Origin of the sequence: Herbaspirillum sp. CAH-3 (assembly GCF_009668275.1) — a bacterium.
GTDB lineage: Bacteria > Pseudomonadota > Gammaproteobacteria > Burkholderiales > Burkholderiaceae_D > Herbaspirillum > Herbaspirillum aquaticum.
Genome location: NZ_VSWE01000001.1, coordinates 112,741 through 223,019 on the forward strand (window position 1 = coordinate 112,741; position 110,279 = coordinate 223,019).

The window sequence follows — 110,279 nt, forward strand, 5'->3', positions numbered from 1 at the left end:
GCCAGGCTGACCTGCATGTCCTGCCGGCGCAGGTAAGCCGCCAGCGGCTCGCTGATGTCCGCATGATCGTCCACCACCAGGACGTGACGTTGCGCGTGCATGTTCTTGTTCCTTCCCCTTGATGACGGCGGTGCGCGCAATGCGCCCGGATGAGGCGCACGCACCGTGCGACTTGCCACAATTTGACAAACTTTTGTCAATTTTAAATGAATATAATTCTCATTCGCAAATCACTCGCCATGGTCCGGGCCGTGCTGGGCCCGTTCGCCTTCCCATGCATCCGCGTCGATGCGGGCTGCCGTTGCCGCCTGCAGGGGCGGCCTTGCGCCCGGACCCTGGCACGTCATCACCACAGGGGAATTCATCATGCATCATCCGCATCATCACCTTCCTGCGCCTGGCGCGCTGTCCGTTACGCGCGTGGCGCAGGCGGTCGCGGCGGCGCTGGCCTTGTATGTCGCCGGTTCCGGCCTGGCCGTGGCCCAGGATGCAGGGGCTGGCCTGAAGGAAGTGGTGGTCACCGCCACCGGCTTCGAACAGGAGGTGGTGGACGCGCCGGCCAGCATTACCGTCATCAGCCAGGAGGAGCTCAAGAAGCGTCCTTTCCGCGATCTCACCGATGCCCTGCGTGATGTCGAGGGCGTCACCATTACCGGTACCGCCAGCGAGAAGGACATCTTCATTCGCGGCCTGCCCGGTGCCTACACGCTCATCCTGGTGGATGGCAAGCGCCAGAGCACGCGCGATGCACGGACCAATGGCAATTCCGGCTTCGAGCAGTCCTACATTCCGCCGCTGGAGGCCATCGAGCGCATCGAGGTGGTACGCGGACCGATGTCTTCACTCTATGGATCCGATGCCATGGGCGGCGTCATCAACATCATCACCAAGAAAGTGGCGCGGCAGTGGGGCGGCTCGGTGAGCGTCGACACCACGCTGCAGCAGCATGGCGACTCGGGTGACGCCTATCAGGGCCAGTTCTACGTCAACGGCCCGATCGCCAGCGAAGTATTGGGCCTGCAACTGTGGGGCAAGGTCTACAAGCGCCAGGAAGACCGCATCCTCAATGGCAATACCAAGGCGCTCGATACCGATTTCACCGCGCGCCTGGCGCTCACGCCCAACAAGAATCACGACATCCTGGCCGAGATCGGCACATCCCAGGTGCGTCGCGACGCCTCCAGCTATCACACGTTGGCCGCGACCCGTAGTACCGCCGACAGCTATACGGAAAACCCGCGCGACCACATGGCACTGTCGCATACGGGCCGCTACGGCTGGGCCACGTCGGATGTCTCGATCGCCTACGAGAAGGCGCAACGCAAAACTTATACCGAGAGTCCCGTCGGCAGCGATCGCTACACCCAGGCCACGCGCGCGCCAAAGATCGAGAATCTGGTGCTGGACGGCAAGCTGTCCATGCCCCTGGGCGCGCACTGGATGGTGCTGGGCGGGCAGTGGAACGAGGCTACGCTCACCGACGTCAACCCGGGCGTGAGCAGCACGCGCGTGCAGGAATTCCGCATTGCCCAGAAGGCGCTGTTCGTGGAGGATGAGTGGAAGCTCACCGACCGCCTGGCCCTGACCGGCGGCCTGCGCCTGGACAACCACGAGGTCTACGGCAACCACTGGAGCCCGCGCCTCTACGCGGTGTGGCATGGCAGCGAGCAGCTGACCATCAAGGGCGGGGTCTCGCGCGGCTTCAAGGCACCGGACATTCGTACCATCGCGCCGGGCTACGCCTACACGACCGGTGGTGCGGGCTGCACCGTCGGTCCCACCGGCACCTGCGGCGTCATCATCGGCGACCCCAACCTCAAGCCGGAAACCAGCACCAGTTGGGAGCTGGGCGCCCTGTGGGACAACCACACCGGCCTCTCCGGCGGTGCCACGCTGTTCTACACCGACTTCAAGGACAAGGTCAGCAATGCCCTGGTCTACAACGCCGATGGCTCCATCGCCCGCTGGTCGGCCAACAACAATTACCGTCTCTGGTATAGCTACAACGTGGATCGCGCCACCATCAAGGGCGTGGAGCTGAGCGGCCGCTGGCAGGCCACGCGCAGCCTGGCTTTCAAGACGAATTACACCTTCACCGATTCGCGCCAGAAGGGCGGCAGCTACGATGGCTATGCGCTGGCCCGCACGCCGCGCCACATGTTCAACCTGCGCGCGGACTGGAGCCCGGCTGATGCCTGGACGGTGTGGACCGCGCTGAACTACCACGGCAAGGAAGTCAACGCCGCCGCGCGCGTGGGTACGGCCGGGACCACCATCTCGTCCTCGGGCGTGAAGGAGTACAAGGCCTATACGCTGGCCGATCTCGGCGTGACGCATGCGGTCAACCAGCGCACATCGGTGAGCGCGGCCATCTACAACCTGACCGACAAGCGACTGGACGAGCAGAGCTTCAACACTGTCGGCGACGGCCGCCGCCTGTGGGTCAGCCTGACCCAGCGCTTCTGATGGAGCCGCTGCTGCCGGGCCGCCGGCGTATCCTTGGCGCGGCGATGCTTGCCTGCCTGCCCGCCTGGGCCGAGGCCCAGCCGGATCTGTCGCATCCGCTGGGTCCCACCATCGCTGACACTGGCTCGGCCTGGTACCGCTTCAGTCGCTTCACGCTGGGTTCCGTGGATGGTCAGCGCAGCTACCGCATCACGGTGGGGGTGCCGCTGCGTCCGCCACCGCCGCAGGGCTATCCGGCCATCGTGCTGCTCGATGGCAATGCGGCGCTGGCGGCCATCGACGAGCCGCAATTGCAGGCGTTGCAGGATGGCTCGCCGCCGGTCATCGTGGCCGTCGGCTACGACACGGCGCTGCGCTTCGACGTGGCTGCCCGCGCGTATGACTACACGCCGCCCATCCTTGCCGGTCAGGTCGATGAGGAAACCTCGCGCGGACGACGTGGCGGCGGCGCGACGGTGTTCCTGGATCTGCTGCAGGATCGCATCCTGCCTCAAGTGCGCCAGCAGGTGGCACTGGATGCCACGCAGCTGAGCCTGTGGGGCCACTCCTATGGCGGCCTGTTCGTGCTGCACGCCTTGTTCACCCGGCCGGGCCTGTTCAGCCGTTATATCGCGGCCAGTCCCTCGCTGTGGTGGCAGGGTGGTGTGATCCTGCAGGAAGAGCAGGCTTTTCCGGGAGCGCCCGGTGCCCGGCTGTGGTTGATGGCGGGGGAGGCGGAACGGCGCGAGCGCATGCCCACGGAGGCTGACGATCCACGAGCCCGCGCCATGCTGGCCGCGCGCGCAGCCATGCCGCCGCAGGCTTTGCCGGAACTGGCCGGCCGGCTGCGCGACCGGCACGGTCTAGAGGTGCAGTGGCAAAGTTTTCCGGGATTGGCCCACGGTCCCATGCTGCCGGCCTCCCTGGCACCGGCACTGCGTATCGCGGCGGGGCTGGCCTCTTGGCGGGGTTTGTATCCGCATGTATCGCAAAGTAAAAGTACGCCGGGCGGCTAGCGAGGTATGGATGAGTCCAGATATAATTGAGAATTATTATTATTTGGTGCGAAATCCGAGGGGCCTCGCCTTGTTCCTCCTTCCCGATTCCGCTGCCGTCTCATGAAGCCCGCTGCCGCCCATCCCCTGCCTGCCGTTGCTGACCAGAAACGCCGTGCCTTCTGGCTCAAGCACCTGCATCAATGGCATTGGATCAGCTCCGGCATCTGCCTGGTGGCCATGCTGGTGTTCGCCGCCACGGGGCTCACGCTGAACCACGCCGCCCAGATTGAAGCCAAGCCGCAGGTTACCCATCGAAAGGCCCTGCTACCCGAATCGCTGCTGGCCCCGCTGCGCCAACAGGCGGAAGCGGCCGATGCCAAGGGCGGCAGCAAGGCCGCGCTGCCGCCCGCCGTGCGCGACTGGGTTAGCCGTGAACTGGCGGTAACGGTGGATCAGCAGAGCGCAGAATGGTCGGCCGATGAAGTCTACGTGGCCCTGCCGCGCCCGGGCGGTGACGCCTGGCTGCGCGTGGCGCTGGAGGATGGCCAGGTCGAATACGAGAAGACCGACCGCGGCTGGATTTCCTATTTCAATGACCTGCACAAGGGCCGCAATACGGGGACGGCCTGGAGCTGGTTCATCGATGTGTTTGCGGTGGCTTGCCTGGTGTTCTGCATCACCGGCCTGTTCCTGCTGCAGATGCATGCCGGCAAGCGCCCGGCCACCTGGCCGCTGGTGGCGCTGGGGCTGGTAGCGCCCTTGCTGCTGGCGCTGGTCTTCATCCACTGAATTCGTCGTTTCCCTTAGCCAGACAGGCCCTTGCGGCTTGCAGCCAGTCATCCTGTTTTCTTTAGCGAGGTCCCATGAAGCGTAGCAAGTCCGCCCTGTTGAAACCGACTGCCCTGGCCCTGGCCATGGCGGCGCTGTTTGCCACTGCCGCCCCGGCGGGTGCAGCGGAGATGAACGTCAACATCGAAATCCCGACCCTGAACGTGGCCGAATATCACCGTCCGTATCTGGCCGCCTGGATCGAACGCGCCGACCAGAGCGTGGCCGCCAACCTGGCGGTGTGGTACGACGTGAAGAAAAAAGACAAGGAAGGCGAGAAGTGGTTGAAGGACATGCGCCAGTGGTGGCGCCGCAGCGGACGTGAGCAGCAGATGCCCATCGATGGCGTCAGCGGTGCAACCCGTGCACCGGGTGTACAGAAACTCAATTTCGGCTCCGGCAAGGGCCCCATCGCCAACCTGGCGCCCGGCGACTATGTGCTGATGGTGGAAGCCGCACGTGAAGTCGGCGGCCGCGAGCTGGTGAAGGTGCCGTTCCAGTGGCCGCCGAAGTCGGCCCAGAGCGCCAAGGCCCAAGGCACCAGCGAGCTGGGTGCCGTGGCGCTGGAACTGAAGCCCTGATGGCCTGCCATCTCTGACTCCCCAACAAGATCAACCAGAACAAGGAACCTGCCATGTCGTTTTCCCTCAAGCACTTCGCCGGCCGCTCCATGAAGATCGCCGCTTTGGCCCTGGCCATCAGCCTGCCGCTGTCGGCCCACGCGCATCGCCAGTGGCTGCTGCCCTCGGCCACCGTCCTCTCGGGCAATGAAGCCTGGGTCACGGTGGATGCCGCCGTCTCCAATGACCTGTTCTACTTCGAGCACTTCCCGCTGCGCCTGGATGGCCTGGTCGTGACCGGTCCCGATGGCAAGCCGGTGCAAGCCGTCAATGCCGCCACCGGCAAGTACCGCAGCACCTTTGACGTGCAGCTGAGCCAGCCCGGCACCTACAAGATCGCCGTGGTCAACAACGGCGTCTTCGCCAGCTACAAGGTGGATGGCCAGCAGAAGCGCTGGCGCGGCACCGCCGAGACCCTGGCCAAGGAAATCCCGGCCAATGCCACCGAACTGAAAGTGACCCAGATGAACAGCCGGGTGGAAACCTTCGTCACTGCCGGCAAGCCGAGCAAGGCTGCGCTGGCCCCGACCGGCGTGGGCCTGGAGCTGCAAGCGGTGACCCATCCCACCGACCTGGTGGCGGGCGACACCGCGACCTTCCAGCTGCTGCTCGATGGCAAGCCGGCCTCGGAGGTGGAAGTGGAACTGGTGCCCGGCGGCATCCGCTATCGCGACAAGCTGCAAGACAGCAAGGTCAAGACCGATGCCGAGGGCAAATTCAGCGTGAAGTGGACCGGCCCGGGCATGTACTGGATGGAAGCCAGCGTCTCCGACCAGAAGACCTCGCTGCCGCAGGCCACCCAGCGTCGCGCAACCTACATTGCCACCATCGAAGTGCTGCCCTGATCGCTTGATAGCCTTTGATTGCAGTTGATTGCAGTTGATCGCATTTGATTGACCCCGATGGCGCCTGTATTGCAGGCGCCGTTTTCATTGCCGAAGATGACGATGTCCCACCGCGTCCTGATCCCCGTCGACCTGCAAGCCCCGTCCATCCTGCCACCCGGTGTGGCGCTGCGGCGCCTGTCCGGCCAGACCATGGGCACCACCTGGAGCGTGCAGGCACTGGCCCCGCGCAGCCTCACGCAGGAGATGGTTGAAGCGGCCATCGCGTCCCGGTTGCAGCGGGTCATCGACGAGATGAGTACCTGGGAAGCCGATTCCCTCATCAGCCGTTTCAACCGCGCCCCTGCCGGCAGCTGGCATGCCTTGCCGGAGGACTTCTTCACCGTGCTGGACGCCGCGCTGACCATGGCCACAGATAGCGCCGGTGCCTTCGATCCCACGGTCGGTCCGCTGGTGGACTTGTGGGGTTTCGGCGCGGGCAGCGTGCCGCGGGATGCATTGCGCCTGCCTGACCCGGCCCTGCTGGCGTCGACCCGCCAGCGCTGTGGCTGGCAGCGCATTGTGCTTGACCGGGCAGGGCGCAAGGTGCAGCAGGCAGGGGGCGTGCATCTGGATTTTTCCGGGATCGCCAAGGGATACGCGGTGGACCTGGTCGCGCAGGCGCTGCGCGAGTGCGGCTGCGTGAGCTGGCTGGCCGAGGTTGGCGGCGAGCTGGTGGGCGAGGGCGTCAAGGCCGATGGACAGCCCTGGTGGGTGGCGCTGGAACGCCCGCCCCAGGATGACAGCCCCGCCATGGTCGTGGCCTTGCACGGCCTGGCCATCGCCACCTCGGGTGACTATCGCCGCTACGTCGATCACGATGGCCAGCGCTATGCGCACACCATCGATCCCCGTACCGGTACACCTGTGCGCAGTGCACTGGCCTCTGTCACGGTACTGCACCGGCAATGCATGGTGGCCGATGCCCTGGCGACCGTGTTGACTGTACTGGGGGAGGAGGCCGGACTGTCCTTTGCCCGTGAACGCGGGATTGCCGCTCTTTTCATCACCCGCGCAGACGATGTCTTCCGCGAGACCCTCACCCCGGCCCTGGCCGCCATGCTGGAGTGAGCCAGACCATGCAGACCCGTTACCTGATGGCCGCGCTGGTGGCGCTGACTTACCTGGTGTTCTGCGTGATGACCTTGCTCCGGCATCGTCGCGCGCAGCAGTTGCAGCAAGCCGAGTGGGGCACTGTACAGGCCACTGGCCCGCAAACCGTACTGGTGGTTTTTGCCAGCCAGACCGGTACAGCTGAGCAACTGGCCTGGCAGACCGCGCAAAGTTTGCGCTCAGGTGGCCTGGTGGTGCGCGTGCTGCCGGCCGGACAGTTGACCGATGCCGACCTGCAGGCGACGCGCCTGGCCCTGTTCGTGGCCAGCACCACGGGCGAGGGCGATGCCCCCGACGATGCCTCCGCACTGGCCCGCCAGCTGGGCAGCAGCGACAGCGCCGCTTTGCCGGACCTGCGTTTCGGCGTGCTGGCCCTGGGCGACCGCAGTTATCAGCAATACTGCGCGTTCGGCCATGCGCTGCACGCCTGGCTGTGCCGCCGCCACGCGCAGCCGCTGTTCGATGCCATCGAGGTGGACAACGGCGATGAAGGCGCGCTGCGGCATTGGCAGCACCAACTGGGTGTCTTGAGCGGCCACAGCGATGAAGCCGACTGGAGCGCACCCGCTTATGGCCGCTGGCGCCTGGCCGACCGGCGCGTGCTCAATCCGGGCAGCCAGGGGGATCCGGTGTTTCACCTGAGCCTGACGCCGCTCGACCTGCCCTCGCCCGAGTGGCAGGCCGGTGATATCGCCGAGATCGGGCCGCAGAACAGCGTGGCTGCCGTGGATGCCTTCCTCGATGCGATCGGCCGCCAGGGTCAATCCCTGCGTGCTGCACTGGCCACGCGGCTGCTGCCGCACGAGGCCAGCCAGCTCGCCGCAGTGCGCAGCCTGCCAGATCCGGAATTGCTGGCCGCCTTGCCGGCGCTGCCGCATCGCGCCTATTCGATTGCCTCGCTGCCCGCCGATGGTGCGCTGGAACTGATGGTGCGCCTGATGCACCTGCCCGACGGCCGCGCCGGCCTGGGTTCCGGCTGGCTGGGGCTGCATGCACAGCCAGGGCAGGAGATCGCCCTGCGCGTGCGCAGCAACCGCAGTTTCCATGGTCCTGGCGATGATCGCCCGCTGATCCTGATCGGCAACGGCACCGGCCTGGCCGGCCTGCGTGCGCATCTGCGCGAGCGTGTGGCGGCGGGGCAGCGGCGCAACTGGCTGTTGTTCGGTGAGCGCTCGCGTCAATACGATTTCTTCCATCAGCAGGAACTGCAGGACTGGCAGGCCCAAGGCTGGCTGCAACGGCTGGACCTGGCCTTCTCGCGCGACCAGCCCGAGCGCATCTATGTGCAGCACAAGCTGCGCGAAGCCGCTGATGTCCTGCGGCAATGGGTGCAAGAAGGCGCCAGCCTCTACGTCTGCGGCAGCCTGCAGGGCATGGCCGGCGGCGTGGCCCTGGCGCTGCAGGAGATCCTGGGCGAACACGTCCTGCAGGCACTGGCCGAAGAAGGACGTTACCGGCGCGACGTCTATTGAGGCGATGACCGATGGTTGTGGTGGAGGACCCTGCCGCGTGGCCGGCAGAATGCTTCATTGCGCCCTTGATTGGCGTGAATTTGCTTTTTCTCCCCGTTGCGCGAGAGAATGTCACGTCAAATCAATGAGATAAGAACAACATGAACAACATGAGCATATTCACCAGTCTGCTGCTGATCCTGCTCCTGGTCGTGGTCAGCGCCTTTCTTTCCTGCGCCGAGATCTCCATTGCCGCCTCGCGCAAGATCCGTCTTGAGATGATGTCCAAGGAAGGCGTACACAACGCCGACCGTGTCCTCTCGCTGCAAGCCCAGCCGGGCAATTTCTTCACGGTGGTGCAGATCGGCCTGAACGCCGTGGCCATCCTGGGCGGTGTGGTGGGCGAGCCGGCGCTAACGCCGCACATGCGCGAGATCGTCAGCACCTTCTACGTCGGCCCGATGCTGGAAAACATCAGTTTCGCCATGTCCTTCCTGGTGGTGACGGCCTTCTTCATCCTCTTTGCCGACCTCATGCCCAAGCGCCTGGCCATGGCCGCCCCGGAGCGCGCCGCGGTCGCCCTGGTGCAGCCCATGCTGCTGCTGGAAACGCTGTTCAGGCCGCTGGTGTGGTTCTTCAACAGTCTGTCGAAGTGGATCTTCACGCTGTTTGGTCTGCCGCAGGTGCGCCAGGACGTGATCACCCCCAGCGAGATCCACGCCATGGTCGATGCGGGCGCGCAGGCCGGGGTGCTGCTGACGCAAGAGCATCACCTGATCGAGAACGTGTTCGAGCTGGAAAGCCGCTACGTGCCCTCGGCCATGACGCCGCGCGACAGCATCGTCTACTTCCTGCTGACCGACAGCGAAGACATGATCCGCCAGAAGATCATCGACCATCCGCATTCACGCTTCCTGGTCTGCGATGGCCACATCGACGCGGTGCTGGGTTACATCGACAGCAAGGATGTGTTGAAGCGCCTGCTCAAGGGTGAACAATTCTCCCTGGCCGACAAGGGCCTGGTGCATACGCCGCTGTCCATCCCCGACTCCCTGAACCTGTGGGAAGTGCTGGAACGCATGAAGGCCATGGATGAAGACCTGGCCATCGTGGTCAACGAATATGCCCTGGTCGTGGGCATCATCAGCATCACCGATGTGACCGGCGTCTTGATGGGCAACCTGCTGGCCATCACCGAGGAAGAGCAGCAGATCGTGCGGCGCGATGAGAACTCTTGGCTCATGGATGGCTTGACGCCCTTGAACGATGTCATGAACGAACTGGACATCGACGAATATCCCAATCCGGTGGGCTATGAGACCTTGTCGGGCTTCATCATGTACATGCTGCGCAAGATTCCGAAGAAGACCGATTTCGTGCTCTTCTCGGATTTCAAGTTCGAGGTGGTGGACATCGAGGGCAATCGCATCAACCAGTTGCTGGTGACCCGTTTCAAGCAAGACAAATCGGAAAAATCGGACAAATCTGATAAGAAAGAGCAGTCCAGCAAAACTGAATAGCACTCCAGCACAAATCAAAGCCGATTTTTCAGAGTTTTCCTATGCCCATGGGCGCCATAAACCCGGATACTCCCGTCCAGTCGCTTGCTTGAAAGACTGGTACTCGGGGAAAGCAGGCGGCTGCAACACCTGTAGCAAAGTAGTAACCGTAGCAGAGGTAGTCGTGGGCTGGCCCGCATCCGCAAGGATGCGGGCCTTTTTCATGGGGCGCGGCGCCAGCAGGCTTTCCGGCATTGCAGTACAGTCAGCACTGGTTGAACATGAATGAAGTGGAATCCGGAAGTGGCAAAAGACGTCAAGAGCCCCTGTGTCTCGCTGTGCAAGCTCAAGCACGAAGTCTGTACCGGCTGCGGCCGCACCCGGGATGAAATCAAGGATTGGAAATCGATGAAGCGCAAGGAGCAGCTCCACACCGTGGAGCTGGCCGCCAAGCGCATGAAGGCATTGAAGAAGAAGTAGGGCAGCCGGGCAGGCTGCCGGCGGGATCAGGCGCGTGCGCCGTGATTGCGTTCGGAAACCTGGGCGTTGAGCGTCCAGAAGTCGTAGAGCACGCCCAGCAGGAAGAAGCCACCGGTGAAGAAGTAGACGATGCCGGTGATCCACTTGCCGATGTACATCCGATGGACGCCGAAGATGCCCAGGAAGGTCAGCAGCAGCCAGGCCACCGAATAATTGATCTCGCCAGCCACGAAACGGCGGTCGGCCTCGCGGTCCATGGACGGGATCAGGAACAGGTCGACGATCCAGCCGATGCCCAGCAGGCCCAGCGTAAAGAACCAGATCGTGCCGGTGACGGGTTTGCCGTAGTAGAAGCGGTGCGCGCCGAGAAATCCGAAGATCCAGAGCAGATAGCCCAGGGTTTTGCTGTGGGTGTTGTTGTTGATGTTGTTGTTCATCCAGGCTCCAAATGAGGGTGAGGCAGGAAATACGGTGATATGAAGATTGTTGCGCACGATCAGCCGTGCTGCATTGTGACATGGGCACATCCGTAAAGTGCCCTTTGCGCAGGGTGAAGCAACTTGTCAGACGGCGGCTGCTTGTCGGCCAAAGTCTTCACATCGTTGTGGCAATCCGACGGCTTGCCCGCAAGAAAAGGCCAACTGGTATAAACTGTTCCCCTTCAGGAGGCCGTGAAACGAAGAGCCTCCCTGGAATTTCGCCACTGTCATCCGCCTTGTTGCCCCGTTGCCTACCGTGCGACCCTCGCTGCTCATTCCGCTCATTGTCGGCTGTGCGCTGTTCATGGAAAACATGGACGCCACCGTGCTGGCCACCTCGCTCCCCGCGCTTGCACGGGATCTCAACCAGGACCCGATCACCCTGAAACTGGCCATGACCGCCTATGTCGCGGCGCTGGGCGTGTTCATCCCGATCTCGGGCTGGATGGCCGACAAGCTGGGTGCGCGCAAGGTGTTCAGCTGGGCCATGATCGTCTTCATGACCGGCTCCATCCTGTGTGCCGTCTCGGGTTCCCTCGTGACCTTCGTGGCGGCGCGCTTCCTGCAGGGCATCGGCGGGGCCATGATGGTGCCGGTGGGGCGGGTCATCATCGCCCGTTCGGTGGACAAATCCGAGCTGGTCAAGGCGGTCAGCTACCTCACCCTGCCGGCGCTCTTGGGGCCGGTGGTGGGGCCGCTCCTGGGCGGCTTCCTCACGACCTATTTCCATTGGCGCTGGGTGTTCCTGATCAACATCCCGTTCTGCTTCCTGGGCCTGTACCTGTCGCATCGCTTCATCCAGAATTTCAAGGAAGACGATCCGGCACCACTCGATGTGAAGGGTTTTGTGCTCACCTCGGTGGGGGCGGCCATGATCATGCTGGGTCTGTCGCTCTTCGGCAGCCACCTGGTCGATGGCGCCACGCCGGTGGCCATGTGTTCCATCGGTGCCGTCGCGCTGGTGATGTACTACCGCCATTCCACCCAGATCCCGTATCCGCTGCTGGACTTTCGCCTGCTGCGCATCCCCACGCTGCATGCCAGCGTGGTGGGTGGCTCGCTGTTTCGCATCGGCTTGGGTGCGGTGCCGTTCCTGCTGCCGCTGGCCTTGCAGGAAGGGCTGGGCATGACCGCCTTCCAGGCGGGCAGCATCACCTGTGCTTCGGCTTTCGGTTCGCTCTTCATTCGCTTGCTGGCCAGCCGGGTGCTGCGTCGTTATGGCTTCCGTACCGTGCTGATGGTCAATGCGGTGTTTGCCGGCATCGCGCTGGCGGCTTACGGCATCTTCAGCATGCATACGCCTTACCTGCTCATCGTCACCATCGTGTTGATGGGCGGCGTGTTCCCGGCGCTGCAATTCACCTGCCTCAACTCGATCGCCTATGCTGACATCGACAGCCGCGACGCTGGCCGCGTCACCAGCCTGGCCAGCGTCATCCAGCAAGTCTCGCTGGGCCTGGGCGTGACGGTGGCCGGGATCGTGCTGCAACTGTCGAACCACCTGCAGGGCCATGCCACCATCGTCGAGGCTGATTTCTGGCCAGCCTTCCTGGTCATCGGCCTGTTCTCGGTGGCCTCCGTGCCGATCAGTGGCAGGCTGCCGCACAATGCCGGGCTGGAGCTGTCGCGCGGGAAGTGAACGCGCGGCGGTGTCCTCGGCCTATTTCACTCCACAAGCTAGCCAAGAGCCACTCCCGCTCTTGGAAAAAGAAAAATTCCCAATTCCATTAAGATGTGAAGTTAACTGCATATAGCAGCACAACTAAAAGCGCTTCTTGGGTAGGGGTGAATAAGGGTGGAAAGCGAAGTAACTCAGGTCTGGGGACCGTCTGTTATTGGGCGATTGCTGTGTTTTTCTCCAACATGGGAGATCAATACACAGGAAAAGGCATGTCAGTTGTCCGTAAATGGCCGCCGACAGCGGATGGCCTTATCGCAATTTGAAGATGCCAAATTTACCCCCGGACTCTTTTGGACCCAGATCGAGATTGCCAACAGCGACGGTGAGTCCTTCACTCTGGATGGAATTCCGAATCTGCGGGCCAACAAGCTCAAGATTGCGCTTGGCAAGTCCGTCGCGGCAATTCAGCATGCCGCGAAGATAAAGTGGCTGATTGAAAATTTTGAAGAGCAGATTGAACCCATCAAGACTTGGGTGATCGCCCTTCGCAGTGCCATCAGTGATCAGTTAAAACGACATGGTTGGCTTACGACGGAATTTGCAAAGGCCAACGAGGCGCTTAAGCCCGATACCCTTGGAAATCTTCTTGATGCGCCTGAAATCAAGGACTATCTAAACGCACATCCGGAGATCACCAGGACACATGGGCTGGACACGTGGGGAAAGCCCGTTAGCCAAGTGGTGGCGGAGTCCAATGATGCCCACCTCAGCAACCAGCTTGAAGCGTTCAAGGATTTTTTCGATGGCGTCGAAAAGGCTCCTCTCACGCAAGAACAAAGACAAGCGGTTATCTGCTTTGATAACAGGGTCTTGCTGGTAGCGTGCGCCGGATCAGGTAAAACATCCACGATGGTTGCTAAGGTTGGATACGCTTTATTGAACCGGTATCTTTCTCCTGATCGCATACTTCTCCTTGCATTCAATGCCGATGCGGCCGCCGAACTTCGAGATCGGTTGGATAGGCGTTTGAGTCCATTCGCGGTTGATGTGGAGGGGGTCAAGGCGAGAACCTTCCATTCTTTCGGGCTTGAAGTCATCGGTCAGGCAACAGGAAAGAAACCAAGACTCGCCCCGTGGCTGGAAAGCGCCAGATCGGATCTTGAAAAATTAATGAGCATCGTTGATACGCTCAAAGATCAAGACCAAGTATTCAGAACCCAGTGGGATATGTTCCGAATCGTCCTGGCTCAAGATATGCCGGCATTTGGTAAGGATGAGGAAGTTGCTGAAAGCTGGGACCATGTGAATGGCAGGCCGTCTTTCTGGACAAAAAACAATGAACAAGTAAAAAGCTATGGCGAACTCCTTATCGCTGACTGGCTGTTCTATAACGGCGTGAAATATCAATATGAAGCGCCTTACGAGCACGATGTCGCAGATGCGCATCACGGACAATATCGCCCAGACTTCTATTTTCCCGATATCGATGCATATCTTGAGCATTGGGGAGTCGACCAGGATGGCAATCCTCCAGAATCGTTCAAGGGATACAAGGAAAGCATGGAGTGGAAGAGAAGAACGCACAAAGAGCATGAAACTGTTCTTCTTGAAACCACGACTGCAGGGATTGCCGATGGTCAGATATTTACCTATTTGACGAGTGAGCTGACGCGGCTCGGTATTCACCTTGACCCCAATCCAGATCGCCCCGTTAAGGGCCGCAAGCCCATTGAAAATGCACGTCTGGCGCGAACCATTCGCTCTTTCATTACGCATGCTAAAAGCAACAGGTTAAATGTCCTGGGCATACGACAGCGCCTTGATAACGAACACGGTCAATTCAAGTTTCGTCACCGGCTGTTCCTTAACCTCATTGATGAAATCTGGAAGGCATGGGAGACGGAGCTTCGTTCGTATCAATCCATCGACTTTGAAGACATGCTCAATAAGGCCACTGATCTTATTGAGTCAGGTAAGTGGAAGAGTCCGTATGGACTCGTCATGGTTGATGAGTTCCAAGATGCCAGCCATGCGCGAGCAAAGCTGCTTGCAGGCTTGGTCAAGGAGCCCGGAAAACATCTCTTCGCCGTAGGCGACGACTGGCAAAGCATCAACAGGTTTGCCGGTGCCGATATCTCAGTCATGACCAATTTCCAAGATGGGTTTGGCGAGCACGTGACCCTCAAGCTTGAAAAAACTTTTCGATGTGTCAGATCCATCTGTGATGTAAGCAGTGCTTTTGTGATGAAGAATCCCAAGCAGCTTAGAAAACTTGTTACCTCAATTCAGGACAGCCCGGATGCTTCCCGGCGTGAAGCCAACGAGGCAATGGACAATCTTTTCTCTGTTGTTTCGTCCAGTTCGGAGGGTATCGATCATCTTCAGCAGAAGCTTGCAGCTGCGACGGATAGCAGCGATTCAGCTATCCGCATCATCTGTGCCGATAAAGAGGATCAGATTAGGGATGTCGTAGCGATCCAGCTCAAACGAATCGCTGATGAATATCGAGCGGAGCGGACAAGACCTAGCGTATATGTTCTGGGGCGATATCAAAAGGACAGACAGTTCGTTCCACTTGATCACTTCGGTCTCGATGTGGAATTTGTCACAGTGCATTCCGCGAAAGGCTTGGAAGCCGATCACGTCTTCATTCCCAAGATGACCTCTGATATTTTGGGGTTTCCAAGTCGTGTTGCGGACGATCCCGTATTGCGACTGGCAATGCCAGGTGGCGACGATTATCCCTTCGCAGAAGAAAGGCGGCTGTTTTATGTAGCGCTCACGCGTGCCAGGAAAACAGTCACCTTGGTTACCGTTTCAGGGAAAGAGTCATTGTTCATTACCGAAATGATGAAGGAATACAAAGTTCCTCTTCTGAAACGGGAAGGACAAGTGCCCAACGCTAGTGAAATATGCCCCAAGTGCAAGATCGGACTGCTATCCAAGTTAAATGGGAAATATGGTCCGTTCATTGGGTGCACCAGGTTCCCCAGGTGTGATTTCAGACGCAGCTATTCGGAGAAAAGGCCAGCCCTCTGACCTGATCAGCCTGCTCAGGCAGTTTCCGTCAGCTGCGGCACGATGGTGCATCGGTAGTTTGTTTATTGCGCAAGTGAGCCTGGGCAGGATACCGGGCTGCTATCATCCCGGCATCCTGAACCCTGGAGTCGCGCATGTCCGTTTCCTCTTTCCCCATGTCCTTCGTTTCCGCACTGCGCCGCACGCTGGCGGCCAGTCTCTTGCTGGCCTCTTGCGGCGCCTTCGCCTTTTCACTCTCCGACCTCAGCAACCAGGACGCTACCGCCGGCCTGAAGGCCGCGCTGGAGAAGGGCGCCAATACCGCCGTGGCCAACCTGGGGCGGCCCAATGGCTTCCTCGGCAATGACAAGGTCAAGATCCAGTTGCCCGGCGCCCTGGAGCAGGCCATGCCGCTCTTGCGCATGACCGGCATGGGCGGCCAGGTCGATGGCCTGGTGGCCGACATGAACCACGCCGCCGAGGCTGCCGTGCCGATGGCCAAGCCGCTGCTGGTCAATGCGGTCAAGTCGATGTCGGTCGCCGATGCCAAGAACATCCTGGCCGGCGGCGATACCTCCGTCACCGACTTCTTCCGCCAGAAAACCTCGGGCGAACTGGCCGTGAAGTTCCTGCCCATCGTCAAGCAGATCACCGACAAGAATGGCCTCTCCGGACGCTACAACGCCGTCATGGGACAGGTCGCCAAGTCCGGGCTGGTGAGCGCAGAGCAGGGCACCGTGGAAGGCTATGTCACCCAGCGTGCGCTCGATGGCCTGTTCCTGATGATCGGCGAGGAAGAAAAAGCCATCCGCAAGGATCCGGTCGGCACCGGCAGCGCCATTCTCGGCAAGGTGTTTGGCGCCATGCGCTGACAGCGAAGCCCCCACGCGGCGACATCCTGCCGCGCTGTGGAAAAAAATTTCGCCGGTCTCGACAAGAGGTCCGGCGATTTTTTTTGCTTCATGTTGCTCAATAGTCAAGCTCGGCGGGAGCCGCTTGTGGCAAGGGATAGCGCCGAGCTGGCGGTTTTCAGGATGACCGCTTTTAGCTACATATTGACCGCCGTTCGGAACTTTTAAAAGTGCTTCAGATCTGTAAGTTATCGATTCACATTGCTACATTGCTGGACAGCATTAAGCGATTGCTTTAAACTATCGTTTCTTCGCGCCATCTTGGTCGCGAGATCACTTGTTCAACAACGACTCTTAGCAGTGTCCGATCCGCAGTGTGCGGGTTGTCCGAATTTCCGGCTGGCAGCGCGAACGCCCTCCCGTTCTCCACGGTGAACCGTTCCCATCCCTGTCCGGTGTGCACTATGCCGAGGCTGGCTTCATCGCTTCGGTTTCATCGCTGCCCTTGCAGCTTTCGGTTCGCATCCAAACGATACGCCCAACGGGGCAAGCGAACCTCTTAAAACTTGATCCCAGAAACCCGTCGTCGCGGCGTCATGTCGCCTCGGCTATACCAACAGGGGGTAACATGACACGTGTTCGTCACGTCTTCGCCGGCGCGCTCGGTTTTGCGCTGGTTATTGCAGGCCTGGTCTGGTGGATCGGTCCGGACGTCATCCAGAAGTATCGCGGTGACCTGGTCTACTACACCGGCAAGCACCTGGAACTGGTCTTCAGTTCGATGGCGCTGGCCCTGCTCACCGGCATTCCGGCCGGTATCGCGTTGTCCCGCCCGGGTGCGCAACGCAGTGCAGAGAAGTTCATCCAGATCTTCAACATCGGCAACACCATTCCCTCCATCGCCGTGCTGGCGCTGGCATTGGCCGCCTTCGGCATCGGCAATGGCCCGACCATCCTGGCCCTGTGGCTGGCGTCGCTGCTGCCCATCGTGCGCAACACCTACGAGGGCTTGAAGAACGTGCCGGCCGCCATGAAGGAAGCTGCGCGCGGCATCGGCATGAAGCCGCACCAGATCCTGTTGCGCGTGGAGTTGCCCAATGCGCTGCCCATCATCGTGGGTGGCGTGCGTACTTCGCTGGCGATCAACGTTGGTACCGCGCCGCTGTCGATGCTGATCGGCGGCGAGAGCCTGGGTGGCCTGATCTTCCCCGGCATCTACCTGAACAATCACGTCCAGCTGCTGCTGGGCGCTGCCGCTACCGCCTTGCTGGCGCTGGTGCTGGATGCCCTGGTGACCTCGCTGTCGGGTTTCTACCTGGCGCGTCGCGGGCTGCGCACCTGATCCGGCAGCTCATTCCCATCACAAGAACGACCGCACGCCAGCCCTTTCCGGCACAGCGGTAGAGAGGAAAGCATGACAAAGAAGACCATCGCGAAATATGCCTTGTGCGCCTTGGCGCTGGGCCTGGCCATGTTCGGCACGGCGCGTGCCCAGGCCCAGAACCTGGTCATCGGCGGCAAGAACTTCACCGAGCAGTTGCTGCTCTCGGACATGACCGCCCAATACCTGCGCGCCAAGGGCTACGACACCGACCTCAAGAACGGCCTGGGCACTACGCTGATGCGCTCGGCGCTGGAGAGCGGCCAGATCGACATCGTCTGGGATTACACAGGCACCGCCCTGATCGTCTACAACCACATCGAGGAGAAGCTCGATCCCGACCAGATCTACCAGAAGGTCAAGGAGCTGGACGCCCCGCGCGGGCTGACCTGGCTGAACCAGTCGGAACTGAACAACACCTATGCCTTCGCCATGCCGCGTGATATGGCCGAGAAATACCACATCCGTTCACTGCAGGATCTCGCCAACCGCATCAACGAGGATGAAAAGGAAGGCGGCAAACAGCACCTGCTGGGCGTGGACTATGAATTCGCCTCCCGTCCCGACGGCCTGGGCCCGATGCAGGAGCTGTATGGCTTCAAGCTGGATCGCAGCGAGGTCAAGCAGATGGATCCCGGTCTGGTCTACACGGCCTTGAAGAACGAACAATTGTTCGTCGGCCTGACCTATGCCTCGGATGGCCGCATCAAGGGTTTCGACCTGCAGCTGCTGGATGACGACAAGGGATACTTTGCCGCCTACAAGGCCACCCCGGTGGTACGCCAGGACATCCTGGAAAAGAACCCCAAGCTGGCCGAGCAATTGAACGCCCTGGCCGCCAAGATCGACACGGCGACCATGACCGAACTGAACAAGCGCGTCGACATCGACCAGGAACCGGTGGCCAAGGTGGCAGCCGATTTCCTCAAGCAAGCCGGCCTGATCTGAGGAGGGGACCATGAACATCTTCCAATACCTGCATTCGGACTGGCGCAACATCCTTGACCTGACCCTGCAACACCTTGAACTGGTGGGCATCGCGGTGAGCCTGGCCATTGCCATCGGCGTGCCGCTGGGCATCCTGATCGTGCGGGTGCGCTGGCTGGCCGGTCCCCTGATGGGGCTGGCGACGATAGTGCTGACGCTGCCTTCCATTGCGCTGTTCGGCCTGATGATCCCGGTGTTCTCGCAATTCGGCGCCGGCATCGGCCCCTTGCCGGCCATTACCGCGGTGTTCCTGTATTCGCTGCTGCCGATCATGCGCAACACCTACCTGGCGCTGGAAAACATCGAAGCCGGCATCAAGGAAGCCGGCATCGGCATCGGCATGACCTTCTGGCAGCGCCTGCGCATGGTGGACCTGCCGCTGGCCGTGCCGGTGATCCTGGGCGGCGTGCGCACGGCGGTGGTGATGAACATCGGCGTCATGGCCATTGCGGCCGTCATTGGCGCCGGCGGGCTGGGCGTGCTGATCCTGCATGCGATCAGCCAGAGCAACATGCAAAAACTCGTGGTGGGCGCGGTGATGATCAGCGTGCTGGCCATTATCGCGGACACCCTGCTGCAACGTCTGCAGAAAATCCTGACACCGAAAGGAGTACAAAAATGATCGAACTGGACCAACTGAGCAAGACCTACACGCAAAAGGATGGCACGCAGGTCAAGGCGGTGGATGCCGTCAGCCTGAAGGTGGCTGAAGGGGAGATCTGCGTCTTCCTCGGCCCGTCGGGGTGCGGCAAGACCACCACCCTCAAGATGATCAATCGCCTGATCAACCCGACCTCCGGCCGCGTGCTGCTGGACGGCCAGGACACCTCCGGCATCGATGAAGTGGAACTGCGCCGCCATATCGGCTACGTGATCCAGCAGATCGGCCTGTTCCCCAACATGACCATCGAAGAAAACATCACCATCGTCCCGCGCCTGCTGGGCTGGGACAAGAAGCGCTGCCAGGAGCGTGCCACCGAACTGATGGCCATGGTGGCGCTGGACCCGAAGAAATTCTTGAAGCGCTATCCGCGTGAGTTGTCCGGCGGCCAGCAGCAGCGTATCGGTGTCATCCGCGCACTGGCGGCCGATGCCCCTGTGCTGCTGATGGATGAACCGTTTGGCGCGGTCGACCCGATCAACCGCGAATCGATCCAGAACGAGTTCTTCCAGATGCAGCGCCAGCTGAACAAGACCGTCATCATGGTCAGCCACGACATCGACGAAGCCATCAAGCTGGGCGACAAGGTGGCCGTGTTCCGCGCCGGCAAGCTGGTGCAGTTCGATAACCCGGACACCTTGCTGGCCCGTCCCAAGGATGATTTCGTGAGCGCCTTCGTGGGCCAGGATCACACCTTGAAGCGCCTGCTGCTGGTGCGTGCCGGCGAGGCCGCGACCACCCCGGCCACGGCCCAGCCGGATGTGTCCTGCGACCAGGCGCTGGCGCTGATGGATGACCAGGATTCGCGCTATCTCACCATCATCGATGCCGACAACCGTGCGCTGGGCTACCTGACCCGGCGCGACGTGCGCGGCAACACGGGTGTAGCCGAGGACATGGTGCGTCCCTTCACCATGAATGCCGATCCGGACGAGAACCTGCGCGTGGTGCTCTCCAAGATGTACAAGCACAGCACCAGCTGGATGCCGGTCATCGCCAACGATGGTAGCTATGTGGGTGAGGTGACGCAGGATTCCATTGCCAGCTATCTCAGCTCCGGCAAGTCGCGCGGCATGGCGATGGCGGCTTGATGGTCCATGGCCGGGCCCCGTACTGGGCGCGGCCAAGCGGCTGGATGAAAGATTCTTCATCCCGAGCCCGTCTAGGGCCGGGCCTGAAGCACAGGAGCTGATGGGCAGTGAAGTATCAGCCCCAAAAACGAAAATGCCCGCATCGGTGATGCGGGCATTTTTTTGTGCGCGGTCAGTCAGCGTTCAAGCCAGCGGCTTGTGCATGAACATCGCCTTGCCGGTTTCCGCCTTGAGTTCGTATCCCTCGAAGCCGCAGGAGCGGTACAGCGAACGCGCCACCGCATTGCCTTCCAGGACTTCCAGCGTGAGCTTGCAGCAGCCCAGCTTGCGGGCTTCTTCCTCGACTGCTGCCAGCAGCAGCCGGGCCACGCCCTGGCCGCGATACGCGGGCATCACCGCCAGGTCATGCAGGTTCAGCAGCGGCTTGCAGGCGAAGGTCGAGAAACCTTCGATGCAGGTCGCCAGGCCTGCCGGGGTATCGCCATCGAAGGCCAGGAAGACATGGGCAGTGGGACGTTTCTTCAGCTCGGCGGCCAGGTTCTCGCGCACGTAGTCGGAGAGCTGCTTGCCGCCGCCCATGGCGTCGCAAGCGTAGGCATTGAGGGTCTCGAACAGCGCTGCCGCGTGGGCGGCGTTGCCGAGGTCGGCCTTGATGACGGTCACACTCATGTCGTTCCTTTTCTTGTGATGGACGATGAACGCTGTTGATCAGCTGGGGCTGGCTGCGGACTTACTTGCCCGCGGCGCGTTGGCCACCATGGGTCAGGGCCGACGGACGCGGACCACCCTGGCGTTGCTGCTGGCCGGCATTGCGCGGCTGGCCGTTGGCATTGGCAGGCTTGGGGGCGCGGTTGGCATTGTTGCCGCCGTTGCCCGCATTGCCACCGTTGCCGCCGCCATTGCCACGTCCACCCTGGCCACGGGCGGCATTGCCGTTACCGTTGCCATTGCCGTTGGCCGCTGCGCGGGGCTTGGCTGCTTGGCCGTGACCGGCGTTGCCGCCGGCCGGCTTGGGCGCTGCCGCATTGCCGTTGCCGGCCGGCTTGCGCGGGGCGCTGCGTTGGCCGCCGCGTCCGCCACCGTTCTGGTGACGGCCCTGGCCGCTGCGCAGCTGGATCGGTTGCGGCTTGGCGGTCGGGTCGGGTTCGAAACCGGCGATCACTTCCACCGGGATCTCGCGCTTGATGAAACGCTCGATGTCGTGCAGCAGGTCGCGCTCATCCACGCAGACCAGCGACACGGCTTCACCGGTGGCGCCGGCGCGGCCGGTACGGCCGATGCGGTGGACGTAATCTTCCGGCACGTTGGGCAGGTCATAGTTGACCACGTGCGGCAACTGGTCGATGTCAATGCCACGGGCGGCGATGTCGGTGGCGATCAGGGCGGTCAGCTTGCCGTCCTTGAATTCGGCCAGGGCCTTGGTACGGGCCGACTGGCTCTTGTTGCCGTGGATCGCCATGGCGGTGATGCCATCGCGGGCCAGCTGTTCGACCAGCTTGTTGGCGCCGTGCTTGGTGCGGGTGAAGACCAGCACCTGCTTCCACTGGTGGGTCTTGATCAGGTGCGCCAGCATCGGGTGCTTCTTGTCGCGGTCGACCGGGTGGATCTTTTGGGCGATCACTTCCACGGTGGAATTGCGGCGCGCCACTTCGATCAGGGCCGGGTTGTTCAGCAGGCTGTCGGCCAGCTTCTTGATCTCGTCGGCGAAGGTGGCCGAGAACAGCAGGTTCTGGCGCTTGGGCGGCAGCGCGGCCAGCACCTTGCGGATGTCGCGGATGAAGCCCATGTCCAGCATGCGGTCGGCTTCGTCCAGCACCAGGATCTGGATGTGCTGCAGGTTCACGGTGCCTTGCTGCATGTGGTCCAGCAGGCGGCCGGGCGTGGCCACCAGGATGTCCACGCCGCGCTTGAGCAAGGTGATCTGCGGATTGATGCCGACGCCGCCGAAGATGCAGGCGGAGGTCAGCGGCAAATACTTGCCGTACTGGCGCACGCTTTCTTCGACCTGGGCGGCCAGTTCACGGGTGGGCGCCAGGATCAGCGCACGGATGGGCAGGTGGCCGTTGATCTTCTGGCGCGGCATGGCGGACAAGCGTTGCAGCAGCGGCAGGGTGAAGCCGGCAGTCTTGCCGGTGCCGGTCTGGGCGCCGGCCAGCAGGTCACCGCCGGAGAGCACTGCGGGAACGGCTTGGGCCTGAATCGGGGTGGGGGAGGTATAGCCTTGTTCGGAAACGGCACGAACGATTTCGTCGGACAAGCCGAGCGCGGAAAATGACATGAGACTCTGAAATTGGGTTTGGCCTGTGGTCCCGTACGGGCGCCAGTCGCAGGCAAACGGGTTGGAACTTGAGGAGGGCGCGGACTTGACTGGCTATACGCCGCGCAGGCCGCAGTATAACAGCGCATCTGGCGGCCTACGTGATTTATTTTGTGCAGTCGGGGATGCTCAGCTCATCCTTTGTGACGCATCAAAAAATCGAGCACCGGCGGCAAAACCAGGGCGCTTTGCATCAGCCCGCCGAAGTGCGTCACGCCAGGCAGGCTGACGAATTCCCCTTGTGGCAAGAGCACAGCCGTGCGCTGTACGGCCGCATGGCGCGCATCGGCGTCGCCACAGAAAAGCAGGCAGGGCAGGTCCATGCCGGCCAGCAGGTCTTCCTGCGAGGGACGCGGCTGCTGGGCCGCAGCGGCCAGGGCCACCAGGTCATTGGCGCGGATGAGCATCTTCACCTGTGCCGAGATCTGCTCGTCGAGCAGGCCCTCGAAGGTGGCGATGAAGGCCTCGGGATCGCGTCCGTCGATGCCCCGGAAGCCATCCCAGCTGCGATCTTCATACGGATGGGCTGCGCCCAGGATGAGGCTGCGCAGGCGCTGCGGCGCATGGCGCACCAGGCCGTAGCCGACCCAGCCCCCCAGGGAATAGCCGAAGAAATGGGCGCGCTCCACACCCGTTGCATCGAGCACCGCCAGCGCATCGCGGCAGCGCTGCCGTTGCGTATAGGCGGCGGGATCATGCGGCTTGTCGCTCTGGCCGTGGCCCAAGGCATCGAACAGGATGACCTGGTAGTGCTCGCGCAGCACTGCCGTGAAGCCGAAGAAGCGCCAGGCTTCCAGGCTGCTGGTGAAACCGTGGTGCAGCAGCAGGGGAGGGCCGTTGCCCTCGACCTGGTAATGGATCTTGCGGTTGTCGCTGAGGGCAAAGGGCATGGGTTGGCGTGCGGGGTGGGTCAGGTTGGGTCAGTTTGTTTCGTCGGCCAGCTTCTTGCAGCGGCGCGCCAGCATCTCGCGCGAACGCGCGCAGATTTCTTCATTGCTGAGGTCTTCGATATGCGTGGCAATAGACCAGACATGGCCGAAAGGATCACGCAGGGTGCCGGAGCGATCGCCATAAAACTGGGTCTGCACCGGGCGCAGTTGGACTGCTCCTGCGGCCAGCGCCTGGGTGAAGACGGCATCGACGTCGGCCACGTAGACCAGCAGGCTCACGCCCGCGCCGCCCAGGGTCTGGGGACTGAGGAATCCCAGTTCGGGATGTTCGTCGGCCAGCATCACGCGGGCATTGCCGATCTGGATCTCGGCATGCCAGACCTTGCCGTGCGGACCGTCGAGCCGCATGATCTCGGCCGCACCGAAAGCGCGCCGGTAGAAGGCGATGGCGTCGGCGGAGGCCTTGACGATCAGGTAGGGGGTCACGCTGTGGTAGCCGGGTGGCAACGCGCAAGTGGCCTGGTCGTTGCTGGCTTGCTGGGAAGGAATGTTCATGTCGTCTCCTCGGTCTGCGCCGGTAGCCGCACTATAGCAGCAATGCCGGACGCAATGAGGAGACGGGGTCGTGCAGGAGGGACGATCAGGCCAATCAGGCGAATTCGGACAGCAGGTTCACTTGCTGCGCGAAGATCTTCGGGCTGCCGGCAATGACGTCGCCCTTGTAGAGGTAGTCGGAGTCACCCTTGAAGGTGCCCACGATACCGCCCGCTTCGGTCACCAGCAGGGAGCCGGCGGCGATGTCCCAGGGCTTCAGGCCCTTTTCGAAGAAGCCGTCCAGGCGGCCGGCGGCCACATAGGCCAGGTCCAGGGCAGCTGCGCCCGGGCGGCGCAGGCCGGCGCTGTGCTCGGTCATGACCTTGAACATGGTCACGTATTCGTTCAAGCCATCGAGGTCGCGGAAGGGGAAGCCGGTACCGATCAAGGCATCGGCGATCTTGTCGCGCTTGCCCACGCGGATGCGCTTTTCGTTCAGGTAGGCGCCAGCGCCCTTGGAGGCGGTGAAGAGGTCGTTGCGGGTCGGGTCGTAGACCACGGCCTGGGTGATGATGCCACGCTGTTGCAGGGCGATCGAGACGCAGTACTGGGGGAAGCCGTGGATGAAGTTGGTGGTGCCGTCCAGGGGATCGATGATCCAGACGTTTTCGTTTTCATCGTGCAGGTTGTCGGATGCACCCGATTCCTCGGCCAGGATGGCGTGGTCGGGGTAGGCATTCTTGAGCACGTCGATGATCGCATCCTCGGCTGCCTTGTCCACCTCGGTGACGAAGTCGTTGTGCGACTTCTTCGACACTTTCAGCAGCGACACGTCGAAGGACGCGCGGTTGATGATGGTAGCTGCGCGGCGGGCTGCCTTGATCGCCGTATTGAGCATGGGTGGGATGATCATTCCGATGGTTCCGTTAAAATTGCGGCCACCGAAGACGATGGCTGCGTTGCTCATCGTCGCCATGGCCGACCAGCCGGCCTTCCGCGACAAGCATGCGGAACAGCTGGCCAGGCGAAACCCGGCAGTCAAACCAGTGCGACGATGAAATTAATGAGCGTTGCGCCGCCCGCGGCTGTTATGCTTGCGGGTTTGCCAGGCAGTCCAGGGGCAGTGGCGTCGGTCAAGTCGGCTAACGAAGTCGACCTGGGTTGACAGCCTTGCTGCAACATTGGCGTTTTGCCAATATCTGATCCTGGGGCGCGAATCCCGCTATTTTAAATGAACAAGCAAGTGTCAGGACAATCTCTTTTCAGCCGTTTGCGTTTCGTGCTGGTCAATACCAGCAGTCCCGGCAACATCGGCTCGGCCGCACGGGCCATCAAGACCATGGGCTTTTCGGAGCTGGTGCTGGTCAATCCGCGCTTTCCGGACGCGGTGAAGGAAGATGAAGCCATTGCCTTCGCCAGCGGTGCCCTCGATGTGTTGCAAAATGCACGCATCGTCGGCAGTGTCGAAGAAGCGTTGCAAGGATGCAACTTCGCTGCCGCCGTCAGCGCCCGTTTGCGCGAATTCTCGCCGCCAGTGGTGTCGCCGCGCGAACTGGCGGGGCAGCTTTCCCGTGACACCGGCCTGAATGCGGCTCTCTTGTTCGGCAATGAACGCTTTGGCCTGCCCAATGAGGTGGTGCAGAAGTGCAATGCCTTGCTCAATATTCCCGCCAACCCGGACTATTCCTCGCTGAACCTGTCGCAGGCGGTGCAGGTGCTGGCTTATGAATGCCGCATGACCGAGCTGGAAGTGCAGGGTGGTCCCATGCAGACCAGCGGCGATGCGCGCGCGCCGGGCGAGGTGGGCTTCCATGGGCAGAGCGCCAGCGTGGCTGACATCGAGGGCATGTTCGCGCACTTGGAACAGGCGCTGGTGGCCATCGATTTCCTCAATCCCGACAACCCCAAGAAGCTGATGCCGCGCTTGAAACGCATGTTCGCGCGCGCCCAGCTGGAGACCGAAGAGGTCAACATCCTGCGCGGCATCGCCCGCCAGATCCTGGAGCCGAAGCAGGCCAAGGCCGGCCGGCCAGAACAAAACGAACAAGGAGAGGGCTGACATGGCCAAGCTGACCCTGGACCGCATCCTGCAATCGCAGGGTTTCGGTTCGCGCAAATATTGCCGTGAGTTGATCGAGGACGGTGAAGTGTCGATTCATGGCGAGGTGGTGGACGACTACCGCGCCACGCCGGAGACGAATGGCCTGGTGCTGACCATCTTCGAGGAAGAGTGGGAATACCGCGAGCACGTCTACATCGCCATCAACAAGCCGCAGAACATCGAATGCTCGCGCAAGCCCAGCCACCATCCGGGCGTGTTGACGCTGCTGCCGGAACAGTTCACCTGGCGCGACGTGCAGCCCGTGGGCCGGCTGGATCACGATACGACCGGCTTGCTGCTGATGTCGGACGATGGCGCTTTCATTCACGCGCAGTCCTCGCCCAAGCGCCACGTGCCCAAGGTGTATGCGGCCACGACGGCCGAGCCGGTAACGGAGGCACTGATTGCGCAACTGAAAGCGGGCGTGCAACTGCATGACGAACCGGCGCCGCTGGCCGCGACCCGCTGCCGCCAGCTGGGTGAGAACCTGCTGGAAATCGTGCTGGAGCAGGGCAAGTATCACCAGGTCAAGCGCATGTTGGCAGCCGCCGGCAATCATTGCAGTGCCTTGCGGCGTACCGCCATCGGTGGCTTGCAGCTGGAGGCGCTGGAACTGGAAGAAGGGGAGTGGACTTATCTGGATGCGGAGCAGATGGCCTTGCTGGTGCCGGATGCTGAGTAAGTCGGGGCTCGGTAGCTCAGGGAATCCGCTGACAGGGCGCGGCGTTCGTGCAGCACGCGCAGCAGACTGAAGGTTTCATCGCGCGCACGATAGAAGAGAAGGCAAGGGAAATGATCCAGCTGCCACATCCGCAGCGAGCGATCCGGCAGAAGATGGGCGTAGCGCTGTGATCCCATGCCGGGTTGCCTTGTCAGGCTGCGTAAGGTGCTGGTAAGTTCTTCCGTGAAGCGTTCGCCCAGGCGGCCCGAAAGTTCAGTGTAATAGTCGGTGATGTCGAGGATGTCGCGTTGTGCGACCGGAGATAAACGGATGCGCATCCGCACCGCTCATGCTGTCTTGTTACGGATGCGCTCGCGCAGTTGACTGGCGAGCTCGTCAATGGTGATGTCGATCGCGGGGCCGGATCGCAGGCCCTCGTCGATCAGCGCCAGAAGCTTTTGCTCTTCCTCTGTCCGCGGGCCGATGGCGGACGGGCCGGCGTCGCGGGCCACAGGGTATTTGTCGGCGAGGAGGTGGGTGGCGGAAGTCATCCGGCGATTATAGACCTGGCCATTTGAAATACCGCTGCCGGTTTTTGCCGGAACCTTGTTTTCTCCGATTTTCCCGAAATTCTTCTGCTCCACCCACTCGCGCCCGCTCAATGCCGCGCGTCACTCGCCTCGCTCGCACCACCCACATCGGCCACGAACAGTTGTGCGCAATCGACCGCATCGAACTCGTAATGCTGTCCGCAGAAATCGCAGTCGATGGCCAGTTTTTCCATCTGTGACAGCGCTTCAGCAACTTCTTCCTGGCCCAGCATCTTGAGCATGTTGCCGACCTTCTCGCGCGAGCAGGAGCAGTGGAATTGCGGATGCACCGGATCGAAGACTCGGATGGTCTGTTCCCAGAACAGGCGATGCATCAGCGTGGTGATGTCGGTGGAGAGCAGTTCTTCGCGCTTCAAGGTATCGCCCAGCATGACCATGTGGTTCCAGTCTTCCAGCTCACCTTCCGGCTTGGCCGTCGGGGCAGCATTGCCGCCGATGGAAGGCAGCTTCTGCAGCAGCAGGCCGCGCGAGACCTTCTCATCGGCGGCCAGCCACAGCTTGGTATCGAGCTGTTCTGAACGCAGCATGTAATTCTCGATGACGGTGGCCACGCTCTCGCCGTCCAGCGGGACCACGCCCTGGTAGGCCTGCTGGCCGGGCAGCTTGTCCTTGGGGTCGAGGGTGATGACGAAGCGGCCTTGGCCATTGGCATTGACCAGGTCGGTCAGCGTCGCGTCGTCAGCGATCTCGGCATCATCGGCCAGCTTGGCGGTGGCGCGCAGCTGCAGCTCGGAGTCGCATTCGACCACCAGCAGCTTGACCGGGCCGTCGCCATGGATCTGCATGACGATCATCCCGTTGAATTTCAGGTTGGCCGACAGCAGGGCGGAAGCCGCCAGCATCTCGCCCAGCAAGGTACGCACGGCGACGGGATAGTCACGGCGGGCTTGTACCTGACGCCAGGTGTCGGAGATCTCGACCAGCTCGCCGCGAACGGGCGCGTTGTCGACCAGGAATTTTTGCAGCGTGTCTTTCATCGTTTCCTTTGCTTGACCGCTCAGGCTATGCGCTTGAGCTGGGTCTTGAACTGTTGCGCGCGCTGCACGTAGCTGTCGGTGCCAGCCCGCATGCGCGCGATATCTTCTTCACTCAACTGGCGAACTGCCTTGGCAGGCGCACCGATGATCAGGGAGTTGTCGGGAAACTCCTTGCCCTCGGTCACCAGGGCACCGGCCCCGACCAGGCAGTTCTTGCCGATCCTGGCGCCATTGAGCACCACCGCCTGGATGCCGATCAAGGCACCCTCGCCGATGGTGCAGCCATGCAGCATGGCCTGGTGGCCCACGGTGACGTTCTTGCCGATCACCATCGGGTAGCCGTGATCGGTATGCAATACCGCACCTTCCTGCACGTTGCTGTTCTCACCAATGGTGATGAGTTCATTGTCGCCACGAATGGCGACGTTGAACCAGACGCTGGAATGGGCTTCCATCTTGACCTTGCCCACCACCGTGGACGACTCGGCCACGAAGGCGGTCTCGTGGATCTCGGGAATGTCCTGCGCCAATTGGTAGATCGCCATAATAAAATTGTCTCCTCGTTACCTGCTGGTCGGTGGGCGATGCCGAAGCCCTTTGTCTTGTCCTTGCCTTGCCTTGCATTGGTGGACGTTTGTCTTCATATGGAGACAAAGGCGGCATCCTCAACCGCGTATTTTACCTTCCCTGAAAGTCAGTTCCTTGGATCACGTCTCGTCCCCAGATGAAGTCTTTTCATTCACCCGCCTGCGTAGCGCCGCGCTGTCTTGCCTGAAAGAAACCCGGCCCGCCGTCAAGTGCAGTTCCGTACGGGCCCTGCGCGCCGCCTGGCAGGCTGGCCAGTTATCGCTGGAAACGGAGGACCTGGCGGCCACCGAATCCGGCGCCGGGATCCCCGGCCGGCCGGCGCGGCCCGAGCTGGTCTCGCCGCTGCAGGTGAAGCATCGTTCCATGGGCACGCCCGAGGGCAGGGCGGCACTGATCCATGCCCTGGCCCATATCGAGTTCAATGCCATCAACCTGGCGCTGGATGCGGTCTGGCGCTTTGCCGGAATGCCCCGGGATTTCTATGAAGACTGGCTGCTGGTGGCCGATGAAGAAGCCTATCACTTCAGCTTGCTGGCCGATCACCTGAAGACCTTGGGTCACGATTACGGCGACTTCACCGCCCACAACGCCCTGTGGGACATGGCCGAATCCACCAAGGACGACGTCCTGGCGCGCATCGCCCTGGTGCCGCGCACGCTGGAAGCCCGCGGGCTGGATGCTGCCCCGCCGGTGCGCGCCAAGCTGGCGCAGGCTGGTGACCTGGCGGCCGCCGAGATCCTGGACATCATCATGCGCGACGAAGTCGGCCATGTGCTGATTGGCAACCGCTGGTTCAACTGGCTGTGCGAGCAGCGCCAGCTCGATCCCGTGACGACCTTCGCCGCACTGTGCCAGCGCCACCGCGCACCGCCCCTGCGCGGCCCCTTCAATCTGGAAGCGCGGCGCGCCGCCGGCTTTTCGGAAGAGGAAATGCTGATGTTCAGCGATGTTTCGCGATGATCGACGGATTTGCAAGAAATGTAAGCAAATTTGGCAGCCACAGGACGAGGCCGGCTGCTGTGCTATCTTCCCCTCAAATCCCGACACATCGGGATCGTCAAACATGAACGGAAAGGATGAAAACATGAACAAGATGTCCAAACTGCTGGCCGGTGTTGCCGTCAGCCTTGCCGCCATTACCCTGCTGGCCGCCTGCCAGAAGAAGGAAGAGCCGGGTCCGGCCGAGGCCCTGGGCAAGAAGATCGACGGTGCCGTGCAGGAAGCCGGCAAGAAGCTCGATGAAGTGACCGGCCAGACCAAGGATCAGGCAGCCGAATCCGGCTCCAAGCTCGATGGCGCCATGGACAAGGCCAAGGCCGATGCCAAGGAAGCTTACGAGAAGACCAAGGAAGGCGCCAAGGACCTGGCCCAGAAGACCGGTGAAAAGATGCAGCAGGCCGGTGAGCAGCTGCAGGACGCTTCCAAGAAGTAATCCGTTCCAGGTCGCAGCCACTGGCTGCGCCTGCGCCGTCCCGCGCCCGCCGGACGGCATCTTGCTTTGTGGGCTTCAGTCGCGGGCGTTGTGGATCAGGTCGATCACCATCTTGTGGATGGAGGGTTCCAGCGCCAGCGCCACGTGGCCGATCCCGATGACCGGGATGTTCCAGGCGCCCTCCAGGTGGGCCGAGCTTTGCGGCGAGACGATGTTGTCGTGCTGGGAATAGATCGACACGATGTGGCCCAGGGCATCGGCCTCCTCGGTGGCTGCCAGCTTTTGCAGCCATTCGCTGCTGCGGCCTTCTTCGTAGCGGCCCAGCCAGTTCATTTCCCCGCAGTTGATGCCGATGCCGAAGTTGGCGATGGCCGTGCCGTGGTGTGGCGAGCCCAGGGTAATGACGCGCGCCACGCTGTCGCAGCCATGGTCGCGCAGGTAGGCGCGGGCCGCCAGTCCGCCCATGCTGTGGGCGACGATGACGATCTTCTTCTGGCCGGTTTCGGCCTGTACCCGCTGCACGGCCGCATGGACCAGCGGCGCGTATTCATCGATGCTGCCGAAGACCGGCTCCATGTCCAGCGCGTAGTGGGTGATGTGGGCTTGGCGCAGTTCCAGGCTCATCCAGCGCCAGTATCCGCTGTTGCAGCCATAGCCGTGGATGAGCAGGACCGGCAGGGAGGTGGTGTCGGGATAGCTGAACTGGTCGAAGCGCAGGAAGGGCATGGCCCAGGAGGAGCACAGCATGGTGGCGCGGAATTCGCGCAGGAAAAGGGTGGCCACCTGCAGCCAGGTGATCTCGACCGGATTGGAGGTGCGGCCGCGATACGGCCAGGTCAGGAAGAAGCTGTTGGCAGTGATCTGGGCGCGCAGCAGCAGCACGATGAGCACGCTCCCGGCAGCGGCGGCCACGATGGGCCAATCGAAATGCCGTAGCAGGAAATAGAACAGGACTGCGATGCCGAACTGGATGAGGAGCAGGGTTCTGGAGATGCGTGAAATCATGCGGGCGTCAGTCCGGGCGATCAGGTACAGGTGCATGCGGGTGCATGCGTTCGCCCGAGAGCATAACAGAGCGCGGGGAAGCGCTCATGTCGGCTTCATGACTTGGATTGGGTGCTTGCTGCGGCTTTGGTTACTGGCACGGCATCGACCAGGCGGGTACCGGCCAGGCGGTCGTGCAGGAATTGGCCGCCCGGATCCAGGCGCGATGTCATGGCCCAGAGCAGCAGGTTGGCGGCCGGGATCAGTACCAGCAGCCAGGCTTGGCCACGCGCCAGCGATGCCAGCGCCAGTCCCGGCAGGATCCACAGCCAGGCCAGCACGAAACGCAAGGCGGCGCGCCACAGGCGCACGGGCTGGCCGTCGCGGTCGACCACGCGGAAACGCCAGGTCTTCATGGCCAGCGTCTGGCCACCGTGCGTCCAGAACCAGATGAAGTACACCGCCAGCACCAGGAACAGCCAGCCTTCCAGCGCATGGCGCAGGTAGAGCGCGTGGCGCTGCTGCAGCAAGGTCGAAAACAGCCAGCCGGACATGAACAGCACGCCGAACAGCAGCATCGATTCATACAGCATGCTGCTCATGCGGCGGCGCAGGGAGGGCGTGGTGAGTTCCGGCATGTTCCTGTTCGTTCCGTTCTGGCTAGGGTGGCGTGAAGAATCCGTGCGTGCAGCGTGCGCTGCGGCCGCCAGATGGTAATGCAATCAGGCGCGCTTGCCTATGTAAGGGCTTGAGCCAGAGCAAGAAGGCGCCGCACGAAGCCGGGGAGGTCCGGGCTCGGCGGCATCTCGGCCGCGCTTGGCGAGGGCCCAAATGCGAACCGCCCCAAAGGGGCGGTTTCAAATCATCGCCGGTGGCGGGCTATCGAATCAGGAAGTGGATGGACTGGCTTACTTGCCGTCGCTCGTCGTACCGACCACAGGCGCGACCGCAGCACTGACCGCCACGGTCACAGGCGTCGAGGCGGTAGGAGCGATCGCCGGCACCGGAGTGGCCTGCGAGCCCGGTGCCTGGGCAGGCGCAGGAGCGGCGGCCGGAGCGGGCAGCTGGGCAGGGGTGACCGGCAGGGAACGATCCAGGGCCTCGGCGGGCAGCTGGATGGTCGGTGCGGCCGCTGAGGGCGAGGTCGGCAGCTTGGCTACCCGCTTGGGCAGCTTGGATTCGGCCAGCTTCTTTTTCTGCTCTTCAGACAGTTGCTGGTACTTGGCCCATTGCTCGTGCTTCTCTTCCGCATCCAGCTTCTTGGCACGGGCGTAATTGGTGCGGGCAGCGCTGCGTTCAGCCGGGGTCAGCTTGACCCAGTCACGCATGCGTTCATGCAGGCGCTGCTGTTCTTCCGGCTTCATCTTGGCGTAGCGCTTGCCGATCTCCAGCCATTTTTCCTTCTGCAACTCGCTCATGCGCGGCCATTCCCCGCTCAGCGGTTCCAGTGCCTGATGCTGGGTCGGCGAGAGATTGGCCCAGGCCAGCTTGTTCTCGGGCTTGCGTGCGGCGCCCTTGCCGGCGGATTTGTTGGCGTGGGCGGCGGCCGGTGCGGCAGGCGCTGTCGCGGTACCGGACGCACCGGTCACCGGTGCTGTTGCAGCAGGGCTGGCAGCAGGTGCGGGCGCGGCCGCGGGTGTGGCCGACGGTGCTGGTGCGGTGGCGGGCGCGTTCTGCGCCACGGTCCAGGCGCAGCTCAAACCACCGGCCAGCACCGCCAGCGCCAGCGCAATGCGCGAGAAGCGGGCGGTAGCCTTCACAGGAGTGCCGGTGGTCTTTTGCATCGTCTTATTGTCCCTTTTCTGCCAGGAAGGCGTTGAAACCATGATCCAGGTAAGCCGACAGCGGCAGCTCGTCGGACAGTACGGCCGCGTCGATGTCGGCCAGGTAGCTCACGCGCTTGGCGTTTTCGTGCTGGTAGATGCCGGCGAAGAGGATGATGCCCACCAGCAGCGGGGCGGCCACGCCCAGGCGGCTCCACCACGACGGTTTTTCGGGCGACATCATGGCGCCACCGAAGGCGCCGGCCAGCACCGGCTGCTCCACGCGTTTGTGGATCGGTGCCTGCTTCTTGCGGGCCAGGGCCACGCGGCGGGCGGCCGACAGGCTTTGCAACGTGTCGTCGGACAGGTTGTCAAGATTGGCGTCAAGCGCCAGCTTCACCTTGTAGGCGAATTGCATTTCCTTGTTGTTCATAATGAGATTCCTTTGGCTCTGAGAGCTTGAGCCAGCGCGTGTGTTGCGCGGGAGCAATGGGTTTTGACGCTACCTTCGGAGCAACCCATGGCGGCGGCTGTTTCCGCCACGTCCATGTCCTGCCAGTAACGCATCAGGAATGCTTCCCGTTGACGCGTTGGCAGCTTTTGTATTTCGGCATCGATCAGGTTCAGCGTCTGCTCGCGCTCGACCTTGTCCGCGCTGGATTCGGCGGCCTGGGAGCCGTCTTCCGATTCCAGGCTCTCGAGCAGGTCGAAATCATCGCCTCCCTCGCCGTCGCCGCCATTGCCCCCGAAGCTGGAGAACAGGCTCACCCAGGTATTGCGTACCTTTTCGCGGCGGAAGAAATCATGAATGGTGTTCTGCAGGATGCGCTGGAACAGCATCGGCAGCTCATCGACCGGCTTGTCGCCATATTTCTCGGCCAGCTTGATCATTGCATCCTGAACGATGTCCAACGCGGCTTCATCCTTGCGCACGGCATACACCGCCTGTTTGAAGGCGCGGCGTTCGACACTTTCAAGAAAATCGGAGAGTTCTTTGTCAGTTGCCATGCAATACGGTGTGCCGGATGGGTCACCGATCAATTCAGGAAAAATCCTGCATATTGACCAGCCAGGATGCGAAAAATGCAAGAAATCGTCAAAAAGCAGACCGAATGCTAGCAAATGTGGCCCCTTTTGTCCTGAAGTTTATCCTCGACCCGGCGCGGGAACGCGAGTATTGACAACGATTTCACCGGAATTCGCTTGACCAAAATGATGCAAGCCATTACTGTCCTGTTTCCCGCCTCCCACATCTGGGGCGTTTTTATTCCTTGCCGGTGCTTCACATAAGGTTGTGCCGGTTCGAGGAAACGCTTTATAGGTTTAAAGCTTGTTTGTTCTAACCCGTGCCACAAGCGCGAGGAATCTGTAAAAGTCGATCTTGATCCAAGGCTGAACGAGTCGCGTTGAGCGACGTTTCAAACTCCACTACGGTTGGAGCGCAGAAACGGCGTGACCGCACAATGAAGGGATGCCGCCAGCAAGACGATGAATGCGATTCCGCCAGGAGAGAACATCCGATCAATTTCCAATGGACCTTGAAAGGAAGCAGCATGAGTGCTGAGCAACTCACCGGCGCGGATATACTCGTCCGTTGCCTGGCTGAAGAGGGTGTTGAACACGTCTTCGGCTATCCTGGTGGCGCCGTCCTCTATATCTACGACGCAATCTTCAAGCAAGACAAATTCCAGCACATCCTGGTTCGTCACGAACAGGCCGCCGTGCATGCCGCTGATGCGTATTCGCGCAGCTCGCAAAAAGTCGGCGTGGCCATCGTGACCTCCGGCCCCGGCGTGACCAATGCGGTCACCGGCCTGGCCACGGCCTACATGGATTCGATTCCCATGGTGGTGATCTCCGGCCAGGTGCCGTCGACCGCCATCGGCCAGGACGCGTTCCAGGAGTGCGATACCGTCGGCATCACCCGCCCCTGCGTGAAGCACAACTTCCTCGTGAAGGATGTGAAGGACCTGGCGGAGACCGTCAAGAAAGCCTTCTATATCGCCACCACCGGCCGTCCCGGCCCGGTCCTGGTCGATATCCCGAAGGACATCACCATGCATACCTGCGCCTACGAGTACCCGAAGGCGGTGGAAATGCGTTCCTACAAGCCGGTCGACAAGGGCCACTCGGGCCAGATCCGCAAGGCGCTGCAGCTGCTGCTGTCGGCCGAGCGCCCGATGATCTATACCGGCGGCGGCATCATCCTGGCCAATGCCTCGCCTGAGCTCAACAAGCTGGTTGATCGCCTGGGTTATCCCTGTACCAACACCCTGATGGGCCTGGGTGCCTATCGTTCGTCCAGCGACAAGTTCGTGGGCATGCCCGGCATGCACGGCACCTACGAAGCCAACATGGCCATGCAGCACTGCGATGTGTTGATCGCCATCGGCGCGCGCTTCGATGACCGCGTGATCGGCAACCCGAAGCACTTCGCCTCGAATGCCCGCAAGATCATTCATATCGATATCGACCCGTCGTCGATTTCCAAGCGCGTCAAGGTCGACATCCCCATCGTGGGCAACGTCAAGGACGTGCTGCAGGAACTGCTCTCGCAGCTGGATTCGGCCGAGACCCGCCAGAACGGCGCGGCGCTGGATGCCTGGTGGAAGCAGATCAACGAATGGCGCAAGCGTGATTGCCTGAAGTTCGCCACTTCCGACGAATTCATCAAGCCGCAATCGGTGGTGCAGAAGGTGTGGGAAGTGACCAAGGGCGATGCCTTCATCACCTCCGACGTCGGCCAGCACCAGATGTGGGCCGCGCAGTACTACGGTTTCGACAAGCCGCGCCGCTGGATCAATTCCGGTGGCCTGGGCACCATGGGCGTGGGTCTGCCGTACGCCATGGGCGTGCAGATGGCCAACCCTGATGCAACGGTGGCCTGTATCACTGGCGAAGCCTCGATCCAGATGTGCATCCAGGAACTGGCGACTTGCAAGCAGTATCACCTGACGCCCAAGATCATTCTCCTGAACAACCGCTTCCTGGGCATGGTGCGCCAGTGGCAGCAGATCGACTATGGTTCGCGCTATTCCGAGTCCTACATGGATTCGCTGCCGGACTTCAACAAGCTGGCGGAGTCCTACGGCCACGTCGGCATGAAAATCGAGAAACCGGGCGATGTCGACGGCGCGCTGCGCGAAGCCTTCGCCATGAAGGACAGGCTGGTCTTCATGAACTTCATCACGGATCAAACCGAAAACGTCTGGCCGATGGTCAAGGCGGGCAAGGGTTTGACTGAAATGCTGCTGGGTTCGGAGGATCTCTAACATGCGCCATATCATTTCTGTGCTGCTGGAAAACGAAGCCGGCGCATTGTCCCGTGTCGTGGGCCTGTTCTCCGCACGCGGCTACAACATCGAAACGCTCACCGTTGCACCCACCGAAGATTCGACCCTGTCGCGCATGACCATCGTGACCTCGGGTTCGGATGATGTGATCGAACAGATCACCAAACACCTGAACCGCCTGATCGAGGTGGTGAAGGTCGTCGATCTGACCGAAGGCGCGCACATCGAGCGCGAACTGATGCTGATCAAGGTGCGCGCAGTGGGCAAGGAACGGGAAGAGATGAAGCGCACTGCGGATATCTTCCGCGGCCGCATCATCGACGTCACCGAGAAGACCTACACGATCGAGCTGACCGGCGCCAAGAGCAAGCTGGACGCCTTCATCGACGCCCTGGATCGCACCGCGATCCTGGAAACGGTCCGTACCGGCGGCTCCGGCATCGGCCGCGGCGAACGGATCCTGAAGATCTGATCGACCGCGCCAGCAGTACGCATCACACACCTACATACATTCAAATTCGAGTTACTCGGAACATAGGAAAAAATCATGAAAGTTTTCTACGACAAAGACGCAGACCTGTCCCTGATCAAGAACAAGAACGTGACCATCATCGGTTACGGTTCGCAAGGCCACGCCCACGCCCTGAACCTGAAGGATTCCGGCGTCAAGGTGACCGTCGGCCTGCGCAAGGGCGGCGCATCGTGGAACAAGGCTGAACAGGCCGGCCTGAAGGTCGCCGAAGTCAACGACGCGGTCAAGGACGCCGACGTCATCATGATCCTGCTGCCGGACGAAAACATCGGCCAGGTCTATGCAGAAAACGTCGCTCCTTTCGCCAAGCAAGGCGCGACCGTGGCCTTCGCGCACGGCTTCAACATCCACTATGGCCAAGTCGTGCCGCGCGCTGACCTGGACATCATCATGATCGCCCCCAAGGCCCCCGGCCACACCGTGCGTTCGACCTACAGCCAGGGTGGCGGCGTGCCGCACCTGATCGCCGTGCACCAGGACAAGTCCGGCTCGGCCCGTGACCTGGCCCTGTCGTACGCTACCGCCAACGGCGGCGGCCGTGCCGGCATCATCGAAACCAACTTCCGCGAAGAAACCGAAACCGACCTGTTCGGCGAACAAGCCGTGCTGTGCGGCGGTACCGTGGAACTGATCAAGGCCGGTTTCGAAACCCTGGTCGAAGCTGGCTACGCGCCGGAAATGGCCTACTTCGAGTGCCTGCACGAACTCAAGCTGATCGTCGACCTGATCTATGAAGGCGGCATCGCCAACATGAACTACTCGATCTCCAACAACGCCGAATACGGCGAGTACGTGACCGGCCCGCGCGTGATCAACGCCGAGAGCAAGGCTGCCATGAAGAAGGTCCTGGAAGACATCCAGACCGGCGAATACGCCAAGAGCTTCATCCTGGAAAACAAGGCCGGTGCACCGACCCTGATGTCGCGTCGTCGTATCAACGCCGAACACCAGATCGAAATCGTGGGCGAGAAGCTGCGCGCCATGATGCCCTGGATCAAGGCCAACAAGCTGGTCGACCAGACCAAGAACTGATCTGCCGCCTCAAGCAGCAGTCAAGGAAAACGCCACGGTTCGCCGTGGCGTTTTTTTTCGTTCCCAGGGAAGGCGAGGGCGCTTGAATTGTCATTGTGTTACGCATTGTTGCACTTGGCCAAGAACCAATCTCTGGCGGCGGTCGTCGAAGTGCAGGGTAGATGCTTTCGATATGAAGCTATCATCACCCCCGTCACTGACCAAGAATAAAGAGGATCCCTTATGACACCTTCCCGCAAACTGATGCTGGGGGCCGTCCTGGCCACCGCCTGTATCGCCGCCCAGGCGCAGACCGCCATGAGCGCGCCGGCTCCGGTCCCGACCACCGGCACCATGGTCGTGGTGCCAGCCAATGGCGAGATCAGCGTGCCCAATGACCAGGCGCGCGTTACCCTGCAGGTCGAAGAGCAGGACAAGGACAAGGCCGCCGCCGCCTCCCGCGTGAACCAGAAGATGAAGCAGGGCATCGAGCTGCTCAAGCGCCAGGACCCCCAGGCCGCCCTGAAGAGCTATGGTTATTACACCTACGCGGTCTATGCCGAACCGCCGCAAGTCACGCCGCAACAACCTCGCCAGCCGGCCAAGGCACGCCAGGTGGTGGGATGGCGCGTCGGCCAATATCTGGAGATGACGACCGAGAACCTGGCCGCGTTGCCCAAGACCGTCTCCTCTGCCCAGGCATTGATGAGCCTGAACGGCCTGCAGTTCGGCCTGAGCCCGGCGGCCGCCAAGAAGCTGGACGCCACCCTGGTCAATGCCACCTATCGCAACCTGGAGGAGCGCATCGGCTTCATCGCCAATGCCATGCATCGTGCTCCGTCGGATGCGGTGATCGAGACCGTGGATTTCGAGGGCTCCGGCAACTATGCCGCGGCGGCCCCCGCCCCGATGATGGCCAAGGCCATGCGTGCCGACATGGCCCAGGAAAGCACGACGGTGGCCGAACCCAGCTTCGAGCCGGGTGAATCGACCGTGAACATGCGCCTGGTGGGCAAGGTGCGCTTCAAGTAATGCGGCTGGTCCCGCCAGGGGCCGTGTCAAGAATCGTCAACCCGCTCGGGTTGGCAGGAGAGGGAGGCTATAATCGGCCTCCCTTTCCGTTTCAAGAAGAGCATCTCATCATGCGGACCATCACCAAGCTGCTCCTGCCGCTGCTCACCGCACTGGTGGCCAGCACCGCGCACGCCGACATCTGCGCCGACCTGCGCGCCATCCACCAGCAATCGCAATCGCACTTTGACGGCTGGAAGAAAGACGGCCCCGATTCCGTCATGAAGGGCGACAAGCGCGGCCCCGTCTATCTGTCCAACTTCATGCTCGATGGTGCCCATAGCTGCGCCGTTGCCGACAATTCCACGGTCTATACCTGCATCTGGCGCTATGCCACGCCGGCCGACATGGGCCGCGCCTACCAGCGCCTGGTCAACGATGTGAAGGCTTGCGCACCGCTGGCCAAGGAGCCGCCGGGCATCATCGCCGACGAGCCGCAGGAACGCCGCCAGGGCGACCTGCGCCAGGTCACCGAAGTCACCGGGCTGGACTATGCCGATGCGGAAGTGACGATCCTGATCGGGCAGATGCAACTGACCGGTCCACGCGGTGTGGCCCGCAACGAACTCAAGCTGAGCTTCTCCCGCCCGCAGCCGCGCTGAGCCGGTGCCGGGCATTGCCCCCGGCCTGGTTCACGAAAAATTGTCCCGGATGACCCGAGATGCACCGCCACCGGTCCGATGGCGGTGCATTTCATTGCTTTTAACGGGCGCTGGACTAGAATAGGCACGCTTTTACTTTTGAACTTTCCGCGAGCACTGCGCGATCATTGGAGCAACATTGAACAATAACCACTATCCCCATCCCATCATCGCCCGTGAAGGCTGGCCCTTCCTGACCATCGCCGTGGTCGTGGCAGCGCTGGCAACCTATTTCTGCGGCGCCTGGTCCTTCCCGCTGTGGATCATCGCGCTGTTCGTGCTGCAGTTCTTCCGCGATCCGCCGCGCGTGATCCCGCAAGCCGCCAATGCCGTGCTGTCCCCGGCCGATGGCCGCATCGTCGTGGTGGCCCGCGCCCACGATCCCTACACCGACCGTGAAGCCCTGAAGATCAGCGTCTTCATGAACGTTTTCAACGTCCACTCCAACCGCGCCCCGGTGGATGGCAAGATCGAGAAGGTGCAGTATTTCCCCGGCAAGTTCGTCAATGCCGACCTCGACAAGGCCTCGCTGGAAAACGAGCGCAATGCCCTGGCCATCACCACCACCAGCGGTCACAGCGTGACCTGCGTGCAGGTGGCCGGCCTGATCGCACGCCGCATCCTGTGCTACGTCAAGGCGGGCGACACCCTGGCCCGTGGCCAGCGCTACGGTTTCATCCGTTTCGGTTCGCGTGTGGACGTCTACCTGCCGCTGACGGCCACGCCCAAGGTCACCGTCGGTGAAAAGGTCTCGGCCACCGAAACCATTCTGGCCGAACTCTGATCACACCATGAAGGCCTCACCGTGTCGTGCGCCAGCTTGTGCTTGCAGCGGCGTCACGGATGAGGCCCGAGCGCAGACTGCGTGCTGCGATTTCCGTCCTCCTTACTGATAGACATCGATGCCCACATTACGACGACGCAAGGCCAAAGCCGGCATTCCCTTCCCGAAATCGCTGCGCCGCCCCAAGGCCGCGCAACTGGACGAGGCCGGGCAGGTAGTGGCACGGCGGCGCTCGCGCGGCATCTACCTGTTGCCCAACGCCTTCACGACGGCGGCGCTGTTCTGCGGTTTCTACGCCATCGTGATGGCCATGAACCTCAAGTTCGACTACGCCTCCATCGCCATCTTCGTGGCCATGGTGCTCGACAGCCTGGATGGCCGCGTGGCCCGCATGACCAACACGCAAAGCGAATTCGGCGCCCAGTACGACAGCCTCTCCGACATGGTTTCCTTCGGTGCCGCGCCGGCGCTGGTGGTCTATGAATGGTCGCTGCGCGGCATGGGCAAGCTGGGCTGGCTGGCAGCCTTCGTGTATTGCGCCGGCGGCGCGTTGCGTCTGGCCCGCTTCAATACCAACATCGCCGTGGTCGACAAGCGCTACTTCCAGGGCTTGCCCAGCCCGGCGGCAGCGGCCCTGGTGGCAGGTTTCGTCTGGCTCATGGATGACCTGCGCTTTGCCGGCACTGACCTGAGCTGGTACGGCTGGATCATCACCCTGTACGCCGGCATCACCATGGTCACCAACGTGCCGTTCTACAGCTTCAAGGATGTCAACTTCCGCAAGCCGGTGCCCTTCATTGCGGCATTGCTGGTGGTGGTGGCGCTGGTGCTCATTTCCAGCGACCCGTCCAAGGTGCTGTTCGGGCTGTTCGTGCTGTATGGCCTGTCCGGCTACGGCGTCTACATCTGGCGCCGCCTCAAGGGCAAGCCGGTCAGTATCGTCCAGACCAAGGATGAGCATGGCGATGCGCCGCATTGATGCCCGTCATGCCTGCTGAGGTTCGCTGATCCTCTTCCTGCAGGACAAGAAACACCCGGCTCCGGCCGGGTGTTTTTCATTGCGCGGGGCATCGGCCTGTCCCCGCCGCCACGTCTGCCTTGCCGAGCGGCCCACAGTTTCCTAAAATCCGATGGTAGGCGCGTTAATGCATATCGCGCGTTGATGGTATGAACATGGCGATCACATCCTCCACCTTGGTCACGCTGGGCAGCTTGGATCCTTACGGCCTGGGCAGCAGCGCGTCCAGCGGCACCCCCAACCCCGTCACTGCGGCCAGCAACCCTGCGGCCGTGGCGCAGGCGGTCGAGCTGTCGTCGGAGGCTTCCGTGATCGTGACCCTGGGCGGCGGTTCTTCCGGCAATTCCGGCCTGACCTACAACGCTGCGGGGCTGTTCGATGCCATCGTCAATGCCGGCTCCTCGGCCGGCACCTCCACCGACCTGACCCAGAACCAGGCCAGCCAGAGCTATTACCAGGGGGTGTTGGGCAGCATTGTCATGCCGGACGCCACCTCGGGCATCTATGATGGTTCGGGCATGTTTGCAGGGCAGGGGCTCAGTTCGGAGTTGTCATTGCTGCTCAAGTCCCAGCCTGACCTGACGGGTTCCATCGTCGAAGACATCGTCAACCAGAACGTCGTCGGCGGCCTGATCTCCACCATGGCCTGAACCAGGCCGATTTTCTTCCAGCAGCTTCAGTCGGTGATGAGCGCGGCCAGCCGTGCGCACAATGCGGCATCCTGCGCGCTGCGTTCGCTCACGCGATGGTCCACGCCCGGCAAATCAATGATGCGGCATGCGCTGGCAGCGGTGGCGTGCTGGCGGATCAGTTCGGCGATCTCGGCCGGGATGACGGCATCCTCGCTGGCGCGGACCAGGGTGAGCCGCCCTCGATAATGGCGGATCATCTGCAGCACTTCGGCATCCCGCCAACTGTGCGGGCGCCTTAAAGCCGCACTGAAGGCCGGCCCGAAAGGCAGCGTAAAGGCAGCAGCATCGTAGAGCGCGCCGACCAGCGTGACCACATGGGTAATCTCGTTCTCCGCGCGGCAGGCCAGGCGCAGGGCGATTTCGCCGCTCATGCTCACACCGACGACGGTGCGGGGGGCGAGGGTAAAGCGGTCCAGCGCAGCTTGCGCTTCATCCAGGCGTTTGGAGAGGGAATTGGGCAGCAGGGCGCTGCTGTGGCCGTGGCCGGAAAAGTCGATGGCGGCACTGGCACAGCCGCGTGCAGCCAGGGCCTGCCGCAGCGGCCATTGGCGTTGGCGATCGCCTTGCCCGGCCCCATGCAGCACCAGCGTATGGACCGGCTGGGCGGGTGCGCTGCGCAGGATATCGGCCGCCAGCGTTTCCGCGCCTGCTGCCAGGGCCAGTTCTTCATGCGGGCAGGAAGAGGGCGCGGACACGGTCTCGGTGTCCCTGTCAGTCGTCAGGATGACGGCGTTCCAGGCCCGGCGTGCTGGCGTAGTAATGGCGTTTTGCTTCATACATCAAGCTGTCGGCACGCTGCACGACCTGTTCCAGGCGCTCGCCGGGAACACCGGTAGCCGCGCCCATGGACAGGCTCAAGGCGACGCCCGAGTAGTACTGGTTGTTCACTTCGACCAGTTTCTGGATCTGGTCCATGAGCAACTGGCAGCCACGTTCGTCGGTGGCCGGCAGCAGGATGGCGAATTCGTCCCCGCCGGTACGCGCCACGCTGCCGGGACGTTCCACCGCCTTGCCCAGCACTTCGCCCACGCGGCGCAACAGGGCGTCGCCGGTGGCGTGCCCCAGCTCGTCGTTGACTTCCTTCAAGCCGTTGAGATCGGCCACGATCACGCTGACCGGGAAGGGGCCCTTGCGCTCCAGCCGGTTCAGTTCATCGACCATGTAGGCACGGTTGTGCAGCTTGGTCAGTTCGTCGTGCTTGCCGAGGAATTCCAGGTAGGCTTCGGCCTTCTTGCGGGCGGTAATGTCGGTGAGCGCCACCAGCACCAGGTCCCAGTTGTTTTCGTGTCCCGGGAAGACAGAAAACTGCAGGTGGACGTGAAGGGTTTCACCGGTCAGCGAGTAGTTCACCACTTCCCGGTGGTGTAACAGGTTGCCGTTCCACAGCTCGATCAACTGTTCATTGAAATGCGGACGCATGTCGTCGCGGAACACGTCGGACAAACGCGAGAGCAGGGTGGCCTTGTCCGGGGCGCCGAACATGGACAGTGTCTGCAGGTTCACATCGATGACGCGGATTTCCTGCATGCAGCGTTCCACGAACTCCGGATGCACATCCGTGAAGGTACGGAAATCGGTGATGCCGATGCGGTGCAGGTCGTCGAAGAGGCGCTTGACCGCGCTGAAGTCTTCCACCCACAGCGAAATGGGTGAATATTCGAACAGGCCGCGCGCATAGTTTTCGCTGCGGGAGAGCTTCTTGCGGGCGGTCTCGCGCTCGGTGACGTTCTCGATGGCCAGCAGCACGTAGTCCCAGTTCTCTTCGCTGCCGGGCATGATGCGCCCGGAGAGCTGGATGTCCAGCCGCTTGCCGCCCAAGGTGTAGTTGACGGTATAGCTGGAGAAGGTGGTGCCGCCATTCCACAGCTGCACCATTTCATCGATGAAGGTATCGATCATGTCATCCCGGAACACCTTGTCCAGGTTGGCCACCAGGTGAGCCAGGTCGCGCGCTTCATACCATTCCAGGGTACGCCGGTTGACGTCGACCACGCGGATCTGCATGGCACAGGCCTGGGCGCGGCTGGGATCCTTGGTGAGGTAACTGCGCAGGTCGGTCACGCCGTCGGCGCGCCACTGGTCGAACAGGCGCTTCAAGCCACTGTAGTCCTCTTTCCACAAGGAAACGGGCGTCAGGTCGAAAGTCTCTTGTTCAGAAAGGGCCGGGATGGAAGCCGGGGCGGAGCGGGCGAGGGAGGATTCGTTCTGCATGACACTTCATCTTTTGCTGATGATGAAGTGTAATAGTTTTACGGAAACTGCTGCAGCTCTTCCACCGCCAGTTCACCCTCTTTTGCGCAACTTTATTGCTCGAAAAGCGCGGATGATGCGGATTTGTTGATTGAAAGTTAATTTTCATCAACCTGTCCGCGTGTTCGTGACCGCGTCTTTCACCGGCCCGCTTCCCATCCCGGCGCATTCCGTCCGCCGCGCGGAAGTCGGAACAGGGCGGCCAAGGGGGCATACCATGCCCGCGCCAGCGGACGCAGGCACAGCAGCTCGCCTCCTTGCGGCGCCAGCACGCCGATCCAGCCTTCCTGCGCCAGCACCATCCTTTCCCCGTCGTTGAGCCGGGTCTGGCGGCTGACCAGGCGGTCCGCCTGCCATTGCGCCGATTCGGTCACGCGCATGTGCGGCGCCTGGCACAGCAGCTGGCTACCGGCAGGCAGCCACAGTTGCAGGTGCTGGCCGGCAGCCAGTGGCAGGGTCTGGGTGGTGGTGCGAGCGGGCATGGTGTTCTCCTTGTCGAATGGGCCTGCCTGCAGTCTAGGGATGGCAGCGCAGGCGCAACAGGCACAGGAAATTTCACTCTGCTGCGTAACAGGCCGTAGCTTTTTGCTCTGTTACCCCTGCTTTTCGCCTACTCTGTATCTGTTCTGGTCTGGCCCTCGATAAGATGATGACTGTTATGGATACCCGCCTCCACCTCCCCGACATGAAGCCTGCGGCGCTGCCGCCGGGCACGCCGCCGGCGGCCCTTGCCGCCACCCCCGACACCGGGCGTCAACCGCTGTATCGGCGCCTGGCCGAGCACTACCAGGGGGCCATCCAGTCCGGCACCCTGGTGGCGGGCGACCGCATGCCCTCTGTGCGCGACCTGATGCGCCAGCACCAGGTCAGTTTGTCGACGGCCTTGCAGACGCTGCGGCATATGGAAGAGGGCGGCTGGCTGGAAGCGCGTCCGCGTTCCGGCTACTTCGTGCGCCAGCCGCGCCGCTCGGCGATCCGGCCAGTGCAGGAGCCCAAGAGCCTGATGGCCATCGATCCCGAGCAGTACGTGGGCATCCACGAAAAGGTCTCCAAGTACATCGCCCTGCGCCAGAGCGGCGCGCCGCGCATCGATCTCTCCGGCATGACCTGTGCGCCCGAACTGTATGCGGTGGAAACCCTGAAGCAGGCCGCCATGCGCGCCCTGCGCGAGCGGCCTGAGCTGCTCACCAGCGCCATGCCGCATAACGGCAATGCGACCTTCCGCCAGGCGGTGGCACGGCGCGCATTGCATCACGGCATGCGCATCGACCATGAAGAAGTGGTCGTCACCCACGGCTGCATCGAAGCGCTCAACCTGGCCTTGCGCGCGGTGGCCGGGCCGGGCGACACGATTGCGGTGGAGTCGCCGACCTACTTTGGCCTGCTGCAGGCGTTGGAGAACCTGGGCATGAAGGCGCTCGAAATCCCGACCAGCCCGCACACCGGGATCTCGGTCGAAGCGCTGGAACTGGCCGTGCGCACCTACGGCAACATCAAGGGCGTGGTGGTGGTGCCCAACCTGCAGAATCCGCTGGGCTGCATCATGCCCGACGAACACAAGGACAAACTGGTGCGCCTGTGTGAAGAATTGCGCCTGCCCCTGATCGAAGACGACGCCTATACCGAGCTGGCTGATGGCAACGTGCCGCCCTCCAGCCTCAAGAGCCGCGACCGCAACGGCAACGTGATCTACTGCGCATCGCTGAACAAGGTGCTGGCCCCCGGCATGCGCCTGGGCTGGATGAATGGCGGGCGCTGGCATGAGCGGGTCAAGATGCTCAAGTTCACCCACACCCGCGCCAACGAAGAGTGGACCCAGGTCACCGCTGCCGACTTCATCGCCAGCCCTGCCTATGACCGCCATCTGCGCCGCCTGCGCCAGTTGCTCAAGGAGCAGCGCGAGCGCATGGCGGAATCGATCGCAGCCTATTTCCCGGAAGGCACGCGCCTGAACGTCCCCAATGGCGGCGTGGGGCTGTGGGTGGAGTTGCCGGTGCAGGTCTGTTCCCAGCAGTTGTTCGAGCGCGCCCTGCTGGAAGGGGTGGGCGTTTCCCCCGGGGCGATCTTCTCCAACTCCAACCGCTACGGTCACTTCCTGCGCATTTGCTGTGGCCATCCCTTCACGCGCGAACTGGACCAGGCGCTGCGCCGCCTGGGGAGCATCGGCCACAGCCTTGCTTCCCTGTAGTATCTGGCAGCCAACACGGAGAATCAGGTATTGCCCGAAAGGGCAGTCTGCTGCAGACTTGTAAAGAAAATGTAAAGGCCACGGACATGTCGTCCCGTGCCTGATGCGCTTTACGAGGGAGAGCAGTCCATGCCTGAGCCGCAGCCCAGTACGTCCACCCTGTCGCCGTACGCGGCGCGCCTGAATGCGGCTATCGACGCCCACATGGCCGGCCGCCTGGACGAAGCTCGGGCCGTCTATGAGGCCGTGCTGGAGGAAGACCCCATTGAACCGGTGGCGCTGCACTTCTATGGCATCTGGCTGCACCAGGCCGGACGTCATGCCGAAGCGGTAGAGAAGCTGGAACTGGCCAGCGCCCTTGAACCCGACAATGCCGCCTGGCACAACGACCTGGGCAATGTGTTCTTTGCCGTCGGCGAGTTCGAGGCCGCTGCCGGGGCCTACGGTGCGGCACTGGACATCACGCCCGATGACCACACGGTCTGGAACAACCTGGGTGCTGCCCAGATGCAGCAGGGCCGCAACGAGGAGGCCATTGCCGCTTTCCAGCGCGCCGTGGAGATCGCGCCGGAATTCCTGCCGTCGCTGCTGCACCTGGGCAATCTCTTCGAGGCCGCAGGCGACAAGATGCAGGCCTCGCATTACCAGTGCCGCGCCTATGTGTTGCCGCCGATGGAGGGCAAGTCCTGGGAGATGGTCGGGATTTCCTTCTACTTCCTCGGTCGGCTTGAAGAAGCCGCACAAGCCTACCGCGCCTGGCTGGCCAGCGAACCCGACAATCCGATTGCGGCCCACATGCTGGCCGCCTGCTCACAGCTGGATGTGCCCACGCGCGCCTCGGATCGCTATATCGAATCGCACTTCGACCGCTACGCCGAGACCTTCGAAACCAACCTGCTGCATAGCCTGGGCTATCGCGGCCCCAGCCTGATCGGGCAGGGCGTGGGTCGGGTGGCGCAAGCGGCGCGCCAGTTTGCCACCATCGACATCGGCTGCGGGACCGGCTTGTGCGGTGAATATCTGCGGCCCTATTCGCATCACCTCAGCGGCGTCGACCTGGCTGGCAAGATGCTGGAGAAGGCGGCGGCGACCGGCCTTTACGACCAGCTGGAAAAGGCCGAGATCACCGACTACCTGCTGCGCCATCCGCAAAGTTGCGACCTGGTCACGGCGGCCGATACGATGATCTATTTCGGTGACCTGGAGAAGGTGTTCAAGGCGGTCGCCACGGTCTTGAGGCCGGGCGGCCATTTCGTCTTCACGGTAGAGGTGCTCACCCCCCAGGATGCGGTGGCCGATGGCTATTGCCTGCATGCCAGCGGACGCTACCGCCATGGCCGTGATTACGTGCGCACGCTGCTGCAGGCGCACGGGCTGGCAGCGGTGTACCAGGAAGATGAAGTATTGCGCGAGGAAGTGCGCCAGCCGGTGGCGGGCATGCTGTTCGTGGCGCGCCGGCAGTGAAGCGGCGCGCCACGGCGCAAGGCCTGATCACGCGGCGTCCCTGAGCACCGCTTCCACCTGGTCGCGGCCGGGAATGGGTTCCACCGCGCCGTAGCCGGTGGTGGAGAGGGCGGCCGCGACGTTGGCATAGCGTGCGGCCTGGAAGGGATCTCGCCCGGCCATCAGCTCGGCCATGAAGGCCCCGCCAAAACAGTCGCCTGCACCCGTCGCATCCAGCGCCTGCACCGGATACGGCGCGACCATGCGGCGCTGCTCGGGCGTGGCCACATAGCAGCCTTCATGGCCCAGTTTGAAGGCCACCAGCTTCATACCGTAATCCAGCAAGTGATCGACGATCGCATCACGGTCGGTGAGGCCGGTCAGCATCGACACATCTTCCCAGCTCGGCAAGCAGACATCGCACAGGCGGAAGGCCTCGGCCATCTTCGCCTGGGCGCGTTCCAGCGGCCACAAGCGCAGCCGCAGGTTGGTATCGAGCGAGGTGGTCACGCCGGCCGCACGCGCATGCGCCATGGCGGCCAGGCCGGCGTCACAGGCACTCTCGCTGATGGCCAGGCTGATCCCTGAGAGGTGCAGGGCACCGGCGGCGGCGATGGCTTGCAATGGCAAGTCGTCCACGCCGTAGCGGCTGGCGGCCGAGCCGGCGCGGCGGTAGTGGAAGTGATGACCCTGCTCATCGTGGGTGACGAAGTACAGGCCGGTACTGCCATTGGCTTGCACCGCCACGTGCTGCACGTCGACCTGCTCGCGCCGCCACAGCGCCAGCAGGTCCTGGCCGAAGTGGTCATTCCCGACGGCGCTGATATAGCCCGACACGGCGCCCTGCCGGGCTGCCGCGATGGCGAAGTTGGAGGTATCGCCGCCAAAGCCTTGCAGGTACTGGCGCGGGGTGTCGATGCGCTGGTTGAATTCCACCATGGCTTCGCCGTAGGCGAGGATGGGTTTGTTCATGGGCTGTTCTTTCCTCGACACCGATCAGAAGAAGGTCTGCACGATGTCGGTTACATCGAAACGCTGGTCTACCACCACCAGGTGACGCCACTTGTCGAAGGTCAGGCAGGGGTGCGAGATGTCGAAGGCGATCATGTCGCCCACCTGGATGTCGTCGCCTTCGGCAATCTTCAGGTAGGCGTGCTGGTCCATCATGCCGGTCACTTCCCAGTGCGCCGGGGTGGCTTGCGGCTGGGTATCCTGGCCCGGGCGGAAGCGCGTGACCGGGGCGGGCAGGCCGGCATCGAACGCCGCATCGCGCTTGCCCAGGGCGATGATGGCCTTGTCCGCCTCGGGGATGGATTGCACGTAAGCCCACAGCTGCAGTGCCGGCTGCAGCTGGCTGCGCATGCTGTGCGCCACCGGATTGCGCACCTGGATCTGCGATTGCGCAGCACGATAGATGCCCACGTCATGGGTGAGGTAGCAGCCCGGGCGCAGCACCACGTCCAGCGCAGCGCCGATGTCGGCCTGGCCGAATTCCTCGGCGACCACGTCATACCAGGCTGAACCGGCTCCGGTCAGGACTGCCGGGCCCTGAGCCAGGCGGCGCGCCAGTTGCCCGCGTGCGGAAAGATCCTTCAGGCAGGCTACAGCGCGCTGCAGGAAACGGCGGATGTCGGCCTCTTCCTTGAGTACACCTTCATATACCTCCACACCGGCCAGAGCCAGGCTGTCCCAGCGGCCGATGGCGGCCAGCACCGCCTGCTGCTGCGCGTCGTCACGCACGCCGGTGCGCCCGCCTGCCGGGCCCAGTTCCAGCAGGACGTTGAGGGTCTGCTTGCGCTCGGCGAAGAAGCGGCCCAGCTGGTCAGCCAGCGCGGCGGAGTCGACCAGGCAGAAGAATTCAAACGAGGGATCGGCCAGCAACTCCGAAATGATGGCCATATTGCGCTTGCCCACCAGCTGATTGGCCATGATGACGCGGCGCACGCCGTGATGATAGGCGGCCAGGGTCTGGTGGGCCGTGGCCAGGGTGATGCCCCAGGCGCCGGTATCGAGCTGGCGCGCGAAGAGCTTGGGGGCCATGGTGGTCTTGCCGTGCGGGGCCAGCTTGACCTGGTACTGGCCGACGAAGTCCTGCATCCACTTCAGGTTGTGGGCGATCTTTTCTTCATACAACACCGCGGCCGGCAAGCTGATGTCTTCATTGAGCAGGTTCCAGCGCACCTGGCCCGCCTGCTGCGGGGCGAGTGGCTGCGCCAGCGCACCCAGGCCCTTGTTGAGCGGGTCGATCATGCCGGCCTGGAACTGGCCTTGGTAGTTTGTATCACTCATCGCTTTAATTCCTGTGAAATTAGGATTGACGTAATAATAGCCTTGAATTTACTATGTTTACGCCGTGTTAGTAAATAACATAAACTGTTTCCGCGGCGCCTTCCGGGGTCGCCGGCTTGATCGCCCGCCCATTCCCGCAGACTGAATTTTCCTTCCCATGGCGCAGACATTGGACATCATTTCCCGCATCACCGAGCGCAGCAGTACCTTGCGCCTGGCCGAACAGAAAGTGGCTGAAGCGATCCTGGGTGATCTGGCCGCCGCTGCCAGCGCCAGCATCGGCGAGCTGGCCGAGAAGGCGGGCGTGTCGGTGGCCAGCGTGACGCGCTTTGCCAAGGCCATGGGCTGCCGCGACGTGCGCGAATTCAAGTTCCTGCTGGCCCAGGCGGTGGCCGTGGGGCAGCGCTTCTTCGATGGGGCCAAGACGCTGCCCTCCGAACAGCCGCCGGAACTGGCCGACGTGGTCTACCGCGACATCCATGCGGTGCTGGAACTGAACCGCGCCATGCTCAACCCTGACATGCTGATGCAAGCCGCGCACCTGCTGCTGGGCGCGCGCATGATCTACTGCTTCGGCATGGGGGGCGGCTCCACCATGATGTCCGACGAGGCGCGCTATCGCCTGGTGCGCCTGGGCCGTCCGGTGGCGACCTATCACGATGCGGTACTGCAGAAGATGGTGGCGGCCACCCTCGACAAGGAGGACGTGCTGCTGGTCTTCTCGACCACCGGCAGCGTGCCCGAGCTGCTGGCCAGTTGCGAGGTGGCGCGCGAATACGGCGTCAAGCTGATCGCCATCACGGCACTCGGCTCGCCCCTGGCCAAGATGGCCGATGTGCTGCTGCCCATCAAGACGCTGGAAACCGACCTGATTTTCAAACCGTCCTCGTCGCGCTACGCCATGATGGCGACGCTGGACATGCTGGTGCTGGAGCTGGCCTTGCTGCACAAGGAAAGCAGCCAGGAACGCCTGCGCCGCCTCAAGTACGTGCTCGATGCCCATCGCGGCGGCGGCGACTTGCACCAGCCACTGGGAGACTGACATGACATCCACCCCGCAATCGCCGCGCGGCCCGCAGCACTGCGACACCCTGATCCGCCATGCCCTGGTCATCGATGGCAGCGGCGCCGAACCGGTAGCGGCCGATGTGGCCGTACGCGATGGCCGCATCGTCGCCGTCGGCCAGCTTTCTGGCTGGCAGGCCGACCAGGAAATCGACGGCAGCGCACGCGTGCTCTCGCCCGGCTTCATCGATGCGCACACGCATGACGACACCAACGTCATCCGCACGCCGGAGATGTTCCCCAAGCTGTCGCAGGGCGTGACCACGGTGGTGGTCGGCAATTGCGGCATCAGCGCCGCGCCGGTCACGCTCAAGGGCGATCCGCCGGACCCGATGAACCTGCTGGGCAAGTCCGAGGCCTTCCACTATCCGAGCTTTGCCAGCTATGTCGAGGCCGTCAATGCCGCGCAGCCGGCCATCAACGTGGCTGCGCTGGTCGGTCACACGGCCCTGCGCAACAACCACATGGACCGTCTCGACCGTGCGGCCAGCGATGCGGAAATCGCCGGCATGCGCGCGCAATTGCGCGAGGCGCTGGAGCACGGTGCGCTGGGCCTTTCCACGGGCCTCGCCTACGGCAATGCCATCAATGCGCCCACGGAAGAAGTGCTGGCCCTGGCCGAGCCGCTGGCCGAATTTGGCGGGCTCTACGCCACTCACTTGCGCAGCGAATTCGCCGACATCCTCAATGCGATGGAGGAAGCCTTCCGCATCGGCAAGCATGCGCGCGTGCCGGTGGTGATCTCGCACCTGAAGTGCGCAGGCGTGGAGAACTGGGGCCGCAGCAGCGAAGTGCTGCAGGCACTGGAAGCGGCCTCGCGCCACCAGCATGTGGGCTGCGACTGCTATCCCTACACCGCCAGCTCTTCCACACTCGACTTGAAACAGGTCACCGCCGATTACGACATCCAGGTCACCTGGTCCGAGCCGCATCCGGAGCAGGGCGGCAAGATGTTGAAGCAGATCGCCGCCGACTGGGGCGTGGACCTGCACGCCGCTGCCGCGCGGCTGATGCCGGCCGGGGCCGTCTACCACTGCATGTCGGATGACGACGTCAACCGCATCCTCTCGCATCCGGCCACGGTGGTCGGTTCCGATGGCCTGCCCAACGATCCCTTGCCGCATCCGCGCCTGTGGGGCGCTTTCCCGCGCGTGCTGGGCTATTACAGCCGCGAGCAGAAACTGTTTTCACTGGCCACCGCCGTGCACAAGATGACCGGCCTGTCGGCGCAGCGTTTCGGCCTGGCGCAGCGCGGTTTCGTGCGCGAGGGTTATCACGCCGACCTGGTGCTGTTCGATCCCGAGACCATCCGCGATGCTGCCAGCTTCACTGATCCCATGCAGCCGGCGCATGGCATCGATGCGGTGTGGGTCAACGGGCAGCTGGCCTATCGCGGCCAGGACAAGCAATCCACCAGCGCGCGTGCCGGACGCTTCCTGGCGCGCACGGTGCAGAAAACGTCAGCCTGAGTTGCAGAAAACGTCAGGGGGCGATTATCAACTTCAAGTTTCAAATCGCTTTTTAGATTCTTTTTTTCAGATTCATTTTTTCAGATTCGCGTCTGAGTTCAATCCGAGTTCAATAAAGGAGCAGCAATGAGCATTCAACGATTTGGTGTGGAAGGTGGCAGCGGCACAGGTGGCCAGCATCTGCCGTTCGCACGCGCAGTGGCCGCCGATGGCTGGCTGTACGTCTCGGGCCAGGTGGCCATGGAGAACGGCGAAGTGATCGACGGCGGCATCGTGGCGCAGTCGCACAAGGCCATCCAGAACGTGCTGGCCATCCTGAAGGAAGCCGGCTACGGCCCCGAGCACGTGGTGCGCTGTGGCGTGTGGCTCGATGATCCGCGCGACTTCCAGTCCTTCAACAAGGTCTTCAAGGAATACTTCGGCGCCAATCCGCCGGCACGTGCCTGCGTGGTCTCCAGCATGGTGGTGGACTGCAAGGTCGAGGTGGATTGCGTGGCCTTCAAGCGCTGATGCCGCCAGGGCAGGGCGGCGCCTGGCCGCCTTGTCCCCCGAAACCAGGACAAGCAGGGCAAGCAGGGCAAGAAGAACAAGAACAACAAACGCCATAAAAGATTTAAAAGATATAAAAGATTTAAAGCTTTTGAAGATTTGAAAGCTTTGCAGGTTTCGCAGTTCATGTTTGCCGGCAGGGGTGCCGTATCGCCGGCGGTGTCTTTTACCTTCTGAAGAGGAGCAACAGATGGAGGCTGTACAAGGAAGTGCGCTACTGGTCTATGCACTGGTAGCGGTGATCGCGTTGATCGTGCTGATCGCCAAATTCAAGATGAACCCGTTCATCGTGCTGATCGTGGTATCGCTGGTGCTGGGCCTGGCCGTGGGCATGCCCATGGGCAATATCGTCAAGGCCTTCGAGACCGGTGTAGGCAATGCGCTGGGCCACATCGCGCTGGTGGTGGGCCTGGGAACCATGCTGGGCAAGATGATGGCCGAGTCGGGCGGTGCCGAGCGTATCGCCAACACCATGATCAAGGCCTTCGGTGAAAAGAACGTGCACTGGGCCATGATGACGGTGGCCTTCATCGTCGGCTTGCCGGTGTTCTTCGAAGTCGGTTTCGTGCTGCTGGTGCCGATCGCCTTCAACGTCGCCAAGCGTACCGGGACCAACATGGTGCTGGTGGGCATTCCCATGGTGGCCGGCCTGTCGGTGGTGCACGGCCTCATCCCGCCGCACCCGGCAGCCCTGCTGGCAGTGACCGCGTATAGTGCCGATATCGGCCGCACCATCCTGTATGCGCTGATCGTCGGTATTCCCACGGCCATCATCGCCGGTCCGATCTTCGGCAAGTTGATCTCCAAGGTGGTGATCCCCAATCCGGACAATCCGCTGATTTCGCAATTCGTCGATGACAGCAAGAAGGACCGCGAACTGCCGGGCTTCGGCATCACGCTCTTCACCATCCTCTTGCCGGTGGCGCTGATGTTGATTGGCAGCTGGGCGGACCTGTTCTTCGCGCCCAAGACCTTCGCCAATGATTTCCTGCGCCTGATCGGCAACTCCGTGATCGCGCTGCTGATCGCCACTCTGGTGAGCTTCTGGACCTTCGGCCGCGCCCGTGGCTTCGGCGCCGACCAGATCCTGAAATTCACCAACGAGTGCCTGGCACCCATCGCGGGTATCACGCTGGTGGTTGGTGCGGGTGCGGGCTTTGGCCGCATCCTGATGGATGGTGGCGTCTCCAAGGCCATCGTCGGCATCGCTACCGATGCGCACCTGTCGCCGCTGATCCTGGGCTGGTTCGTGGCGGCGCTCATCCGCGTGGCGACCGGTTCGGCCACCGTGGCCATGACCACCGCCTGCGGTATCGTGGCCCCCATCGTCTCCACCGTCGGTGGCGTGCGTCCCGAGCTGATGGTGCTGGCCACCGGTGCCGGTTCGCTGATCCTGTCGCACGTCAATGACGGCGGCTTCTGGCTGGTCAAGGAATACTTCAACATGACCGTGCCGCAAACCTTCAAGACCTGGACCGTCATGGAAACCCTGGTCTCGGTGCTGGCCCTGCTGTTCACGCTGGCGCTGGCGACGGTGGTGTAAGCGCGCTGCAGTTCTTGCGTTCAAAAGAAAAGGCTGCCCGGAGTGATCCGGGCAGCTTTTCTTCTTTGTTCATCGTGCAGGTGCAGGGCGGGGGATGTGCGTGCTCAGTTGCGGAAGCGCGAATCATCGAAACGCGGATCAGGACCGTTCTCGATCTTCTCCACGATGCCCTGGTCGTTGAAATACACGGTCATCTGCGAATTCCATACGCCGCTTTCCTTGAAGCCATAGTTCCACGCCTCGAAGGGGATGCGGGCATAGCGCGTCACTTCAGTCGGGCGGCCGACCCGGCGCAGCACGTCGAGCTTGGTGTCCTGCTTGGCGCGGATGGCGTGGAAATTCTGCAAGGTCCAGGCTTGCTCGTAGGAAATCAGGCGATGATCGGGGCCGATGCGGGCCATGTACTGGTATTGGCCGAAAGCACCGGCAGCGTATTCAAAGACGCGGCCGTTGCCATCCGGATACACATTGGTGGGCGCACCGAGGCGGGCCACGACCTGTTCTTCGGGCTCGCCCGGCTGCACCGGCGGTTGCAGCAGCGAGGCGCATCCGGACAGGGCAGCGGCGGCCAGCAGGGCGGCCACCAGCTTGGGGCGGGCGCGTTGCATAAGGGAAACGGGGGAAGGCATGTCGACTCCTGGGTAAGTTGTCATTCCGGCTGGCTGTGGCAGGGACGCAGCGTCATCGGCAGCAATCGTGCGGCTATGCTTGCCAAAGTTGGTCGGAATGGTTTTTTGCTATATAATTTCGCGTCCGGTCGGTTTGACCGGATTCTCATTTTTTGTTCACGGTATGCAGGGCAGGGATTTCCGACGCTCCGCACACCGCTTGTGAAAGGTAAAAGCAATGTCCATCGAAAAAGCAGCCAAGGCTGCCATTATCTCCGAAAACGCCCGCGGCACGAACGACACCGGTTCTCCGGAAGTGCAAGTCGCGCTGCTGACCGCGCGCATCAACGACCTGAACGGCCACTTCAAGGCCCACGTCAAGGATCACCACTCCCGCCGTGGCCTGATCAAGATGGTCAACCGTCGCAAGAGCCTGCTGTCCTACCTGAAGAACAAGGACGCTGACCGTTACCGCGCCCTGATCGAGAAACTCGGTCTGCGCAAGTAATTTGACTCCGCGTCTGGGTCCCGGGGTTTGCGCCCCGGACCACCACGAAATGCCTGCGTCACTCGTTGACGCGGGCATTTTGTTTTTTGCGATTCCGCAAGCTCAGGCATAAGCCGGGGCAAGCACCCTCGCAAAACGCCCTCCCTCGGGGCAGGAATGCATCATCGTTTCATCGCGGCAGGCTGTTTGTGTGATCAATGCCGCGTTCGTCGTGAGTGACCGGTTTCGCCGGCCACTGTGGTGAGGTGAACGACAGCGCCTGAAAATCTGTCGGCAAAAGGAAGCCGTGCACCGCGGACACAGTCGGGGCCGGCTCCATAAAAGAAAGGAAATACCGTGTTCAATAAAGTAACCAAGACCTTCCAGTACGGTCAGCATCAAGTGACCCTGGAAACCGGCGAAATCGCTCGCCAGGCTTCTGGCGCCGTGGTGGTGTCGGTGGAAGACACCGTCATCCTGGCCACCGTGGTGGCCCGCAAGGAAGCCAAGCCCGGCCAGGACTTCTTCCCCCTGACGGTCGACTACATCGAGAAGACCTATGCAGCCGGCCGCATCCCCGGCGGTTTCTTCAAGCGTGAAGGCAAGCCTTCCGAAAAGGAAACCCTGACCTCGCGCCTGATCGATCGTCCGATCCGCCCGCTGTTCCCGGAAGGCTACCTCAACGAAGTGCAGGTGATCATCCACGTGCTGTCGGTGAACCCTGAAATCGATCCGGACATCCCCGCCATGATCGGTGCCTCGGCAGCCCTGTCGCTGGCCGGCATCCCCTTCAATGGCCCGGTGGGCGCAGCCCGCGTGGGTTACATCGACGGCCAGTACGTCCTGAACCCGACCACCTCGCAGCTGAAGTCCTCGCAGCTGGACCTGGTGGTGGCCGGTACCGAAACCGCCGTGCTGATGGTGGAATCCGAAGCCGACCAGCTGTCCGAAGAAGTCATGCTGGGTGCCGTCGTGTTCGGTCACGACCAGTCCAAGGCCGTCATTGAAGCCATCCACGCCCTGGTGCGTGAAGGCGGCAAGCCGGAAGTCCAGTGGACCGCCCCGGCCAAGAACGAAGCCCTGATCGCACGCGTCTCGCAACTGGCCGAAGGCCCGCTGCGCGAAGCCTACCAGACCAAGGACAAGCAAGCCCGTACCGAAAAGCTCAAGGCCGTGACCGCCCAGGTCAACGAAGCCCTGGTCGCTGAAGCCGCTGCCAACAACGGCGTGGCTGCCGATGCTGCCGAAGTCGGTTCCATCCTCTTCGACCTGGAAGCCAAGATCGTGCGTTCGCAGATCCTGGAAGGCGAACCCCGCATCGACGGCCGCGACACCCGCACCGTGCGTCCGATCTCGATCCGTACCGGCGTGCTGCCGCGTACCCACGGTTCGGCCCTGTTCACCCGTGGCGAAACGCAAGCCCTGGTCATCGCGACCCTGGGTACCGCACGCGACGAACAGAAGATCGACGGCCTGCTGGGTGAATACTCCGACCGCTTCATGCTCCACTACAACATGCCTCCGTTCGCCACCGGCGAAACCGGTCGCGTGGGCACCCCGAAGCGCCGCGAAATCGGCCACGGCCGCCTGGCCAAGCGCGCGCTGATCGCCGCGCTGCCGGCTGCTGACGAGTTCAGCTACTCGGTGCGCCTGGTCTCGGAAATCACTGAGTCCAACGGTTCCTCCTCGATGGCGTCGGTGTGCGGCGGCTGCCTGGCACTGATGGACGCCGGTGTGCCGATGAAGGCCCACGTGGCCGGCATCGCCATGGGCCTGATCAAGGAAGGCAACAAGTTTGCCGTCCTGACCGACATCCTCGGCGATGAAGATCACCTGGGCGACATGGACTTCAAGGTGGCCGGTACTGCCAACGGCATTACCGCCCTGCAGATGGACATCAAGATCCAGGGCATCACCAAGGAAATCATGCAGGTCGCGCTGGAGCAGGCCAAGGAAGGCCGCCACCACATCCTGGGCAAGATGCAGGAAGCCGTGCCGGCCGGCCGTGCCGAGCTGTCCGACTTCGCACCGCGCCTGATCACCATCAAGATCAACCCGGAAAAGATCCGTGACGTGATCGGCAAGGGCGGCGCCGTCATTCGCGCGCTGACCGAAGAAACCGGCACCCAGATCGACATCAGCGACGAAGGCGTGGTCACCATCGCCTCCGTGGATGCGTCGGCTGGACAGGAAGCCAAGCGCCGCATCGAAGAGCTGACCGCTTCCGTGGAAGTGGGCAAGATCTACGAAGGCACCGTCCTGAAGCTGCTGGACTTCGGCGCCATCGTCCAGGTCCTGCCGGGCAAGGATGGTCTGCTGCACATCAGCCAGATCGCCAACGAGCGTGTCAACGCCGTGGCCGACTACCTCAAGGAAGGCCAGCAAGTGCGCGTCAAGGTTCTGGAAACCGATGACCGCGGCCGCCTGAAGCTGTCGATGAAGGCTGCCCAGGCTGAAGAAGGCGACGCTGCCGCTCCGCAAGAAGCGCAGTAATCCCTTCTGCCTGCACAGGCAACAAGGAAATCCCCCGTGCCGCAAGGCCGGGGGATTTTTTTTGGCGTGCGCAACAGGATACGGACAATCTGCCCAAGTGATTTCGAACCAAAAGTGTGCGATTCTGTCCGTCTGCTTTGAGGGACATCAAGGTTCCGGTATGCCGCGCTCATCAGGGGGAAGGCGTGGCACTGCCAGCAGGCAGACCTGCAGAGATGCAGTTCCGAATAGAGAGTAGGGGACAGCTGTGCAGCCAGGTCAGATTCTCATGACCGGCTTGCGCGGACAGAACAACACGTTACTTTTGAAAGGAAGGCAATGCCCCACGTCATCATCATCGGTTGCGGCTTCGGCGGTCTGGCCGCAGCGCGTGAACTGGCCCACGCCGATGTGCGCATCACCATGATCGATCGCAGCAACCATCACCTGTTCCAGCCCTTGCTGTACCAGGTGGCCACGGCCGGGCTGTCGGCCCCGGCCATCAGTGCGCCGATCCGCGCCATCCTGGCGCAGCAGCGCAACCTCACCACGCTGATGGCGGCGGTGACCGGGATCGATACCGCCGGCAAATCGGTCACGCTGGAAGACGGCAGCGTGCTGGCCTATGACTACCTCATCGTGGCGGCAGGCTCCACGCACAGCTACTTCGGTCACGATGAATGGAGCACGCTGGCACCGGGCTTGAAGACGCTGGAAGATGCCTTCGAAATCCGCAAGCGCATCCTGATGGCCTTTGAGCATGCCGAGCGCGAGACCGACGCGCGCCGCCGCCAGGAATGGCTGACCTTCACCGTCATCGGCGGCGGCGCCACGGGCGTGGAGATGGCGGGTACGCTGGTGGAAATCGCGCGCCATACGCTCTCGGGCGAATTCCGCAACATCGATCCGCATTCGGCCCGCGTGGTGCTGGTGGAAGGTTCGGAGCGCGTGCTCGGCGCTTATCCTGCGGACCTCTCGGAGAAAGCCCGCGAGCAGCTGCACAAGCTCGGGGTGGATGTGCGCACCGGTTGCCGTGTGGTGCATATCGACGAGACCTGCGTGCGCTACGCCAATTTCGATGGCGAGCAGAGCCTGGCCACGCGTACCGTGATCTGGTCGGCAGGTGTAGCGGCCTCGCCGCTGGGCAAGAAACTGGGTGTACCGGTGGACCGTGCTGGTCGTGTACCGGTCACGCCGCAGCTCTGTATCGGTGGCCACGACGAAGTGTTTGTGATCGGTGACCTGGCCGCCGCACAGTCGGAGGGCAAGCCGGTGCCGGGCGTGTCACCGGCGGCCAAGCAGATGGGCCGCGTGGCCGCGCGCAACATCAAGCATCACATTGCCGGGCAGCCGGCCGAGAGCTTCGTCTACAAGGACTACGGATCGCTGGCCACCATCGGTCGCCGGGCTGCCATTGCGATGGTCGGCAAGCTCAAGTTCTCGGGGTATCCGGCCTGGCTGTTCTGGCTGTTCGTGCACGTGTATTTCCTGATCGGCTTCCGCAACCGCATCATGGTGATGGCCGATTGGGCCTGGGCGTATTTCACCTTCAAGCGCAGTGCGCGCGTGATCTCGGCGACCATGCCGACCCAGCCTGGGCAGCAGGCCTTGCGCAAGGAAGTGGCTGAGTAGATTCAGCCTGCGTTCCAGCAAAAAGCCCTCGCTTCCGTCATCGGGAGCGAGGGCTTTTTCGCAGGAGCACGGGGTGTGGATCAGTCTTCCAGCGCCAGCATGGCAAAGCTGGCCAACCAGTGGCCACCGCTGTAGTGGCTGCCCACCACCTGGTCGATGGAGGCCGCGATGTGACGCTGGATCGACGCTTCGATGGCACTGCGCGCAGCGTGGTGGGCGGGCAGGTGGCGCAGCACGTTTTTCATGCACCAGGCGCGCGAGAGGTTCAGGCCGTCCAGGTGCGCGATCTTGGGATCGGTCGGGTCGGAGACGTGGGCCGGCTGCATGATCTGTTCGACTTCCGACACGCGCGGCAGATACCGATCGAACCAGGTCGCGAACTCCTGCGCCGGGAGAACTTTGCTCATCAGCAGGGCTTCGGTCAGTGCGCCGGAGATGTATTCGTCACCGCCGGGTTCGTAGTGGGCTGGGTAGTCGGTGTCCTTGCCGTAGTAGCGTTGTGCACTGGCCAGGATCACCTGCTCCAGTTCGCCATCCTTGATGTGGCGGGCCTGGTCCAGTGACAGCGCCAGGGCAAAGGCGGTGTTGTAATGCGTGCCGACACGGATCGGATAGCTCAGCTTGGACAGGTAGTCCAGCAGGCGGCGGCGGATCTCCAGCGTCAGCGGCTGCATCGCGGCACGCCATGCGGCGGCGCGCGGCAGTGTGGATTGCGCCAGTTCCTGGTCCAGCGCAAGGATCCAGCCGAAACCGTAGGGACGTTCGAATGAGGCGCGGCCACCGACACGGAAATAGTCGGTCTCGCGTTCCATCAATTCCGGCGTGAAGTGCTCATCGAAGATGGCCTCGATATCGCTGCGTGCGGGCAGTTGAGGATAGCGCTGCACGCAGCGCAGCAGCAGCCAGAAGCCATGCACGGCCGAATGCCAGTCGTAGCAGCCGTAGAAGACCGGATGCAGCGCGCGCGGCGAGAGCACGTCTTCGGGGCCGTTGAGCACGTGCATGATGTGGTTGGGATATTCCTGGCGCAGGTAGGCCAGCGGCATGCGGGCAAATTGTTCGGCCCGGTCGAGAGTGAGTTGCATGGGGACTCCTTGAAGCAAGTGGGGCGACCCGGCCGCAACAGCGCATGCGGCCAGGTCCGGCCATCCGTTCAGGTCAGCGGAAGGCGAGGAAGTACATCAGGAACACGTTCACGGTCAGCAGCGTCAGTGCGGTGGGGATCTGCACCTTGATGACCTGGTACTTGTTCTTCAGTTCCAGCAGCGCGGCCGGCACGATGTTGTAGTTCGCGGCCATGGGCGTCATCAGCGTGCCGCAATAGCCCGAGTACATGCCGATGGCCACCAGCGGTGCCGGATCGGCGTGATGCCCCAGGATCAGGAAGGGCAGCGCGATGCCCGCGCTCATCACCGGGAAGGCGGCGAACGCATTGCCCATCACCATCGTGAACAGCGCCATGCCCACGCAGTAGATCACCACCACCAGGAAGCGATTGTCCGGATTGACGAACAGGCTCACCACCTGCTGCACCGAGGTGCCGGTCTTGGCAGCCACGAAGACGCCGCCGAGCATGGCCAGCATCAGCGGCAGGATCGCGGCCCAGCCGATGGAGTCCACCAGGCGGCGCGACTGGCGCACTGCCTGCAGCGGCGAGCCACGGGTAAGCACGCAACCGGCGATGAGCGCGCACACGCAGGCTACGCACAGGGCGGCCAGGGTCAGCTGCTTCTGGTCCAGCAGCATCAGGCCGCCGACCGAGACACCCTTGAGCAGTACGGTACAGGCCACCGTGATGACCGGGATCAGCACCGCCGGGAAGAACAGCCAGTTGCCCAGTCGCTTGGAGGAGGTCACGCGCTCTTCATGCGTGGAGGTTGCGTAGCTGCCCATGGAGAGCAGGCCGGTGCCGGCGATGAGCGAGATGATGATGACGGTGCCGCCAATGATGCGGTGAGCCATGGACTTGCCCAGGTTTTCCACCAGCAGGTCGCCGAACAGGAACACGGCGCCGAACAGGAACCAGAACAGGGCCGTCGTGAAACGCTTGGGGTTGCCCTTGTCGCGCAGGGTCATCACGGTCAGCATCATGACGATGATGCCGATGAGGTAGTAGATGCGGTTGATCGAGATGAGCGTATTCATGCGGACACCTTGGCAGCGGATTGGGTAGCTTTCCACGCATCGACGTCGCGGCGGATGGAGGCGTCGAGGCGGGTCAGGCGGAACATGTGGATCACCAGCGCCGACAGGGCCGTGGGGATGGCCCACAGGCCGATGTGCAGCGGCTCGATGTTGGTGATGCCGTTCTCCTTCAGGAAGGCATCCATCAGCAGCACCGCGCCGAAGGCGATGAAGATGTCCTCGCCGAAGAACACGGCGATGTTGTCGCAGGCGGCGGCATGGGCCTTGATCTTGTCGCGGATGTGTTGCGGCAGGTCTTCGCCATAGGCGTTGACCGCTGCGCCTTCAGCCATCGGTGCCAGCAGCGGGCGCACCGTCTGCGCCTGGCCGCCGAGATAGATCAGGCCGAGTGCGGCCGTGCCTTCGCGCAGGATGAAGTAGAGCATCAGGATGCGCGCCGAGGTGGCGCTGGCGATGCTGGAGATCCACGCCTGGGCGCGTTCCTTGAGGCCATAATGTTCCAACAGGCCGATGATCGGCAGGATCAGCAGGAAGGTCGCCAGCGAACGGCTGTTGACGAACTTCTCGCCGAAGGTCTCCAGCAGCATGCCGAAGTCCATGCCGACCGACAGGCCGGTGGTGAGGCCCGCGACCGTGACTACCAGCAGCGGGTTGAAACGCAAGGCAAAACCGGCCACGACGATCGGTATCCCGATCAGCGGCAACAGTGTCGTACTCTCCATGAAAAACTCCCTATGTGAATGAGGAAAAATCCTGCCACCATGGTGCAAGGTCCGTGCCAGCGATGTCGCGCAAAGCCGCGCCCAGACTGGATTTGCGTGAATTTGCAAAGAGCAGGGGCGTGACTTTTCCTGCGACCTCGCGGGCCTCAGGCTGGCGGCTTTTCTTGTTGTTTTCGGAAACGAACTACAGCTTGCGGCACCCCGTGTTCAAGTGCAGGTGCCTACTTTCCTGCGTCTTGCGAGGACGCTGGAAAAATCCTTCATACCGTCGCGCGCACGGCAATCTGCTCGGCGTGCAGGCGTGCCCGAATCTGGCGCGCGAAATCCAGTGCGTGCGCGCCATCTCCGTGCAGGCACACGGTCTGTGCATTGACTTCGACCAGGCTGCCGTCGATGGCCTTGACCTTCTTTTGCTTGACCAGCATCAGGGTCTGGGCGATGGCCTCGGCATCGTTCTCGATCATGGCACCGGGCTTGCTGCGTGCGACCAGGCTGCCATCGGCTTCATAGGCGCGATCGGCAAACACTTCTTCGACCGCATTGAGGTCGGCATGGCGGGCGGCGGCGATCAGTTCGCTGCCGGCCAGGCCATACAGGCTCAGTTCGGGATTGAAGGTGCGGATGGCGGCGCAGATCGCATTGGCCAGCACGGCATCCTTGGCGGCCTGGTTGTAGAGCGCACCGTGCGGCTTGACGTGGGTCATGCGGCCGCCTTCGGCGCGCACGATGGCGTCGAGCGCGCCGAGTTGATAAAGCATGCCGCTGACGATGTCCTCGGGCGGCAATTGCATGGCGCTGCGGCCGAAGTTTTCACGGTCGGGGAAGCTGGGGTGGGCGCCGATGGCCACGTGATTCTGGATCGCCCAGCGCACGCTGCGCCGCATGGTGCTGGCGTCGCCTGCATGCCAGCCGCAGGCGATGTTGGCGGAGCTGACCAGGGTCAGCAGTTGTTCGTCGGTGTCGCAGCCTTCGCCGAGGTCGGCATTGAGATCGATATGCATGGCGTTCCCTTATTTCTTGTAGAGCGTGGCGCGCGACCAGTCCAGGGCGGCGACCGTGGCGCGGATGGAATCGAGATAGCGCTGCTGTTCTTCGGCGGCGGCCAGGGCATCGGCCAGCTCGCAGGGTTCCAGCCGCAGGGTGGCATTCAGCGGGGCTTGTGCCAGCTTCCACAGGTCGGCACCGATGATCACGCCGATCTTCGGATAGCCGCCGGTGGTCTGGGCATCGCCCATCAGGATGATGGGCTGGCCCGAGGGCGGCACCTGGATCACGCCCGGCACCACGCCATGCGAGAGCATGTCGCGGCCTTGCTTGCGCTTGAGTTCCGGACCTTCGAGGCGATAGCCCATGCGGTTGCTGTTGGGTGTGACGCGCCAGGTGTCGGACCACAGCGCTTCACGCGAGGTCTTGCTGAACTGATCGAATTCGGGGCCGGGCAGCACGCGCAGGGTGACGTGCTGGCTGTGTTCATCGGCACGCAGGGCCAGGCCGCTCCAGCGCGGGGAACGCACGCCGAAGGCCGGACCATGGACCGCGGCAGAGGCGGCGCTGGCGTCGCCGATGGGGAGCTTGTCGCCACGCTTGAGGGCACGCCCCTGGTGGCCGCCGAAGCCGGCTTTCAGGTCCGTGCTGCGTGAACCCAGCACTACCGGCACATCGATACCACCGGCCACAGCGAGGTAGGTCCGCATGCTATGGCGAGGCGCCTGCTCGGGGGAGTCGGCGGTCGCCAGGCTCAGCTTGAGCACGCTGCCGGCGCGCACCGGAATGCTCCAGCAGGCGGCGATGGGTTTGCCATCGAGGGTGGCCCCGATATCGTCGCCACCGAGGGCGATGCGGGTGTCGCGGGTGAAGCGCAGTTCGGCCACGCCCATGGTGATTTCAAGTCCGGCCGCATCGACCGGATTGCCGACCAGCAGGTTGGCGCTGGCCAGCGCCAGCGTATTGAGGGCGCCGCCGGGATGGATGCCCAGGCTGCGATGGCCGCTGCGGCCCATGTCCTGCACCGAGGCCAGCATGCCGGGTTGGATGATGTCGATCATGAGGCCACGCGCTCCACGGTAAAGCGTACACGGTCGCCGGGACGCAGCAGCGTCGGCGGTTGCTGGGAAGGATCGAACAGTTGCAGGGCGGTGCGGCCGATGAGTTGCCAGCCGCCGGGGGAGGCCATCGGATAGATGCCGGTCTGCTCGCCGCCGATGCCTACCGACCCGGCCGGGATGCTCACCCGCGGCGTGGTGTGGCGCGGCGTGGCCAGGCTGGCGTCAAGCCCGCCCATGTAGGCGAAGCCGGGCAGGAAGCCGAGGAAATACACCACGTATTCGGCGCTGCTGTGGCGTTCGATCACTTCCCTGGTCGACAGGCCGGTGTGACGGGCCACGTTGTCCAGGTCCGGACCGGCGCTGCCGCCATAGACCACCGGGATCTCGACCATGCGGCCTTCGCTGGCCGTGCTGCCGAGCTTGGGCCAGCTCTTCAGGACGCGCTGCGACAGGGTGTCCAGATCGATGATGGGGCGCTTGGTGATCAGGGTCAGGTTGTTCATGCCGGGCACGACTTCGCTGACTTCTTCCCATTCACTGGCCAGCGTGGCCAGCGCCCAGATGCGTTGCTGCTGGGGCAGGGTGGCGGGGGGCTGCAAACTGCAGAGCAGTGCGCGGTCGCCCAAAGGGTGGAGCTGGGGTGGCTGCATGTGTCTCTCGCCTCGGCTGAGATTTTTGTTGAGAACCCGGCCGTGCCGCTGCCGGGGTCAAGGTGCGTCTGGTGATGCCCTGCTTTTTTGCGGATATTACATTTCAAAGAAAATATAAACAATATGTCGATAAATTATTTATTTAATCTTTGCGCTATAGTGTTGCCATTCTGTCGTCCTGAGCCCCACGCTTCCCATGAGCCAAGAGAACAACGAGACGTCCAAGCCCGTCCAGACTGAATTGCCCGGTGCCGACCCGGCACCGCGCCCGACCAAGATCGTGTCGTCGCAGCACCTGGTTTCCGAGCGCAGTGCCGAGCTCTCCGAGCTGGAATATGCCCTCATCATGGCCAGCAATGCCTTCAACCGCTGGATGGTGCGCTGCATGGCCGCCGCCGGTGCGAAGGACATGACGGCCATCGAGGTCTCCCTGCTGCATCACGTCAATCATCGGGACCGCAAGAAAAAACTGGCCGATATCTGTTTCGTATTGAACGTCGAGGACACCCACGTGGTCACCTATGCCTTGAAGAAGCTGGTCAAGGCCGGCTACGTCAAGAGCGAGAAGGCCGGCAAGGAATTGCTGTTCTCGACCACCCCGGCCGGGCAGGCGCTGTGCATGAAGTACCGCGAAGTGCGCGAGCGCTGCCTCATCGAGGTACAGGCCGAGAGCGGCATTCCCAACCAGGCCATCGGCGAGGCGGCCCAGCTGCTGCGCAATGCTTCCGGGCTGTATGACACGGCGGCGCGGGCGGCGGCTTCGCTCTGAGACCCATCACACCCCATTGAATTGAAGGATAGGACACATGCGCGCAATCGAGATCAAGCAATTTGGCGGCCCCGAGGTATTGCAGGCCTGTGAGCGGCCCGTGCCGGAGTTGAAGGCAGGTGAAGTGCTCATCAAGGTGCATGCGGCGGGCGTGAACCGTCCGGACGTATTCCAGCGCACCGGCAACTATCCGGTGCCGCCTGGGGCTTCCGACCTGCCGGGCCTGGAAGTGGCCGGTGAGATCGTGGCCGGCGACCTGGGCGACAGCGGGTTCAAGCTGGGCGACCTGGTCTGTGCGCTGGTGCAGGGCGGCGGCTATGCCGAGTTCTGTGCGGCGCCGCTGGCCCAGTGTCTGCCGGTGCCCAAGGGCTTGAGCGCGCTGGAGGCGGCGGCCCTGCCGGAAAATTACTTCACTGTGTGGAGCAACGTCTTCGACCGTGGCCAATTGTCAGGTGAAGAAACCTTGCTGGTGCAGGGCGGCTCTTCCGGCATCGGCGTGACGGCCATCCAGATCGCCCGTGCGCTGGGGCATCGCGTGTTTGCCACGGCCGGCAGTGCCGACAAGTGCCGCGCATGTGAAGAATTGGGTGCGGAACGTGCCATCAATTACAAAACCGAGGATTTCGAGGCGGTGGTCAAGGAATTGACTGGCGGCAAGGGTGTGGACGTGATCCTGGACATGGTCGGCGGCGACTACCTGCCGCGCGAGATCAAGTCCCTGGCCGATGATGGCCGCCTGGTCTTCATCGCCCAGCTGGGTGGATCCAAGGGCGAACTGGACATGGGGCAAGTCATGCGCCGCCGCCTGACCATCTCCGGCTCGACCCTGCGTCCGCGCCCCGTGGCCTTCAAGGCGGCGATTGCGGCCAAGCTGCGCCAGCACGTGTGGCCGCTGATCGAGGCCGGCAAGATCAAGCCGGTGATCCATCATCGTTTCCCGCTGGAGCAGGCAGCCCAGGCCCATGCCATGATGGAATCGAGCGCCCACATCGGCAAGATCATGCTGGAACTGTGAGCGGGGGAGGGTGGGACGCACGGCCGCGACAGTCCGGCTTTGCGCCAAGCGCCCGTACCGGCTACAATACGAGGTTATCCAAATTGACACCCATCTCGTAGAAATCAGCCTATGCGTCGCAAACTCGTAGCCGGTAACTGGAAAATGAATGGCAGCCTGGCTGCCAATGCAGCCCTGGTGGCTGGAATCAAGGAAAGCCTGCCGGCTGATGTGTGCGATGTGGCCGTCTGTGTGCCGGCGCCTTACCTGGCGCAGGTGCAGGGTGCGGTGGCCGGTTCGGCCGTGGCACTGGGTGCGCAGGACATGTCCGCGCACGCTGCCGGTGCCTACACCGGCGAGGTGTCTGCAGCGATGCTGCAGGAATTCGGTGTGCAATATGTCATCCTGGGTCACTCCGAGCGTCGCGCCTATCACGGCGAGACCGACGCAGCGGTGGCGGCCAAGACGGTGGCGGCATTGAAGGCTGGCCTGGCGCCGGTGGTCTGCGTGGGTGAAACGCTGGAGCAGCGCGAAGCCGATCAGACCAATGAAATCGTGGGCGGCCAGCTCGACGTCGTTCTGGCAGTGCTGAGCGTGGAAGAGGCGGCCCGCATCGTGGTGGCCTACGAACCGGTCTGGGCAATTGGTACTGGCAAGACCGCCACGCCGGAAATGGCCCAGGAAGTGCATGCGATGCTGCGTGCGCGTCTCGGTGCCAAGAGTGCGGCAGCGGCGGCCAAGGTACGTATCCTGTACGGCGGCAGCATGAAGCCGGACAATGCCGAGCAGCTGCTGGCCATGGCTGACATCGATGGCGGTCTCATCGGCGGTGCGGCATTGAAGGCGGCGGATTTCCTGGCCATCATCAAGGCAGCGGCCTGAAGTAGAGTAAGGGGTTTGTCAGTTGCGGAAGCGATACTTTGACGCAGATGCAGCAGGCGATTGAAACATCAAGAGTGGACTTGTTTAAATGAATACTTTGTTTTTGGTTGTGGTTGTAGTTCAGGTGCTGGCAGCGCTGGCGATCATCGGTCTGGTGTTGCTGCAGCACGGCAAGGGTGCTGACATGGGCGCTGCCTTCGGCTCCGGCGCGTCGGGCAGCCTCTTCGGTGCGACCGGCTCGTCGAACTTCCTGTCGAAGTCGACGGCCGTGGCCGCCGGCATTTTCTTCGTGGCCACCCTGGGCCTGACCTTCATCGGCAATCACCACACTGCGCAAAGCGGCAGCGTGATGGATAATCTGCAGGTGCCGGCCGCCCCTGCCCAGCAGGCCGCGCCCGCCGCACCGGCTGCGCCGACCGACGCTGCAAAGCCGGGCGACCAGTCGAATCAGATTCCGAAATAAGCCTTTGCGGATTCTGGAATAATCGAAGAATAAAGTAGGAAGAATCTTTCTTTTTTGCTGATTGTGCATTGAACAAGAGTAACAAATGAAGGTACAATAGCTGCTTCAAGCCGACGTGGTGAAATTGGTAGACACGCTATCTTGAGGGGGTAGTGGCGAAAGCTGTACGAGTTCGAGTCTCGTCGTCGGCACCATAGAAATGAAATGAAAAGCCAGCGAAGGTCCTAGTGCCTGAGCTGGCTTTTTGTCGAGGAAGTTTCTGATTGATATTGAGAATCATTCCCATCGATAAACCAACGCATAGCGGCCAATCGTGAACCTCGAAAATTACTTCCCAGTCCTCCTGTTTATTCTTGTCGGCATCGGTGTCGGTGTCGCTCCCCAGCTCCTCGGTCGTCTTCTTGGTCCGCACAAGCCGGACGCTCAAAAAACTTCTCCTTACGAATGCGGTTTCGAAGCATTCGAAGATGCGCGCATGAAGTTCGATGTGCGCTACTACCTGATCGCCATCCTGTTCATCCTGTTTGACCTGGAAACCGCCTTCTTCTTCCCTTGGGGCGTGTCCATGCGTGAGCTGGGCTGGCAAGGTTTCGTCACGATGATGGTCTTCATCGCTGAATTTGTTGTCGGATTTTGGTACATCTGGAAAAAGGGTGCCCTGGATTGGGAGTAAGCCATGTCTATTGAAGGCGTATTGAATGAGGGGTTTGTTACCACCTCGCTGGATAAGGTAATCAACTGGACCCGTACCGGATCCCTGTGGCCCATGACCTTCGGTCTGGCGTGCTGCGCGGTTGAAATGATGCACGTCGGTGCGTCGCGTTACGACCTGGACCGCTTCGGTGCGGTGTTCCGTCCGTCGCCGCGCCAGTCCGACCTGATGATCGTGGCCGGCACCCTGTGCAACAAGATGGCGCCGGCGCTGCGCAAGGTTTACGACCAGATGCCGGAGCCGCGCTGGGTCATCTCCATGGGCTCCTGTGCCAACGGCGGTGGCTATTACCACTATTCGTACTCGGTGGTGCGTGGCTGCGACCGCATCGTGCCGGTCGACGTGTATGTCCCGGGTTGCCCGCCGACGGCTGAGGCGCTGCTGTATGGCGTGATCCAGCTGCAGAACAAGATCAAGCGCACCAACACCATCGCGCGCTAAGAGGGCAGTATGACGACAAAATTGGAAACTCTCGAAGCCGCCCTGCGTAATGCGCTTGGAGGGTATCTTCAGAACCTGACCGTGGCCCTCGGTGAAGTCACCGTGGTGGTCAAGGCCGCTGACTACCTGTCGGCCATGCGCGTGCTGCGCGACCATGCCGACACCCGTTTCGAACAACTGATCGACCTGTGCGGCGTGGATTACTCGACCTATGGCGATGGTGCCTGGGACGGTCCGCGCTTTGCCGTGGTGTCGCACCTGATGTCGATCTCGCACAACTGGCGTGTGCGTGTGCGCGTGTTTGCGCCGGATGATGATCTGCCCATCGTGGCCTCGGTCGATCCGATCTGGAATTCGGCTGGCTGGTATGAACGTGAAGCGTTTGACTTCTACGGCATCCTCTTCGACGGTCACCCCGACCTGCGCCGCATCCTGACCGACTATGGCTTCATTGGCCACCCGTTCCGCAAGGACTTCCCGGTGTCCGGCTATGTCGAAATGCGTTACGACGCCGAACAGAAACGCGTCATCTATCAACCCGTAACGATCGAGCCGCGCGAAATCACCCCGCGCATCATTCGTGAAGAAAACTACGGGATCAAATAATGGCAGAGATCAAAAACTATACGCTGAACTTCGGTCCCCAGCACCCGGCCGCGCACGGCGTGCTGCGCCTGGTGCTGGAGCTGGACGGTGAAGTCATCCAGCGTGCCGACCCGCACATCGGCCTGCTGCACCGTGGCACCGAAAAACTGGCCGAGCAAAAGACCTTCCTGCAATCCGTGCCTTACATGGATCGCCTGGACTACGTCTCGATGATGAGCAACGAGCACGGTTACGTGCTGGCCATCGAGCGCCTGCTGGGCATCGAAGTGCCGCTGCGCGCGCAGTACATCCGCGTGATGTTCGACGAAATCACCCGCCTGCTGAACCACCTGATGTGGATCGGCGCACACGCGCTGGACGTGGGTGCGATGGGCGTGCTGCTGTATGCCTTCCGTGAGCGCGAAGACCTGTTCGACTGCTACGAAGCCGTCTCCGGCGCCCGCATGCACGCGGCCTACTATCGGCCGGGTGGCGTCTACCGCGACCTGCCGGACAGCATGCCGCAGTACAAGGCTTCCATCGTGCGCAACGAGAAGGCCATCCGCGAACTGAACGAAAACCGTCAGGGCTCGCTGCTGGACTTCATCGAAGACTTCACCAATCGTTTCCCGACCTATGTCGACGAATACGAAACCCTGCTGACCGACAACCGTATCTGGAAGCAGCGCCTGGTCGGCGTGGGCGTGGTCTCGCCGGAACGTGCATTGCAGATGGGCTTCACCGGTCCGATGCTGCGTGGCTCGGGCATCGCCTGGGACTTGCGCAAGAAGCAGCCTTACGAAGTGTATGACCTGCTGGACTTCGACATCCCCATCGGCAAGAACGGTGACTGCTACGACCGTTACCTGGTGCGCGTGGCCGAAATGCGCCAGTCCAACCGCATCATCAAGCAATGTGTGGAGTGGCTGCGCAACAATCCGGGTCCGGTCATTACCGACAACCACAAGATCGCGCCTCCCAAACGTGCGGACATGAAGTCCAACATGGAAGACCTGATCCACCACTTCAAGCTGTTCACCGAAGGCTTCCGCGTGCCTGCCGGCGAGGCGTATGCTGCCGTCGAGCATCCGAAGGGCGAATTCGGTATCTACCTGGTCTCCGACGGTGCCAACAAGCCGTACCGCCTGAAGATCCGTGCCCCGGGCTTTGCCCACCTGCAAGCCCTGAACGAAATGGCCAAGGGTCACATGATTGCCGATGCGGTCACCATCATTGGTACGCAAGACATCGTGTTCGGGGAAATCGACCGATAAGTCGAAAAGCAAGAGTCAAGGCGGGCTTCTTCAGGAAGCCCGTCAGGTTTGGGGAATATCCAATAACCGCGCAGTAATGATGCGCATGGATGGCCAACGATATGCTGTTAAGTCAAGAAGCCCTTAAGAAAATCGATCGCGAACTCGCGAAATACCCGGCGGACCAGCGCCAGTCTGCGGTCATGTCCGCGCTGCGCATCGCCCAGGTGGAGCATGGCTGGCTGCCGGCCGAGCTGCAGCAGGAAATTGCCGACTACATCGGCATGCCCGCCGTGGCCGTGCAGGAAGTCGCGACCTTCTACAACATGTTCAACACCAGCCCTGTGGGCAAGCACAAGATCACCGTGTGCACCAACCTGCCGTGTCTGCTGTCGGGTGGCGAGCGCGCTGCCCATCACCTGAAGCACAAGCTGGGCATCGATTATCGCGAAACCACGGCCGACGGCCAGTTCACGCTGATGGAAGGCGAATGCATGGGCGCTTGCGGCGACGCTCCGGTCATGCTGGTCAACAACCATCAAATGTGCAGCTGGATGTCCAACGAAAAGATCGACGCGCTGCTGGAGGAACTGAAGAAATGACCTGCCTGCACGACCGCCACATCAAACCGCTGATCCTCGCCGACCTGAATGGCGAGAACTGGCATCTCGAGGATTACGTCAAGCGCGGCGGCTACGATTCGCTCAAGCGCATCCTCAACGAGAAGATCACTCCGGAACAAGTCATCGCCGACCTCAAGGCCTCGGGCCTGCGTGGCCGCGGTGGTGCGGGTTTCCCGACCGGCCTGAAGTGGAGCTTCATGCCGCGCCAGTTCCCTGGCCAGAAATACCTCGTCTGCAATACAGATGAAGGTGAGCCGGGCACTTTCAAGGACCGTGACATCATTCGTTACAATCCGCACGCGCTGATCGAAGGCATGATCATCGGCGGCTATGCCATGGGCATCACGGTCGGCTACAACTACATCCACGGTGAAATCTTCGCCGAGTACGAGCGTTTCGAAGAAGCCCTGGAAGAAGCCCGTGCGGCCGGCTTCCTGGGTGACAACATCCTCGGCACCGGTTTCAGCTTCCAGCTGCATGCGCACCACGGTTACGGCGCCTACATCTGCGGCGAAGAAACCGCGCTGCTGGAGTCGCTGGAAGGCAAGAAGGGCCAGCCGCGCTTCAAGCCGCCGTTCCCGGCCAGCTTCGGCCTGTACGGCAAGCCGACCACCATCAACAACACCGAGACCTTCGCGGCCGTGCCCTTCATCTTCAAGGTGGGCCCGCAGGCCTACGCCGAGATGGGCAAGCCCAACAACGGCGGCACCAAGATCTTCTCGATCTCGGGTGACGTCGAGCGTCCGGGCAACTACGAGATCCCGCTGGGCACCCCGTTCTCCACCTTGCTGGAACTGGCCGGTGGCATGCGCGGTGGCAAGAAGATCAAGGCCGTCATCCCGGGTGGTTCGTCCGCACCGGTGATCCGTGGCGACGTCATGATGGACACCACCATGGACTACGACGCCATCGCCAAGGCCGGTTCGATGCTGGGTTCGGGCGCGGTGATCGTGATGGACGAGACGCGCTGCATGGTCAAGTCGCTGCTGCGCCTGTCCTACTTCTACTATGAAGAATCCTGCGGCCAGTGCACGCCGTGCCGCGAAGGCACCGGCTGGATGTACCGCATGGTGGAGCGTATCGAAAACGGTCACGGCAAGATGGAAGATCTGGACGTGTTGAACTCGGTGGCCGACAACATCCAGGGCCGCACCATTTGCGCGCTCGGTGATGCTGCGGCGATGCCGGTGCGCGCGTTCGTGAAGAATTTCCGCGAAGAGTTCGAATACCACATCGAGCACAAACACTGCCTGGTTCCGGCTTACATCTGAACAGGGCAGGGGATGCCGGGCGGGATGCGATAAGCCTTCCGCCGGTATCGTTGGCAAAGAATATTTAGCTTGGGCAAACAGCCATGGTTGAAATCGAAATAGACGGCAAGAAGGTTGAAGTGCAAGAAGGCAGCATGGTCATGGACGCTGCCAACAAGATCGGCACGTACATCCCTCACTTCTGCTATCACAAGAAACTGTCCATCGCGGCCAACTGCCGCATGTGCCTGGTCGAGGTCGAAAAGGCCCCGAAGCCGCTGCCTGCCTGCGCCACGCCGGTCAACAACGGCATGATCGTGCGCACCGCCAGCGACAAGGCCGTCAAGGCCCAGAAGGGCGTGATGGAATTCCTCCTGATCAACCACCCGCTGGATTGCCCCATTTGCGACCAGGGCGGTGAGTGCCAGCTGCAGGATCTGGCCGTCGGTTACGGCGGTTCCTCCTCGCGCTACCAGGAAGAAAAGCGTGTCGTGGAGCCCAAGGACGTCGGTCCGCTGATCTCCATGAAGGAAATGAACCGCTGCATCCACTGCACCCGCTGCGTGCGCTTCGGCCAGGAAGTGGCCGGCGTGATGGAACTGGGCATGCTGGGTCGCGGTGAACATTCCGAGATCACCACCTTCGTCGGCAAGACCGTGGACTCCGAACTGTCGGGCAACATGATCGACCTGTGCCCGGTCGGTGCGTTGACCTCCAAGCCGTTCCGCTACAGCGCCCGTACCTGGGAACTGTCGCGCCGCAAGTCGGTGAGCCCGCACGACAGCGTTGGTGCCAACCTGATCGTCCAGGTCAAGAATGGCAAGGTCATGCGCGTGCTGCCCTTCGAAAACGAAGAAGTCAACGAGTGCTGGATCTCCGACAAGGACCGTTTCGCCTACGAAGCGCTGGACAGCGAACAACGCCTGACCAAGCCGATGTTGAAGCAAGACGGCAAGTGGCAGGAAGTGGACTGGCAGACCGCGCTGGAATACGTCGCCCATGGCCTGCGCAACATCCGTCACGAGCACGGTGCTGATTCCATCGCCGCGCTGGCTACCCCGTACTCCACGCTGGAAGAACTGAGCCTGCTGCAGAAGCTGGTGCGCGGTGTCGGTTCGGATAACGTGGACTTCCGCCTGCGCCAATCCGACTTCGGCCTGGATGGCCAGATCAAGCCGTGGCTGGGCATGTCCATCGTCGAATTCTCGCAGCTGAACCGCGTCTTCGTGATCGGTTCCTTCCTGCGCAAGGATCATCCGCTGCTGTCGGCCCGCCTGCGCCAGTCCGCCAAGAGCGGTGCCAAGGTCAGCGTGCTGCATGCTACCGACGACGATCTGCTCATGCCGATCGCCAACAAGATCATCGCCGCTCCCTCGGCATGGCTGTCCGCCCTGGCCGAAGTGGCCGTGGCCGTGGCTGAAGCCAAGGGTGTGGCTGCTCCTGCCGCCTACGCTGGCGTGGTGGCATCGGATGCAGCCAAGGCAACCGCTGCCAGCCTGCTGTCGGGTGAAGGCCGTGGCGTCTTCCTCGGCAACGCCGCCGTCCAGCATCCGCAAGCTGCGCAACTGCATGCCGCCGCACAGTGGATCGCCGAACAGACCGGTGCCAAGCTGGGTGTGCTGACCGATGGTGGCAACGCCGTCGGTGGCTACCTGGCCAACGCCGTGCCGACCCCGGGCAAGGGCGCCAACGCCGCTGCCGCATTCGCACAGCCTCGTAAAGCTTACCTGCTGCTCAACGCCGAGCCGGAACTGGACAGCTACGATCCGCAAGCTGCGCGTGCCGCCCTGAACCAGGCCGAGATGGTCGTGGTGATGTCGGCCTACCAGCACGGTGCCGACTACGCCGACGTACTGTTGCCGATCGCACCCTTCACCGAAACCGCCGGCACCTTCGTCAATGCCGAAGGCCGTGCCCAGAGCTTCAACGGTACCGTCAAGCCGGCCGGCGATGCACGTCCGGGCTGGAAGGTCCTGCGCGTGCTGGGCAACCTGCTGGAACTGGAAAACTTCGATTACGAAACCGCCGAATCCATCCGCGACGAGCTGCTGGGCAAGGAAACCGACCTGTCGGCCCGCCTGAACAACATCGCCAGCGTGCAAGCGCAGGCTGTGCAAGCTGCGGCGGGTGGTGTCGAGCGTGTGGCCGATGTGCCCATCTACTTCGCCGACGCAATCGCACGCCGTTCGCCGCCGCTGCTGGAAACCCGCGACGGCCAGGCACCCAAGGCATGGCTGTCGGCTTCCCTGGCCGCCAAGCTGGGCGTGGTCGAAGGCGACAAGGTCAATGTCAAGCAAGGCTCGGGCAGCGCTGCGCTGACCGCCGCCATCGATAAGAAACTGCCGGAAAACGTGGTGCGCGTGGCTGCTGCGCACGCCTCCACCGCTGCACTGGGCGGCATGTTTGGCGCAATCGTCGTGGAGAAAGCGTAAAAATGGATCACCTGATCGCCCAAATCAACAACGTGGGACCGGCGCTGCTGGGTCCGACCCTGTTCGCGCTGGTGTGGACCCTGGTCAAGATCCTGGTGGTGATGGTGCCGCTGCTGGTGTGCGTGGCCTACATGACGTACTGGGAGCGCAAGCTGATCGGCTGGATGCACGTGCGCCTGGGCCCGAACCGCGTGGGTCCTGCTGGTCTGCTGCAGCCTATTGCTGACGCCGTCAAGCTGATCTTCAAGGAAATCTCGACCCCGTCCAAGGCCAACAAGGCACTGTTCTACCTGGCACCGGTGATGACCATCATGCCGGCCCTCGCCGCCTGGGCAGTGGTGCCGTTCTCGCCGGAACACGTGCTGGCCAACGTCAACGCGGGCCTCTTGTACCTGATGGCCATTACCTCGATGGAAGTCTACGGCATCATCATCGCCGGCTGGGCTTCGAACTCGAAGTACGCCTTCCTGGGTGCAATGCGTGCTTCGGCACAGATGGTGTCCTACGAAATCTCCATGGGCTTCTGCCTGGTGGTGGTGCTGATGGTTTCTGGCAGCCTGAACATGACCGATATCGTCATGGGTCAGACCCAGGGCCACTTCGCTTCCATGGGCCTGAACTTCCTGTCGTGGAACTGGCTGCCGCTGCTGCCGATTTTCGTCATCTACTTCGTCTCCGGCGTGGCTGAAACCAACCGTCACCCGTTCGACGTCGTGGAAGGTGAATCCGAAATCGTCGCCGGTCACATGATCGAATACTCGGGCATGTCCTTCGCCATGTTCTTCCTGGCTGAATACGCCGCGATGATCCTGATCTCGATCCTGACCGCACTGCTGTTCTTCGGCGGCTGGTCGGCTCCGGTGTCCGCGCTGGACTTCATCCCGGGCTGGATCTGGCTGGGCTTGAAGACCTTCTTCTTCCTGTCGCTGTACGTGTGGATCCGCGCATCGTTCCCGCGCTACCGCTATGACCAGATCATGCGTCTGGGCTGGAAAGTGTTCATCCCGCTGACCCTGGTCTGGCTGGTGGTCGTGGCGATCTGGATCCAGTCGCCCTGGAATATCTGGAAATAAGTTGGAAGGCTGAGGCTAAAAATGGAAGCTATTAAGGATTTTTTCGGCAGCCTGATGCTCCGCGAACTGTTCAAGGGCCTGGCCCTGACCGGTCGCTACCTATTCAAGCGCAAGATCACCGTGCAGTTCCCCGAGGAAAAGACGCCGATGTCCCCGCGTTTCCGCGGCCTGCACGCGCTGCGCCGTTATCCCAACGGTGAAGAACGCTGCATCGCTTGCAAGCTGTGTGAAGCGGTCTGCCCGGCGATGGCCATCACCATCGAATCCGAGCAGCGTGAAGACGGTACCCGTCGCACCAGCCGCTACGACATCGACCTGACCAAGTGCATCTTCTGCGGTTTCTGCGAAGAGTCCTGCCCGGTCGACTCGATCGTCGAAACGCACATCCTGGAATACCACGGTGAAAAGCGGGGCGACCTGTACTACACCAAGGAAATGCTGCTGGCAGTGGGCGACCGTTACGAAAACGAAATCGCCGCTGCACGTGCAGCCGACGCCGCCTACCGTTGATCGGTGCTGCCAGGCGGCCCAGCGTAATACGGGGCGGCCGGGCAGGGTGGTGCAGGGCTTGCGGCAACGTGTTGGATGTATTGCGATGGGATGGCCTGCTGTGTGGTCCCCGTGCTGATTGAATGAACCAACTTCTGGTTGATTATGGAATTTAAAACTGTCTTGTTCTACGTGTTCGCGGTGCTGGTGGTAATCGCCGCCGTTCGCGTCATCACGGCCCGCAACCCGGTGCATGCGGCGCTGTTCCTGGTGCTGTCGTTCTTCTCGGCGGCCGGCCTCTGGATGCTGCTCAAGGCCGAGTTCCTGGCCATCGTGCTGGTGCTGGTCTATGTCGGCGCGGTGATGGTGCTGTTCCTGTTCGTGGTGATGATGCTCGATATCAACATGGACAAGCTGCGCGAGGGCTTCTGGGGTTACTTCCCGCTGGCGGCTACCATCGGCGTGATCATCGTGCTGGAAATGGCGGCGGTTCTGCTCAACAGCTTCTGGGTCTATGAATCGCAGGTGCCGGCCGTCTCCGACACGCTGGGCCAGACCAAGCCGCTGGGCAAGCTGATCTTCACCGAATACGTCTACGCCTTTGAAATCGCGGCCGTGATCCTGCTGGTGGCTATCGTCGCCGCCGTGGCCCTGACATTGCGCAAGCGCAAGGACAGCAAGTACTTCGATCCGGCCCAGGCAGTCAAGGTCAAGGCATCGGACCGCGTGCGCCTGGTCAGCATGAAGGCCGAATCCACCCGCAATGCACCCGCAGCCGACGCTGCCGCTGCAGCGGCAGACAAGCCGGCCGCCGGTCAACAATCTTAAGAAGGGCGAACAAGAATCATGGCAATCACGCTCTCCCACTACCTGATCATCGGCGCGATCCTGTTCGCGATCTCGATCGTCGGCATTTTCCTGAACCGCAAGAACGTCATCGTCCTGCTGATGGCCATCGAACTGATGCTGCTTGCGGTCAACATGAACTTCATTGCTTTCTCGCATTACCTCGGTGACGCGGGCGGACAGATCTTCGTGTTCTTCATCCTGACCGTGGCTGCGGCCGAGTCCGCCATCGGTCTGGCGATTCTGGTGGTGCTGTTCCGTAACCTGGATACCATCAACGTGGAAGACCTCGACAGCCTCAAGGGCTGAGTCGGCATCCGCAGCGTCCTGTTTTTGCGTTCTGGTTTGAATTTCATTTAAAGATGGGAGGCCCCCTTGCAGCAGCGCTGCGGGCGGGGCAGCCAATAAGCGATAAGGTTCATCATGGCTGGGCAACTTAACCCACATCTTCTTCTTGCTGTACCCCTGGCGCCGCTGGCAGGCTCGGCCATCGCCGGCCTCTTGGGTACCAAATTCTTCGGCAACGTGGTTGGCCGCAAGGTGTCGCATACCGCGACCATCCTGGGCGTGCTGATTGCCGCCATCATCTCCCTCCAGACCCTGCTCGCAGTGCTGGACGGCGCCACCTACAACGGTACGCTGTACAACTGGATGACGGTGGCCGGCCTCAAGCTGGAGATCGGCTTCATGGTCGACAGCCTGACCGCGATGATGATGTGCGTGGTGACCTTCGTGTCCCTGATGGTGCACATCTACACCATCGGCTACATGGCTGAAGATGAGGGCTACAACCGCTTCTTCTCCTACATCTCGCTGTTCACCTTCTCCATGCTCATGCTGGTCATGAGCAACAACTTCCTGCAGCTGTTCTTCGGCTGGGAAGCGGTGGGCCTGGTGTCCTATCTGCTGATCGGTTTCTGGTACACCCGCCCGACCGCCATCAAGGCCAACATGAAGGCCTTCCTGGTCAACCGCGTCGGTGACTTCGGCTTCATTCTGGGGATTGGCCTGCTGCTGGCTTACGCCGGTTCGATGAACTACACCGAAGTCTTTGACAAGCGCGCCGAGCTGGCCCAGCTGACCCTGCCGGGTACCGACTGGATGCTGCTGACCGTGGCTTGCATCTGCCTGTTCGTGGGCGCCATGGGCAAGTCGGCCCAGTTCCCGCTGCACGTCTGGCTGCCGGACTCGATGGAAGGCCCGACCCCGATTTCCGCGCTGATCCACGCCGCCACCATGGTGACGGCCGGTATCTTCATGGTCACCCGCATGTCGCCGCTGTTCGAACTGTCCGACACCGCGTTGTCCTTCATCCTGGTGATCGGTGCCATCACGGCGCTGTTCATGGGCTTCCTGGGCACCATGCAGAATGACATCAAGCGCGTGGTGGCTTACTCCACGCTGTCGCAGCTGGGTTACATGACCGTGGCACTGGGTGCTTCGGCCTACTCGGTGGCCGTGTTCCACCTGATGACCCACGCTTTCTTTAAGGCACTGCTGTTCCTGGGCGCCGGTTCGGTCATCATCGGCATGCACCACGACCAGGACATGCGCAACATGGGCGGCCTGCGCAAGTACATGCCCATCACCTGGATCACTTCGCTCTTGGGTTCGCTGGCGCTGATCGGTACCCCGTTCTTCTCGGGCTTCTACTCCAAGGATTCGATCATCGAAGCCGCGGCCGAGTCGCACCTGGCGGGTTCGGGCTTTGCCTACTTCGCCGTGCTGGCCAGCGTGTTCGTGACGGCCTTCTACTCCTTCCGCATGTATTTCATGGTCTTCCATGGCAAGGAGCGCTTCGGCCAGGCGCACGGCCATGACGATCACCACGCTCCGGCTGCCGCCCATGGCGTGCATGACGACCATGCCCACGATGCGCACGACGATCACGGCCACGATGAGCATCATCACGGCCTGGCCCCGGGCCAGAAGCCGCACGAGTCGCCGCTGGTGGTGACCCTACCGCTGATCCTGCTGGCCATTCCCTCGGTCATCGTCGGTTTCTTCGCGATCTCGCCGATGCTGTATGGCGACTTCTTCAAGGGCGTGATCTTCTTCGGTGAAAACCACAAGGTCATGGAAGAACTGGCCCACGAATACCACGGCCCGGTGGCCATGGTGCTGCACGCCTTCACCAGCGCGCCGCTGTGGCTGGCCATCGCCGGTGTGGTCGTGGCGTACTACTGCTACATGGTCAACCCGCGCGTGCCGGCCTGGTTCAAGGAAAAGTTCAGCATCATTTATACCATCCTGGACAACAAGTACTACATGGACAAGTTCAACGAAGTCGTCTTCGCCGGCGGTGCCCGCCTGCTGGGCAGCGGACTGTCCACCGTGGGCGACCGTGGCATCATCGACGGCCTGTTCGTCAACGGCAGCGCCAAGGTCGTCGGCTGGTTCTCGAAATTCACGCGTCTCTGGCAGTCCGGTTACATCTATCACTATGCGTTCGTGATGATCATCGGGGTGCTGGGTTTCCTGGTGTGGTTCATGCCGTTCCCGTTCGCCAAATAAGCTGTCCGAGTAAATAACAACCATGATGCAGTCAACATTTCCCATCTTGAGCCTCGCGATCTGGGTACCGATCGTCTTCGGCATCCTCGTCCTGGCACTGGGCCGCGACAGCAATCCGGGCCTGACCCGCTGGCTGGCGCTGTTCGGTTCGCTGGTCGGCCTGGTCGTTACTTTCCCGCTGATCCAGCACTTCGATCCGCTGGCGCACGGTTACCAGTTCGTCGAAAAGACGCCCTGGATCGACCGCTTCAGCATCAGCTACTTCCTGGGCCTGGACGGTATCTCGCTGTGGTTCGTGCCGCTGACCGCCTTCATCACGGTCATCGTGGTGCTGGCCGGCTGGGTGGTGATCCAGAAGCGCGTGGCCCAGTACATGGGTGCCTTCCTGATCCTCTCCGGCATCATGATCGGCGTGTTCTCCTCGCTGGATGCGATGCTGTTCTACGCCTTCTTCGAAGCGACCCTGATCCCGATGTTCATCATCGTGGGCGTCTGGGGCGGCGACAACCGCGTGTATGCAGCCTTCAAGCTGTTCCTGTACACGCTGCTCGGTTCGCTGCTGATGTTGATCGCCCTGATCTACCTGTACTACGTGTCGGGCGGCAGCTTCGAGATCCCGACCTGGCATCAGGTGCCGCTGTCGATGATGGAACAGAAGATCCTGTTCTTCGCCTTCCTGGCTGCCTTTGCCGTGAAGGTGCCGATGTGGCCGGTGCACACCTGGCTGCCGGACGCCCACGTGCAGGCACCGACCGGTGGCTCCATCGTGCTGGCCGCGATCATGCTGAAGCTGGGTGCCTACGGTTTCCTGCGCTTCTCGCTACCGATCCTGCCGGACGCCAGCCATGCGCTGTCGGGCTTCATGATCTTCCTGTCGCTGGTGGCCGTGATCTACATCGGTCTGGTGGCCCTGGTCCAGCAGGATATGAAGAAACTGGTCGCCTACTCGTCGATCGCCCACATGGGCTTCGTCACCCTGGGCTTCTTCATGTTCAACGACATGGCAGTGCAGGGCGGTATCGTGCAGATGATCTCGCACGGTTTCGTCTCCGGCGCGATGTTCATGTGTATCGGCGTGCTGTATGACCAGATGCACACCCGTGAGATTGCCCAGTACGGCGGTGTGGTCAACAAGATGCCGCGTTTCGCCTTCTTCTTCATCCTGTTCTCGCTGGCCAATTGCGGCCTGCCGGCCACCTCCGGTTTCGTCGGCGAATTCATGGTGATCCTGGGTGCAGTGAAGTTCAATTTCTGGATTGGCCTGCTGGCCGCCACCGCCCTGATCCTGGGCGCGGCGTACTCGCTGTGGCTGGCCAAGCGCGTCATCTTCGGCGCCGTGACCAACCATCACGTGGCCGAGCTGGTGGATGTGAATGGCCGTGAGTTCTTCATCCTTGGCCTGCTGGCGATCGCTACCCTGGTCATGGGTATCTATCCGGGCATCATCACCGACAGCATCCAGACCTCGGTGACCGACCTGCTGAAGCACGTGGCGGTCTCCAAGATCAACTGATCTGCGCTGCAGAAGTGAAGGGCGGGGCGCTCGCGTCCCGCCAACAACCAAGCTGGGCAACAACGAGTAACGAGACGAGCCGGTGTGGCATTGCCGGTCGGGCGGCGCGATCAAGGTCGCGACACAAGCGGGCGTACACAAGCGGTAGTAACTAAATGAATAACATGAATCTGATCCCTGTCTATCCGGAAATATTTCTGCTGATCGCGACTTCCGCGATCCTGCTGATCGATATGTTCCTGCCGGAAAGCAAGCGCGTCATCACCTATCTGCTGTCCCTGGCAGCGCTGGTGGTGTGTGCGGTACTGACCTTTGCCGACCTCAACACGGGCGCTACGGTCTACACGTTCAACAACATGTTCGTGTCCGATCCGCTGGCCAACCTGTTGAAGCTGTTCACCTACCTGGGTGTGGGCGTCACGCTCATCTACTCGCGCCAGTACAACACCGCACGCGGCATCACCGGTGGTCCGCTGGGCGGCGAATACTACGCCCTGGCGCTGTTCGCGCTGCTGGGCCAGATGGTCATGATCTCCGGCAACAGCTTCCTGTCCATCTACCTGGGCCTGGAACTGATGTCGCTGTCGCTGTACGCCCTGGTGGCCCTGCGCCGTGATCACGCGGCTTCCACTGAAGCCGGCATGAAGTACTTCATCCTGGGCGCACTGGCCTCCGGTTTCCTGCTGTACGGCATGTCGATGCTGTATGGCGCGACCGGCGGTGCCCTGGAACTGAACGAAGTCTTCCGTGCCATCGTTTCGGGTACCGTTGACCGCACCCCGCTGGTGTTCGGCATCGTGTTCGTGGTGGCTGGCCTGGCCTTCAAGCTGGGTGCCGTACCCTTCCACATGTGGGTGCCTGACGTCTACCAAGGTTCGCCCACCCCGGTGACCCTGCTGCTGGGTGCCGCACCGAAGCTGGCGACCTTCGCCATCACCTTCCGTCTGCTGGTCGAAGGCATGCTGCCGCTGGCCGTGGACTGGCAGCAGATGCTGATGGTGCTGGCCGTGCTGTCCATCATCCTCGGTAACGTCACCGCCATCGCGCAGACCAACATCAAGCGCATGCTGGCCTACTCGACCATCTCGCACATGGGCTTCATGCTGCTGGGCATGCTCTCGGGTGTGGTCGACGGCAACCTGTTCTCGGCCGTCAACGCCTACAGCTCGTCGCTGTTCTACGCGGTGACCTACGTGATCACCACCCTGGGTTCCTTCGGCGTCATCATCCTGCTGTCGCGCTCGGGCTTTGAAGCCGATACGCTGGAAGACTTCAAGGGCCTCAACCAGCGCAGCCCGTGGTTCGCTGCCGTGATGATGATCATGATGTTCTCGCTGGCCGGTATCCCCCCGCTGGTGGGCTTCTACGCCAAGCTGTCGGTGCTGCAGGCCGCCATGGCCACTGGCCAGATCTGGCTGCCGGTGTTGGCCGTGGTCTTCTCGTTGATCGGTGCCTTCTACTACATCCGTGTGGTCAAGGTGATGTACTTCGATGAGCCCACCGACACCAGCAAGATCGTCGCCACGCCGGAAATGCGTGTCGTGCTGAGCTTGAACGGTATTGCCGCCCTGGCCATCGGCCTGTGGCCGGGTCACCTGATGGACGCTTGCACCAACGCCATCGTCAGCACGCTGGCGACCTTCCTCAGCAAGGTCGTGGCGTAAGGAAACAGGGAAATGAACGTTTCCCTGTTCAGCTGGATCGTGATCCTGTTGGCCGCCCTGGCGGCCAATTTGCCTTTCTTCAACCAGCAATTGTTCGGCATGATTCCCCTCCGCAAGGACGCATCCTGGGTCAAGCCGATCTGGCTGCGCCTGGTGGAGTTGGTGGTGCTGTATTTCGCCGTCGGCGTGGTGGCCCACCTGCTGGAAGCGGGCATCGGCAACGTCTTCACCCAGGGCTGGGAATTCTATGCCATCACCGGCTGCCTGTTCCTGGTGCTGGCTTACCCCGGCTACGTGATGCGATACCTGCGCAAGCAGCACGCCTGAAGCAGCCTGAATGAGGCGTCGGTCACGGACCGGCGCCTTTTTTATTGGGCGCAGCCTGCCGGCGCGGCCATTGGTTTTTTCTCTTCCCCTCACTCCCTTATTCCCTCGCTCATATCATGGACGCCCATCTCAAAGAGACGCAGAAAGACAGTCGCCAGGTCTACGACGGCCATTTCCTCAAGGTCCAGAAGGACACCATCGTGCTGCCGGACGGGAAGGAAAGCACCCGCGAATACATCAAGCATCCTGGCGCGGTCGCCGTGCTGCCGCTGTTCGATGACGGCAGCGTGCTGATGGAGCGCCAGTTCCGCTATCCGCTGGACCGCGTCTTCATCGAATTCCCGGCCGGGAAGATCGATCCGGGCGAAGATACGCTGGATTGCGCCAAGCGCGAACTGAAGGAAGAAACCGGTTATACCGCCACCGAATGGCAGTACGTCTGCACCATTCACAATGCCATCGCCTACTCCGATGAACATCTGGTACTGTATCTGGCGCGGGGCTTGAAGGAGGGCGAGCGTGAATTGGACGAAGGTGAATTCCTCGACATCTACAAGGCCCCGCTGCCCGAGCTGCTGGAGCAGGTGCGCAATGGCCAGATCACCGATGTGAAGACCGTGATCGGCATGTTCTGGCTGGAGAAGATCGTCAATGGCAGCTGGACGCCGCCGCAACGTCCAGCCGGTATCTGAGGCCAGCACTGACCCGATGAAAAAAGCCGCATCCCGACAAGGATGCGGCTTTCGTTTTTGCCGGACGGGGCAGGGCGCTTACATGCCCGAGTAGTTTGGCCCGCCGCCGCCTTCCGGCGTGACCCACACGATGTTCTGCGTCGGGTCCTTGATGTCGCAGGTCTTGCAGTGCACGCAGTTCTGCGCGTTGATCTGCAGGCGATCGGAATTGTCTTCGTTCTTGACGAATTCATAAACGCCTGCCGGGCAGTAGCGTGATTCCGGTCCGGCGTACTTGGCCAGGTTCACTTGTACCGGAACGTTCTTGTCCTTCAGCGTCAGGTGCGCGGGCTGGTCTTCGCCGTGGTTGGTATTGGAGATGAACACCGAAGACAGGCGGTCGAAGGTCAGCTTGCCGTCCGGTTTCGGATAGGCGATCGGTGCGAAGTCCGAAGCAGGGCGCAGGCATTCGTGGTCGGCGTGGGTATGGCGCAGGGTCCATGGCGCCTTGCCACCGAAGAGCACCTGGTCGATGCCGACCAGCAGGGTGCCGGTGATCAGGCCCTTGCTCATCGAGGGCTTGAAGTTGCGCGCCTTGTGCAGCTCCTCCTTCAACCAGGAGGCCTCGAAGGCGGCCGGGTAGGCTGCCAGCTCATCGGACTGTCGGTTCTCACCCAGCGCCGCGAAGGCGGCGTCTGCGGCCAGCATGCCGCTCTTGATCGCGGCATGGCTGCCCTTGATGCGCGAGGCATTGAGGAAGCCCGCATCGCAACCCAGCAGCGCACCACCGGGGAAGACCAGCTTGGGCAGCGATTGCACGCCACCGGCGGTGATCGCACGGGCGCCATAGGAGATGCGCTTGCCGCCCTCGAAGAACTTGCGGATCTCGGGATGGGTCTTGTAGCGCTGGAATTCCTCGAAGGGCGAGAGATACGGATTCTGGTAGGCCAGTCCCACCACGTAACCGACGGCGACCTGGTTGTTCTCCAGGTGATACAGGAAGGAACCGCCGTAGGTGTCATTGGCCAGCGGCCAGCCGGCGGTGTGGACCACCAGGCCGGGCTGGTGCACTTCGGGCTTCACCTCCCACAGTTCCTTGATGCCGATGGCATAGGTCTGCGGATCGCGGCCGGCGTCGAGCTTGTACTTGGCGATGAGCTGCTTGCCCAGGTGGCCGCGCGCACCTTCGGCGAAGAAGGTGTATTTCGCGTGCAGCTCCATGCCCAGCTGGAAGTCACCGGTCGGTTCGCCTTCCTTGTTGATGCCCAGGTTGCCGGTCGCCACACCCTTGACCGAGCCGTCCTCGTGGTACAGCACTTCGGCTGCCGGGAAACCGGGGAAGATCTCCACGCCCAGCGCCTCGGCCTGCTGGCCCAGCCAGCGGGTGACGTTGGACAGCGAGATCACGAAGTTGCCATGATTCTGGAAGCAGGTCGGCAGCAACCAGTTCGGAGTCTTGTAGGCCTTGCTCTCGGAGAGGAACAGGAAGCGGTCTTCAGTCACCGGCGTGTTCAGGGGTGCACCTTGTTCCTTCCAGTCGGGGATCAGTTCGGTCAGTGCACGCGGGTCCATCACCGCGCCGGAAAAAATGTGGGCGCCGACTTCGCTGCCTTTTTCCAGCACGCAGACCGAGACTTCCCGGTTCTGTTGCGCAGCCAGCTGCTTGAGGCGAATCGCCGCCGACAGGCCTGCTGGGCCGCCGCCGACGATGACGACATCGTATTCCATCGATTCGCGTGGGCCGTATTGTGCGAGCAAGTCTTGAGAAGAAGTCATGGGTGTCCCGTGTTATGTGAACTGCCTGTTTTTCGAACGATCGTGCTATTGTTAAGTATTTTTCGAAGGAATGCTAGAGGGAAGGACCATTTCGCTGTCCTTTTTATTCAACTTCTAACGTTCATATCTGAAACAATGCACTGCAAGCGGACTGTCCTGCCGGAAAATCGCGCCGCACCGGAAGGTTTCCGGAGGTGCCGTATTTTATGGGATTTTCTGCACGGGGCTCATAACGTATTGGCGTGGCCTGATAACCCTTTGTTATGCGCGGTCGCTGCGGTGAGGGCGTATTGGTGAGCAGGGTGACTCGATAATGAAGCAGGAAGTCCCGGCAGATGCGGGTCGTTACTTCGTCGTAAATGCGACAGGTCGCCCGTGCCGCGCATGAAAAAAATTACATTCATTGATGAATCAAACCGGGAAAGGACCCACGATGAGCAGTCACGAAGCCGCCGCAAGCAAGCCCCTGTACGTCTCGCAGCAACGCATCCGGTGGGGTGACATGGACGCCTTCGGCCACGTCAACAACACGCTCTATTTTCGCTTCATGGAGCAGTGCCGCATCGAGTGGCTGGAAGAGGTGTTCGGGCCCACCATCGCAGGCGAGGAAGGGCCGGTGATCGTCAATGCACACTGCAATTTCCGCCGCCAGATGAAGTATCCCGCCAGCATCCTGGTGCAGATGGGCGCCGGGCACCTGGGGCGCACGAGTGTGGAAACTACGTATGTCATCCGCGACGCTGCCGATGAACAGATCATTTATGCTGATGGTGCCGCAAAAATCGTCTGGGTCGATTTCAAGAAAGAGAAATCCACCGCGTTGCCTGAGAAGCTGCGACAGCTCCTGACAAGCTTGTAAGTTTGGCGCAAGGAAACTGGGACAGAATCGGCCCCGACACTCCCGCAAGGATTCGCCACAGAGCGAAGGGGAGCGGAGAATTCGTTCACACGGAGCGGGTTCCAAAAGCGCTATGCCCGCTCGCGTGCTAGCCAACAATTACATTCTGGAGGATGACATGAGCTACAAGACCCAAGCCTTTGTTGCCGCTGCCCTGATGAGCCTGGCGCTCACTTCGCAGGCTGCGGATCCGATCAAGATCGGCGTTTCCGGCCCTTACACCGGTGGCTCTGCCCCGATGGGCGTGTCCATGCGTGATGGCGTCAAGCTGGCCGTAGCCGAGATCAATGCGGCCGGCGGCGTGCTGGGCCGCCAGATCCAGCTGGTCGAGCGCGATGATGAGGCCAAGAACGAACGCGGCGTGCAGATCGCCCAGGAACTGATCAACAAGGAAAAGGTGGTCGCCACCGTCGGCTTCATCAACACCGGCGTGGCACTGGCCTCTCAGCGCTTCTACCAGGAAGCCAAGATCCCGGTGATCAACAACGTGGCCACCGGCACCGTGATTACCAAGCAGTTCGAGAAGGAAAAGGACAACTACATCTTCCGCACCTCGGCCGCTGACAAGATCCAGGCCAAGATGATCGCCGACGAAGCCGTCGACAAGCAGAAGTTCACCAAGGTCGCCATCCTGGCCGACTCCACCAACTACGGCCAGCTCGGCCGTGAAGACCTGGAAAAAGTGCTGGCCGACAAGAAGGTCACCCCGGTGGCCGTCGAAAAGTACAACATCAAGGACGTGGACATGACGGCCCAGCTGCTCAAGTCCAAGCAGGGCGGCGCGCAAGCCGTGCTGACCTACGGCATCGGCCCGGAACTGGCGCAGATCGCCAACGGCATGGAAAAGCTGAACTGGCAGGTGCCCATCATCGGCAGCTGGCCGCTGTCGATGGGCAACTTCATCGACAACTCCGGCAAGAACGGCAACGGTGCCCGCATGCCGCAAACCTTCATCCAGGACGGCAACACGCCCAAGCGCAAGGCCTTCATCGAGGCTTACCAGAAGGCCTACAAGGTTGACCGCATGCCTTCGGCCGTCTCGGCTGCCCAGGGCTACGACTCGATCCTGCTGCTGGCCGCTGCCATCAAGCAGGCCGGCACCACCGATGGCGACAAGGTCCGTGCCGCGCTGGAAAACCTCAATACCAAGGTCGAAGGCGTGGTCACCACCTATGACAAGCCGTTCACCCGTGACGATCACGAAGCCATCAAGCCTGGCATGGTCGTGATGGGCGAGGTCAAGAACGGCCGCGTCATCCTCGGCAAATAAGAACCGACTCGCTTCACTTCACGTAACGCAGTCGAAGAGGCCAGTCCTTGCGATCCGGGGGCTGGCCTTTTTCACACGATCTGTTGACGAATTTCTAACGGCACCGGGGGCGGTTGCCGCGGGATCGTTGCAGCTCTACGCCGCCACCCGGCGGTAGCCGCTTCTTGGGAAATACAATGGACATCCTCTTACAACTGGTCTTCTCCGGGATCGCGCTCGGCATGATCTATGCCGTGATCGCCTTCGGTTACCAACTGACCTTTGCCACGTCCGGCACGCTCAACTTCGGCCAGGGTGAAGCCCTGATGCTGGGCGCGCTGGTCGGGCTCTCCGTGGTGGGCAACATCCACGGCGGGCCTTATCTCAATTACTGGCTGATGATCCCCATCGTGCTGGTCTTCGGTGCCCTGCAGGGCATGTTCGTGGAATGGATCGGCGTGCGTCCGGCCATCAAGATCAAGTCCGAATTCGGCTGGATCATGTCCACCATCGCGCTGGCCATCATCTTCAAGAACGTCGCCGAGAACATCTGGGGCAAGGACGACCTGCCGTTCCCGTCGCCCATCTCCGGCACGCCCTTCCAGGTCTTCGGTGCCAACGTGCAGCCGATGCAGGTGCTGGTGGTGATCGGTGCCTTGCTCATCATGGCGGCGGTCGAATTGTTCAATCGCAAGTCGATCTATGGCAAGGCCGTGGTGGCCACCTCCAACGACCGCGATGCGGCGGGCTTGATGGGCATCAATACCAGCATGGTGATCACTTTTTCATATGCCCTGTCTTCGGCCACGGCCGCCTTCGCTGGCGTGCTGGTGGCGCCGCTGACGCTGACCGGCGCCACCATGGGCGCGGCACTGGGGCTGAAAGCCTTCGCGGTGGCCATCATTGGCGGCCTGACCTCGGGCATGGGCGCCATCGTCGGCGGCCTGATCCTGGGCGTGGCTGAAACCGTGACCGGTTTCTATATCTCGACCGGCTACAAGGAAGTACCGGGACTGGTGCTGCTGCTGCTGGTGCTGGCGGTGAAACCTGCGGGCCTCTTCGGCAAAACTGCGATCAAGAAGGTCTGACACCATGAACAAGAAAATCCTGCTGCTGTCCTTGCTGGGCATCGCCGCGCTGGGCGGCATTCCCATGGTGGTGCACAACCCGTATTACCTGCACCTGATCGAAACCATCCTCATCTACGCCATCCTGCTGTTCGGGCTCGATATCGTGGTCGGCTACACCGGCCAGGTCTCGCTGGGCCATGCGGGCCTGTTCGGCATCGGCTCCTACGCCGCCGGCGTGCTGTTCTTCAAGCTGGGCCTGCCGATCTTCGTGACCATCCCGGCGGCCATTGCAGTGACGGCCGTCTTCGGTGCCATCCTGGCGCTGCCTGCACTGCGGGTGACCGGCCCTTACCTGGCGATGGTGACGCTGGCCTTCGGGACCATCATCCAGATCCTGATCAACGAGATGACCTTCCTCACCGAAGGTCCGCTCGGGATCAAGGTCGCCAAGCCGATGCTGGGTGGCGAGAAGATGAACGAAGTGCAGTTCTTCTACCTGGTGGCGATCCTGATGGTCATCTCCATGCTGGTGGTGCATCGCATCCTCAAGTCCAACCTCGGCCGTGCCTTCCAGGCGCTGCGCGACAGTCCGATCGCCTCGGACTGCATGGGCGTGTCGGTGTATCGCTACAAGGTCTATGCCTTCATCATCAGTGCGGCGCTGGCCGGTCTGTCGGGTGCTTTGTATGCGTATTCGGAAGAGTACATCTCGCCCAATACCTACAACTTCGAACTGACCATCCTGTTCCTGCTGGCGGTGATCATGGGTGGCCGCAAGTCGCGTATCGGCTCGCTGATCGGCGCATTGATCGTGGTGATGCTGCCCAGCCTGCTGTCGGACATCGCGCTGTTCCGCCAGATCGCCACCGTCTTGGCCGTGATCGTGGTCATCGGCGCCGGCGTGCAGCTGGCCAAGGGGACCAAGACCGCGCGCGGCATCGCCGTGCCGGTGGTGGCGACCATCGCCATGGCCGCCTTCTCCTACAAGCTGGAAAACATCACCGACTGGCGCCTGACCATCTTCGGTCTGATGACGCTGTTTGTCGTGTATTACCTGCAGGATGGCATCGTCGGCTTCTGCCGCAACCTGTTCGGTCGCGTGTTGACCAAGCACGTGCCGGTGGCACAGCAGATCGCCGGTGACAAGGAGCGTGCCGTCATCACCACCGATTCCGTCAAGGATGAGGGCGCAACCCTGCTGAAGGTGAACCAGATCCTGATGCAGTTCGGCGGCCTCAAGGCGCTGAACCGGGTTGACCTGGACGTGCGCAAGGGAACCGTGCACGGCCTGATCGGCCCCAACGGTTCGGGCAAGAGCACCATGATGAACGTGCTGACCGGCATCTATCGGCCGACCGATGGCGTGGTGGAATACGACGGTCGCCCGATCTCCGGCAATACGCCTTCGACCATCGCCCTGGGCGGCGTGGCGCGCACTTTCCAGAACGTGCAGCTGTTCGGTGAAATGACGGCCACTGAAAACGTGCTGGTGGGCCTGCACCACACCTTCAACAGCAACGTGGTCGACGTGATGGTCAATACGCCGCGCTACGTGCGCGAAGAACAAGCCGCACGGGAACGCGCCGCCGCCATCCTGGAGTTTGTGGGCCTGGCCAACTTGGCCAACGAGGAGGCGCGCAACCTGCCTTACGGCAAGCAGCGCCTGCTGGAAATCGGCCGCGCGCTGGGCCTCAACCCCAGCCTGCTGCTGCTCGATGAGCCGGCCGCTGGCTTGACCGCACCGGACATCAAGGAGCTCGTCGCCATCATCCGCAAGATCCGCGAAGCCGGCATCACCATCATCCTGATCGAACACCACATGGACGTGGTGATGTCGATCTGCGATACCGTCACCGTGCTCGACTTCGGCCAGAAGATCGCCGAAGGCAAGCCGGCCCAGGTCCAGGCTGACCCCAAGGTCATCGAAGCCTACCTCGGCAGTGGCGCAGGCGATGCCCACGACAACACATCCAGCCCCGCGGGAGCCTGAACATGCTGACCATTTCCAATCTGCACGCCGCTTACGGCAAGGTCGAGGTGCTGCATGGCATTTCGATGGACGTCCCCAAGGGCAAGGTGGTGACCCTGATCGGTTCCAACGGCGCCGGCAAGACCACCACCATGCGCGCCATCTCCGGCATGATCAAACCGAAGGGCGGGGAAGTCACGCTCGGCGGCAAGAACATCACCGGCCTGGATTCGCATCGCATCGCCCGCTACGGCCTGGCGCATTCGCCGGAAGGCCGTCGCGTCTTCGCCACCATGAGCGTGACCGACAACCTGCTGCTGGGCGCTTTCCCGCGCTTTACGCGGGCCCGCCCCAAGGGCGATATCGCGCACGACCTGGAACGCGCGCTGGAGCTGTTCCCGCGCCTGAAAGAACGGCAGACGCAGCTGGCCGGTACCCTGTCGGGCGGCGAGCAGCAGATGCTGGCCATGGCGCGCGCGGTGATGTTGAATCCCGAAGTGATCCTGCTGGACGAGCCCTCGATGGGACTGGCCCCGATCCTGGTGGACGAGGTCTTCCGCATCATCCTGCGGCTCAAGGAGCAGGGCGTGACCATGCTGCTGGTGGAGCAGTTTGCCGCTGCTGCGCTCAATGTTGCGGACTATGGCTATGTGTTGGAGAATGGCAAGATCTCCGTACACGGACCCGCCGACAAGCTGCAGAACGACCCGGCGGTCAAGGCTGCCTATCTGGGCGGCGGCGCGCATCACTGAGGGCTGCGAGCGACGCGGCATCAGCCATGCGCCAAGCGTGATACTGGGGCTCGCACGTCGCGCAAGCTGATAGCGTGTCCGGTATATTGAGGGGGAGCCATACCCCCTTGAAGGCTGATTCAGGCGCACCCCCCCGGTGCGCCTTTTTATTTCCTGTTCGCGCGGCTACGCCAGGTCTGTCCGCCGTGGCCGGCGCGAGACGAGGAGCATCCATGTCAGAACGGCAGGAAGAGTTCATCGAGCAGGAGGGCGCACTCCTTTACGCCGTCTTGTGGGGCGGGGCGCCGGCTGGGCGCACACCGGTCGTGCTGCTGCACGATTCCTTGGGGGCGGTGGCCTTGTGGCGTGATTTCCCTGCCCGGTTGGCGCAAGCGACGGGATTGCCCGTGATCGCCTACGATCGTGCAGGATTCGGGCGGTCCACTGCGCGCAACGAGGCGCTGTCTCCCGACTTCATCGCGGCCGAAGCCCATGGATCCCTGCAGGCCGTTCTGCAGCATTTCGGCGTGGCGCAAGCCGTTCTGTTCGGCCATAGCGTGGGAGGTGGCATGGCCGTGTCCGCTGCGGCGCAGATGCCGCAACGCGTGCTGGCCGTGATCACCGAATCTGCGCAGGCTTTCGTCGAGGAGCGCACCTTGGAAGGCATCCGCGATGCTCGCGCCAGCTTTGCCGACCAGGACCAGTTGGCGCGCCTGGCGAAATACCACGGCAACGACCCGCAGCAGGCGCGCTGGGTGCTCTCGGCCTGGATCGATACCTGGCTCTCGCCGTCCTTTGCGCAGTGGTCGCTGGCGCCCATGCTGGCCAGGCTCACCTGCCCGGTGCTGGCACTGCATGGTGACCTGGATGAATTCGGCACCCTCGCGCATCCGCGCATGATCGCCGGCCTGCCGTGCGCGTTCCCCGGGCAGGGCCAATTCCAGGTGCTGGCGCAATGCGGCCACGTCCCCCATCGGGAGCAGCCGGATCAGGTTCTGGTGGCGGTGAAAGATTTCCTGCTGCGGCTGGGCATCCTCTGATGCCGGCGGCAGCCCCCATCTCCTTTCGAGTTATGCGCGCGCCCCACGCACGGAATCAGTCCGCCGGATGCTGGCGGCGATATGCCTGCAGTCCCAACAAATACATCGTGCGCAAGAACAGCGCGCGCGAGCGGTAAGTTTGTTGCGCCAGGAGGGTGGCTTCCTCGAATTCCGCCTCATTTAATCGAAAATTCACCAGACGCGTCGCTCCTTTTGCGGGCTTGCGTTCGTTTTGTTGCCTGTGTGCCATAAGATGTCTCCTCGTTGTTGGACTGAAAGCAACATTCTAGGAGAGGTCCTTTTCATATGTCATCGAATAAAACTGAATTTTTGACAATACTTGGTGATCGCCTGGCTGAAGAGCGGGGCCGCTGTGGCCATACCCAGAAATCGGTAGCGGACCAGCTCGACATCACGGCACGCACGCAAATCAAGTACGAGATCGGCGAGACCGCCCCGGACGCCTATTATCTGCACGGCCTGGGCGAGATCGGAGTGGATGTCACCTATGTGCTCACCGGCGTGCGTGGGTCGACGCCCACCCAGCAGGAGAGTGAGCTCATTGCCTGTTATCGCGCCGTGGATGCCACCCTGCGCAGTTCGCTGGTGCAGCTCTTGACGGGTTTGTCGCAGATGTCGAAGTCGGGCAAGAAGAAGCGTGACCTGCCATCGGCCAGCGAAGTCAAGCGTATCCGCCCGGGGCGTCAACGCAAGGCGTCGGCGGATTCGGCGCAGGGCGCAAGCGCAGGGGAGTCTGGCCCGGCCACTTCCGCGCAGACCAGGGAGTAAGCGCAGGCGGCAAAAAAAGCGGGTGTGAGGGCGGGGCGCGTGAAACGCTGGATGTGATCGCGAGGGGCGCGGGGCGCGATTGACGAGGAGCCTGAGACAGGCAGTTCACAGAAGCACGCAGAATTACGCACAAGACGCGCAGAAACGAAAAAAGCACCACGATCGCTCGTGGTGCTTTTCGTTATTGGTGGGGCGTCACAGATTCGAACTGTGGACCTACGGATTAAGAGTCCGCTGCTCTACCAGCTGAGCTAACGCCCCGTGGTGTTCCTGAAATGATCAGGTCAACCGGGAAGTGAAAAAGGCCTCGGTAGGGGAGGCCTTTTGAAATTTTGGTGGGGCGTCACAGATTCGAACTGTGGACCTACGGATTAAGAGTCCGCTGCTCTACCAGCTGAGCTAACGCCCCGTTGCTGCACTTCGTTGTTGCCTCAGTGCTGCAAGAGAGAGCGCATTATAGGAGGGAGGTCGGGGTGGTGCAAGCTTTTTTTGGGAAAAGATGAAAATATTTTATCTCTTGGGCATCGCCACCACGCCCGGCCTGGTTTTTTGATGCCACTTTCTTACAAGCCCGCCTTGATCCCGTTGACCCAGGATTTGGCCGGCAGCTTGGTCTGGCTCTCGATCAAGGCGGCGCGGGCATACAGTTCCGGGAAATCGAATTGCACCGCGCCCTTGAAGGCCAGCGCCACCACGTTGCCGTCGTGGACTTCCGGCAGCGAGACCACGGTATCGAAGGCATATTCCATGGCCCGCAGGTTCTTGGCATAGCTCGGGTGGTCGCCAAAGAGGTTGACCGTCATCACGCCCCCGGGCGCCAGGCTGTCATAGCAGGCCTGGTAGAACTCGGGGCTGTCGAGCACCGGGCCACGCGCCGTGGCATCGTAGAGATCGACCTGCAGTGCATCGATGATGCCGTGGGTGGCGGCATGGACGATGAAGTCCATGGCATCGCTTTCGATGATCATCAATCGCTCGTCCGGCTCGGGCAGCTTGAACATGCTGTGGCAGATGGCGATGACGGCAGGATTGAGCTCCACCGCCGTCACCTGCGCCTGCGGGAATTGCCGGTAGCTGAACTTGGTCAGTGCGCCGGTGCCCAGGCCCAGCTGCACGATGTGGCGGGGCGTGCGGTTGAAGAGCATCCACGCCATCATCTGCTGGGCGTATTCCAGTTCGATCCAGTCTGGTTTGCGGATGCGCATCGCACCCTGCACCCACTCGGTCCCGAAATGCAGGTAGCGCACGCCTTCCAGTTCGGAGAGCGTCACGGGGGCATATTTGGGTTTGCGCGGTTTGCTGGCGTCGGCTTCGATCTGTTGGCGACGACGATTGGGGCCGGCCTTGGTATTGGCCTGGGCTTCGATGGATTTTCTTCGGATGAGCATGATATGAATGAAACGGCGCGGCAGCCGGGGAGGCCGCCTGCGGATGCCGAATGATACCTTGCCTTGAGGGCCTGCCAGCGGCCACCGCACGCTTTGCGCATATCGACATGCAAATTCATTCCTTCTGCCGGGCGCGCACGTATGTGAGGATGCGGACCTCATCATTTCCGGAGTTCCCATGCCATTGGCTGCAATCATCAAGCGCATCGCCGCCGCTGCTGCGCTGGCCCTGGTCCTGGCGCCGCATGGCGCCAGCGCGCAGGACAAGAACAAGATCAAGGTCGGTATCTCGGTCGGCAGTGCCGAAGCCATCTTCGAGGTGGTCAAGAAAGTCGCTGCCCGCGACGGACTGGAGATCCAGACCGTGGTCTTCAGTGACTATCTCCAACCCAATGCCGCACTGGCCTCCGGCGACCTTGACGCCAACGCCTTCCAGCACCGTCCTTACCTGGAAAGCCAGATCGCTGCGCGCGGCTACAAGATCGTGCCGGTCGGGCTGACCATCACGGCGCCGCTGGGCATCTACTCGCGCAAGTTCAAATCGGTGGACCAGTTGCCCAATGGGGCGCAGGTCGGTATCCAGAACGATCCTTCCAACGGCAACCGCGCGCTCCTGCTGCTGCAGAAGGCCGGCCTGATCAAGCTCAAGCCGGGCGTGGGTGAAAACGGCGTCAATGCCACCCCGCTGGACATCATCGACAATCCGCGCAAGCTCAAGCTGATCGAACTGGATGCTGCGCAACTGCCACGCTCGCTGGACGACCTGACGGCGGCCTCGATCAACAATGACTACGCCTACAAGGCCGGCCTGTCCCTGCAGAAGGACACCATCGCGGTGGAAGATCCGCGCGGCCGTTACGCCAACATCATCGCCACCCGTGCCGAAGACAAGGACAAGCCCTGGGCCAAGAAGCTGGTGCAGGCCTACCAGTCGGAGGAAGTGCGCAAGTTCATCGAGACCGAGTTTAAGGGATCGCTGGTGCCGGCGTTCTGAATCCCGCGCCAAGGCTTGCTCTCTGCACCGCCCGCCATCTGGCCGGGCGGTTTTTTTTTCGTCCGCTTGCCGTGGCGGTGATGCGCTGGCGGTCTGTGCTCCATTAAACTTGCGCCATGCTCAAGAACCTCATCCTCTGCCTGAAGCTGGCCATCGTCTTCTGCGCCATCGTGTTTTTCGCGAAGGCGTTGCAGTATTTGATTTTCAATGGCGGGTTTTCGGGGGAGTTTTATGACTACCTGTTCCTCAGGAAGTGATTAAAGGGTAGTAGCACATGTACCATAATATGTACATGTGCTACGATGCAGCTTTCGTTCACCGCAGGAGGCTACCCATGCGCACAGTCCACTTTACTGACGCCCGCAGCAACCTCAAGAACGTGATCGATCGCGTCGTCGAAGATGCCGATGTGACCTTGATCACCCGGCGCGATGCTCCCAATGCGGTGCTGATGTCGCAAGACTACTTCGATAGCCTGATGGAAACGGTTCACCTGCTGCGTTCGCCCGCCAACGTCGCCCACCTGGAGCGGTCGATTGCCCAACTTCGCGCCGCCAAGGTCGAGGAAAAGAAGCTGGATGAGCAATGAGTGCCAGTCGACGCGTCATGTTCACGGCAGCAGCGTGGGAGGACTACCAATACTGGCAAACGCAAGACAGAAAGACCCTCAAACGCATCAATCAGCTCATTCGCGAAGCGCAACGCGCCCCCTTCGAAGGGATAGGCAAACCTGAGCCCTTGAAAGCCAATCTGCAAGGATTCTGGTCGCGCCGCATTGATGATGTGAACCGACTGGTGTACGAAGCCACTGACGATCAGCTCAATATCATCGCTTGTCGCTATCACTATCTTTAAGGCCCGGCCGGCAGCCTCTGCGGCGATGATCAGCGCAGTGCGGCCAGCCAGCGCGCACGCTTGTCCTCATACCCCAATGCCGCGTGCGCCGGACTGCTCGACGGCAACACCACCACCCGGTAGTCCTGCGCCTTGGTACCCAGCGCCTTGATCCCGATCTTGCCGGCGGTGCCACCATTGAAGGCGATGGTCTCCAGTGCAGGCAGCCTGGCGATCAGCGTCAGCACGTCATTGCCGCTGTGATCCCGGATTTCGCTGTCCAGACTGCCGATACGCCTGGCTTGGGCGATCACATCCCACAGGCCGATGCGATGTTGCAGCAAGGTGGCCAGCCTGGCGTCATAGTCCATCGCGTAAAGGTCCACCCCGATCACGTCGCCCACCAGCCGCCAGAACGCATTGCGCGGATGCCCGTAATACTGACGGATCGCCAGCGAGGCCGTTCCCGGCAAGCTGCCCAGGATCAGGATGCGCGTGTCCGGCGCCACTACCGGCGCAAAGCTGGCCAGCAAGGGATCCGTCGTGGCTGTATCGGCATCGGGGGCAGCATCAGTGGCAGAGCAGGGGGCGGCGGCAGAGGAGGGGCGAGCAGGCATGGAAACGGCCGGGATGAAAAGAATTTCAGCAAGCACCAGCCGCATCGCAGTGCGTGCACAATGGCGCGGCTGCAGAGGCGTCAGGCTTGCGGCAAAATGCACAAGAATTCACATCTTAGCGTAAGCTGCCTTGGCGTCACGCGCCGGGCCATTCATTCAAGGGAAACTGAACATGACAGATAAGGTCATCATCGTCACCGGCGGCAGCCGTGGCATCGGCGCGGCCACCGCGCTGCTGGCAGCCCAACGTGGCTACGCGGTATGCGTGAACTACGTCTCCAACCGCGAGGCCGCCGAATCGGTGGCCGGGCAGATCCGCGCCGGTGGCGGCCGTGCCATTACCGTCGCGGGCGATGTCTCCAAAGAGGAGGACGTGCTGCGCCTGTTTGCCACCACCGACCAGGAGCTGGGCCGCGTCACCGCCCTGGTCAACAACGCCGGTATCCTCGAACACCAGTCCCGCCTCGACACCATGAGCGCCGAACGCATCACCAGGGTGCTGGTGGCCAACGTCACCGGCAGCCTGCTGTGCGCGCGCGAGGCGGTCAAGCGCATGTCCACCCGCCACGGCGGGCAGGGTGGGGCCATCGTCAACCTGTCGTCGATGGCCGCCAAGCTGGGCGGCCCCGGTGAATACGTGGACTACGCCGCCTCCAAGGGCGCCATCGACGCCTTCACCATCGGCCTGGCCAAGGAAGTGGCGGCTGAGGGCATTCGCGTCAACGCCGTGCGTCCCGGCCTGATCTATACCGACATCCACGCCAGCGGTGGCGAAGCGGGCCGTGTCGACCGGCTCAAGGATGCCGTCCCCATGAAGCGCGGCGGCACCGCCGAGGAAGTGGCCAACGCCATCCTGTGGCTGCTGTCGGAGGAGTCTTCCTATGCCACCGGCACCTTCATCGACGTCTCCGGCGGCCGCTGAGGCTTCGCCCGCTCATTGAACGAGGAGCTCTCATGGATAGCGCCAGCACCGTCTCCCCGCGCCGCATCGATGTGCTGCTGGCCCGCTATGCCGAGAGCCATCGCCATCCGATGAATGAATTGATCCACTGCATCTGTGTACCGGCCATCGTATTTTCGCTGCTGGGCCTGTGCTGGATCGTTTCACCGGCCGTGGCGCTGCTGGTGGCCGCCGCTGTGCTGGCCTGGTACCTGCGCCTGTCGCCGCCCTTTGCCGTGGGCATGCTGGCCATGTCGGCGGTGATGCTGGTGGTGCTGGCGCGGCTACCCTTGGGCGCTGTCCTGCCGGTGTCGGCGTCGGTCTTCGTGCTGGCCTGGATCGGCCAGTTCATCGGCCATCGCATCGAGGGCAAGAAGCCATCCTTCTTCGAGGACCTGCGGTTTCTGCTGGTGCGGCCCTTGTTCGTGCTGGCTTTCCTGTACCGGCGTTGGCATATCGCCTACTGAAGAAGTCCTTGCGGGAACGATTGCCGACGCGCAGCCTCTTTGTATTAAGATGTAAAGGAATGTGTGCTTGCGGGCGAGATGCGCGATCATGTTGCGTTCGCGCGGACGCTCGAATCCCCCCGCTGCCCGGAAACGGGCCAATAGTTCTCAGTCGGAGTTTTTAGTATGAAGAAATTGCTTGTGATCGCAGCCCTGGGCTCCCTGGTAGCCGGCTGCGCAGTGACCCCCAACTCGGCCAGCGTCTACAACACCCGCCAAGCGCAGGGTGAGCAGACCGTGCGCATGGGCGTGGTCGAGTCTATCCGCAACGTGACCATCGACAAGGGCTCGACCGGCGTCGGTACTCTCGGCGGCGCCGCATTGGGCGGCATCGCGGCCGGTTCCAACATCGGCGGCGGCAATGGTGCCCTGGCTGCCGGTATCGTCGGCGCACTGGCCGGCGGCGTCCTGGGCAACCAGGCCGAAGCCCACCTGAACAACCGTCCCGGCCTGGAAATCACCGTGCGCCTGGATAACGGCGAGCTGCGCGCCATCACCCAGGATGCAGATGAACCTTTCCGCATCGGCGAACGTGTCCGTCTGCTCTCCAACGGACGCACCACCCGCGTGACGCACTGATTTTTGCGAAGCGTATGAAGAAGCAGGGCTGCGGCCCTGCTTTTTTTGTCAGGAAATCAGAGGGAAATCTTCGCCACGTCGCCAATCGCGCCACGCTCCCTGATCGATCTGGTAGAGCCTGTGCAGGCTCAATGCGTGACCTGCTGGCAAGCGCGGATGGAGAAAGTCATCCTTCATTTCCGAGCGCATGCCCAGTCGCTGCATCACCGCTAGCGAACGGGCGTTGGCAGGTACCGTAAAAGCAACGATCCGAGGCAGCGCCAGCTTCAGAAAGCCGAAATCCAGCGCGCAGCGCGCTGCCTCCGTGACATAGCCTCGCCCCCAAAGCGCAGGGGCCAGCCGCCAGCTGATTTCGACGGCAGGCGTGAAATGCGCCTCGAATCCGACTTGCATCAAGCCAACGACCCCGGCCATTTCACTGACGCCAGGGATTTCCAACGCCCATGGGCCAAATCCATGCTGGACGAAATGCTCTTCTACCTTGTCGGCCAAGGCATCGCTCTCTGCTCGAGTCAGGCATTGGGGGAAGTGCTGCATGGCCACCGGATCGGCGTTGATCGCCGCCAGCGCTTCGCGATCCTCCGCTCGCCATCGCCGCAGGACTACGCGGGGACCTTGCAATAAAGGCTCTTCAGGATGACGTTGTGTCATTGTTGACGGACGTTTGTTTGGATTTCAGCAACCACATGTAGACCACCGTCTGCAACAATGCCACCGTACTTCCGACGATGACTTCCCCCACCCGCATCAAGGCCAGGTGCAGTTCCTGGCTCAGGCCATTGCCGGTGAAGGCGGCCGAGAGCAGGATCACCACGGTGGCCGGTCCCAGCCGCCAGTTGCTCGGATAGTTCTGCAGCAGCATGGCCACCACTACCGCTGCGGTCAGGGCCACCAGCATGGCCAGGAAGGTCGGCCCGAATATCACCAGCGCGATGCAGGAAACGATGCAGCCGGAAATCGTGTTGATCAGCCGCGCGCGGAAATTGGCCTTGGCCACCGTCATGTCCGGTTCGGTCACGATGATGAGCGAAATCATCGCCCAGTAGGGCTCCTCGATACCCAGCGCGCGCAGCCCGTACCACAGGATCAGGCAGCCGGAGAGGATCTTGACCAGGTAGGCGAGGGCATTCTTGCGGGGATTGATGAAGTGCAATTCCATAGGCCGATGTTAACCAGCCAGCATCGTGGCTGCAAGCCGATATGAATGAAAACGCCGCCTGCGGGAGTCCCCGCAGGCGGCGTTCCTGCCAGCCAGGCCATCACGGCCTGTCGGCACGGTCCGGCATATGAACGAACTTACTTGGCGGCCATGGCCAGCAGCATGTCGTTCAAGCGCTTGACGAAGCTGGCCGGATCGGCCAGTGCACCGCCTTCAGCCAGCAGGGCCTGGTCATACAGGATGTGCGACCAGTCGTCGAAGCGCGCCTCTTCGTATTTCAGGCGCTGCACCAGCGGGTGGTCCGGGTTGATTTCGAGCGTGGGCTTGGATTCCGGTGCCGCCTGGCCGGCTGCCTTCAACATGCGCACCAGGTTGCCCGACAGTTCGTTCTCGTCGGCCACCAGGCAAGCCGGGGAATCGGTCAGGCGGAAGGTCACGCGCACTTCCTTGGCCTTGTCGCCCAGGGCGGTCTTCATCTTCTCGACCAGTTCCTTGTACTCGGCTTGCGTTTCTTCGTGCTGCTTCTTCTCGGCTTCGTTCTCCAGCTGGCCCAGGTCCAGGCCACCCTTGGCCACCGAGGCCAGTTCCTTGCCCTCGAATTCGGTCAGGAAGGACAGCATCCATTCGTCCACGCGGTCGGTCAGCAGCAGCACTTCCACACCCTTCTTGCGGAAGATTTCCAGGTGCGGGCTGTTCTTGGCGGCCTGCCAGGTCTCGGCAGTGACGTAGTAGATCTTGTCCTGGCCTTCCTTCATGCGGGCCACATAATCGGCCAGCGAAACATTCTGCACATCGCTGTCATTGTGGGTGGAAGCAAAGCGCAGCAGCTTGGCGATGCGCTCCTTGTTGGTCGCGTCTTCGCCGATACCTTCCTTGAGCACCTGGCCGAACTCGGTCCAGAACGTGGTGTACTTGTCCTTCTGCGCCTGGTCTTCGCTGTTGGCCAGCTCTTCCAGCAGGCTCAGCACGCGCTTGGCCGAACCGTCGCGGATGGCGCGCACATCGCGCGACTCCTGCAGGATCTCGCGCGAGACGTTCAGTGGCAGGTCGGCCGAATCGATCACGCCCTTGACGAAGCGCAGGTACACCGGCATCAACTGCTCGGCATCGTCCATGATGAACACGCGCTTGACGTAGAGCTTGATGCCGCCACGCTTGTTGCGGTCCCACAGGTCGAACGGGGCGCGCGCCGGGATGTAGAGCAGCTGGGTGTATTCGCTGCGGCCTTCCACGCGGTTGTGGGTATAGGCCAGGGGAGCGCCGAAGTCGTGCGAGACGTGCTTGTAGAACTCTTCATATTGCTCGGGCGTGACTTCCGACTTGCTGCGGGTCCACAGGGCGCTGGCCTGGTTGACCGTCTCCAGCTCGTCCTTCTGCACGGTTTCCTTCTTTTCCTCATCCCATTCTTCCTTGTTCATCAGGATGGGCAGGGAAATGTGGTCGGAATACTTGCGGATGATGGACTTGAGCTGCCATGCAGAGAGGAATTCATCCTCGCCTTCACGCAGGTGCAGGATGATGTCGGTGCCGCGGCCCGGCTTGGTGATCTGCTCGATGGAGAAGTCGCCTGCGCCTTCGGATTCCCAGCGCACGCCTTCAGAAGCAGGGGTGCCGGCACGGCGCGTCTCGACTGTGATGCGGTCGGCGATGATGAAGCCCGAGTAGAAGCCCACGCCGAACTGGCCGATCAGGGCGGCGTCCTTCTGCTGGTCGCCCGACAGGCGCGAGAAGAATTCCTTGGTGCCCGACTTGGCGATGGTGCCCAGGTGCGAGATGGCCTCATCCCGGTTCATGCCGATGCCGTTGTCGGAGATGGTGATGGTGCGCGCCGCCTTGTCGAAGCTGATCTTGATCTTCAGTTCCGGATCGTCCTCGAACAGGCTGCCATTGTTGATGGCCTCGAAGCGCAGCTTGTCCGCCGCATCCGAGGCATTGGAGACCAGCTCGCGCAGGAAGATTTCCTTGTTCGAATACAGCGAGTGGATCATCAATTGCAGCAGTTGCTTGACTTCGGCCTGGAAGCCCATGGTCTGTTTTTCGGTTGCCATGTGGTTGTCCTTATTGAAGAAATGGATGAGTGAAATAGGCAGAGGTAATCGTCTGTGGGCAGGATATAGGGAGAGACTTGTGGTTTTTCAACCGCAATTTTTGTCATTTTTGATCAGTTCGTGAGTATTGCGGTATTTCCTGATGGCACGAAGTCAACAAGCTGACCATAATTGCCGGAGTTAACTTTTATCAAGTCAATTGAAATTAAACGATTTTTCCGGGTTATTTGTAATTGAGTTGCAATCCGCCGGTGATAAAATTGTTTTAACAAAATGGTAACAAATTCGATCAGGCTGATCGAACGGATGTACAAGCCGGAGCTCCCCCAAGAAAAAGAACAGGAGTGCCCCGGTTTGATGACGGGAATCGCAGAGGGCTGACGATTCTTTCCTGGGATGTGGGTTGGGTAGGGGAGGCCGGTGGGATACCGGCTGATCGTGTTGATGAGAGTTCTCAAGAGCAAGCGTTTCATACTGGGCGTTTCATTGGGCTTGGCCGCGCATTCTGCGCCCCAGGCGGCTGACAAGCCGCCGGCCGCTGGCGCCGCAGCCACCGTGCAAGCCACTCCGGCCACGCCGGGTTCCTTCGACAACAAACTGGATGCGCCGCCGCAGATCCGGCTGGGTGCCGATCCGGCCGGGCCAGCGGCGACGGACTATCGTCTGCCGGGTTTGCCGGCCGATACCCCGCCGCCCTCGACCCAGGATGAAATCCTGCTGTTGCTGCGCCAGTCCGATCCAGGTTTCTCGGGCAACCAGATCGTCCTGCCGCAGATCAGCATCGTCACCGAGGGTGAACCGGTCCCGGACCTGAGTCTGCGCAGCGTGCTCGACCTTGCGCTCAACAACAGCTACAGCTACGCCGCCACCGCCGCGCAAGCCGACCAGGCACGCTATGCCTCCAAGGCGACGGCTGGCCAGCTGGGCCCGACCCTGGATGTGCGCGCGCAGAAGGGCAATGAATATTCTTCGCCGTCCTCGGTGATCGACCCCAATACCGGGCTGATCCAGCGCGCCTCGTACCACAAGCGCTGGGACGTGACCCTGATCGGCCGCCAGCCGATCTTCGCCCCCGGTTCGTATTACGACTACCGCAAGAGCAGCTCCCTGGCCGACGCCGCCGACCTGCGTCGCGACGACGCCCGCGAGACCCTGTATTACAACGCCATCAAGGCGTATTACGACGTCATGCGCGCCTATGCCACGCTGTCGTTCTCGCGCAGCTATGCCCAGCGCATGGGCGCCTTGCTGGATTACATGAACAAGCGCCTCGAAGGCGGGGGCGCCAGCCGTATCGACTTCGAGCGCGTACGCGGCCGTTCGCTCACGGCCCAGTCCGCCGTGGCCGAGGCCGAAGGGGCGCTGGAAAGCGCCATGGTGTCGCTGAACCAGATCACCGGCCGCAAGATCGAGCAGATCGAAGTGCCGGACCACATGATGCCGACCGTGCCCGACACCTCCAAGCTGGCCCTGCAGGATGTCTACGAGACCAACCCCGGCGTGCGCGCCGCGCGGCGCGACGTGGAAGCGGCCAACCAGGAACTGAAGTCGGCGCGCGCCAAGTTCTCGCCTACGGTGGCCCTGGAATGGACCCAGACCAAGACCCGCGGTGCGGGCGGTGCCATCGATACCACCGACAACAGCCTGCAGCTGACCACCGACCGCCGCCTGATGATGGTGGTGAGCATGAACCTGCTCAATGGCGGCTCCGACCTGTATTACAGCAAGCAGGCCGGTGCCAAGTACGTGGAAAAGAGCAATACCGCGCTGGACCTGGAACGCAAATTGCGTGAGCAGATCGAGATCAATTACCGCACCCTGGGGGCGGTGAGAAAGCGCATGGAGATTTCGCGCCAGGCCTATTTGACCAATGCCAACGTGGCCGATGTCTTCCTGGAACAGCTCTCCACCGGCAGCAAGCAATTGCTGGACGTGCTGGACGCCTACCAGCAGGCCTACCAGGCGCGCATGGATTTTGCCAACCTGCTGTTCCAGCAGGCTGACCTGAGCTACCAGATCCTGCGCAACACCGGTCGCGCAACTGCACTGGAAACCCTGCCCACGCGGGCGTCGAACAAGACGGGGGAATGATGGAGGGCGGCAAGGAACAGAATTTCTGGCCAGGCTTCGTGGACGCGCTGTCCAACGTGGTGCTGGTGATGATTTTCGTGGTGGTGGTGTTCGTGGTGACGCTGTTCTACTACTCGCAGAAGCTGGCGCAGATGAAGGTCAGCAAGCTGATCTCGCAAGGCCAGGTGCAGGTCGTGGGTGAATCCAAGGCCAAGAAGACCGACACCATCGCCACCGCCGACAACACCAGTACCAACAGTGCCGAGACGCCCGGCGAGCGCGAGAAGGCGCAGGAGATCGAGCAGTTGAAGCGCGAAGTGGCCAGCCTCAAGGCCAAGCTGGCCGCGCCGCCCCTGCAGTCCGACAACGGCAGCCTGCGCAGCGCCGCCGCACCCTCCAGCCCCAATGCGATCCAGGTCAAGACCGAACCCAATGACAAGGAAGTCGCACCGGGCCTGCGCATCGATGCCAACGAAAAAGCGGTGACCCTGAACTTCGACGCCGACTCCACCCAGTTGAACGACGAAGGGTCCAAGGCGCTCGACAAGAGCATCGGCGACTGGGTACGCCGTGCCAAGTCCAGCCAGGGCAAGATCGTGGTCACCGGCGTGATCGGTAGCGGTGCCTACAGCGAGAGCCGGCGCCGCGCCTACTATCGCACCGTGGCGGTCCGCAACTATCTCATCGATGCCGGCGTGGACAAGGAACGCGTGACCAGCCGCGTGGCCACCGATGAAAACGGCAGCGGCAATGACGCCCGCGTGATCGTGCAATACCAGGCCTCGGCAAAATGACGCTCTCGCTCAAGCCCGGCACCGGCCACGGGATCCGTTCCCGCAGCAAGGGCTTCATGCGCCGCGTGGCGCCGCGCCTGGACCGCCGCCTGGGCGAGCTGCAGGCCATGCCGCGCCCGCGCCTGGCGGTGCTGGCCTGCACGCTGTTGCTGGCCTTGCTGGTGATCTGGTCGATGCTGGCCCCGATTGATATGGTGGTGCGCGGCAGCGGGCGCATCGTCGCCTCCGAACACAACCAGGTCATCCAGCACCTGGAAGGCGGCATCGTCTCGGCCATCCTGGTGCGCGAAGGCGCCGTGGTCAAGAAGGGCCAGACCCTGATCTCGATTGCCGACGTACGTGCCAATGCCGATCTCGGAGAAGGCCGTGTCAAGATCCTCGGCCTGCGCGCCAAGATTGCGCGTCTCTCGGCCGAAGCGGCCGGTGCCGCCAGCCTGCAGATGCCGGCCGACCTCGAGCGCGATGACCCCGCCGTACAAAGCGAGCAAGCCGCCTTTGCTGCGCGCTCTGCCAAGCTCATGCAGGAAATGTCGGTGCTGCGCGAGCAGGCCGCGCAACGCCAGGCCGAACTGGGCGAAGCGCTCAGCCGCCAGAAAAGCCAGGCCAGCGAACTGGACCTGGCGCAGCGCCAGTACAAGCTGATCCACAACATGCTCGAACGCAATGCCGCCTCGCAGCTGGAAGACATCCAGGCTGCCGCCCGCGTGCAGGACGCGCAGAGCAAGCTCTCGGCCAACGACGCCATGATCCCGCGCCTGAAAGCGGCCATCGCCGAATCGCAGGCCAAGATGGGCGAAGCGTCCTCGCGCTTCCGTTCGGATGCCCGCGCCGAACTCACTGCGGCGGAGACCGAACTGGCGCGCCTGCAGGAAGAAATCAAATCACGCAATGACCGCGTCTCGCGCTCGGAGGTCAAGGCACCCATGGATGGCGTGGTCAACCGCGTCATGATCAATACCGTGGGCGGCGTGGTACGTCCGGGCGACCCCATCATCGAGATGACCCCCAGCGACGACAAGCTGGTCATCGAAGCCCGCATCTCCCCCACCGACCGCGCCGAACTGGCCGCCGGTGCCAAGGCGCGCGTGAAGGTCTCGGCTTATGACTATGGCGTCTACGGTGCCATGGAAGGCGTGGTCACCGAGATCAGCGCCGACACCGTCCCGGACGAAAACAATCCACGCGGCGAGCGCAGCTATCGCATCAAGATCGCCGTACAGCGCGGTGACAGCGAACTGCAGCGCAAGCTGGCGCTGATGCCCGGCATGACCGCCAGCGCCGACATCATCGTCGGCCGCCGCACGGTGTGGCAGTACCTGATGTCGCCGCTGTCGCGCTTCGGCCAGGGTGCCCTGCGGGAGCCGCGATGAACTGCGCCGCCATCCCCGCAGCGACTTTTTGTTCGCCGCAAAGCCGCATCCAGCAAGGCTTGGCGGCGGTTGACGTTTTCTGCACCATCCACTTTCCCTGCGTTCTCTTTTCCGGAACATCGCACGTATGAAAAACCTTCGCCAGTTCTACGCACTTGCCGCCATCCCGACGCTCCTGCTGCTGTTGGGCGCTTTCCTGTTCCGGGGATTCGTGGGGCACGCGATCCAGATCAATCCCTTCCTGAACCTGTTCATCATCGCGGTGGCGGTGTTCGGTATCGGCTTGATCGTCTACAACCTCTATCGCGTCAACTGGGAATACGACAAGCTGATGCAGTTCTACGACCGCACCAAGGCGGGCGAATCGATGGAAAGCCTGGTCAAGGCTCCTGAATTCGAAGGCACCGAGATCGGCCAGGTGCTGGTGTCGGTGGCCAGCACCAAGGGCCGGCTGACTTCCCGTATCGAACAGGAAACCATCGAAGGCTCGCTGCACGACCTGCGCGCGCACCTCGATGCCAAGACCGAGTTCCCGCAATTCCTGACCGGTTTCATGATCGCACTGGGCCTGCTCGGTACCTTCATTGGCCTGCTGGAAACCCTGGTCAGCACCGCTGCCCTGATCGACGGCTTCGGCAAGGCCAGCACCGCCGGCGACATGGATGCCTCCTTCATGCACCTGGTGGCCGACCTGCAAAAGCCGCTGGCGTCGATGGGTACCGCCTTCTCGGCCTCGATGTTCGGCCTGATCGGCTCGCTCGCACTGGGCTTGACCCTGACGCCGCTGCGTGCGGCCAGCAAGAAGCTGGTCACGCGCGCGCGCGAATGCATCAGCGACATGGTGCAGCACGTGGTGCACGACATGAGCGGCCCGGCGGCCACCCAGCGCCAGGGCGTGTCGGAAACCTTCCTCGCCGAATTCCTGCAAGATTTGATGGTGCTGCAGCGCGAATCCATCATGGCCGCCCGCAACAGCTCGGAAGCGTCGCTGCAGGCCGGCATCAAGCTCGAAGGTCTGAACGACCGCTTGAACAACATCGTCCAGCTCTTCAACGACAGCATGGAAGAATCGCGCAGCCTGCGCCAGCTGGTCGCTTTCGGCCCGCGCATGCACGAGACCGCGCAGCAGACGCTGGAAGAGATCCGCAACGTCGGCCAGTTGATCAACACCAAGATCACCTCGGCGCGCGATCTCTCCGACAGCCTGTCTTCGCTGGAAGAACGCCTCTCGGTCAACGGCGACATCGCCAACCGCACCTTCGAAGTGCTGCCGCAGATCGTCACCACCATCCAGGCCGGCCAGCTGGCGCTGTCGTCGGCGCTCAATTCGCTGCAGACCCAGCAGGGCGAAATCTCCAACATGAACGAAAAGAACGCGCAGAACATCGCGCAACTGCCGGCACTGCTGAACCAGATTTCGGTGCGCCTGGCCGATGAGATGGGCGCCATCCAGTACCAGGGCGAACTGCAGGCCACCGTGGCCGCTCGCCTGAACGAACTGGGCAACACCATCGGCGAGAACTCCAGCAACATGGCGCGCGATGCACTCTCGGCACGCCAGCTGCAGATCGACCTGGCCAAGCACATGGCCACGCAGAACGACCGCGTCAAGAACCTGGGCGCCATCCCGCAATCGCTGACCTCGATCACCGAAGCGCTGATGCGCCAGAACATCAACTGGCAGACCGTCATCGAAGAAATGCGCAGCGGCCGCCAGACCATGGTCAAGGACCTGCGCCTGGAACTGCGCGAAGCGATCCGCGAACTCACCGCGACCAATCGCGGCGGCCAGGCCTGATGCCGGCCTGACGACGATCACCGCGCACCATGAACGCCAGCGAACAGGTCCACATCGATCAGCCGCAAGTCCGTACGGACCTGCGCGCCGATCCCACTTACCTGACGCTGCTGCGCGCCTATGGCAGCCGCTTCGTCGAAATCATCGTTGCCGGCATCCTGGTCAACCTGCTGGGTTTGCTCATGCCGCTCTATTCGCGGCTGATCTACGACAAGGTACTGGGCAACCACATCCCGGAAACGCTCTGGGCGCTGACGCTGGGCATGCTGCTCTTCATCGGGCTGGAGCTGGTGTT

113 protein-coding genes and 3 tRNA genes (2 of these 116 only partly in view) are annotated in these 110,279 nt (G+C 62.1%); 77 read left to right on the forward strand and 39 right to left on the reverse strand.

Annotated features, from left to right (window positions below):
• Both FYB76_RS00530 and FYB76_RS00535 read right to left on the reverse strand, forming a co-directional pair.
• Positions 1-101 carry the 5' portion of a response regulator gene (locus FYB76_RS00530; RefSeq protein WP_154132335.1) on the reverse strand. Its footprint begins 643 nt before the window's first position, so the window shows 101 of its 744 coding nt (coding positions 1-101); its start codon is at positions 99-101; its stop codon lies off the left edge, out of view.
• 129 nt (positions 102-230) lie between these two features.
• Complete coding sequence (locus FYB76_RS00535; protein WP_154132336.1) at positions 231-368, reverse strand: hypothetical protein; 138 nt, start codon at positions 366-368, stop codon at positions 231-233.
• Between FYB76_RS00535 and FYB76_RS00540 the strand changes: the two genes are divergently transcribed.
• From FYB76_RS00540 to FYB76_RS00580, 9 genes are all read left to right on the forward strand, one after another.
• A complete protein-coding gene (locus FYB76_RS00540; RefSeq protein WP_154132337.1) occupies positions 367-2,466 on the forward strand; it encodes a TonB-dependent receptor domain-containing protein in 2,100 nt (699 codons plus the stop codon). The two genes, FYB76_RS00535 and FYB76_RS00540, sit on opposite strands and share 2 nt — an antisense overlap.
• On the forward strand, positions 2,466-3,461 hold the full coding sequence (locus FYB76_RS00545; protein ID WP_154132338.1) for an alpha/beta hydrolase: 996 nt from the start codon (positions 2,466-2,468) through the stop codon (positions 3,459-3,461). The genes FYB76_RS00540 and FYB76_RS00545 overlap by 1 nt, the downstream gene beginning before the upstream one ends.
• 102 nt (positions 3,462-3,563) lie before the next feature.
• Positions 3,564-4,232: a PepSY-associated TM helix domain-containing protein gene (locus tag FYB76_RS00550; RefSeq protein WP_154132339.1), complete on the forward strand. Its 669-nt coding sequence runs from the start codon at positions 3,564-3,566 to the stop codon at positions 4,230-4,232.
• Positions 4,233-4,306: 74 nt separating this feature from the next.
• Positions 4,307-4,852 (forward strand): DUF2271 domain-containing protein, encoded by a 546-nt coding sequence (locus FYB76_RS00555; RefSeq protein ID WP_154132340.1) that lies wholly within the window; start codon positions 4,307-4,309, stop codon positions 4,850-4,852.
• Positions 4,853-4,905: 53 nt separating this feature from the next.
• The gene (locus tag FYB76_RS00560) at positions 4,906-5,736 is read left to right on the forward strand and encodes a DUF4198 domain-containing protein (protein WP_154132341.1); all 831 of its coding nucleotides are present in this window, start codon (positions 4,906-4,908) and stop codon (positions 5,734-5,736) included.
• Positions 5,737-5,838: 102 nt separating this feature from the next.
• Positions 5,839-6,846 (forward strand): FAD:protein FMN transferase, encoded by a 1,008-nt coding sequence (locus FYB76_RS00565; RefSeq protein WP_154132342.1) that lies wholly within the window; start codon positions 5,839-5,841, stop codon positions 6,844-6,846.
• 8 nt (positions 6,847-6,854) lie between these two features.
• The gene (locus FYB76_RS00570) at positions 6,855-8,360 is read left to right on the forward strand and encodes a sulfite reductase flavoprotein subunit alpha (protein ID WP_154132343.1); all 1,506 of its coding nucleotides are present in this window, start codon (positions 6,855-6,857) and stop codon (positions 8,358-8,360) included.
• Between the two features lie 149 nt (positions 8,361-8,509).
• Complete coding sequence (locus tag FYB76_RS00575) at positions 8,510-9,859, forward strand: hemolysin family protein (RefSeq protein ID WP_195724544.1); 1,350 nt, start codon at positions 8,510-8,512, stop codon at positions 9,857-9,859.
• Positions 9,860-10,123: 264 nt separating this feature from the next.
• The gene (locus tag FYB76_RS00580; protein ID WP_154132345.1) at positions 10,124-10,318 is read left to right on the forward strand and encodes a DUF1289 domain-containing protein; all 195 of its coding nucleotides are present in this window, start codon (positions 10,124-10,126) and stop codon (positions 10,316-10,318) included.
• A 26-nt stretch (positions 10,319-10,344) separates the two neighbouring features.
• Here the strand turns inward: FYB76_RS00580 and FYB76_RS00585 are convergent, their stop codons facing one another.
• Positions 10,345-10,755, reverse strand: a complete 411-nt coding sequence (locus tag FYB76_RS00585) for a TM2 domain-containing protein (protein WP_088754136.1) — start codon at positions 10,753-10,755, stop codon at positions 10,345-10,347.
• Positions 10,756-11,101: 346 nt separating this feature from the next.
• On the opposite strand from FYB76_RS00585, the gene FYB76_RS00590 reads away from it, so the two are divergent.
• The 7 genes from FYB76_RS00590 (at position 11,102) to FYB76_RS00620 (ending at position 20,407) form a co-directional block, all read left to right on the forward strand.
• A complete protein-coding gene (locus FYB76_RS00590; protein WP_088754305.1) occupies positions 11,102-12,436 on the forward strand; it encodes an MFS transporter in 1,335 nt (444 codons plus the stop codon).
• Between the two features lie 156 nt (positions 12,437-12,592).
• The gene (locus tag FYB76_RS00595) at positions 12,593-15,457 is read left to right on the forward strand and encodes a UvrD-helicase domain-containing protein (protein WP_154132346.1); all 2,865 of its coding nucleotides are present in this window, start codon (positions 12,593-12,595) and stop codon (positions 15,455-15,457) included.
• A gap of 134 nt (positions 15,458-15,591) precedes the next feature.
• Positions 15,592-16,308: a DUF4197 domain-containing protein gene (locus FYB76_RS00600; protein ID WP_229296838.1), complete on the forward strand. Its 717-nt coding sequence runs from the start codon at positions 15,592-15,594 to the stop codon at positions 16,306-16,308.
• Between the two features lie 607 nt (positions 16,309-16,915).
• Positions 16,916-17,629, forward strand: a complete 714-nt coding sequence (locus FYB76_RS00605; protein WP_154132347.1) for an ABC transporter permease — start codon at positions 16,916-16,918, stop codon at positions 17,627-17,629.
• 72 nt (positions 17,630-17,701) lie between these two features.
• Positions 17,702-18,616 (forward strand): glycine betaine ABC transporter substrate-binding protein, encoded by a 915-nt coding sequence (locus tag FYB76_RS00610; protein WP_154132348.1) that lies wholly within the window; start codon positions 17,702-17,704, stop codon positions 18,614-18,616.
• 10 nt (positions 18,617-18,626) lie between these two features.
• Positions 18,627-19,277, forward strand: coding sequence for an ABC transporter permease (locus FYB76_RS00615; protein WP_088754142.1), 651 nt, complete (start codon positions 18,627-18,629; stop codon positions 19,275-19,277).
• Positions 19,274-20,407 (forward strand): ABC transporter ATP-binding protein, encoded by a 1,134-nt coding sequence (locus tag FYB76_RS00620; RefSeq protein WP_088754143.1) that lies wholly within the window; start codon positions 19,274-19,276, stop codon positions 20,405-20,407. The genes FYB76_RS00615 and FYB76_RS00620 overlap by 4 nt, the downstream gene beginning before the upstream one ends.
• A 183-nt stretch (positions 20,408-20,590) precedes the next feature.
• Here the strand turns inward: FYB76_RS00620 and FYB76_RS00625 are convergent, their stop codons facing one another.
• From FYB76_RS00625 to FYB76_RS00645, 5 genes are all read right to left on the reverse strand, one after another.
• Entirely contained in the window at positions 20,591-21,076 is a 486-nt protein-coding gene (locus tag FYB76_RS00625; protein ID WP_088754144.1) for a GNAT family N-acetyltransferase, read from the reverse strand.
• A 61-nt stretch (positions 21,077-21,137) separates the two neighbouring features.
• A complete protein-coding gene (locus FYB76_RS00630) occupies positions 21,138-22,685 on the reverse strand; it encodes a DEAD/DEAH box helicase (RefSeq protein ID WP_154132349.1) in 1,548 nt (515 codons plus the stop codon).
• Between the two features lie 173 nt (positions 22,686-22,858).
• Entirely contained in the window at positions 22,859-23,614 is a 756-nt protein-coding gene (locus tag FYB76_RS00635) for an alpha/beta fold hydrolase (RefSeq protein WP_154132350.1), read from the reverse strand.
• A gap of 30 nt (positions 23,615-23,644) precedes the next feature.
• On the reverse strand, positions 23,645-24,169 hold the full coding sequence (locus FYB76_RS00640; protein WP_088754147.1) for a VOC family protein: 525 nt from the start codon (positions 24,167-24,169) through the stop codon (positions 23,645-23,647).
• Between the two features lie 94 nt (positions 24,170-24,263).
• A complete protein-coding gene (locus tag FYB76_RS00645; RefSeq protein WP_006712869.1) occupies positions 24,264-25,061 on the reverse strand; it encodes an inositol monophosphatase family protein in 798 nt (265 codons plus the stop codon).
• Positions 25,062-25,379: 318 nt separating this feature from the next.
• Here FYB76_RS00645 and FYB76_RS00650 point away from each other — a divergent pair, with 318 nt between their 5' ends.
• Together FYB76_RS00650 and FYB76_RS00655 are read left to right on the forward strand one after the other, a co-directional pair.
• A complete protein-coding gene (locus tag FYB76_RS00650; RefSeq protein ID WP_154132351.1) occupies positions 25,380-26,207 on the forward strand; it encodes an RNA methyltransferase in 828 nt (275 codons plus the stop codon).
• A gap of 1 nt (position 26,208) precedes the next feature.
• On the forward strand, positions 26,209-26,931 hold the full coding sequence (locus FYB76_RS00655) for a pseudouridine synthase (RefSeq protein ID WP_154132352.1): 723 nt from the start codon (positions 26,209-26,211) through the stop codon (positions 26,929-26,931).
• On the opposite strand, the gene FYB76_RS00660 is transcribed toward FYB76_RS00655, so the two are convergent.
• Genes FYB76_RS00660 through FYB76_RS00675 form a run of 4 tightly spaced genes read right to left on the reverse strand, consistent with a single transcriptional unit; the run spans position 26,883 to position 29,043 of the window.
• Entirely contained in the window at positions 26,883-27,248 is a 366-nt protein-coding gene (locus tag FYB76_RS00660) for a type II toxin-antitoxin system RelE/ParE family toxin (RefSeq protein WP_154132353.1), read from the reverse strand. The genes FYB76_RS00655 and FYB76_RS00660 overlap by 49 nt on opposite strands.
• Positions 27,249-27,257: 9 nt before the next feature.
• A complete protein-coding gene (locus tag FYB76_RS00665) occupies positions 27,258-27,554 on the reverse strand; it encodes a hypothetical protein (protein ID WP_154132354.1) in 297 nt (98 codons plus the stop codon).
• A gap of 14 nt (positions 27,555-27,568) precedes the next feature.
• On the reverse strand, positions 27,569-28,498 hold the full coding sequence (hslO, locus tag FYB76_RS00670; protein ID WP_154132355.1) for an Hsp33 family molecular chaperone HslO: 930 nt from the start codon (positions 28,496-28,498) through the stop codon (positions 27,569-27,571).
• A gap of 20 nt (positions 28,499-28,518) precedes the next feature.
• On the reverse strand, positions 28,519-29,043 hold the full coding sequence (locus tag FYB76_RS00675; protein WP_154132356.1) for a gamma carbonic anhydrase family protein: 525 nt from the start codon (positions 29,041-29,043) through the stop codon (positions 28,519-28,521).
• Between the two features lie 157 nt (positions 29,044-29,200).
• Here FYB76_RS00675 and FYB76_RS00680 point away from each other — a divergent pair, with 157 nt between their 5' ends.
• Together FYB76_RS00680 and FYB76_RS00685 are read left to right on the forward strand one after the other, a co-directional pair.
• Complete coding sequence (locus tag FYB76_RS00680; protein ID WP_088754154.1) at positions 29,201-30,046, forward strand: ferritin-like domain-containing protein; 846 nt, start codon at positions 29,201-29,203, stop codon at positions 30,044-30,046.
• A 124-nt stretch (positions 30,047-30,170) separates the two neighbouring features.
• Entirely contained in the window at positions 30,171-30,518 is a 348-nt protein-coding gene (locus tag FYB76_RS00685; protein ID WP_088754155.1) for a hypothetical protein, read from the forward strand.
• A 75-nt stretch (positions 30,519-30,593) separates the two neighbouring features.
• Here FYB76_RS00685 and FYB76_RS00690 read toward each other — a convergent pair whose 3' ends face one another.
• From FYB76_RS00690 to FYB76_RS00710, 5 genes are all read right to left on the reverse strand, one after another.
• On the reverse strand, positions 30,594-31,523 hold the full coding sequence (locus FYB76_RS00690; RefSeq protein ID WP_154132604.1) for an alpha/beta fold hydrolase: 930 nt from the start codon (positions 31,521-31,523) through the stop codon (positions 30,594-30,596).
• A gap of 95 nt (positions 31,524-31,618) precedes the next feature.
• Entirely contained in the window at positions 31,619-32,140 is a 522-nt protein-coding gene (locus FYB76_RS00695) for an RDD family protein (RefSeq protein ID WP_154132357.1), read from the reverse strand.
• A 270-nt stretch (positions 32,141-32,410) separates the two neighbouring features.
• Positions 32,411-33,286: a DUF3106 domain-containing protein gene (locus FYB76_RS00700; RefSeq protein ID WP_154132358.1), complete on the reverse strand. Its 876-nt coding sequence runs from the start codon at positions 33,284-33,286 to the stop codon at positions 32,411-32,413.
• Positions 33,287-33,290: 4 nt separating this feature from the next.
• A complete protein-coding gene (locus tag FYB76_RS00705; protein ID WP_088754158.1) occupies positions 33,291-33,698 on the reverse strand; it encodes a DUF3619 family protein in 408 nt (135 codons plus the stop codon).
• Positions 33,695-34,273, reverse strand: coding sequence for an RNA polymerase sigma factor (locus FYB76_RS00710; protein ID WP_039786760.1), 579 nt, complete (start codon positions 34,271-34,273; stop codon positions 33,695-33,697). Before FYB76_RS00710 ends, FYB76_RS00705 begins: the two co-directional genes overlap by 4 nt.
• Positions 34,274-34,818: 545 nt before the next feature.
• Here FYB76_RS00710 and FYB76_RS00715 point away from each other — a divergent pair.
• From FYB76_RS00715 to FYB76_RS00750, 8 genes are all read left to right on the forward strand, one after another.
• A complete protein-coding gene (locus FYB76_RS00715) occupies positions 34,819-36,537 on the forward strand; it encodes an acetolactate synthase 3 catalytic subunit (RefSeq protein WP_088754159.1) in 1,719 nt (572 codons plus the stop codon).
• 1 nt (position 36,538) lies between these two features.
• Positions 36,539-37,030 (forward strand): acetolactate synthase small subunit, encoded by a 492-nt coding sequence (ilvN, locus tag FYB76_RS00720; RefSeq protein WP_008327594.1) that lies wholly within the window; start codon positions 36,539-36,541, stop codon positions 37,028-37,030.
• Positions 37,031-37,105: 75 nt separating this feature from the next.
• Positions 37,106-38,122 carry a ketol-acid reductoisomerase gene (gene ilvC / locus FYB76_RS00725; protein WP_034334512.1) on the forward strand — a complete coding sequence of 339 codons (1,017 nt, stop codon included), beginning with the start codon at positions 37,106-37,108 and terminating at the stop codon, positions 38,120-38,122.
• A 222-nt stretch (positions 38,123-38,344) separates the two neighbouring features.
• The gene (locus FYB76_RS00730) at positions 38,345-39,133 is read left to right on the forward strand and encodes an SIMPL domain-containing protein (RefSeq protein ID WP_154132359.1); all 789 of its coding nucleotides are present in this window, start codon (positions 38,345-38,347) and stop codon (positions 39,131-39,133) included.
• A 110-nt stretch (positions 39,134-39,243) separates the two neighbouring features.
• Complete coding sequence (locus tag FYB76_RS00735; protein ID WP_154132360.1) at positions 39,244-39,774, forward strand: vesicle formation protein; 531 nt, start codon at positions 39,244-39,246, stop codon at positions 39,772-39,774.
• 178 nt (positions 39,775-39,952) lie between these two features.
• A complete protein-coding gene (locus tag FYB76_RS00740; protein WP_013233751.1) occupies positions 39,953-40,597 on the forward strand; it encodes a phosphatidylserine decarboxylase in 645 nt (214 codons plus the stop codon).
• A gap of 118 nt (positions 40,598-40,715) precedes the next feature.
• Positions 40,716-41,576, forward strand: coding sequence for a CDP-diacylglycerol--serine O-phosphatidyltransferase (pssA, locus tag FYB76_RS00745; RefSeq protein ID WP_154132361.1), 861 nt, complete (start codon positions 40,716-40,718; stop codon positions 41,574-41,576).
• Positions 41,577-41,770: 194 nt separating this feature from the next.
• A complete protein-coding gene (locus FYB76_RS00750; RefSeq protein ID WP_229296839.1) occupies positions 41,771-42,265 on the forward strand; it encodes a hypothetical protein in 495 nt (164 codons plus the stop codon).
• A 26-nt stretch (positions 42,266-42,291) separates the two neighbouring features.
• Here the strand turns inward: FYB76_RS00750 and FYB76_RS00755 are convergent, their stop codons facing one another.
• From FYB76_RS00755 to FYB76_RS00765, 3 genes are all read right to left on the reverse strand, one after another.
• Positions 42,292-43,002, reverse strand: coding sequence for an alpha/beta hydrolase (locus FYB76_RS00755; RefSeq protein ID WP_370516279.1), 711 nt, complete (start codon positions 43,000-43,002; stop codon positions 42,292-42,294).
• Positions 43,003-43,018: 16 nt separating this feature from the next.
• Positions 43,019-44,518 (reverse strand): sensor domain-containing diguanylate cyclase, encoded by a 1,500-nt coding sequence (locus FYB76_RS00760; protein WP_154132364.1) that lies wholly within the window; start codon positions 44,516-44,518, stop codon positions 43,019-43,021.
• 179 nt (positions 44,519-44,697) lie between these two features.
• Positions 44,698-45,039, reverse strand: a complete 342-nt coding sequence (locus FYB76_RS00765) for a hypothetical protein (protein WP_154132365.1) — start codon at positions 45,037-45,039, stop codon at positions 44,698-44,700.
• A 176-nt stretch (positions 45,040-45,215) separates the two neighbouring features.
• On the opposite strand from FYB76_RS00765, the gene FYB76_RS00770 reads away from it, so the two are divergent.
• Together FYB76_RS00770 and FYB76_RS00775 are read left to right on the forward strand one after the other, a co-directional pair.
• Positions 45,216-46,745: a PLP-dependent aminotransferase family protein gene (locus FYB76_RS00770; RefSeq protein ID WP_088754166.1), complete on the forward strand. Its 1,530-nt coding sequence runs from the start codon at positions 45,216-45,218 to the stop codon at positions 46,743-46,745.
• 129 nt (positions 46,746-46,874) lie between these two features.
• Positions 46,875-48,209, forward strand: a complete 1,335-nt coding sequence (locus FYB76_RS00775; protein ID WP_154132366.1) for a tetratricopeptide repeat protein — start codon at positions 46,875-46,877, stop codon at positions 48,207-48,209.
• A 27-nt stretch (positions 48,210-48,236) separates the two neighbouring features.
• On the opposite strand, the gene FYB76_RS00780 is transcribed toward FYB76_RS00775, so the two are convergent.
• Positions 48,237-49,160: a sugar kinase gene (locus FYB76_RS00780; RefSeq protein WP_154132367.1), complete on the reverse strand. Its 924-nt coding sequence runs from the start codon at positions 49,158-49,160 to the stop codon at positions 48,237-48,239.
• A 24-nt stretch (positions 49,161-49,184) separates the two neighbouring features.
• On the reverse strand, positions 49,185-50,477 hold the full coding sequence (locus FYB76_RS00785) for an amino acid deaminase (RefSeq protein ID WP_088754169.1): 1,293 nt from the start codon (positions 50,475-50,477) through the stop codon (positions 49,185-49,187).
• Between the two features lie 157 nt (positions 50,478-50,634).
• Here FYB76_RS00785 and FYB76_RS00790 point away from each other — a divergent pair, with 157 nt between their 5' ends.
• From FYB76_RS00790 to FYB76_RS00805, 4 genes are all read left to right on the forward strand, one after another.
• Complete coding sequence (locus FYB76_RS00790) at positions 50,635-51,519, forward strand: MurR/RpiR family transcriptional regulator (protein ID WP_154132368.1); 885 nt, start codon at positions 50,635-50,637, stop codon at positions 51,517-51,519.
• Between the two features lies 1 nt (position 51,520).
• Positions 51,521-53,011: an amidohydrolase family protein gene (locus FYB76_RS00795; RefSeq protein ID WP_154132369.1), complete on the forward strand. Its 1,491-nt coding sequence runs from the start codon at positions 51,521-51,523 to the stop codon at positions 53,009-53,011.
• Positions 53,012-53,137: 126 nt separating this feature from the next.
• The gene (locus tag FYB76_RS00800) at positions 53,138-53,521 is read left to right on the forward strand and encodes a RidA family protein (RefSeq protein WP_050468372.1); all 384 of its coding nucleotides are present in this window, start codon (positions 53,138-53,140) and stop codon (positions 53,519-53,521) included.
• Positions 53,522-53,750: 229 nt separating this feature from the next.
• Positions 53,751-55,103, forward strand: coding sequence for a GntP family permease (locus tag FYB76_RS00805; protein WP_088754171.1), 1,353 nt, complete (start codon positions 53,751-53,753; stop codon positions 55,101-55,103).
• Positions 55,104-55,207: 104 nt separating this feature from the next.
• Here the strand turns inward: FYB76_RS00805 and FYB76_RS00810 are convergent, their stop codons facing one another.
• Complete coding sequence (locus FYB76_RS00810) at positions 55,208-55,732, reverse strand: hypothetical protein (protein WP_154132370.1); 525 nt, start codon at positions 55,730-55,732, stop codon at positions 55,208-55,210.
• A 217-nt stretch (positions 55,733-55,949) separates the two neighbouring features.
• On the opposite strand from FYB76_RS00810, the gene rpsO reads away from it, so the two are divergent.
• The 3 genes from rpsO (at position 55,950) to FYB76_RS00825 (ending at position 60,302) form a co-directional block, all read left to right on the forward strand.
• The gene (gene rpsO / locus FYB76_RS00815) at positions 55,950-56,219 is read left to right on the forward strand and encodes a 30S ribosomal protein S15 (RefSeq protein ID WP_006712917.1); all 270 of its coding nucleotides are present in this window, start codon (positions 55,950-55,952) and stop codon (positions 56,217-56,219) included.
• 336 nt (positions 56,220-56,555) lie between these two features.
• Entirely contained in the window at positions 56,556-58,691 is a 2,136-nt protein-coding gene (gene pnp, locus FYB76_RS00820; RefSeq protein ID WP_220405528.1) for a polyribonucleotide nucleotidyltransferase, read from the forward strand.
• Between the two features lie 318 nt (positions 58,692-59,009).
• Complete coding sequence (locus FYB76_RS00825) at positions 59,010-60,302, forward strand: NAD(P)/FAD-dependent oxidoreductase (RefSeq protein ID WP_088754174.1); 1,293 nt, start codon at positions 59,010-59,012, stop codon at positions 60,300-60,302.
• Between the two features lie 80 nt (positions 60,303-60,382).
• Here FYB76_RS00825 and FYB76_RS00830 read toward each other — a convergent pair whose 3' ends face one another.
• The 6 genes from FYB76_RS00830 to pxpB all read right to left on the reverse strand — a co-directional run bounded on the left by FYB76_RS00830 (position 60,383) and on the right by pxpB (position 65,864).
• Complete coding sequence (locus FYB76_RS00830; protein WP_154132371.1) at positions 60,383-61,387, reverse strand: DUF2891 domain-containing protein; 1,005 nt, start codon at positions 61,385-61,387, stop codon at positions 60,383-60,385.
• Positions 61,388-61,460: 73 nt separating this feature from the next.
• Positions 61,461-62,447: a DUF979 domain-containing protein gene (locus FYB76_RS00835; protein ID WP_154132372.1), complete on the reverse strand. Its 987-nt coding sequence runs from the start codon at positions 62,445-62,447 to the stop codon at positions 61,461-61,463.
• Positions 62,444-63,169: a DUF969 domain-containing protein gene (locus FYB76_RS00840; protein ID WP_013233768.1), complete on the reverse strand. Its 726-nt coding sequence runs from the start codon at positions 63,167-63,169 to the stop codon at positions 62,444-62,446. Before FYB76_RS00840 ends, FYB76_RS00835 begins: the two co-directional genes overlap by 4 nt.
• Before the next feature lie 260 nt (positions 63,170-63,429).
• A complete protein-coding gene (gene pxpA / locus FYB76_RS00845; RefSeq protein ID WP_154132373.1) occupies positions 63,430-64,170 on the reverse strand; it encodes a 5-oxoprolinase subunit PxpA in 741 nt (246 codons plus the stop codon).
• 9 nt (positions 64,171-64,179) lie between these two features.
• A complete protein-coding gene (locus tag FYB76_RS00850; protein ID WP_154132374.1) occupies positions 64,180-65,214 on the reverse strand; it encodes a biotin-dependent carboxyltransferase family protein in 1,035 nt (344 codons plus the stop codon).
• Positions 65,211-65,864: a 5-oxoprolinase subunit PxpB gene (gene pxpB, locus FYB76_RS00855; RefSeq protein WP_154132375.1), complete on the reverse strand. Its 654-nt coding sequence runs from the start codon at positions 65,862-65,864 to the stop codon at positions 65,211-65,213. Before pxpB ends, FYB76_RS00850 begins: the two co-directional genes overlap by 4 nt.
• 196 nt (positions 65,865-66,060) lie before the next feature.
• On the opposite strand from pxpB, the gene FYB76_RS00860 reads away from it, so the two are divergent.
• The 21 genes from FYB76_RS00860 (at position 66,061) to FYB76_RS00960 (ending at position 85,386) form a co-directional block, all read left to right on the forward strand.
• Positions 66,061-66,633, forward strand: a complete 573-nt coding sequence (locus tag FYB76_RS00860; protein ID WP_229296840.1) for a winged helix DNA-binding protein — start codon at positions 66,061-66,063, stop codon at positions 66,631-66,633.
• Between the two features lie 37 nt (positions 66,634-66,670).
• Positions 66,671-67,648, forward strand: coding sequence for an NAD(P)H-quinone oxidoreductase (locus tag FYB76_RS00865; RefSeq protein ID WP_154132376.1), 978 nt, complete (start codon positions 66,671-66,673; stop codon positions 67,646-67,648).
• 111 nt (positions 67,649-67,759) lie between these two features.
• A complete protein-coding gene (tpiA, locus tag FYB76_RS00870; RefSeq protein ID WP_154132377.1) occupies positions 67,760-68,509 on the forward strand; it encodes a triose-phosphate isomerase in 750 nt (249 codons plus the stop codon).
• A gap of 88 nt (positions 68,510-68,597) precedes the next feature.
• Complete coding sequence (secG, locus tag FYB76_RS00875; RefSeq protein WP_088754182.1) at positions 68,598-68,972, forward strand: preprotein translocase subunit SecG; 375 nt, start codon at positions 68,598-68,600, stop codon at positions 68,970-68,972.
• 109 nt (positions 68,973-69,081) lie between these two features.
• Positions 69,082-69,166: transfer RNA gene (locus FYB76_RS00880), tRNA-Leu, on the forward strand.
• A 119-nt stretch (positions 69,167-69,285) separates the two neighbouring features.
• Complete coding sequence (locus FYB76_RS00885; protein WP_006712939.1) at positions 69,286-69,645, forward strand: NADH-quinone oxidoreductase subunit A; 360 nt, start codon at positions 69,286-69,288, stop codon at positions 69,643-69,645.
• A gap of 3 nt (positions 69,646-69,648) precedes the next feature.
• Complete coding sequence (locus FYB76_RS00890; RefSeq protein ID WP_006712940.1) at positions 69,649-70,125, forward strand: NADH-quinone oxidoreductase subunit B family protein; 477 nt, start codon at positions 69,649-69,651, stop codon at positions 70,123-70,125.
• A gap of 9 nt (positions 70,126-70,134) precedes the next feature.
• The gene (locus tag FYB76_RS00895; RefSeq protein ID WP_088754183.1) at positions 70,135-70,731 is read left to right on the forward strand and encodes an NADH-quinone oxidoreductase subunit C; all 597 of its coding nucleotides are present in this window, start codon (positions 70,135-70,137) and stop codon (positions 70,729-70,731) included.
• The gene (locus FYB76_RS00900; RefSeq protein WP_088754184.1) at positions 70,731-71,984 is read left to right on the forward strand and encodes an NADH-quinone oxidoreductase subunit D; all 1,254 of its coding nucleotides are present in this window, start codon (positions 70,731-70,733) and stop codon (positions 71,982-71,984) included. Before FYB76_RS00895 ends, FYB76_RS00900 begins: the two co-directional genes overlap by 1 nt.
• Before the next feature lie 89 nt (positions 71,985-72,073).
• Positions 72,074-72,565: an NADH-quinone oxidoreductase subunit NuoE gene (nuoE, locus tag FYB76_RS00905; protein WP_006712943.1), complete on the forward strand. Its 492-nt coding sequence runs from the start codon at positions 72,074-72,076 to the stop codon at positions 72,563-72,565.
• Positions 72,562-73,857 (forward strand): NADH-quinone oxidoreductase subunit NuoF, encoded by a 1,296-nt coding sequence (gene nuoF, locus FYB76_RS00910; RefSeq protein WP_008327658.1) that lies wholly within the window; start codon positions 72,562-72,564, stop codon positions 73,855-73,857. Before nuoE ends, nuoF begins: the two co-directional genes overlap by 4 nt.
• An 83-nt stretch (positions 73,858-73,940) precedes the next feature.
• Entirely contained in the window at positions 73,941-76,268 is a 2,328-nt protein-coding gene (gene nuoG, locus FYB76_RS00915; protein ID WP_154132378.1) for an NADH-quinone oxidoreductase subunit NuoG, read from the forward strand.
• A 2-nt stretch (positions 76,269-76,270) separates the two neighbouring features.
• Positions 76,271-77,341, forward strand: a complete 1,071-nt coding sequence (gene nuoH / locus FYB76_RS00920) for an NADH-quinone oxidoreductase subunit NuoH (protein WP_088754186.1) — start codon at positions 76,271-76,273, stop codon at positions 77,339-77,341.
• 21 nt (positions 77,342-77,362) lie between these two features.
• Complete coding sequence (gene nuoI, locus FYB76_RS00925) at positions 77,363-77,851, forward strand: NADH-quinone oxidoreductase subunit NuoI (protein WP_008327661.1); 489 nt, start codon at positions 77,363-77,365, stop codon at positions 77,849-77,851.
• A gap of 144 nt (positions 77,852-77,995) precedes the next feature.
• Complete coding sequence (locus tag FYB76_RS00930; RefSeq protein WP_154132379.1) at positions 77,996-78,658, forward strand: NADH-quinone oxidoreductase subunit J; 663 nt, start codon at positions 77,996-77,998, stop codon at positions 78,656-78,658.
• Positions 78,659-78,676: 18 nt separating this feature from the next.
• On the forward strand, positions 78,677-78,985 hold the full coding sequence (gene nuoK, locus FYB76_RS00935) for an NADH-quinone oxidoreductase subunit NuoK (RefSeq protein ID WP_013233782.1): 309 nt from the start codon (positions 78,677-78,679) through the stop codon (positions 78,983-78,985).
• A 114-nt stretch (positions 78,986-79,099) separates the two neighbouring features.
• The gene (gene nuoL, locus FYB76_RS00940; RefSeq protein ID WP_154132380.1) at positions 79,100-81,190 is read left to right on the forward strand and encodes an NADH-quinone oxidoreductase subunit L; all 2,091 of its coding nucleotides are present in this window, start codon (positions 79,100-79,102) and stop codon (positions 81,188-81,190) included.
• 22 nt (positions 81,191-81,212) lie between these two features.
• Positions 81,213-82,703 carry an NADH-quinone oxidoreductase subunit M gene (locus FYB76_RS00945; RefSeq protein ID WP_088754189.1) on the forward strand — a complete coding sequence of 497 codons (1,491 nt, stop codon included), beginning with the start codon at positions 81,213-81,215 and terminating at the stop codon, positions 82,701-82,703.
• A 155-nt stretch (positions 82,704-82,858) separates the two neighbouring features.
• Positions 82,859-84,367, forward strand: coding sequence for an NADH-quinone oxidoreductase subunit NuoN (gene nuoN, locus FYB76_RS00950; RefSeq protein ID WP_154132381.1), 1,509 nt, complete (start codon positions 82,859-82,861; stop codon positions 84,365-84,367).
• Positions 84,368-84,379: 12 nt separating this feature from the next.
• Entirely contained in the window at positions 84,380-84,694 is a 315-nt protein-coding gene (locus FYB76_RS00955; RefSeq protein ID WP_154132382.1) for a DUF2818 family protein, read from the forward strand.
• A gap of 116 nt (positions 84,695-84,810) precedes the next feature.
• Positions 84,811-85,386: an NUDIX hydrolase gene (locus FYB76_RS00960; RefSeq protein WP_154132383.1), complete on the forward strand. Its 576-nt coding sequence runs from the start codon at positions 84,811-84,813 to the stop codon at positions 85,384-85,386.
• Positions 85,387-85,464: 78 nt separating this feature from the next.
• On the opposite strand, the gene FYB76_RS00965 is transcribed toward FYB76_RS00960, so the two are convergent.
• Positions 85,465-87,141 (reverse strand): electron transfer flavoprotein-ubiquinone oxidoreductase, encoded by a 1,677-nt coding sequence (locus FYB76_RS00965; protein WP_154132384.1) that lies wholly within the window; start codon positions 87,139-87,141, stop codon positions 85,465-85,467.
• Between the two features lie 433 nt (positions 87,142-87,574).
• On the opposite strand from FYB76_RS00965, the gene FYB76_RS00970 reads away from it, so the two are divergent.
• The 6 genes from FYB76_RS00970 (at position 87,575) to FYB76_RS00995 (ending at position 94,098) form a co-directional block, all read left to right on the forward strand.
• Positions 87,575-88,000, forward strand: a complete 426-nt coding sequence (locus tag FYB76_RS00970) for a thioesterase family protein (RefSeq protein WP_088754193.1) — start codon at positions 87,575-87,577, stop codon at positions 87,998-88,000.
• Between the two features lie 157 nt (positions 88,001-88,157).
• Positions 88,158-89,309, forward strand: a complete 1,152-nt coding sequence (locus tag FYB76_RS00975) for an ABC transporter substrate-binding protein (protein ID WP_154132385.1) — start codon at positions 88,158-88,160, stop codon at positions 89,307-89,309.
• Positions 89,310-89,485: 176 nt separating this feature from the next.
• Entirely contained in the window at positions 89,486-90,376 is an 891-nt protein-coding gene (locus FYB76_RS00980; RefSeq protein WP_039786681.1) for a branched-chain amino acid ABC transporter permease, read from the forward strand.
• 4 nt (positions 90,377-90,380) lie between these two features.
• The gene (locus tag FYB76_RS00985) at positions 90,381-92,348 is read left to right on the forward strand and encodes an ATP-binding cassette domain-containing protein (protein WP_088754195.1); all 1,968 of its coding nucleotides are present in this window, start codon (positions 90,381-90,383) and stop codon (positions 92,346-92,348) included.
• A 2-nt stretch (positions 92,349-92,350) separates the two neighbouring features.
• Positions 92,351-93,079 (forward strand): ABC transporter ATP-binding protein, encoded by a 729-nt coding sequence (locus FYB76_RS00990; RefSeq protein ID WP_088754196.1) that lies wholly within the window; start codon positions 92,351-92,353, stop codon positions 93,077-93,079.
• A 212-nt stretch (positions 93,080-93,291) separates the two neighbouring features.
• Positions 93,292-94,098, forward strand: a complete 807-nt coding sequence (locus tag FYB76_RS00995) for an alpha/beta fold hydrolase (RefSeq protein ID WP_154132386.1) — start codon at positions 93,292-93,294, stop codon at positions 94,096-94,098.
• A 55-nt stretch (positions 94,099-94,153) separates the two neighbouring features.
• Here the strand turns inward: FYB76_RS00995 and FYB76_RS01000 are convergent, their stop codons facing one another.
• Complete coding sequence (locus FYB76_RS01000; RefSeq protein WP_088754198.1) at positions 94,154-94,348, reverse strand: hypothetical protein; 195 nt, start codon at positions 94,346-94,348, stop codon at positions 94,154-94,156.
• 80 nt (positions 94,349-94,428) lie between these two features.
• On the opposite strand from FYB76_RS01000, the gene FYB76_RS01005 reads away from it, so the two are divergent.
• Entirely contained in the window at positions 94,429-94,887 is a 459-nt protein-coding gene (locus FYB76_RS01005; protein ID WP_229296841.1) for a helix-turn-helix domain-containing protein, read from the forward strand.
• 185 nt (positions 94,888-95,072) lie between these two features.
• Here FYB76_RS01005 and FYB76_RS01010 read toward each other — a convergent pair.
• From FYB76_RS01010 to FYB76_RS01020, 3 genes are all read right to left on the reverse strand, one after another.
• Positions 95,073-95,148, reverse strand: a tRNA-Lys gene (locus tag FYB76_RS01010).
• A 72-nt stretch (positions 95,149-95,220) separates the two neighbouring features.
• Positions 95,221-95,296, reverse strand: a tRNA-Lys gene (locus tag FYB76_RS01015).
• 154 nt (positions 95,297-95,450) lie between these two features.
• Positions 95,451-96,275, reverse strand: a complete 825-nt coding sequence (locus FYB76_RS01020; protein WP_154132387.1) for a spermidine synthase — start codon at positions 96,273-96,275, stop codon at positions 95,451-95,453.
• A 178-nt stretch (positions 96,276-96,453) separates the two neighbouring features.
• Here FYB76_RS01020 and FYB76_RS01025 point away from each other — a divergent pair, with 178 nt between their 5' ends.
• The 4 genes from FYB76_RS01025 to FYB76_RS01035 all read left to right on the forward strand — a co-directional run bounded on the left by FYB76_RS01025 (position 96,454) and on the right by FYB76_RS01035 (position 98,124).
• Entirely contained in the window at positions 96,454-97,269 is an 816-nt protein-coding gene (locus FYB76_RS01025; protein ID WP_154132388.1) for a MetQ/NlpA family ABC transporter substrate-binding protein, read from the forward strand.
• 116 nt (positions 97,270-97,385) lie between these two features.
• Complete coding sequence (locus FYB76_RS26540; protein WP_167386284.1) at positions 97,386-97,526, forward strand: hypothetical protein; 141 nt, start codon at positions 97,386-97,388, stop codon at positions 97,524-97,526.
• A gap of 77 nt (positions 97,527-97,603) precedes the next feature.
• Positions 97,604-97,858 carry a type II toxin-antitoxin system Phd/YefM family antitoxin gene (locus FYB76_RS01030; protein ID WP_154132389.1) on the forward strand — a complete coding sequence of 85 codons (255 nt, stop codon included), beginning with the start codon at positions 97,604-97,606 and terminating at the stop codon, positions 97,856-97,858.
• The gene (locus tag FYB76_RS01035) at positions 97,855-98,124 is read left to right on the forward strand and encodes a Txe/YoeB family addiction module toxin (RefSeq protein WP_154132390.1); all 270 of its coding nucleotides are present in this window, start codon (positions 97,855-97,857) and stop codon (positions 98,122-98,124) included. The genes FYB76_RS01030 and FYB76_RS01035 overlap by 4 nt, the downstream gene beginning before the upstream one ends.
• Before the next feature lie 29 nt (positions 98,125-98,153).
• Here the strand turns inward: FYB76_RS01035 and FYB76_RS01040 are convergent, their stop codons facing one another.
• Complete coding sequence (locus FYB76_RS01040) at positions 98,154-98,636, reverse strand: DNA-deoxyinosine glycosylase (protein WP_154132607.1); 483 nt, start codon at positions 98,634-98,636, stop codon at positions 98,154-98,156.
• Positions 98,637-98,892: 256 nt separating this feature from the next.
• Here FYB76_RS01040 and FYB76_RS01045 point away from each other — a divergent pair, with 256 nt between their 5' ends.
• The 3 genes from FYB76_RS01045 to FYB76_RS01055 all read left to right on the forward strand — a co-directional run bounded on the left by FYB76_RS01045 (position 98,893) and on the right by FYB76_RS01055 (position 100,745).
• Positions 98,893-99,642 carry an SDR family oxidoreductase gene (locus FYB76_RS01045; RefSeq protein WP_154132391.1) on the forward strand — a complete coding sequence of 250 codons (750 nt, stop codon included), beginning with the start codon at positions 98,893-98,895 and terminating at the stop codon, positions 99,640-99,642.
• A gap of 32 nt (positions 99,643-99,674) precedes the next feature.
• Positions 99,675-100,127: a DUF962 domain-containing protein gene (locus FYB76_RS01050; protein WP_154132392.1), complete on the forward strand. Its 453-nt coding sequence runs from the start codon at positions 99,675-99,677 to the stop codon at positions 100,125-100,127.
• Positions 100,128-100,292: 165 nt separating this feature from the next.
• Entirely contained in the window at positions 100,293-100,745 is a 453-nt protein-coding gene (locus tag FYB76_RS01055) for a glycine zipper 2TM domain-containing protein (RefSeq protein WP_088754206.1), read from the forward strand.
• A 48-nt stretch (positions 100,746-100,793) separates the two neighbouring features.
• On the opposite strand, the gene FYB76_RS01060 is transcribed toward FYB76_RS01055, so the two are convergent.
• From FYB76_RS01060 to FYB76_RS01075, 4 genes are all read right to left on the reverse strand, one after another.
• The gene (locus FYB76_RS01060; protein ID WP_154132393.1) at positions 100,794-101,396 is read right to left on the reverse strand and encodes a GNAT family N-acetyltransferase; all 603 of its coding nucleotides are present in this window, start codon (positions 101,394-101,396) and stop codon (positions 100,794-100,796) included.
• Positions 101,377-101,904, reverse strand: a complete 528-nt coding sequence (locus FYB76_RS01065) for an FUSC family protein (RefSeq protein ID WP_088754208.1) — start codon at positions 101,902-101,904, stop codon at positions 101,377-101,379. Before FYB76_RS01065 ends, FYB76_RS01060 begins: the two co-directional genes overlap by 20 nt.
• 137 nt (positions 101,905-102,041) lie before the next feature.
• Positions 102,042-103,952, reverse strand: coding sequence for a molecular chaperone HtpG (gene htpG, locus FYB76_RS01070; RefSeq protein WP_088754209.1), 1,911 nt, complete (start codon positions 103,950-103,952; stop codon positions 102,042-102,044).
• A 113-nt stretch (positions 103,953-104,065) separates the two neighbouring features.
• Entirely contained in the window at positions 104,066-104,527 is a 462-nt protein-coding gene (locus FYB76_RS01075) for a hypothetical protein (protein WP_241517283.1), read from the reverse strand.
• Here FYB76_RS01075 and FYB76_RS01080 point away from each other — a divergent pair.
• The 5 genes from FYB76_RS01080 to FYB76_RS01100 all read left to right on the forward strand — a co-directional run.
• Entirely contained in the window at positions 104,508-106,043 is a 1,536-nt protein-coding gene (locus tag FYB76_RS01080) for a TolC family protein (RefSeq protein WP_370516280.1), read from the forward strand. The genes FYB76_RS01075 and FYB76_RS01080 overlap by 20 nt on opposite strands.
• Positions 106,043-106,816, forward strand: coding sequence for a cell envelope biogenesis protein OmpA (locus FYB76_RS01085; protein WP_187697639.1), 774 nt, complete (start codon positions 106,043-106,045; stop codon positions 106,814-106,816). The genes FYB76_RS01080 and FYB76_RS01085 overlap by 1 nt, the downstream gene beginning before the upstream one ends.
• Positions 106,813-108,186 (forward strand): HlyD family type I secretion periplasmic adaptor subunit, encoded by a 1,374-nt coding sequence (locus FYB76_RS01090; protein ID WP_154132396.1) that lies wholly within the window; start codon positions 106,813-106,815, stop codon positions 108,184-108,186. The genes FYB76_RS01085 and FYB76_RS01090 overlap by 4 nt, the downstream gene beginning before the upstream one ends.
• A gap of 127 nt (positions 108,187-108,313) precedes the next feature.
• On the forward strand, positions 108,314-109,984 hold the full coding sequence (locus FYB76_RS01095) for a biopolymer transporter ExbB (protein ID WP_154132397.1): 1,671 nt from the start codon (positions 108,314-108,316) through the stop codon (positions 109,982-109,984).
• Positions 109,985-110,013: 29 nt separating this feature from the next.
• Positions 110,014-110,279 carry the beginning of a peptidase domain-containing ABC transporter gene (locus tag FYB76_RS01100; protein WP_088754213.1) on the forward strand. It continues 1,438 nt past the right edge of the window, so the window shows 266 of its 1,704 coding nt (coding positions 1-266); its start codon is at positions 110,014-110,016; its stop codon lies beyond the right edge, outside the window.

What these genes read in the sequence shown, in the direction of transcription:
- FYB76_RS00540 (WP_154132337.1), top strand. Translation starts at nt 367, where the DNA reads ATGCATCATCCGCATCATCACCTTCCTGCGCCTGGCGCGCTGTCCGTT.
- FYB76_RS00535 (WP_154132336.1), bottom strand. Translation starts at nt 368, where the DNA reads ATGATGAATTCCCCTGTGGTGATGACGTGCCAGGGTCCGGGCGCAAGG.
- FYB76_RS00545 (WP_154132338.1), top strand. Translation starts at nt 2,466, where the DNA reads ATGGAGCCGCTGCTGCCGGGCCGCCGGCGTATCCTTGGCGCGGCGATG.
- FYB76_RS00550 (WP_154132339.1), top strand. Translation starts at nt 3,564, where the DNA reads ATGAAGCCCGCTGCCGCCCATCCCCTGCCTGCCGTTGCTGACCAGAAA.
- FYB76_RS00555 (WP_154132340.1), top strand. Translation starts at nt 4,307, where the DNA reads ATGAAGCGTAGCAAGTCCGCCCTGTTGAAACCGACTGCCCTGGCCCTG.
- FYB76_RS00560 (WP_154132341.1), top strand. Translation starts at nt 4,906, where the DNA reads ATGTCGTTTTCCCTCAAGCACTTCGCCGGCCGCTCCATGAAGATCGCC.
- FYB76_RS00565 (WP_154132342.1), top strand. Translation starts at nt 5,839, where the DNA reads ATGTCCCACCGCGTCCTGATCCCCGTCGACCTGCAAGCCCCGTCCATC.
- FYB76_RS00570 (WP_154132343.1), top strand. Translation starts at nt 6,855, where the DNA reads ATGCAGACCCGTTACCTGATGGCCGCGCTGGTGGCGCTGACTTACCTG.
- FYB76_RS00575 (WP_195724544.1), top strand. Translation starts at nt 8,510, where the DNA reads ATGAGCATATTCACCAGTCTGCTGCTGATCCTGCTCCTGGTCGTGGTC.
- FYB76_RS00580 (WP_154132345.1), top strand. Translation starts at nt 10,124, where the DNA reads ATGAAGTGGAATCCGGAAGTGGCAAAAGACGTCAAGAGCCCCTGTGTC.
- FYB76_RS00585 (WP_088754136.1), bottom strand. Translation starts at nt 10,755, where the DNA reads ATGAACAACAACATCAACAACAACACCCACAGCAAAACCCTGGGCTAT.
- FYB76_RS00590 (WP_088754305.1), top strand. Translation starts at nt 11,102, where the DNA reads ATGGAAAACATGGACGCCACCGTGCTGGCCACCTCGCTCCCCGCGCTT.
- FYB76_RS00600 (WP_229296838.1), top strand. Translation starts at nt 15,592, where the DNA reads ATGTCCGTTTCCTCTTTCCCCATGTCCTTCGTTTCCGCACTGCGCCGC.
- FYB76_RS00605 (WP_154132347.1), top strand. Translation starts at nt 16,916, where the DNA reads ATGACACGTGTTCGTCACGTCTTCGCCGGCGCGCTCGGTTTTGCGCTG.
- FYB76_RS00610 (WP_154132348.1), top strand. Translation starts at nt 17,702, where the DNA reads ATGACAAAGAAGACCATCGCGAAATATGCCTTGTGCGCCTTGGCGCTG.
- FYB76_RS00615 (WP_088754142.1), top strand. Translation starts at nt 18,627, where the DNA reads ATGAACATCTTCCAATACCTGCATTCGGACTGGCGCAACATCCTTGAC.
- FYB76_RS00620 (WP_088754143.1), top strand. Translation starts at nt 19,274, where the DNA reads ATGATCGAACTGGACCAACTGAGCAAGACCTACACGCAAAAGGATGGC.
- FYB76_RS00625 (WP_088754144.1), bottom strand. Translation starts at nt 21,076, where the DNA reads ATGAGTGTGACCGTCATCAAGGCCGACCTCGGCAACGCCGCCCACGCG.
- FYB76_RS00630 (WP_154132349.1), bottom strand. Translation starts at nt 22,685, where the DNA reads ATGTCATTTTCCGCGCTCGGCTTGTCCGACGAAATCGTTCGTGCCGTT.
- FYB76_RS00635 (WP_154132350.1), bottom strand. Translation starts at nt 23,614, where the DNA reads ATGCCCTTTGCCCTCAGCGACAACCGCAAGATCCATTACCAGGTCGAG.
- FYB76_RS00640 (WP_088754147.1), bottom strand. Translation starts at nt 24,169, where the DNA reads ATGAACATTCCTTCCCAGCAAGCCAGCAACGACCAGGCCACTTGCGCG.
- FYB76_RS00645 (WP_006712869.1), bottom strand. Translation starts at nt 25,061, where the DNA reads ATGATCATCCCACCCATGCTCAATACGGCGATCAAGGCAGCCCGCCGC.
- FYB76_RS00650 (WP_154132351.1), top strand. Translation starts at nt 25,380, where the DNA reads ATGAACAAGCAAGTGTCAGGACAATCTCTTTTCAGCCGTTTGCGTTTC.
- FYB76_RS00655 (WP_154132352.1), top strand. Translation starts at nt 26,209, where the DNA reads ATGGCCAAGCTGACCCTGGACCGCATCCTGCAATCGCAGGGTTTCGGT.
- FYB76_RS00660 (WP_154132353.1), bottom strand. Translation starts at nt 27,248, where the DNA reads ATGCGCATCCGTTTATCTCCGGTCGCACAACGCGACATCCTCGACATC.
- hslO (WP_154132355.1), bottom strand. Translation starts at nt 28,498, where the DNA reads ATGAAAGACACGCTGCAAAAATTCCTGGTCGACAACGCGCCCGTTCGC.
- FYB76_RS00675 (WP_154132356.1), bottom strand. Translation starts at nt 29,043, where the DNA reads ATGGCGATCTACCAATTGGCGCAGGACATTCCCGAGATCCACGAGACC.
- FYB76_RS00685 (WP_088754155.1), top strand. Translation starts at nt 30,171, where the DNA reads ATGAACAAGATGTCCAAACTGCTGGCCGGTGTTGCCGTCAGCCTTGCC.
- FYB76_RS00690 (WP_154132604.1), bottom strand. Translation starts at nt 31,523, where the DNA reads ATGATTTCACGCATCTCCAGAACCCTGCTCCTCATCCAGTTCGGCATC.
- FYB76_RS00695 (WP_154132357.1), bottom strand. Translation starts at nt 32,140, where the DNA reads ATGCCGGAACTCACCACGCCCTCCCTGCGCCGCCGCATGAGCAGCATG.
- FYB76_RS00700 (WP_154132358.1), bottom strand. Translation starts at nt 33,286, where the DNA reads ATGCAAAAGACCACCGGCACTCCTGTGAAGGCTACCGCCCGCTTCTCG.
- FYB76_RS00705 (WP_088754158.1), bottom strand. Translation starts at nt 33,698, where the DNA reads ATGAACAACAAGGAAATGCAATTCGCCTACAAGGTGAAGCTGGCGCTT.
- FYB76_RS00710 (WP_039786760.1), bottom strand. Translation starts at nt 34,273, where the DNA reads ATGGCAACTGACAAAGAACTCTCCGATTTTCTTGAAAGTGTCGAACGC.
- FYB76_RS00715 (WP_088754159.1), top strand. Translation starts at nt 34,819, where the DNA reads ATGAGTGCTGAGCAACTCACCGGCGCGGATATACTCGTCCGTTGCCTG.
- ilvN (WP_008327594.1), top strand. Translation starts at nt 36,539, where the DNA reads ATGCGCCATATCATTTCTGTGCTGCTGGAAAACGAAGCCGGCGCATTG.
- ilvC (WP_034334512.1), top strand. Translation starts at nt 37,106, where the DNA reads ATGAAAGTTTTCTACGACAAAGACGCAGACCTGTCCCTGATCAAGAAC.
- FYB76_RS00730 (WP_154132359.1), top strand. Translation starts at nt 38,345, where the DNA reads ATGACACCTTCCCGCAAACTGATGCTGGGGGCCGTCCTGGCCACCGCC.
- FYB76_RS00735 (WP_154132360.1), top strand. Translation starts at nt 39,244, where the DNA reads ATGCGGACCATCACCAAGCTGCTCCTGCCGCTGCTCACCGCACTGGTG.
- pssA (WP_154132361.1), top strand. Translation starts at nt 40,716, where the DNA reads ATGCCCACATTACGACGACGCAAGGCCAAAGCCGGCATTCCCTTCCCG.
- FYB76_RS00750 (WP_229296839.1), top strand. Translation starts at nt 41,771, where the DNA reads ATGGCGATCACATCCTCCACCTTGGTCACGCTGGGCAGCTTGGATCCT.
- FYB76_RS00760 (WP_154132364.1), bottom strand. Translation starts at nt 44,518, where the DNA reads ATGCAGAACGAATCCTCCCTCGCCCGCTCCGCCCCGGCTTCCATCCCG.
- FYB76_RS00765 (WP_154132365.1), bottom strand. Translation starts at nt 45,039, where the DNA reads ATGCCCGCTCGCACCACCACCCAGACCCTGCCACTGGCTGCCGGCCAG.
- FYB76_RS00770 (WP_088754166.1), top strand. Translation starts at nt 45,216, where the DNA reads ATGGATACCCGCCTCCACCTCCCCGACATGAAGCCTGCGGCGCTGCCG.
- FYB76_RS00775 (WP_154132366.1), top strand. Translation starts at nt 46,875, where the DNA reads ATGCCTGAGCCGCAGCCCAGTACGTCCACCCTGTCGCCGTACGCGGCG.
- FYB76_RS00780 (WP_154132367.1), bottom strand. Translation starts at nt 49,160, where the DNA reads ATGAACAAACCCATCCTCGCCTACGGCGAAGCCATGGTGGAATTCAAC.
- FYB76_RS00785 (WP_088754169.1), bottom strand. Translation starts at nt 50,477, where the DNA reads ATGAGTGATACAAACTACCAAGGCCAGTTCCAGGCCGGCATGATCGAC.
- FYB76_RS00790 (WP_154132368.1), top strand. Translation starts at nt 50,635, where the DNA reads ATGGCGCAGACATTGGACATCATTTCCCGCATCACCGAGCGCAGCAGT.
- FYB76_RS00795 (WP_154132369.1), top strand. Translation starts at nt 51,521, where the DNA reads ATGACATCCACCCCGCAATCGCCGCGCGGCCCGCAGCACTGCGACACC.
- FYB76_RS00800 (WP_050468372.1), top strand. Translation starts at nt 53,138, where the DNA reads ATGAGCATTCAACGATTTGGTGTGGAAGGTGGCAGCGGCACAGGTGGC.
- FYB76_RS00805 (WP_088754171.1), top strand. Translation starts at nt 53,751, where the DNA reads ATGGAGGCTGTACAAGGAAGTGCGCTACTGGTCTATGCACTGGTAGCG.
- FYB76_RS00810 (WP_154132370.1), bottom strand. Translation starts at nt 55,732, where the DNA reads ATGCCTTCCCCCGTTTCCCTTATGCAACGCGCCCGCCCCAAGCTGGTG.
- rpsO (WP_006712917.1), top strand. Translation starts at nt 55,950, where the DNA reads ATGTCCATCGAAAAAGCAGCCAAGGCTGCCATTATCTCCGAAAACGCC.
- FYB76_RS00825 (WP_088754174.1), top strand. Translation starts at nt 59,010, where the DNA reads ATGCCCCACGTCATCATCATCGGTTGCGGCTTCGGCGGTCTGGCCGCA.
- FYB76_RS00830 (WP_154132371.1), bottom strand. Translation starts at nt 61,387, where the DNA reads ATGCAACTCACTCTCGACCGGGCCGAACAATTTGCCCGCATGCCGCTG.
- FYB76_RS00835 (WP_154132372.1), bottom strand. Translation starts at nt 62,447, where the DNA reads ATGAATACGCTCATCTCGATCAACCGCATCTACTACCTCATCGGCATC.
- FYB76_RS00840 (WP_013233768.1), bottom strand. Translation starts at nt 63,169, where the DNA reads ATGGAGAGTACGACACTGTTGCCGCTGATCGGGATACCGATCGTCGTG.
- pxpA (WP_154132373.1), bottom strand. Translation starts at nt 64,170, where the DNA reads ATGCATATCGATCTCAATGCCGACCTCGGCGAAGGCTGCGACACCGAC.
- FYB76_RS00850 (WP_154132374.1), bottom strand. Translation starts at nt 65,214, where the DNA reads ATGATCGACATCATCCAACCCGGCATGCTGGCCTCGGTGCAGGACATG.
- pxpB (WP_154132375.1), bottom strand. Translation starts at nt 65,864, where the DNA reads ATGCAGCCACCCCAGCTCCACCCTTTGGGCGACCGCGCACTGCTCTGC.
- FYB76_RS00860 (WP_229296840.1), top strand. Translation starts at nt 66,061, where the DNA reads ATGAGCCAAGAGAACAACGAGACGTCCAAGCCCGTCCAGACTGAATTG.
- FYB76_RS00865 (WP_154132376.1), top strand. Translation starts at nt 66,671, where the DNA reads ATGCGCGCAATCGAGATCAAGCAATTTGGCGGCCCCGAGGTATTGCAG.
- tpiA (WP_154132377.1), top strand. Translation starts at nt 67,760, where the DNA reads ATGCGTCGCAAACTCGTAGCCGGTAACTGGAAAATGAATGGCAGCCTG.
- secG (WP_088754182.1), top strand. Translation starts at nt 68,598, where the DNA reads ATGAATACTTTGTTTTTGGTTGTGGTTGTAGTTCAGGTGCTGGCAGCG.
- FYB76_RS00890 (WP_006712940.1), top strand. Translation starts at nt 69,649, where the DNA reads ATGTCTATTGAAGGCGTATTGAATGAGGGGTTTGTTACCACCTCGCTG.
- FYB76_RS00895 (WP_088754183.1), top strand. Translation starts at nt 70,135, where the DNA reads ATGACGACAAAATTGGAAACTCTCGAAGCCGCCCTGCGTAATGCGCTT.
- FYB76_RS00900 (WP_088754184.1), top strand. Translation starts at nt 70,731, where the DNA reads ATGGCAGAGATCAAAAACTATACGCTGAACTTCGGTCCCCAGCACCCG.
- nuoE (WP_006712943.1), top strand. Translation starts at nt 72,074, where the DNA reads ATGGCCAACGATATGCTGTTAAGTCAAGAAGCCCTTAAGAAAATCGAT.
- nuoF (WP_008327658.1), top strand. Translation starts at nt 72,562, where the DNA reads ATGACCTGCCTGCACGACCGCCACATCAAACCGCTGATCCTCGCCGAC.
- nuoG (WP_154132378.1), top strand. Translation starts at nt 73,941, where the DNA reads ATGGTTGAAATCGAAATAGACGGCAAGAAGGTTGAAGTGCAAGAAGGC.
- nuoH (WP_088754186.1), top strand. Translation starts at nt 76,271, where the DNA reads ATGGATCACCTGATCGCCCAAATCAACAACGTGGGACCGGCGCTGCTG.
- nuoI (WP_008327661.1), top strand. Translation starts at nt 77,363, where the DNA reads ATGGAAGCTATTAAGGATTTTTTCGGCAGCCTGATGCTCCGCGAACTG.
- FYB76_RS00930 (WP_154132379.1), top strand. Translation starts at nt 77,996, where the DNA reads ATGGAATTTAAAACTGTCTTGTTCTACGTGTTCGCGGTGCTGGTGGTA.
- nuoK (WP_013233782.1), top strand. Translation starts at nt 78,677, where the DNA reads ATGGCAATCACGCTCTCCCACTACCTGATCATCGGCGCGATCCTGTTC.
- nuoL (WP_154132380.1), top strand. Translation starts at nt 79,100, where the DNA reads ATGGCTGGGCAACTTAACCCACATCTTCTTCTTGCTGTACCCCTGGCG.
- FYB76_RS00945 (WP_088754189.1), top strand. Translation starts at nt 81,213, where the DNA reads ATGATGCAGTCAACATTTCCCATCTTGAGCCTCGCGATCTGGGTACCG.
- nuoN (WP_154132381.1), top strand. Translation starts at nt 82,859, where the DNA reads ATGAATAACATGAATCTGATCCCTGTCTATCCGGAAATATTTCTGCTG.
- FYB76_RS00955 (WP_154132382.1), top strand. Translation starts at nt 84,380, where the DNA reads ATGAACGTTTCCCTGTTCAGCTGGATCGTGATCCTGTTGGCCGCCCTG.
- FYB76_RS00960 (WP_154132383.1), top strand. Translation starts at nt 84,811, where the DNA reads ATGGACGCCCATCTCAAAGAGACGCAGAAAGACAGTCGCCAGGTCTAC.
- FYB76_RS00965 (WP_154132384.1), bottom strand. Translation starts at nt 87,141, where the DNA reads ATGACTTCTTCTCAAGACTTGCTCGCACAATACGGCCCACGCGAATCG.
- FYB76_RS00970 (WP_088754193.1), top strand. Translation starts at nt 87,575, where the DNA reads ATGAGCAGTCACGAAGCCGCCGCAAGCAAGCCCCTGTACGTCTCGCAG.
- FYB76_RS00975 (WP_154132385.1), top strand. Translation starts at nt 88,158, where the DNA reads ATGAGCTACAAGACCCAAGCCTTTGTTGCCGCTGCCCTGATGAGCCTG.
- FYB76_RS00980 (WP_039786681.1), top strand. Translation starts at nt 89,486, where the DNA reads ATGGACATCCTCTTACAACTGGTCTTCTCCGGGATCGCGCTCGGCATG.
- FYB76_RS00985 (WP_088754195.1), top strand. Translation starts at nt 90,381, where the DNA reads ATGAACAAGAAAATCCTGCTGCTGTCCTTGCTGGGCATCGCCGCGCTG.
- FYB76_RS00990 (WP_088754196.1), top strand. Translation starts at nt 92,351, where the DNA reads ATGCTGACCATTTCCAATCTGCACGCCGCTTACGGCAAGGTCGAGGTG.
- FYB76_RS00995 (WP_154132386.1), top strand. Translation starts at nt 93,292, where the DNA reads ATGTCAGAACGGCAGGAAGAGTTCATCGAGCAGGAGGGCGCACTCCTT.
- FYB76_RS01000 (WP_088754198.1), bottom strand. Translation starts at nt 94,348, where the DNA reads ATGGCACACAGGCAACAAAACGAACGCAAGCCCGCAAAAGGAGCGACG.
- FYB76_RS01020 (WP_154132387.1), bottom strand. Translation starts at nt 96,275, where the DNA reads ATGCTCATCCGAAGAAAATCCATCGAAGCCCAGGCCAATACCAAGGCC.
- FYB76_RS01025 (WP_154132388.1), top strand. Translation starts at nt 96,454, where the DNA reads ATGCCATTGGCTGCAATCATCAAGCGCATCGCCGCCGCTGCTGCGCTG.
- FYB76_RS26540 (WP_167386284.1), top strand. Translation starts at nt 97,386, where the DNA reads ATGCTCAAGAACCTCATCCTCTGCCTGAAGCTGGCCATCGTCTTCTGC.
- FYB76_RS01030 (WP_154132389.1), top strand. Translation starts at nt 97,604, where the DNA reads ATGCGCACAGTCCACTTTACTGACGCCCGCAGCAACCTCAAGAACGTG.
- FYB76_RS01035 (WP_154132390.1), top strand. Translation starts at nt 97,855, where the DNA reads ATGAGTGCCAGTCGACGCGTCATGTTCACGGCAGCAGCGTGGGAGGAC.
- FYB76_RS01045 (WP_154132391.1), top strand. Translation starts at nt 98,893, where the DNA reads ATGACAGATAAGGTCATCATCGTCACCGGCGGCAGCCGTGGCATCGGC.
- FYB76_RS01050 (WP_154132392.1), top strand. Translation starts at nt 99,675, where the DNA reads ATGGATAGCGCCAGCACCGTCTCCCCGCGCCGCATCGATGTGCTGCTG.
- FYB76_RS01055 (WP_088754206.1), top strand. Translation starts at nt 100,293, where the DNA reads ATGAAGAAATTGCTTGTGATCGCAGCCCTGGGCTCCCTGGTAGCCGGC.
- FYB76_RS01060 (WP_154132393.1), bottom strand. Translation starts at nt 101,396, where the DNA reads ATGACACAACGTCATCCTGAAGAGCCTTTATTGCAAGGTCCCCGCGTA.
- FYB76_RS01065 (WP_088754208.1), bottom strand. Translation starts at nt 101,904, where the DNA reads ATGGAATTGCACTTCATCAATCCCCGCAAGAATGCCCTCGCCTACCTG.
- htpG (WP_088754209.1), bottom strand. Translation starts at nt 103,952, where the DNA reads ATGGCAACCGAAAAACAGACCATGGGCTTCCAGGCCGAAGTCAAGCAA.
- FYB76_RS01085 (WP_187697639.1), top strand. Translation starts at nt 106,043, where the DNA reads ATGGAGGGCGGCAAGGAACAGAATTTCTGGCCAGGCTTCGTGGACGCG.
- FYB76_RS01090 (WP_154132396.1), top strand. Translation starts at nt 106,813, where the DNA reads ATGACGCTCTCGCTCAAGCCCGGCACCGGCCACGGGATCCGTTCCCGC.
- FYB76_RS01095 (WP_154132397.1), top strand. Translation starts at nt 108,314, where the DNA reads ATGAAAAACCTTCGCCAGTTCTACGCACTTGCCGCCATCCCGACGCTC.